Source organism: Paenibacillus sp. FSL M8-0228 (genome assembly GCF_038007385.1).
GTDB classification, from domain to species: Bacteria; Bacillota; Bacilli; order Paenibacillales; family Paenibacillaceae; genus Paenibacillus; species Paenibacillus polymyxa_D.
Window position 1 is genome coordinate 3401689 of record NZ_JBBOXA010000001.1, and the last position, 115343, is coordinate 3517031.

General features: G+C 46.1%; 124 protein-coding genes, 1 riboswitch and 1 other annotated feature (2 of these 126 only partly in view). Of the genes, 14 read left to right on the plus strand and 110 right to left on the minus strand.

The features are described 5' to 3' along the window. The 11 genes from aroC to mtrB form a co-directional block, all read right to left on the minus strand. Positions 1-828, minus strand: partial view of a chorismate synthase gene (gene aroC / locus MKY98_RS15060; RefSeq protein WP_013310720.1) — the 5' portion only. Its footprint begins 342 nt before the window's first position; 828 of the gene's 1170 nt are visible here — the first part of the coding sequence; it begins with the start codon at positions 826-828; its stop codon lies off the left edge, out of view. A gap of 229 nt (positions 829-1057) precedes the next feature. Then, positions 1058-1858, minus strand: a complete 801-nt coding sequence (locus tag MKY98_RS15065; RefSeq protein ID WP_023989169.1) for a CheR family methyltransferase — start codon at positions 1856-1858, stop codon at positions 1058-1060. Between the two features lie 30 nt (positions 1859-1888). Next, positions 1889-2332: a nucleoside-diphosphate kinase gene (gene ndk / locus MKY98_RS15070; RefSeq protein WP_029517337.1), complete on the minus strand. Its 444-nt coding sequence runs from the start codon at positions 2330-2332 to the stop codon at positions 1889-1891. A gap of 110 nt (positions 2333-2442) precedes the next feature. Then, complete coding sequence (locus MKY98_RS15075; protein WP_029517336.1) at positions 2443-3417, minus strand: polyprenyl synthetase family protein; 975 nt, start codon at positions 3415-3417, stop codon at positions 2443-2445. Next, the gene (locus MKY98_RS15080) at positions 3414-4280 is read right to left on the minus strand and encodes a menaquinone biosynthetic enzyme MqnA/MqnD family protein (RefSeq protein WP_029517335.1); all 867 of its coding nucleotides are present in this window, start codon (positions 4278-4280) and stop codon (positions 3414-3416) included. The genes MKY98_RS15075 and MKY98_RS15080 overlap by 4 nt, the downstream gene beginning before the upstream one ends. Continuing rightward, positions 4237-4896, minus strand: a complete 660-nt coding sequence (locus tag MKY98_RS15085) for a UbiX family flavin prenyltransferase (RefSeq protein WP_029517334.1) — start codon at positions 4894-4896, stop codon at positions 4237-4239. Before MKY98_RS15085 ends, MKY98_RS15080 begins: the two co-directional genes overlap by 44 nt. 5 nt (positions 4897-4901) lie before the next feature. After that, on the minus strand, positions 4902-5768 hold the full coding sequence (locus MKY98_RS15090) for a UbiA-like polyprenyltransferase (RefSeq protein WP_029517333.1): 867 nt from the start codon (positions 5766-5768) through the stop codon (positions 4902-4904). After that, positions 5761-6489, minus strand: a complete 729-nt coding sequence (locus tag MKY98_RS15095) for a demethylmenaquinone methyltransferase (RefSeq protein WP_029517332.1) — start codon at positions 6487-6489, stop codon at positions 5761-5763. The genes MKY98_RS15090 and MKY98_RS15095 overlap by 8 nt, the downstream gene beginning before the upstream one ends. 9 nt (positions 6490-6498) lie before the next feature. Then, positions 6499-7368: a heptaprenyl diphosphate synthase component 1 gene (locus MKY98_RS15100; protein ID WP_069012695.1), complete on the minus strand. Its 870-nt coding sequence runs from the start codon at positions 7366-7368 to the stop codon at positions 6499-6501. Positions 7369-7484: 116 nt separating this feature from the next. Continuing rightward, the gene (locus tag MKY98_RS15105) at positions 7485-8036 is read right to left on the minus strand and encodes a hypothetical protein (RefSeq protein WP_029517330.1); all 552 of its coding nucleotides are present in this window, start codon (positions 8034-8036) and stop codon (positions 7485-7487) included. 98 nt (positions 8037-8134) lie between these two features. After that, the gene (mtrB, locus tag MKY98_RS15110) at positions 8135-8365 is read right to left on the minus strand and encodes a trp RNA-binding attenuation protein MtrB (protein ID WP_013310730.1); all 231 of its coding nucleotides are present in this window, start codon (positions 8363-8365) and stop codon (positions 8135-8137) included. Between the two features lie 54 nt (positions 8366-8419). Here mtrB and MKY98_RS15115 point away from each other — a divergent pair, with 54 nt between their 5' ends. Continuing rightward, positions 8420-8695: a hypothetical protein gene (locus MKY98_RS15115; RefSeq protein WP_069012696.1), complete on the plus strand. Its 276-nt coding sequence runs from the start codon at positions 8420-8422 to the stop codon at positions 8693-8695. A 71-nt stretch (positions 8696-8766) separates the two neighbouring features. On the opposite strand, the gene MKY98_RS15120 is transcribed toward MKY98_RS15115, so the two are convergent. The 5 genes from MKY98_RS15120 to MKY98_RS15140 all read right to left on the minus strand — a co-directional run bounded on the left by MKY98_RS15120 (position 8767) and on the right by MKY98_RS15140 (position 14153). Then, positions 8767-9039 (minus strand): HU family DNA-binding protein, encoded by a 273-nt coding sequence (locus MKY98_RS15120; protein ID WP_013310732.1) that lies wholly within the window; start codon positions 9037-9039, stop codon positions 8767-8769. Positions 9040-9286: 247 nt separating this feature from the next. Further along, positions 9287-10273: an ABC transporter permease gene (locus MKY98_RS15125; protein ID WP_069012697.1), complete on the minus strand. Its 987-nt coding sequence runs from the start codon at positions 10271-10273 to the stop codon at positions 9287-9289. Beyond that, positions 10270-11787 carry a sugar ABC transporter ATP-binding protein gene (locus MKY98_RS15130; RefSeq protein ID WP_039271051.1) on the minus strand — a complete coding sequence of 506 codons (1518 nt, stop codon included), beginning with the start codon at positions 11785-11787 and terminating at the stop codon, positions 10270-10272. Before MKY98_RS15130 ends, MKY98_RS15125 begins: the two co-directional genes overlap by 4 nt. Positions 11788-11853: 66 nt before the next feature. After that, positions 11854-12969, minus strand: coding sequence for a sugar ABC transporter substrate-binding protein (locus tag MKY98_RS15135; RefSeq protein ID WP_069012698.1), 1116 nt, complete (start codon positions 12967-12969; stop codon positions 11854-11856). Between the two features lie 251 nt (positions 12970-13220). Next, on the minus strand, positions 13221-14153 hold the full coding sequence (locus MKY98_RS15140; protein ID WP_069012699.1) for a zinc-binding dehydrogenase: 933 nt from the start codon (positions 14151-14153) through the stop codon (positions 13221-13223). A 131-nt stretch (positions 14154-14284) separates the two neighbouring features. Between MKY98_RS15140 and MKY98_RS15145 the strand changes: the two genes are divergently transcribed. After that, a complete protein-coding gene (locus tag MKY98_RS15145) occupies positions 14285-15190 on the plus strand; it encodes an MmyB family transcriptional regulator (RefSeq protein WP_069012700.1) in 906 nt (301 codons plus the stop codon). A gap of 196 nt (positions 15191-15386) precedes the next feature. Here the strand turns inward: MKY98_RS15145 and spoIVA are convergent, their stop codons facing one another. The 15 genes from spoIVA to MKY98_RS15220 all read right to left on the minus strand — a co-directional run bounded on the left by spoIVA (position 15387) and on the right by MKY98_RS15220 (position 29288). After that, the gene (spoIVA, locus tag MKY98_RS15150) at positions 15387-16865 is read right to left on the minus strand and encodes a stage IV sporulation protein A (RefSeq protein WP_023989182.1); all 1479 of its coding nucleotides are present in this window, start codon (positions 16863-16865) and stop codon (positions 15387-15389) included. Between the two features lie 420 nt (positions 16866-17285). Continuing rightward, the gene (locus tag MKY98_RS15155; protein WP_069012701.1) at positions 17286-17636 is read right to left on the minus strand and encodes a 2Fe-2S iron-sulfur cluster-binding protein; all 351 of its coding nucleotides are present in this window, start codon (positions 17634-17636) and stop codon (positions 17286-17288) included. Positions 17637-17675: 39 nt separating this feature from the next. After that, on the minus strand, positions 17676-18326 hold the full coding sequence (locus MKY98_RS15160; protein ID WP_023989184.1) for a hypothetical protein: 651 nt from the start codon (positions 18324-18326) through the stop codon (positions 17676-17678). A gap of 177 nt (positions 18327-18503) precedes the next feature. Beyond that, positions 18504-18779 carry a stage VI sporulation protein F gene (locus tag MKY98_RS15165; protein ID WP_013310741.1) on the minus strand — a complete coding sequence of 92 codons (276 nt, stop codon included), beginning with the start codon at positions 18777-18779 and terminating at the stop codon, positions 18504-18506. Positions 18780-18945: 166 nt separating this feature from the next. Then, positions 18946-19986: an NAD(P)H-dependent glycerol-3-phosphate dehydrogenase gene (locus tag MKY98_RS15170; protein WP_029517324.1), complete on the minus strand. Its 1041-nt coding sequence runs from the start codon at positions 19984-19986 to the stop codon at positions 18946-18948. Beyond that, entirely contained in the window at positions 19979-20587 is a 609-nt protein-coding gene (gene plsY / locus MKY98_RS15175) for a glycerol-3-phosphate 1-O-acyltransferase PlsY (protein WP_029517323.1), read from the minus strand. Before plsY ends, MKY98_RS15170 begins: the two co-directional genes overlap by 8 nt. Positions 20588-20598: 11 nt before the next feature. Continuing rightward, the gene (gene der / locus MKY98_RS15180) at positions 20599-21921 is read right to left on the minus strand and encodes a ribosome biogenesis GTPase Der (RefSeq protein WP_013310744.1); all 1323 of its coding nucleotides are present in this window, start codon (positions 21919-21921) and stop codon (positions 20599-20601) included. A gap of 147 nt (positions 21922-22068) precedes the next feature. Then, complete coding sequence (gene rpsA, locus MKY98_RS15185; protein ID WP_029517322.1) at positions 22069-23295, minus strand: 30S ribosomal protein S1; 1227 nt, start codon at positions 23293-23295, stop codon at positions 22069-22071. A gap of 120 nt (positions 23296-23415) precedes the next feature. Beyond that, a complete protein-coding gene (locus MKY98_RS15190) occupies positions 23416-24009 on the minus strand; it encodes a lysophospholipid acyltransferase family protein (RefSeq protein WP_069012702.1) in 594 nt (197 codons plus the stop codon). Then, positions 24006-24713, minus strand: coding sequence for a (d)CMP kinase (gene cmk, locus MKY98_RS15195; RefSeq protein ID WP_029517320.1), 708 nt, complete (start codon positions 24711-24713; stop codon positions 24006-24008). The genes MKY98_RS15190 and cmk overlap by 4 nt, the downstream gene beginning before the upstream one ends. 129 nt (positions 24714-24842) lie before the next feature. Beyond that, entirely contained in the window at positions 24843-25502 is a 660-nt protein-coding gene (locus tag MKY98_RS15200; protein ID WP_029517319.1) for a flagellar brake protein, read from the minus strand. 165 nt (positions 25503-25667) lie between these two features. After that, positions 25668-27053 (minus strand): germination protein YpeB, encoded by a 1386-nt coding sequence (ypeB, locus tag MKY98_RS15205; protein ID WP_029517318.1) that lies wholly within the window; start codon positions 27051-27053, stop codon positions 25668-25670. 263 nt (positions 27054-27316) lie between these two features. Continuing rightward, a complete protein-coding gene (gene prsW, locus MKY98_RS15210; RefSeq protein WP_069012703.1) occupies positions 27317-28012 on the minus strand; it encodes a glutamic-type intramembrane protease PrsW in 696 nt (231 codons plus the stop codon). A gap of 86 nt (positions 28013-28098) precedes the next feature. Further along, positions 28099-28713, minus strand: coding sequence for a genetic competence negative regulator (locus MKY98_RS15215; protein ID WP_013310751.1), 615 nt, complete (start codon positions 28711-28713; stop codon positions 28099-28101). A 197-nt stretch (positions 28714-28910) separates the two neighbouring features. Further along, positions 28911-29288 (minus strand): hypothetical protein, encoded by a 378-nt coding sequence (locus tag MKY98_RS15220; RefSeq protein ID WP_029517316.1) that lies wholly within the window; start codon positions 29286-29288, stop codon positions 28911-28913. Between the two features lie 94 nt (positions 29289-29382). Between MKY98_RS15220 and MKY98_RS15225 the strand changes: the two genes are divergently transcribed. Then, the gene (locus tag MKY98_RS15225) at positions 29383-30306 is read left to right on the plus strand and encodes a polysaccharide deacetylase family protein (RefSeq protein WP_069012704.1); all 924 of its coding nucleotides are present in this window, start codon (positions 29383-29385) and stop codon (positions 30304-30306) included. 142 nt (positions 30307-30448) lie between these two features. Here the strand turns inward: MKY98_RS15225 and MKY98_RS15230 are convergent, their stop codons facing one another. Next, complete coding sequence (locus tag MKY98_RS15230; RefSeq protein ID WP_029517314.1) at positions 30449-30790, minus strand: hypothetical protein; 342 nt, start codon at positions 30788-30790, stop codon at positions 30449-30451. Continuing rightward, positions 30787-31374, minus strand: coding sequence for a type II CAAX endopeptidase family protein (locus MKY98_RS15235; protein WP_069012705.1), 588 nt, complete (start codon positions 31372-31374; stop codon positions 30787-30789). The genes MKY98_RS15230 and MKY98_RS15235 overlap by 4 nt, the downstream gene beginning before the upstream one ends. Positions 31375-31559: 185 nt before the next feature. Beyond that, positions 31560-31809 (plus strand) — a binding site (T-box leader). 261 nt (positions 31810-32070) lie between these two features. Between MKY98_RS15235 and serA the strand changes: the two genes are divergently transcribed. Continuing rightward, positions 32071-33663 (plus strand): phosphoglycerate dehydrogenase, encoded by a 1593-nt coding sequence (serA, locus tag MKY98_RS15240; protein ID WP_013310756.1) that lies wholly within the window; start codon positions 32071-32073, stop codon positions 33661-33663. Between the two features lie 218 nt (positions 33664-33881). On the opposite strand, the gene MKY98_RS15245 is transcribed toward serA, so the two are convergent. From MKY98_RS15245 to MKY98_RS15270, 6 genes are all read right to left on the minus strand, one after another. Then, a complete protein-coding gene (locus MKY98_RS15245) occupies positions 33882-35324 on the minus strand; it encodes an ATP-binding protein (RefSeq protein ID WP_069012706.1) in 1443 nt (480 codons plus the stop codon). Position 35325: 1 nt separating this feature from the next. Beyond that, the gene (locus tag MKY98_RS15250; protein ID WP_029517311.1) at positions 35326-36042 is read right to left on the minus strand and encodes a response regulator transcription factor; all 717 of its coding nucleotides are present in this window, start codon (positions 36040-36042) and stop codon (positions 35326-35328) included. Between the two features lie 109 nt (positions 36043-36151). Beyond that, positions 36152-36910, minus strand: coding sequence for a pseudouridine synthase (locus MKY98_RS15255; protein ID WP_023989197.1), 759 nt, complete (start codon positions 36908-36910; stop codon positions 36152-36154). 78 nt (positions 36911-36988) lie between these two features. Continuing rightward, on the minus strand, positions 36989-37519 hold the full coding sequence (locus MKY98_RS15260; protein WP_013310760.1) for a spore maturation protein: 531 nt from the start codon (positions 37517-37519) through the stop codon (positions 36989-36991). 7 nt (positions 37520-37526) lie between these two features. Continuing rightward, entirely contained in the window at positions 37527-38270 is a 744-nt protein-coding gene (locus tag MKY98_RS15265) for a nucleoside recognition domain-containing protein (RefSeq protein ID WP_069012707.1), read from the minus strand. 57 nt (positions 38271-38327) lie between these two features. Further along, positions 38328-39590, minus strand: coding sequence for a D-alanyl-D-alanine carboxypeptidase family protein (locus tag MKY98_RS15270; RefSeq protein ID WP_069012708.1), 1263 nt, complete (start codon positions 39588-39590; stop codon positions 38328-38330). 209 nt (positions 39591-39799) lie between these two features. Here MKY98_RS15270 and MKY98_RS15275 point away from each other — a divergent pair, with 209 nt between their 5' ends. Continuing rightward, positions 39800-40522, plus strand: coding sequence for a hypothetical protein (locus tag MKY98_RS15275; protein ID WP_029517308.1), 723 nt, complete (start codon positions 39800-39802; stop codon positions 40520-40522). A 91-nt stretch (positions 40523-40613) separates the two neighbouring features. Here MKY98_RS15275 and ytfJ read toward each other — a convergent pair whose 3' ends face one another. The 20 genes from ytfJ to MKY98_RS15375 all read right to left on the minus strand — a co-directional run bounded on the left by ytfJ (position 40614) and on the right by MKY98_RS15375 (position 60141). Next, positions 40614-41105 carry a GerW family sporulation protein gene (gene ytfJ, locus MKY98_RS15280; RefSeq protein WP_029517307.1) on the minus strand — a complete coding sequence of 164 codons (492 nt, stop codon included), beginning with the start codon at positions 41103-41105 and terminating at the stop codon, positions 40614-40616. A gap of 132 nt (positions 41106-41237) precedes the next feature. Beyond that, positions 41238-41948: a DUF2953 domain-containing protein gene (locus MKY98_RS15285; protein WP_069012709.1), complete on the minus strand. Its 711-nt coding sequence runs from the start codon at positions 41946-41948 to the stop codon at positions 41238-41240. Between the two features lie 168 nt (positions 41949-42116). Next, on the minus strand, positions 42117-42728 hold the full coding sequence (gene scpB / locus MKY98_RS15290) for an SMC-Scp complex subunit ScpB (protein WP_029517305.1): 612 nt from the start codon (positions 42726-42728) through the stop codon (positions 42117-42119). After that, positions 42697-43491 (minus strand): segregation and condensation protein A, encoded by a 795-nt coding sequence (locus tag MKY98_RS15295; protein ID WP_029517304.1) that lies wholly within the window; start codon positions 43489-43491, stop codon positions 42697-42699. The genes scpB and MKY98_RS15295 overlap by 32 nt, the downstream gene beginning before the upstream one ends. A 174-nt stretch (positions 43492-43665) precedes the next feature. Further along, the gene (gene ribH, locus MKY98_RS15300; protein WP_023989205.1) at positions 43666-44130 is read right to left on the minus strand and encodes a 6,7-dimethyl-8-ribityllumazine synthase; all 465 of its coding nucleotides are present in this window, start codon (positions 44128-44130) and stop codon (positions 43666-43668) included. A 29-nt stretch (positions 44131-44159) separates the two neighbouring features. Then, positions 44160-44843 (minus strand): 3,4-dihydroxy-2-butanone-4-phosphate synthase, encoded by a 684-nt coding sequence (gene ribB / locus MKY98_RS15305; RefSeq protein WP_029517303.1) that lies wholly within the window; start codon positions 44841-44843, stop codon positions 44160-44162. A 59-nt stretch (positions 44844-44902) separates the two neighbouring features. Beyond that, the gene (gene ribE / locus MKY98_RS15310) at positions 44903-45568 is read right to left on the minus strand and encodes a riboflavin synthase (RefSeq protein ID WP_069012710.1); all 666 of its coding nucleotides are present in this window, start codon (positions 45566-45568) and stop codon (positions 44903-44905) included. Positions 45569-45888: 320 nt separating this feature from the next. Then, a riboswitch (FMN riboswitch) is annotated at positions 45889-46062 on the minus strand. 71 nt (positions 46063-46133) lie between these two features. Further along, positions 46134-46598: an IDEAL domain-containing protein gene (locus MKY98_RS15315; protein WP_029517301.1), complete on the minus strand. Its 465-nt coding sequence runs from the start codon at positions 46596-46598 to the stop codon at positions 46134-46136. Positions 46599-46817: 219 nt separating this feature from the next. Beyond that, a complete protein-coding gene (locus MKY98_RS15320; protein ID WP_069012711.1) occupies positions 46818-49106 on the minus strand; it encodes a thiamine pyrophosphate-dependent enzyme in 2289 nt (762 codons plus the stop codon). After that, the gene (locus tag MKY98_RS15325; RefSeq protein WP_069012712.1) at positions 49106-50119 is read right to left on the minus strand and encodes a 2-oxoacid:acceptor oxidoreductase family protein; all 1014 of its coding nucleotides are present in this window, start codon (positions 50117-50119) and stop codon (positions 49106-49108) included. Before MKY98_RS15325 ends, MKY98_RS15320 begins: the two co-directional genes overlap by 1 nt. Before the next feature lie 252 nt (positions 50120-50371). Continuing rightward, on the minus strand, positions 50372-50806 hold the full coding sequence (locus MKY98_RS15330; RefSeq protein WP_013310775.1) for a peptidylprolyl isomerase: 435 nt from the start codon (positions 50804-50806) through the stop codon (positions 50372-50374). Between the two features lie 162 nt (positions 50807-50968). After that, the gene (gene lysA, locus MKY98_RS15335; RefSeq protein WP_069012713.1) at positions 50969-52336 is read right to left on the minus strand and encodes a diaminopimelate decarboxylase; all 1368 of its coding nucleotides are present in this window, start codon (positions 52334-52336) and stop codon (positions 50969-50971) included. 110 nt (positions 52337-52446) lie between these two features. Further along, positions 52447-54141: a spore germination protein gene (locus MKY98_RS15340; protein WP_069012714.1), complete on the minus strand. Its 1695-nt coding sequence runs from the start codon at positions 54139-54141 to the stop codon at positions 52447-52449. Between the two features lie 26 nt (positions 54142-54167). Further along, on the minus strand, positions 54168-54590 hold the full coding sequence (locus MKY98_RS15345) for a stage V sporulation protein AB (protein ID WP_029517296.1): 423 nt from the start codon (positions 54588-54590) through the stop codon (positions 54168-54170). Next, positions 54587-55240, minus strand: a complete 654-nt coding sequence (locus MKY98_RS15350; protein WP_029517295.1) for a stage V sporulation protein AA — start codon at positions 55238-55240, stop codon at positions 54587-54589. Before MKY98_RS15350 ends, MKY98_RS15345 begins: the two co-directional genes overlap by 4 nt. Positions 55241-55417: 177 nt before the next feature. After that, positions 55418-56173 carry an RNA polymerase sporulation sigma factor SigF gene (gene sigF, locus MKY98_RS15355; protein ID WP_023989213.1) on the minus strand — a complete coding sequence of 252 codons (756 nt, stop codon included), beginning with the start codon at positions 56171-56173 and terminating at the stop codon, positions 55418-55420. A gap of 11 nt (positions 56174-56184) precedes the next feature. Continuing rightward, entirely contained in the window at positions 56185-56640 is a 456-nt protein-coding gene (gene spoIIAB / locus MKY98_RS15360; protein ID WP_069012715.1) for an anti-sigma F factor, read from the minus strand. Further along, positions 56637-56990, minus strand: a complete 354-nt coding sequence (gene spoIIAA, locus MKY98_RS15365) for an anti-sigma F factor antagonist (protein ID WP_013310782.1) — start codon at positions 56988-56990, stop codon at positions 56637-56639. Before spoIIAA ends, spoIIAB begins: the two co-directional genes overlap by 4 nt. Before the next feature lie 96 nt (positions 56991-57086). Continuing rightward, complete coding sequence (locus tag MKY98_RS15370; protein ID WP_029517293.1) at positions 57087-58280, minus strand: D-alanyl-D-alanine carboxypeptidase family protein; 1194 nt, start codon at positions 58278-58280, stop codon at positions 57087-57089. 214 nt (positions 58281-58494) lie between these two features. After that, positions 58495-60141, minus strand: a complete 1647-nt coding sequence (locus tag MKY98_RS15375; RefSeq protein WP_029517292.1) for a glycosyl hydrolase family 28-related protein — start codon at positions 60139-60141, stop codon at positions 58495-58497. 203 nt (positions 60142-60344) lie between these two features. Here MKY98_RS15375 and MKY98_RS15380 point away from each other — a divergent pair, with 203 nt between their 5' ends. After that, positions 60345-61556 (plus strand): O-antigen ligase family protein, encoded by a 1212-nt coding sequence (locus MKY98_RS15380; protein WP_029517291.1) that lies wholly within the window; start codon positions 60345-60347, stop codon positions 61554-61556. A 124-nt stretch (positions 61557-61680) separates the two neighbouring features. On the opposite strand, the gene MKY98_RS15385 is transcribed toward MKY98_RS15380, so the two are convergent. The 7 genes from MKY98_RS15385 to MKY98_RS15415 form a co-directional block, all read right to left on the minus strand. Further along, positions 61681-62505, minus strand: a complete 825-nt coding sequence (locus MKY98_RS15385; RefSeq protein ID WP_013310786.1) for a purine-nucleoside phosphorylase — start codon at positions 62503-62505, stop codon at positions 61681-61683. Positions 62506-62577: 72 nt separating this feature from the next. Continuing rightward, positions 62578-63522, minus strand: a complete 945-nt coding sequence (xerD, locus tag MKY98_RS15390; protein ID WP_029517290.1) for a site-specific tyrosine recombinase XerD — start codon at positions 63520-63522, stop codon at positions 62578-62580. A gap of 108 nt (positions 63523-63630) precedes the next feature. After that, positions 63631-63873, minus strand: a complete 243-nt coding sequence (locus MKY98_RS15395) for a YqzK family protein (RefSeq protein WP_029517289.1) — start codon at positions 63871-63873, stop codon at positions 63631-63633. Between the two features lie 166 nt (positions 63874-64039). Beyond that, positions 64040-64537, minus strand: a complete 498-nt coding sequence (gene fur / locus MKY98_RS15400; protein ID WP_013310789.1) for a ferric iron uptake transcriptional regulator — start codon at positions 64535-64537, stop codon at positions 64040-64042. Positions 64538-64636: 99 nt separating this feature from the next. Next, positions 64637-65290, minus strand: a complete 654-nt coding sequence (gene spoIIM / locus MKY98_RS15405) for a stage II sporulation protein M (RefSeq protein ID WP_029517288.1) — start codon at positions 65288-65290, stop codon at positions 64637-64639. A 188-nt stretch (positions 65291-65478) separates the two neighbouring features. After that, on the minus strand, positions 65479-66675 hold the full coding sequence (locus tag MKY98_RS15410; protein WP_069012716.1) for an endonuclease Q family protein: 1197 nt from the start codon (positions 66673-66675) through the stop codon (positions 65479-65481). A gap of 4 nt (positions 66676-66679) precedes the next feature. Continuing rightward, complete coding sequence (locus MKY98_RS15415) at positions 66680-67291, minus strand: NUDIX domain-containing protein (RefSeq protein WP_029517286.1); 612 nt, start codon at positions 67289-67291, stop codon at positions 66680-66682. 125 nt (positions 67292-67416) lie between these two features. Between MKY98_RS15415 and mciZ the strand changes: the two genes are divergently transcribed. Further along, complete coding sequence (gene mciZ, locus MKY98_RS15420) at positions 67417-67560, plus strand: Z-ring formation inhibitor MciZ (RefSeq protein WP_080658620.1); 144 nt, start codon at positions 67417-67419, stop codon at positions 67558-67560. A 71-nt stretch (positions 67561-67631) separates the two neighbouring features. Here the strand turns inward: mciZ and MKY98_RS15425 are convergent, their stop codons facing one another. Continuing rightward, the gene (locus MKY98_RS15425) at positions 67632-68765 is read right to left on the minus strand and encodes a tripeptidase T (protein WP_069012717.1); all 1134 of its coding nucleotides are present in this window, start codon (positions 68763-68765) and stop codon (positions 67632-67634) included. An 85-nt stretch (positions 68766-68850) separates the two neighbouring features. On the opposite strand from MKY98_RS15425, the gene prli42 reads away from it, so the two are divergent. Then, positions 68851-68955 (plus strand): stressosome-associated protein Prli42, encoded by a 105-nt coding sequence (gene prli42, locus MKY98_RS15430; protein WP_023989226.1) that lies wholly within the window; start codon positions 68851-68853, stop codon positions 68953-68955. A gap of 120 nt (positions 68956-69075) precedes the next feature. On the opposite strand, the gene lipB is transcribed toward prli42, so the two are convergent. The 6 genes from lipB to MKY98_RS15460 all read right to left on the minus strand — a co-directional run bounded on the left by lipB (position 69076) and on the right by MKY98_RS15460 (position 75238). After that, positions 69076-69774 carry a lipoyl(octanoyl) transferase LipB gene (gene lipB / locus MKY98_RS15435; RefSeq protein ID WP_029517284.1) on the minus strand — a complete coding sequence of 233 codons (699 nt, stop codon included), beginning with the start codon at positions 69772-69774 and terminating at the stop codon, positions 69076-69078. Positions 69775-69819: 45 nt separating this feature from the next. Then, positions 69820-71211, minus strand: coding sequence for a dihydrolipoamide acetyltransferase family protein (locus MKY98_RS15440; protein WP_069012718.1), 1392 nt, complete (start codon positions 71209-71211; stop codon positions 69820-69822). Positions 71212-71298: 87 nt separating this feature from the next. Next, on the minus strand, positions 71299-72285 hold the full coding sequence (locus tag MKY98_RS15445; RefSeq protein WP_029517282.1) for an alpha-ketoacid dehydrogenase subunit beta: 987 nt from the start codon (positions 72283-72285) through the stop codon (positions 71299-71301). A 2-nt stretch (positions 72286-72287) separates the two neighbouring features. Continuing rightward, positions 72288-73316, minus strand: coding sequence for a thiamine pyrophosphate-dependent dehydrogenase E1 component subunit alpha (locus MKY98_RS15450; protein WP_029517281.1), 1029 nt, complete (start codon positions 73314-73316; stop codon positions 72288-72290). A gap of 140 nt (positions 73317-73456) precedes the next feature. Further along, positions 73457-74878 carry a dihydrolipoyl dehydrogenase gene (lpdA, locus tag MKY98_RS15455; protein WP_069012719.1) on the minus strand — a complete coding sequence of 474 codons (1422 nt, stop codon included), beginning with the start codon at positions 74876-74878 and terminating at the stop codon, positions 73457-73459. Positions 74879-75004: 126 nt separating this feature from the next. Beyond that, positions 75005-75238, minus strand: coding sequence for a hypothetical protein (locus MKY98_RS15460; protein WP_013310799.1), 234 nt, complete (start codon positions 75236-75238; stop codon positions 75005-75007). A 208-nt stretch (positions 75239-75446) separates the two neighbouring features. Between MKY98_RS15460 and MKY98_RS15465 the strand changes: the two genes are divergently transcribed. Both MKY98_RS15465 and MKY98_RS15470 read left to right on the plus strand, forming a co-directional pair. Then, complete coding sequence (locus MKY98_RS15465) at positions 75447-76043, plus strand: thymidine kinase (RefSeq protein WP_029517279.1); 597 nt, start codon at positions 75447-75449, stop codon at positions 76041-76043. Positions 76044-76214: 171 nt separating this feature from the next. Further along, the gene (locus MKY98_RS15470) at positions 76215-76991 is read left to right on the plus strand and encodes a sporulation protein (protein WP_069012720.1); all 777 of its coding nucleotides are present in this window, start codon (positions 76215-76217) and stop codon (positions 76989-76991) included. Between the two features lie 106 nt (positions 76992-77097). Here MKY98_RS15470 and MKY98_RS15475 read toward each other — a convergent pair whose 3' ends face one another. From MKY98_RS15475 to MKY98_RS15640, 34 genes are all read right to left on the minus strand, one after another. Next, complete coding sequence (locus tag MKY98_RS15475) at positions 77098-77502, minus strand: hypothetical protein (RefSeq protein ID WP_069012721.1); 405 nt, start codon at positions 77500-77502, stop codon at positions 77098-77100. 367 nt (positions 77503-77869) lie between these two features. Continuing rightward, on the minus strand, positions 77870-78373 hold the full coding sequence (locus MKY98_RS15480; protein WP_029517276.1) for a hypothetical protein: 504 nt from the start codon (positions 78371-78373) through the stop codon (positions 77870-77872). A 164-nt stretch (positions 78374-78537) separates the two neighbouring features. After that, positions 78538-80238, minus strand: a complete 1701-nt coding sequence (locus tag MKY98_RS15485; RefSeq protein ID WP_069012722.1) for a methyl-accepting chemotaxis protein — start codon at positions 80236-80238, stop codon at positions 78538-78540. Positions 80239-80615: 377 nt separating this feature from the next. Continuing rightward, positions 80616-81976, minus strand: a protein-coding gene (locus MKY98_RS15490; RefSeq protein WP_341011432.1) for an IS1182 family transposase whose coding sequence is annotated in 2 segments (ribosomal slippage) — positions 80616-81409 and positions 81409-81976 — 1362 coding nt in all. Because the reading frame shifts where the segments join, the coding sequence is not laid out codon by codon here. 141 nt (positions 81977-82117) lie between these two features. Then, positions 82118-82867, minus strand: a complete 750-nt coding sequence (locus tag MKY98_RS15495; RefSeq protein WP_069012723.1) for a class I SAM-dependent methyltransferase — start codon at positions 82865-82867, stop codon at positions 82118-82120. Between the two features lie 380 nt (positions 82868-83247). Beyond that, the gene (spo0A, locus tag MKY98_RS15500) at positions 83248-84051 is read right to left on the minus strand and encodes a sporulation transcription factor Spo0A (protein ID WP_029517271.1); all 804 of its coding nucleotides are present in this window, start codon (positions 84049-84051) and stop codon (positions 83248-83250) included. 216 nt (positions 84052-84267) lie between these two features. Next, complete coding sequence (spoIVB, locus tag MKY98_RS15505; RefSeq protein WP_069012724.1) at positions 84268-85428, minus strand: SpoIVB peptidase; 1161 nt, start codon at positions 85426-85428, stop codon at positions 84268-84270. Between the two features lie 123 nt (positions 85429-85551). Then, on the minus strand, positions 85552-87270 hold the full coding sequence (gene recN, locus MKY98_RS15510) for a DNA repair protein RecN (RefSeq protein WP_069012725.1): 1719 nt from the start codon (positions 87268-87270) through the stop codon (positions 85552-85554). Positions 87271-87328: 58 nt separating this feature from the next. Further along, the gene (ahrC, locus tag MKY98_RS15515) at positions 87329-87778 is read right to left on the minus strand and encodes a transcriptional regulator AhrC/ArgR (protein ID WP_013310809.1); all 450 of its coding nucleotides are present in this window, start codon (positions 87776-87778) and stop codon (positions 87329-87331) included. A gap of 16 nt (positions 87779-87794) precedes the next feature. Beyond that, entirely contained in the window at positions 87795-88271 is a 477-nt protein-coding gene (locus MKY98_RS15520; protein ID WP_029517268.1) for a hypothetical protein, read from the minus strand. A gap of 155 nt (positions 88272-88426) precedes the next feature. Further along, positions 88427-89278: a TlyA family RNA methyltransferase gene (locus MKY98_RS15525; RefSeq protein WP_029517267.1), complete on the minus strand. Its 852-nt coding sequence runs from the start codon at positions 89276-89278 to the stop codon at positions 88427-88429. A gap of 76 nt (positions 89279-89354) precedes the next feature. Continuing rightward, complete coding sequence (gene dxs / locus MKY98_RS15530) at positions 89355-91253, minus strand: 1-deoxy-D-xylulose-5-phosphate synthase (RefSeq protein ID WP_029517266.1); 1899 nt, start codon at positions 91251-91253, stop codon at positions 89355-89357. Between the two features lie 107 nt (positions 91254-91360). Next, positions 91361-92284, minus strand: a complete 924-nt coding sequence (locus tag MKY98_RS15535; protein ID WP_069012726.1) for a polyprenyl synthetase family protein — start codon at positions 92282-92284, stop codon at positions 91361-91363. Beyond that, complete coding sequence (xseB, locus tag MKY98_RS15540; RefSeq protein WP_013310814.1) at positions 92256-92516, minus strand: exodeoxyribonuclease VII small subunit; 261 nt, start codon at positions 92514-92516, stop codon at positions 92256-92258. Before xseB ends, MKY98_RS15535 begins: the two co-directional genes overlap by 29 nt. Beyond that, positions 92506-93870, minus strand: a complete 1365-nt coding sequence (gene xseA, locus MKY98_RS15545; protein WP_081317622.1) for an exodeoxyribonuclease VII large subunit — start codon at positions 93868-93870, stop codon at positions 92506-92508. Before xseA ends, xseB begins: the two co-directional genes overlap by 11 nt. A gap of 12 nt (positions 93871-93882) precedes the next feature. Then, a complete protein-coding gene (folD, locus tag MKY98_RS15550; RefSeq protein WP_029517261.1) occupies positions 93883-94740 on the minus strand; it encodes a bifunctional methylenetetrahydrofolate dehydrogenase/methenyltetrahydrofolate cyclohydrolase FolD in 858 nt (285 codons plus the stop codon). Between the two features lie 37 nt (positions 94741-94777). Beyond that, positions 94778-95227 carry a transcription antitermination factor NusB gene (gene nusB / locus MKY98_RS15555; protein ID WP_013310817.1) on the minus strand — a complete coding sequence of 150 codons (450 nt, stop codon included), beginning with the start codon at positions 95225-95227 and terminating at the stop codon, positions 94778-94780. 136 nt (positions 95228-95363) lie between these two features. After that, positions 95364-95597 carry a DUF2273 domain-containing protein gene (locus MKY98_RS15560; RefSeq protein ID WP_023989248.1) on the minus strand — a complete coding sequence of 78 codons (234 nt, stop codon included), beginning with the start codon at positions 95595-95597 and terminating at the stop codon, positions 95364-95366. 15 nt (positions 95598-95612) lie between these two features. Then, positions 95613-96152 (minus strand): alkaline shock response membrane anchor protein AmaP, encoded by a 540-nt coding sequence (gene amaP / locus MKY98_RS15565; protein WP_029517260.1) that lies wholly within the window; start codon positions 96150-96152, stop codon positions 95613-95615. Between the two features lie 73 nt (positions 96153-96225). Further along, complete coding sequence (locus MKY98_RS15570; protein WP_029517259.1) at positions 96226-96639, minus strand: Asp23/Gls24 family envelope stress response protein; 414 nt, start codon at positions 96637-96639, stop codon at positions 96226-96228. A gap of 125 nt (positions 96640-96764) precedes the next feature. Further along, a complete protein-coding gene (gene accC, locus MKY98_RS15575; protein ID WP_029517258.1) occupies positions 96765-98108 on the minus strand; it encodes an acetyl-CoA carboxylase biotin carboxylase subunit in 1344 nt (447 codons plus the stop codon). Positions 98109-98169: 61 nt separating this feature from the next. Then, positions 98170-98661 carry an acetyl-CoA carboxylase biotin carboxyl carrier protein gene (gene accB / locus MKY98_RS15580; protein WP_029517257.1) on the minus strand — a complete coding sequence of 164 codons (492 nt, stop codon included), beginning with the start codon at positions 98659-98661 and terminating at the stop codon, positions 98170-98172. 138 nt (positions 98662-98799) lie between these two features. Next, the gene (locus tag MKY98_RS15585; protein WP_029517256.1) at positions 98800-99624 is read right to left on the minus strand and encodes a SpoIIIAH-like family protein; all 825 of its coding nucleotides are present in this window, start codon (positions 99622-99624) and stop codon (positions 98800-98802) included. Positions 99625-99686: 62 nt separating this feature from the next. After that, complete coding sequence (spoIIIAG, locus tag MKY98_RS15590) at positions 99687-100328, minus strand: stage III sporulation protein AG (RefSeq protein WP_029517255.1); 642 nt, start codon at positions 100326-100328, stop codon at positions 99687-99689. A gap of 16 nt (positions 100329-100344) precedes the next feature. After that, a complete protein-coding gene (gene spoIIIAF / locus MKY98_RS15595; RefSeq protein ID WP_029517254.1) occupies positions 100345-101115 on the minus strand; it encodes a stage III sporulation protein AF in 771 nt (256 codons plus the stop codon). Positions 101116-101154: 39 nt separating this feature from the next. Continuing rightward, the gene (gene spoIIIAE, locus MKY98_RS15600) at positions 101155-102348 is read right to left on the minus strand and encodes a stage III sporulation protein AE (RefSeq protein ID WP_069012727.1); all 1194 of its coding nucleotides are present in this window, start codon (positions 102346-102348) and stop codon (positions 101155-101157) included. Positions 102349-102360: 12 nt separating this feature from the next. Next, positions 102361-102750: a stage III sporulation protein AD gene (gene spoIIIAD, locus MKY98_RS15605; protein WP_013310826.1), complete on the minus strand. Its 390-nt coding sequence runs from the start codon at positions 102748-102750 to the stop codon at positions 102361-102363. A gap of 8 nt (positions 102751-102758) precedes the next feature. Continuing rightward, positions 102759-102962: a stage III sporulation protein AC gene (gene spoIIIAC / locus MKY98_RS15610; RefSeq protein WP_010345636.1), complete on the minus strand. Its 204-nt coding sequence runs from the start codon at positions 102960-102962 to the stop codon at positions 102759-102761. 12 nt (positions 102963-102974) lie between these two features. Next, entirely contained in the window at positions 102975-103493 is a 519-nt protein-coding gene (gene spoIIIAB / locus MKY98_RS15615) for a stage III sporulation protein SpoIIIAB (RefSeq protein WP_069012728.1), read from the minus strand. Next, complete coding sequence (gene spoIIIAA, locus MKY98_RS15620) at positions 103486-104481, minus strand: stage III sporulation protein AA (protein ID WP_069012729.1); 996 nt, start codon at positions 104479-104481, stop codon at positions 103486-103488. The genes spoIIIAB and spoIIIAA overlap by 8 nt, the downstream gene beginning before the upstream one ends. Before the next feature lie 413 nt (positions 104482-104894). After that, positions 104895-106148 (minus strand): aspartate kinase, encoded by a 1254-nt coding sequence (locus tag MKY98_RS15625; RefSeq protein WP_069012730.1) that lies wholly within the window; start codon positions 106146-106148, stop codon positions 104895-104897. Positions 106149-106341: 193 nt separating this feature from the next. After that, positions 106342-106899 (minus strand): elongation factor P, encoded by a 558-nt coding sequence (efp, locus tag MKY98_RS15630; RefSeq protein ID WP_029517249.1) that lies wholly within the window; start codon positions 106897-106899, stop codon positions 106342-106344. Positions 106900-106932: 33 nt separating this feature from the next. Beyond that, positions 106933-108006: a M24 family metallopeptidase gene (locus tag MKY98_RS15635; protein ID WP_029517248.1), complete on the minus strand. Its 1074-nt coding sequence runs from the start codon at positions 108004-108006 to the stop codon at positions 106933-106935. An 81-nt stretch (positions 108007-108087) separates the two neighbouring features. Next, positions 108088-108669: a YqhR family membrane protein gene (locus MKY98_RS15640; RefSeq protein ID WP_069012731.1), complete on the minus strand. Its 582-nt coding sequence runs from the start codon at positions 108667-108669 to the stop codon at positions 108088-108090. Positions 108670-108954: 285 nt separating this feature from the next. On the opposite strand from MKY98_RS15640, the gene MKY98_RS15645 reads away from it, so the two are divergent. The 3 genes from MKY98_RS15645 (at position 108955) to MKY98_RS15655 (ending at position 111439) form a co-directional block, all read left to right on the plus strand. Then, entirely contained in the window at positions 108955-109953 is a 999-nt protein-coding gene (locus MKY98_RS15645) for an ABC transporter substrate-binding protein (protein ID WP_069012732.1), read from the plus strand. Positions 109954-110118: 165 nt separating this feature from the next. Then, positions 110119-111111 (plus strand): DUF1385 domain-containing protein, encoded by a 993-nt coding sequence (locus MKY98_RS15650; RefSeq protein ID WP_069012733.1) that lies wholly within the window; start codon positions 110119-110121, stop codon positions 111109-111111. Between the two features lie 7 nt (positions 111112-111118). Beyond that, the gene (locus tag MKY98_RS15655) at positions 111119-111439 is read left to right on the plus strand and encodes a hypothetical protein (protein WP_029517244.1); all 321 of its coding nucleotides are present in this window, start codon (positions 111119-111121) and stop codon (positions 111437-111439) included. A gap of 119 nt (positions 111440-111558) precedes the next feature. Here MKY98_RS15655 and MKY98_RS15660 read toward each other — a convergent pair whose 3' ends face one another. The 3 genes from MKY98_RS15660 to mntR all read right to left on the minus strand — a co-directional run bounded on the left by MKY98_RS15660 (position 111559) and on the right by mntR (position 114948). Then, a complete protein-coding gene (locus MKY98_RS15660) occupies positions 111559-112548 on the minus strand; it encodes a patatin-like phospholipase family protein (RefSeq protein WP_029517243.1) in 990 nt (329 codons plus the stop codon). 95 nt (positions 112549-112643) lie between these two features. Continuing rightward, entirely contained in the window at positions 112644-114386 is a 1743-nt protein-coding gene (locus tag MKY98_RS15665) for a family 10 glycosylhydrolase (protein ID WP_069012734.1), read from the minus strand. A gap of 136 nt (positions 114387-114522) precedes the next feature. Continuing rightward, positions 114523-114948, minus strand: a complete 426-nt coding sequence (gene mntR, locus MKY98_RS15670) for a transcriptional regulator MntR (protein ID WP_029517241.1) — start codon at positions 114946-114948, stop codon at positions 114523-114525. Between the two features lie 252 nt (positions 114949-115200). Here mntR and splB point away from each other — a divergent pair, with 252 nt between their 5' ends. Beyond that, a protein-coding gene (splB, locus tag MKY98_RS15675) for a spore photoproduct lyase (protein ID WP_023989268.1) crosses the window boundary here: on the plus strand, positions 115201-115343 show its beginning. 922 nt of this gene lie beyond the right edge of the window; only the first 143 of its 1065 coding nucleotides appear in the window; its start codon is at positions 115201-115203; its stop codon lies off the right edge, out of view.

The window sequence follows — 115343 nt, forward strand, 5'->3', positions numbered from 1 at the left end:
CTCGTCATGCACCTGTGAACCGCGCAACTCTCCTGCTTCAAAACCGATGCCGATTTCCACGCCTTTAAATGCATTAATCGACATGACGCCTTGTGCGATACGTGCATCCAGCTTCCGATCATACTGTACATGACTGCCCAGACCAATCGGAACACCTTCTACAATACATTCCACTACCCCACCGACTGAATCACCTTCTTGCTTGATCAGATCAATATATGCTTCCATTTTCTTTTCGGTTTCTGGATCGGTTACTCTCACCGAGGAAGCTTCTGTCACCGCAATCAGCTCATCTATCGGCAAATCGCGGTAAGGAGCTTCGATTTCCCCAATACGAATGACCTGACCTGCCACCTTGATTCCGAACTCAGCCAGCAATTGACGAGCCAAACCGCCGCATGCCACACGAATTGCTGTTTCACGTGCGCTGGAGCGCTCCAGCACGTTACGAAGATCCTTCAGGTTGTATTTCATTCCGCCATTCAAATCCGCATGACCCGGACGTGGCCGGTGAACCCGACGCTTTTCTTCATCACTGCCTTCAATAGGCTCAATATTCATAATGTTCTGCCAGTGCTTCCAATCGTTATTTTCCACAACCAGCGCAATCGGTGCACCCGTGGTGTATCCGTGACGTACGCCTCCAGCAATCTTCGCCGTATCTTTTTCAATCTGCATACGCCGACCCCGTCCATATCCTTTCTGACGACGGTGCAGCTGAAAATTCAATTCCTCAAAATCCAATTTTAAATTGCTCGGCATACCCTCTACAATGGCAGTTAGCTGGGGACCATGCGTTTCCCCCGCGGTTAAATAACGTAAACTCATGACGCGTTCCCCCTTTAAACTGTTAAACTGTGCATCGCTAAAATCTTTAACTGTGCTTCATTATAGTATACGCACCTTTCTTTGACAAGAAAAGCCACGTGTATGCAGATAAACAAAAACACGCCTCTTAGCCAAAGGGGCTAAAGGACGTGCTTTGCTAATAAGCCAACCATCAATTACTCAAAGATATAAATAAGTTCCTATAAAACTTTGGATGATGTATGCAGGCTTATGCTTTTTTGCGATAAAAAAAGGTTTCCGTCGATTCCAGACCATATTGGTTAGGAGAAAAGATTTGCTCTGTGCTACCGACAAACAATACTCCGCCGGGACGAAGACTGGCTGCAAACTTTTGATACAACGTATGTTTGGCCTCTTCTGTAAAATAAATCATTACATTTCGACAGATAATGAGATCATAGCCATCCTCAAACCGATCCAGCAGCAAGTTTTGCTTTTGAAATTTCACGGCTTGTTTCAAACGGTCATCAATTCGATACATCGCACCATCCGGCTTAAAATATTTGCTAGCTACCTGCTCAGGCACATCCTTGAGCGAACGCTCCAAATATTTGCCTTCCTTGGCTTTTGCCAATGCACCATCATCAATGTCGGAAGCCGTAATGGAGCAATTCCCCAAAATCCCTTTACCGTCGAGAACCATAGCCAAGCTATAAGGCTCTTCACCAGTCGAGCAGGCCGCACTCCACAGCTTAAGCTTCTGCTTCCCCACAAGCAGTTGTGGCAAGATTGTATCTCGCAGCACTTCCCACCGATTGGGATTACGCCAAAATTCCGAAACATTGATCGTCATCCGATCCAGAAATTCATAGAATAGAGGTTTTTCCTTCATCATGGCATCATAAAAAGAAACAAAACTGGGAAACCCGTTTTTGTTGCGAAGCGTAGTTAACCGCCTTTTCATCTGTGCTTCTTTGTATTGTGCAAGATCAATACCTGTGCTGTCCTTGATTTTGCGGATAAACGCTGTGTAATCGGGGTCCGTCTGACCCAGTTCCATATCCGTCATGCTACCATCCTTCTTCATACGTAATTAAACTTACACCCAGGTCGCCACACTTTTTTCATACCGAACGGATTCTTCCGGCATGAAAAAATTTGCAATCTCGCGCTCTGCGCTCTCCGGTGAATCTGAACCATGAATGAGGTTAAACGGTGTATGTGCTGCAAAGTCTCCACGAATTGTGCCCGGAAGAGCTTCGGTTACTTGTGTTTTACCAATCAACAAGCGGGAAAGCGTAACGATGTTATCCCCTTCCCATACCATAGCAAACACAGGGCCTGATGTGATAAAACCTACAAGCTCTTCAAAAAAAGGCTTGCCCACATGCTCCGCATAATGCCGTTCTGCCTGTTCTCTTGATACTTGTACAAGCTTGCCAGCCGCCATTTTAAAGCCTTTGTCTTCCAGACGACTAATGATACGTCCAATCAATCCACGTTGTACACCATCCGGTTTAACCATCAAAAAAGTACGATCCATCGGCTCACTCCCAATCCAATCTAATGTATTTATACAGTACTAAACTGTATTGTAACAGAAAGCTTGGAACTGGTTAAAGCATTTTGTCACAGCAAACCCAAAACACAACTTTAGTAGGAGCGGCGTGTTACAAAATGAGCAATATCGCGTAGCGTCTTTTTTGTTTTGACATCTGGTAGTAAGTCCAGCGCGTTTAGCGCTTTATTAATATATCGGTCGGCGAGAATTTCAGCTTTAGCGATTCCTTCACTTTTTTTGATTATATCCACCGCTTTGCGTGCGTCTCCTAGCCCATCTCCATCCTGAATGCGGCGGATTTCAGCCAGTAGATCTGCACGCAACTCAGGCTGTTCGAGCGCATAAATCACCGGAAGCGTAATATTCCCCTGTCTCATATCGCTGCCCGGCGGCTTTCCGATCTTTTTTTCTGTTCCGCACAGATCAAGCAGATCATCCTGAATTTGAAAAGCCATACCTACGTTATAGCCGTAGCTGTACAGCAGGGAATTGACACTTTCCTGTGCCTCTGCAGCCATAGCTCCCAGCTGGCAACTAACCGCAATTAATAAAGCCGTTTTGCGCCGTATGCGAAGCAAATAATTACGCACACTCTGATCCACATTAAAAAAATCACGAATTTGTTCCATTTCACCAATGGACATCTGCACCAGCGCTTTAGACAGTACCCGGTGAATGTCGGGATTCGGCAATCCAGCAGCAATAGACAGCGCACGTGCATATATGTAGTCTCCGGTGTACATAGCCACCCGATTGTCCCATTTGGACTTCACGGTGGGTTGACCGCGTCTCATTTCCGCATCGTCAATCACATCGTCGTGAACGAGAGAGGCAGAATGAATCAGTTCCAGAGGTACCGCTATACGCTTGAGCTTGTCCAGATCATATTCTCCAAACTTGCCTCCCAGCAATACAAATACGGGACGCAAACGCTTGCCCCCTGCTTTAAGCAGATGAAGCGACGTATCATTAATCAACGGCTCCGTACTATCGATACTGCGGTACAACTCTTCTTCTATAAAGTTCATATCCTTCTTTAATAAACCGAACAAATCCAATCGTTTCATTCTTTCACCCGTGTCAGCGTATTGTCACTCCAGAGAAGCGGCTTTACTCGTCGGTCAAGCAGCCCCAGTTCATGCGCATACTGAAAGTAAAGCTCTAAACCTTGTTGTTGCTTCTCTCCAAAATCATAACACAGATTAGTAAAGTAGCGCTCCCAATAATCTCGCAGACCTCCAATTTCCTCGCATGCTTCAGAAATAACAGACGTCAAGTCCGACAGACTACGCTGCTTGCTTGCGCGGAACGCACTCGCAGTTTCAGCCACCGCTGCGGGATTTTGAGCAGCAACAGCACGTCGTACTGCCCATACAGCAAAAGTCATACTGTAGCCCGTCCAGCGCTTCCACTCTTCTCCGAGGTCCGTAACATACAGACCTTCGTTTCGCCAAGATGCCTTAATCGCGTGATCTCCAATCAGTAGCCCCGCATCTGCCTGTTCCAGCATCAAGTCAAGATCCGGTTCACAGTCAAAATAGGAAGGCTGACCTTCCCATGCCTTTTGCATCAAAATTTTCAACAAATTCACGGATGTAGCAGAGGTATTTGTTAGTGCAATGGTTCCGTTTTTGATTTCGTCCAGCGGCTTGCGTGAAAATAGTAAAATGGATTGCACAGGACCATCTGCACTGACGGATAAATCCGGCAACAGTAGCATTTCCTCAGCACCGGATGCATACGCAAAGGAGGACATCGCACTGATATCCAAACTCCCATTCAACATACCTTGATTCAATTCAGCCGGAACTTTAGAAACCATCTCCGCCGAATGGAGAAGCTCAGAAGGATTAAAATAATGAAAAATAGGCCAAGCATTTGTATATTTAATTTTTCCGATTGTGATTGTCTTGGTGTCCGGTGTCGGCATCGGAATCCCCCCATCTCGTAAACAGTTGATGTTCTATACGCAAGCTGTCCAATACTTTGCCTACGAGGAACAGCACAATATCATCCAGCGTCTTCGGATGAAAGTAAAAAGCCGGCATGGCCGGAATCATTTTGACGCCAAGTCTCGCAAGCTTAAGCATGTTTTCCAAATGAATGGCATGTAGAGGCGTCTCACGAGGTACAAGGATCAGCGGACGACCTTCCTTCATCATCACGTCCGCTGCCCTCGCCATGAGATTGTCGGACGAACCGTGTGCTACTGCTGACAACGTCCCCATCGAGCATGGCATGATAATCATCGCATCCACCAAATAAGAGCCGCTCGCAATCGAAGCTCCAATATCTGTGAACGGATGGTATACAAGAGAACCGGGACGGCCTCCGAATTGTTCATTCAAAGCCCCTTCCCGGTCAGTTACATTCCAGCCCAACTCCTCTTTCAACACCCGCCAGCCAGCATTAGACACGATCAGGTGAACTGTGTATTGCAAGTCCAGCAGAGTCTCTACCAGTCGCACACCATAAATGCTTCCGCTCGCGCCTGTAATGCCAATAACGATTCGTTTGCCTTGATGTTCGCTCACCTGATTATTCATTAGTATTAACGCACCACCAAATCAATCAGTGTAAAGGCAAATACGACAGTGCTAAGTACACCGTTCATAGTAAAGAATGCCGTCTGCAAACGACTCAAATCTTTTGGAGATACGATATAGTGCTCATAAAATAAAATAATGTACGAAATAATCATGCCCGCCAGATACCACCAGCTTAAATCTGCAATAAAGAACAGTACAATAAATCCGATCGCCGTAATGACGTGAAATGCCCGAGCGATGTTCAATGCACCTGCTACACCAAAACGGGCAGGAATAGAATAAACTCCTTCGTTTTGGTCAAAATCTATATCCTGACAAGCATAAATAACATCAAATCCAGCCGTCCAAAATGCGATCGTTAGATACAGAACGATAGCGGTCAAATCTATTTGTCCCGTTACTGCAACCCACGCGCCTAGTGGCGCCAAACCAATGGTCAGACCAAGTACAATATGGCAAAGCCAAGTGAAACGCTTGGTGTAAGAGTAAAAAACGAGCATAAAAAAGGCCAGCGGGAACAGCTTGAACGCCAGCGGACTTAACTTGAATGATGCCCAGAATAACAACACCAGACTGACGATAATGAAAATTACCACTTCGCTTGATTTAAGCAACCCTGCCGGGATAGCGCGTCCTGCTGTGCGCGGATTTTTCCCATCAATCACCCGGTCGATCATACGATTGAAGCCAAAAGCAGCGCTGCGTGCGCCAACCATAGCTAGCAGGATCCAGCCGATCTGCGGCCACGAGGGAAGGTTGCCTGTCACGACAACTGACCCCAATACAGCTCCCATGAATGCAAATGGGAGCGCAAATAACGTATGTTCAATTTTAATCATTTCCAAAAAAATAGCAATTTTCTTAAACATGCTGACTCTCCTTGATTCCAATGTGCAATGCCGCAATGCCTCCGGTGAGAGAATGAGCCTGAACATCCTTCAATCCGACTTCACGGAAGATGCCAGCCAACTCATCCCTTCCTGGAAAAAGCGCCAACGAATCAGGGAGCCATTTATACTGCTCATAACGTTTGGCGAACAATTTGCCGAGCATGGGCAAGATGTGTTGAAAATATGTGTAGTAAATTCCCTTGAACGGCTGCCAAGTAGGTTTGGACAATTCTAGACATACGACCTGCCCGCCAGGTTTGACGACTCGTTGCATCTCCTGTAACACGTGGCGCAGATCAGGTACGTTGCGCAGACCGAAACCAATCGTTGCATAATCAAATGAATTATCTTCATAAGGCAGTTCCATCGCGTTGCCCTGAACAAGCTTAATTTGCTTTTCCCGGGATTCTGATATAATTTTACGCTCGCCAACATTGAGCATGTTCTGACTAAAATCGAGTCCTACGATGTGACCACTTTCACTTGCTCGCGCCATCGCAAGCGTCCAGTCACATGTACCACAGCAAAGATCAATTGCCGTATCGCCGCGACGCATGTTCATTTTTTTCATCGTAAATTTCCGCCAAGCCTTATGTCTGCGAAAGCTCAGTATATCGTTCATCAAATCGTATTTACCTGCTATGCTTTCAAACACGCCATGAACGAATTGCTCTTTCGGCTTGGTGTCGCTTGATCCCATCACGTTCACCTAACCTTCCCTCACAACTGGGTGCGGACTATTTAGCAGCTTTAGGAAAGGCTCAAGCATGCGTTCAAATTCCTCGATCCCTGTATTTTGATCATCTGACAGGATCTGCCGGATGTGTGTAACTGCCGTGCGAAGCTTGTCCAGTATCGCATCCTCGGCTTTGTATTTCAGAACAAGCTTACGCCATGCTTCAGTGTCAGTACCACTCTCTGAAAGCAACGCTTGCTCGTTCCGGTCCCCGTTACCATAAATATGCCAGAACATATATCCGAAACGGGACTTGTCCGGTTCTGTCCGCTTGCCCCATTCCTCCACCAAGGTATCACAGAGGGCAAATTTGTTGAGAAGCTGCTTCCAAATTTCCTGATCCTGTTCTGCTACAAGTGAAGTGAATGATAAAAAAAGCTCCTTTTTGAAACGAACCATCTGAGTTAAATACTGAGTTGCATCCAGGCGGAATTGCTTCATTCCCCAGTACAGACTCATTTTCCCTGCGTTCACTTCACATACAGCATCACTCAGCTTCGAAATGGCCGTAATGCGGCCTGCCAGTGCAAGCAGCTGATAAAAACGACTGCTAAAATAGTCCCCAGCTAACACTTTCAGCTGTCTGGAACGCATCTCCTCCGGGCTCCGTATACCGGATAAAGTATCAATCATATCATGCGTATCCAGCCCCATCTGCACAAGTGAGGTTACCAATGCGTACAGTTCGTCCTCACTGGCATGCAGCTCCTGCGCATTCCGGTTCAAAAACACAAACATCAAACGGGTACGGCTGTCAGGAAAAGCCGGCATTTCCGTATGTTGTTGAATCATGTCGTATTCCACATATTTCCTTGCTAATTGGGGTACGCGATACGGTTTCATCCTAAGCCTCCGAGACATGACTTTCTGCTATACTCAAATAATTGCAATGCCTTATATTATATCACAATTTAAAATGATTCGCGACTAAAGTACTGTAGGTCCACCGGCAGAAACATCTAATCTGTATATACACCGTTAAACCTGTTTTGCCACATGGGCGTTACTGTAATGCGGAAACGGGATTTCAAATCCTCTGGCAATTCCGCGCCTTCCCGGCTTCTCAGCTGTTCCAATGCCTCGTTCGTCCACTCGTTCCGGCGTATATCGGATGCAAGCAGCAAATGACGTTCTCCTGACCATTCGTCCTGCGTCACCACCCGAAGCAGCAATTGCCGCACATTCGTCGTTCCGTAAAAGCTAAAAGCGGCAATCTCCGCCATGTTTTGATAAATCTCTAGCGGGGCAGTTTCTTCCTTGGACAGTTTGACATCCAGGGTCAGGACTGAATGTTCCCAGCTTGCGCTTGCAATCGGTGTAGTCAACGGTAGCTCATTCAGCGTATCCACCAGATTGTCATCTGACAGCAGCACCCGTTGCTGAGGCGAAATCGTCGCCTGTGTCTCACGAACTGCTGCGGTTCCTGAGTCCAGCACTTGTAAAGACGGCAGCAACACAGCTGCTGCGATGGTTATGAGAATGGAGCCACCGAATACAATCCAAGGTTTCATCAGAGCCTCCCCTGACCTCTACCTCATAATGTGGGTTTGCTACGGTAAAGGTCCTCACTCTCATTCTACAACAAAAAAAAGCAGGCTATGCCTGCATTTTAATCCTCCGTATCTACTACCCCGTGCTTGGTCATCACAACGGCTTTGCCGCGAATTTTAATAGCAGAAGTATGATCCGTAAATTGGACAATCAGTACCTCGCCCTTGTCCAATTTTTCTGAATGATGCAAGCGTGTATCCTGGCCTCTGGTCAAACCAAATACCTGACATCCGTTGCTTTTCGCTTTAATTACGACGTACTCACTGCTACCCGTCACGTTATCTTCCATATCCTTTTCCTCCCTGAGAGCCGAAGCTATACTTTTTATGATGGAGATTCAAGCTTGTTTTGTCAACTACATGCTTCCCGTGCTCCTGCAACAATTAGCATGTCCCGAGCCATACTATCCGTGCAGTCCCATCTATTAAAGAAAGGAACGGATCTGATGAAAAACTACCTTCCCGCCAATCTCAGTCCTGCCCAAATCGAACGGCTTCAACAGCTGGAGCATGAATTTGCCGAGCTAACAGGTGAACCCCTAGTGCTGATCGCTTATGCCTCGCGAAACGGCAGGGCAGCTTCCTCTTCTCCAGTCCATAGCACCCCTACCACGAAGTAAACAGGACAAAAAGAAAAGGCCGTGAATCAAATTCACGGTCTTTTCAGCGCATTGGGAATATGTAAGAAATCTTATTTAATTCCGTCTTTAAGCGCTTTACCCGGTTTAAATGCCGGAATTTTGCTCGCAGGGATTTCGATTTCTTCTCCTGTTTGCGGGTTACGTCCTTTACGTGCGGAACGTTCACGAACCTCAAAGTTCCCGAAACCTACCAGTTGCACTTTATCTCCGCTTTGCAGCGCTCCAGAGATCGCCTCAAATACTGCATCGATTGCTTTGGTTACGTCCTTCTTGGACAATTCAGTGCTTTCAGAAACCTGATTGATCAAATCCGTTTTATTCAATATATTCACCTCCCAATTCAAGTGTAGTCCAGCATTTAGGTTATCGGTGTTAATGACCGATATGAGGTCGCCTGTATAAAATAACCCGGGCGGCGTACTGCCTTCCATAATGTTATCATCTGTTTCCGTTTCGTCGTTAAATATACATAGAATATACCTAACCTCCGCAATATAGGCCGAAACTGGCGTTTTATGGCACCCTGCTTGCGTGGAACAAGGTTTATAGTAATACAGTCCACAGACAATTTCAAGTACGACGACGGTTTAACACATAAAAAGTAACGGCCAGCGCAAGTACCAGCACTACTCCTTTGACAATATCATGGGCGAAATATTGCACATTCATCATCGTTAGTCCATTAACCAACACACCGATCAAAACTGCACCAATAAATGTACCAATGACATTGGGTTTACCAGCACCAAAGACCGAAAAACCGACGAATACTGCAGCTACCGCTTCCATGAGCAAGGGGGAACCCGCGTCAATTTGGCCTGAGCCTACGCGCGAGGCATACAAAATACCGGCAATCGACGCAAATACACCTGAAGCAACATAGGCCAGAGTACGGACTTTTTTTACCCGTATACCCGACAGACGAGCAGCTTCCTTATTTCCACCCGTTACATACATTTGACGCCCATGCTTTGTATAGGTCAAGAAAACATGCACTGCCGCCACAGCCAGCAACAGTAAAATAACCGAAATCGGGATACCCAACCATTTACCTTGCCCCAGCAAAAGAAATGCAGGAGATATCTCCCCCGGCGCCTTGCTACCATCGGGAAACTGCATATGATTATATATGGTATAGCCCTGTGCGTACGTTTTGTGAATCCCGCTTACAATATACATGATTGCAAGGGTTGCGAGCAAATCAGGAATACGCAGTTTAATGATCAATAATGAATTCAACAGTCCTACCAAAGCGCCGACAATCAGAGACACAATAATGACCACCGCAACAGGCTGCTCATACCAGACCATTAAAGAAGCGGAAACGACCGTTGTCAAAGATACTGTAGCTCCCACCGACAGGTCAAAACCGTCCACGATAAGTGACAATGTCACACCAATGGCAACGAAAGTCACAATGGCAATCGAGCCAAGAATGTCCATTAAATTATCATAAGTCCAGAAATAAGGTAATGTAGATGAAAAAAACGCCAACACACCTATAATGACAACTACGGCACCGTAACGAAATGAGACGTTTAACCATTTTTCCTTCATGAATGCACCTCTTCACCCCCGCTGGCATACAACAGAAGCTGTTCCTGTTCCACTTCGCCCCGAGCAAATTCCTTTATAATTTTGCCATCATACATCACTGCAATCCGATCACCAATGCCAATCCCTTCAGCAAATTCACAGGTTAGATAAATGATCGCTTTTCCTTGCTCCGCCAACTCACCAATGATACGGAAAATATCACTTTTTGCCCCTATATCTACACCCTTGGTTGGCTCGTCAAAAACAAATACATCCGCTCCGGAATGCAGCCATTTCCCAATAGCAACTTTTTGCTGATTCCCGCCACTTAAATATTTAACATTCTGACGGAGCGATGGTGTCTTAATACCGAGAGAGGCGACAATCCCATTACCGTTATTTCGTTCTTTACGTCGACTGATGAAACCAAGGACACTCAGTTTGCCCAAAAGCGGAAGACTAAGGTTTCTTTCCACACTCTCCTCAATTAGCACCCCCTGCTTACGTCGCTCCTCGGGTATGGACACAATTCCTTGAGCTACCGCATCCGCTGGTTCTCTCAATCGAATGGAGCGACCTTTAAAGGTCAGCTCTCCCTTATCCGGCTTGTCTGCTCCTGTAAGAAGTCGTGACAACTCTGTCTTGCCTGCACCAACCAAACCTACAATAGAGAGAATTTCACCACATCGGACCTGTACATCAATGCCGTGCACTCGTAATCCTTTGTGAAGCCCTTTCGCTTCCAATACCGTTTCACCAATCGGTACCTCTGTTTTTGGGAATTCCTCCTCAAATGTTTTCCCAAGCATATGCGTAACGATGTCGCCTACACTTAAATCAGACGCAGGTCCCGTGAACACGCGCTCACCATCACGCATCACCGTAACACGGTCACTGTGTTCGATAACCTCCGGCAATCGGTGTGTGATGAGGATACATGCAACTCCCTCATCCTTGAGTGTATGGATTGTGCGGAACAAACGTCGCGTTTCTTCCTCGCTGAGCGGAGCTGTAGGCTCATCAAAAATGATCGTATTTGCTTGCTGTGTCAAAATACGTGCAATAAGTACAAGCTGTTTTTCTGCCAACGTCAATTCGGACACATATCGTTGTACGTCAATATCTACCTCCAGACGTGCTAATGCTTCACGCGCTCGTCTGCGCATAGAACCCGGTGCAGCCCACCATCGACCATCAGGGGCTGACAAATCGTCCATTACAATATTTTCAGCAACGGTTAACTGTGGTACAAGCGCTGAATCGACCTCCTGATACACACAGTGAATTCCTGCTCTTTTGGCCTCCCACGGTGAACTAATGTTCAGTTCCTTGCCACCAACTACGATAGCTCCCTGATCGGAATGATACGCACCGGACAGAATCTTCATCAATGTACTTTTCCCTGCCCCGTTGGCGCCCAGCAGAGCGTGAATCTCGCCACCCTGCACTGTAAAATCCACGGCTCGCAGCGCATCTACACCAGCAAACTGTTTGCTAATTTTTTTCATTTCCAATGTATATACTTGTGAACTCATGGTGCCCCCTCACGCCTGCTTATGATAAAAGCGCGCCGAAGCGCGCCTTTGCGTTATGCAAACATTTTATTTGGACGTTTCATATTCCTTCATCCAATCCTTATAACCCTGTTCGCTTTGGCCCCAGCCCTTCACATATTGGGACAGCTCGGATGTGGAAATTTGCTTATCCGGCAACGCTTCGCGTTGCACATATACAGCCTTCAGTACGACTTTCTCCTCCGGATTATCCCCATGCAGCTTCTGATATGCATAGCGCACTTGTACGCGCCCGATATCTGTTGGATCTACGGCTGCCGAGGCCACCCAAGGATTTTTCGGGTCTTGGATCATTTGCAAGTCCTCGTCGCTCATGTCAATGCCGTAGACTTTAATTTCCGTACGTCCCGCTTGTTGTATGGCACGTGCTGCGCCTTTGGCAAATTCATCCCATGCCGCCCAGACGGCTGTAATTTCGCCCTTAGGATATTGCTTTAATACAGCTTCCATTTTGGCTTGCGTATCCAACGCAGGATTCTGAGCCGAACCAAAAGTCGCAATTTCTTTAATATCCGGATTGGATTTCAAAAATGCACCATAAGCAACCTGACGACGTTCCATCGGCGCAAATCCGGCAACCCATACTTTCACAATGTTGCCTTTGCCACCGATATCCTTCTTCATTTGCTCCAGCGTTAGCTCAGCCATGCTTTGGTCATCCTGTGAGAGCACTACCGCACCCGGAACATTGACGGCAGCATCGAACACGATAACTGGAATATTGCGGGAAACTGCTTTTTTTAGCCCTGTTTCCAGTAATGCATCACCGTGATCAGTCAAAATGACATCAAACTGCTGGTTAATCGCACTATCAAGCAGAGAAGCCATTTTAGCCTTATCGTTATCTGCCACAAACTTAGTCAGCGTACCGCCAAATTTTTTAACTTCCTCTTCCACACCTTGAACATACTGTTGCGAAAATGTGCCCGTGTTAAACTCCATGATCAACGCAACCCGTTTACCCTTTAGATTTAAGTTGTCCGTTTTTTCGTTTGTTGTATTCGATTCCGCAGTGCTTGTCCCTTGAGTGCCGCTCTCTGTTTTCGGCACGCCACATGCAGTGACCAGCAAAACCAGCATCAGTAGCATGATACCTCCCAGCCCTAGCTTTTTGTGTCTTTGGAACTCTTTTTGGATATCCATGATTTCATTTCCCCCTCGTTCAACCACAAAATGATTCAAATTTGATACTTAATATATCGCTTTAAACCAAGTATGTAAATAGGTTTTATTAAATATAGAAAATTTTCCGGTTTTATAGGCCAACACACAACAAACAACCGCCCCCCCGATTGAATACCGGAAAACGGTTGCTGCTTAAATTTGAAATCAAGGCGGAGCCTGGGTCGAAGATACAATCTGTCTGTTTATTTTAAATAGGAGAACGCTCACATCTAACTTATTTGGAGCACTGCTTTACCGGAAAATTTCCGATCTATCAGTTGTTGGGCTACAGCTCCAATTTCCTTCCACGATGCCTCCACTTCGATTTTTGGTACTAACTGGCCTTTTGATACAAGCTCACCTAGTAATTTTAGATCTCCCGCTGGGGAATAACGATTTATTTCCTCACCTAGAAAGAAGCAATACAAAGTTCTACCACCTAAGCCCCTAATATTAATCGTTGCGTAAGGTGAGGACGAATGTCCCATGGACACACATATCCCCTCTGGCATAAGCTGAGGTAGTAATGCAGCTAGCGTATCCCCACCTACTGAATCCACAATGAGATGATAAGGTCCGAATGTATCCAGCGAGGAAATCGCCGGATCGCCAACGATAACCTCATTAGCACCAGCCTCTTGAACAAGTAGAGCTTTTTCCTCTGTTCTGGCTACACCTACTGTAAAAGCTCCTGATTGCGCCGCTAGCTGATGTGCAAAAGTCCCAACTCCGCCAGTCGATCCAGATATCAATATTCGCTTACCGAGCAGCATTCCTCCTTTTCGAAGTGTATAGAGCGCTGACAGACCGGCTACTGGTAAAGTAGCAGCCTGGGCGAAGGTAATATCATCAGGAAATTCAGCCACTAATGAAGTAGGAGCGGCAATTTGTTCGGCCCATGCTCCCATCGGGAGAAGTCCTACGACACGGCTTCCTTGTTTCGGGCCCGTGCCATCTTTGGCTTGCTCGATGACAATCCCGGCAAAATCCCATCCTGGTCTGCTCTGTCTTCCATGATTTCTTGCATCTACAACTTCACCCCGATTCAGAGAGAAGGCCTGTACTTGAACGATCGCTTCCCAAGGCTGGGCCTGCGGGACGGAAACTTCCTTTATTGCGAAATATCCTGAAGCAAACGGATCTGTTACAATTGCACGAACCATATGATCTCCCCCATCATTCTCATTGAGAAACCCTTGTAAATAGCTCCCCTTTTTCACAATGTAGTATACTGTAGGGAACTATCTGCACCAAGTGTAGAACTACACCTCATTATGAAAAGGATTGAAAAAGGATGACCATGCACAAGGACTTCCGATATAAAACATTAAAAAACGTTTTGGGAGAGATTGAAGCTGTTCGCATGAAGCGTCAACGGGAATATACTGAGCTATCACACCCGTTATTAAAACGATTTACTCAGCAGGAGCTTAATGATGAGGCATGTCCTACGTATAAAAATCTATTGGTTGGACGGTCTCGTCGAATACCGGACCGGCAAACGATAATCCATATTGCTGAGTATCTGGAGTGTACTTCACATGAGCGCAATGACCTTCTCCTCGCCGCTGAATATCTTCCGATCCATTACGAACTCGAAGGACGTTCTCTAGAGCTGGCGCTGGAGCAAACACAGCAAATCATGAGTAATTTGCCATTTCCGGCGATGATTGTTACTCATACCTTAGATATCAAAGGGTTAAATGAACCGTTTCGCCATTTATTTGATATTCCTTCCGATTCTTTTATGAATGGCAAACTGAATAAAGTAGATTTTCATTTTAACTCCGATTTTTCCATTCGTCCCCGTTCTACCTTCGATGCTGAGTCGTTCGAACAGTGGGAGTCTCATGCTATTTTTGGGATACAAGCTTTCAAAAGATATAACATGTTGTCCCGATACGACCATTGGTATACGAAGTTAATAGACAGATTTCAAAAATACGATGATCTTAATAAATATTGGAATATGCAGCCAAAGGACTCAGCAAGTGAAATTGAGCAACCCAAAATTATTTTGGCCAGAATGGGAACCGCGGACGATTTAGTCCCTATTCGCTACAAGCAAATTCATCTTTCTGTAAGTAGCCACATGTATCCTGGAATTGAAGTATACTTACCGATTGACGATCCTGCACGCATAGTATTTCAATATTGGGGTTGTCCAGCCGAATATCAGAACTACGCTTTTAATGAATAGGAAAAATTCGCCTACAGCACTTTACGAGTAACAAAAGCTCAATAAAAAAAGAGGTAATCCAGGACTTTATTTTCTCGTCCATGGCTACCCCTGTCTGGTTTTGGAGGTCAGTCTAATATTTTGTTTTTGCGAACCGTAGAGAGCAAATTGCTCTCCACGGTATTTCTCTTATACATTTTTTAGGTGTGGCTTACCCTTAAAGAATAATAGCAATGAGACCGCCGGAGCCTTCATTAATGATACGACCCAGCGTTTCCTGCAGCTTATAGCGTGCATTGTCCGGCATCATGGCGATTTTACCCTGAATGCCTTCCCGTACAATGGAATGCAGCGAACGTCCGAAAATGTCTGACTCCCAAATTTTGATTGGGTCATTCTCAAAATCTTGCATCAGATAGCGCATAAGCTCTTCACTTTGCTTCTCTGTTCCGATAATCGGAGCAAATTCCGATTCCACATCGACACGAATCATGTGTATAGAAGGTGCTGTCGCCTTGAGCCGCACACCAAACCTTGTACCCTGACGAATCAACTGCGGATCGTCTAGTGCCATCTCAGATAACGACGGCGCGGCAATGCCATATCCCGTTGTCTTGACCATTTCCAGCGCCTCGGCGAAGCGGTCGTACTCTCGTTTGGCATGGGCAAAATCCTGCATCATTTGCAGCAAATGATCCTTGCCACGAATCTCTACCCCGACGACTTCGACCAAAATCTGGTCATAAAGCTCATCGGGAGCATACAGATCAATTTCAGCTACGCCCTGCCCCATATTCATCCCGCTCAATCCGGCCCTGTCGATGAATTCATATTCCATAAACTGGCCAACCACTCGATCTACATCACGCAGGCGTCGAATATCTTTAACCGTATCGCGAACGGAATTTTCATAATTGCTACGCAGCCAGTGCTCTTCGTTCAGTACCATGACCCAGCTCGGCAGGTTTACATTCACCTCATGCACCGGAAATTCATACAATACTTCACGAAGTACGCCTGTAACATCATCTTCCGTCATCGTCGCCGCGCTGAGTGTCATGACTGGTATATCGTACTTGGCAGCCAGCTCACTACGAAGCTGGAGTGTTTCATCACTGCGCGGATGTGTGGAGTTGATAACCAAAACAAATGGCTTGCCAACTTCCTTCAACTCCTCAATGACGCGTTCCTCCGACTCTACATAAGAGCTGCGCGGGATTTCCGCAATCGTGCCGTCTGTAGTGACTACTACACCAAGCGTCGAATGCTCTTGAATAACCTTGCGTGTACCAATTTCTGCCGCTTCCTGAAAAGGAATGGGTTCTTCGAACCATGGTGTGGAGATCATCCTCGGACCATTTTCATCCTCGTACCCTTTTGCTCCTTCTACTGCATATCCTACACAGTCAACCAGACGTACATTCACATCCAGTCCTTCCGTTACTTTGATCTGGACGGCATTATTCGGTACGAATTTAGGCTCCGTCGTCATGATCGTCTTGCCTGCCGCACTTTGCGGCAACTCGTCTACGGCGCGGGCACGGTCCGCCTCACTTGTAATGTTTGGCAGAACAATCGTCTCCATAAACCGCTTGATAAACGTTGATTTTCCTGTTCGGACTGCGCCGACGACCCCAAGATAAATGTCTCCTCCGGTACGTTCGGCAATGTCTTTAAAAATGTCCACTTTCTCCAATGAAATCCCCTCCTCAAAAGTCTCCGAAGGAAAAATGCTTAAAGAGCATCCGCTTCGTGTTCAACCAACTGCTTGATCCCAGATGCGGCAGAACAGCCTTTAAAATGCCCGGAAGTCGTCCGCCGCCGAGATTCAGGAGACTGATGGAATCGGCGAAACGGCGTAAACTCGTACATGCATTTGGACTGATACCATCATATGTATCCCCTCCGTAAAATATGTTTAGTTTTTTGAAAAATAGATTACGACAGAGCGATCATTGCAGAAACGATATTTTACGTTTGGTTCCACTCACCTAATATATGCGGGGCAAGACTCTCCCATGACTTCGTCGCTAGATTAAATAAAAAAAGGATGTTTCTCCTGACCGTTTAGAGTCGTCGGAAACATCCTTTTTCTATTCTCCTGATATAATCGGCATTACCACAGTTCATCATCCAGCGCCTGACGCTCCAGTTGCCGTCTGATAGCCGCCTTGAGCCTATCCTCCGGTATGGTTACCTCCATATCGCCTTGGACACGTGCCTGGCAGGATAAGCGCATTCCTTCATCCAGTAAAGGCCCCAGCTTACGCTGCTCTGCATCGCTGGGTTGGTCTGCGAATTCAGCCCATTCCGGTGATATTTGTACCTTACACATCAGACAGGCTGCTTTTCCGTCACAACGAGTGGGGATATATACACCCGCTTTACGAGCAGCCTGAAGCAATGACGTACCCTGACCGACCTGTACGCGCCTACCTGACGGCCTAAACGTAATCTGCACATTCATGAATGGTCCTCCAGTTGTCTTTCTCCTAACACACACAACTTATACTTCATTGCCCATCTGGATGACGGAGTGCAACTCTGGCCAAGGCAGAAGTTCTACAAGCTTGTCCAATTGCTCCTCATTCCAAATATTACTGACTAGTAGCTGCTTCAGTACAATGATATGACGTCGCGGGTCGCGCTTCATGACTTCTGCAATCGCTTTATATCGGTCGGGTCGATTTCGCAATATATTGAATAAAAGTTCATGACTGAGCGGCATCAGACGCAGTGAAGCACTCCCCAGCTCAAGCTGAACACCAGCCGACCAAAGTAGTCGCTCGATCTCTAAGCGGTATAACGCTCCGTCACATAATACTTCAAATCCCCCCACCAACTCGACTGGAAATCCCTCCAGATCATAGTGGCTCAGCAATGAAACGTAAGAGCCGCTACGATCAACCTGCTGTCGATCTATACTTATACCTAGGGGGTGCGCATGAAGTTGCTTTGCTGCATGAATATCCGCATAAATATCAATGTCCCGAGGCAGGCGATCCAGTTCAACTTCATGTACAAGTAGTGAACAACTCCCGCCTAGCATCCACGGAACCGACACTGTTGACCAGTTCTCAGCCAAGCTACTCAGCGCAACTGCCAGATTGTGAGGAAGCCTGTCTACTAACACCGATGATATTGCCTCCTTCAACATTGTTTCCTCCTTTGCTGTCTTACCTTCCGTTTCCTGATGGGCATCATTATAACATGTTCGACAGGGCAGTTCGATATTTTGTGTACTGTAAAAGCGGTTACCCACTCCAAAATATAAAAAAACCGCGAACCTTCCCGGTCCACGGTGAATAATACTAACTGGCGTGCGACCAGCGGTCTATTTTTTCATCATCATTTTCATCAACGCTTCCATATTGGAAGGATTCATTCCGCTCTTTTTGACGGCACCAACAATATCCCTTACTGTATCTTCCGACACCGGAATGTTGGCCATCGCAGACACTTGCTTGATAAGCTGACGCAGTTGCGCTTCGCTTTGAAGCGTGTCCGCCTTTACCGTGCCTGCCAGCTTTTTCACTGCATTTTCGGATATGTTTTTGCCGCCTTTTTTGTTAATGGCCTTCAATGCATCTTTCGGAAAGTTTTTATTCATAATCTCCCCTCCTCCGCCATTGCTCAACTCAGTCTATGAGTGGCGGAGACAAAAGGTGATTAAGCGTACATAAGACATGCCAAACGCCTAACTAAAAAAGGCTATCTCATTATAGAAAAAATCTACCATGAGACAGCCTTTATATTATTAAAGCTCATCTGAGCCTTTAAGAATGCCATTGCTCCCAAGTCTGAAGTGGCATGACTTCCATCTCGGTCTTAGGGTCGCGACCCATCAGCGCCTCAACGGCCTTACGGACGTCACGTCCTTCAAACAGTACTCCATACAGTACCTCTGTAATAGGCATCTGAACACCTAATTTTTGAGAGATGGCGTATGCCGCTTTTGTCGTTCGAATCCCCTCTACGACCATGCCCATAGATTCCAGCACATCATCAAGCTGTTGGCCCTGTCCTAATAGTGACCCTGCACGCCAGTTGCGACTGTGACGGCTCGTTGCCGTGACCACTAGATCGCCAATACCAGCTAGGCCGGCAAAGGTTAATGGATTAGCCCCCATCTCAACTCCGGCACGGGTAATTTCAGCCAACCCACGGGTCAATAAAGCTGCTTTGGCATTATCACCGAAACCAAGCCCATCTGACATTCCCGCACCCAATGCGATAATGTTTTTTAGCGCCCCGGACAGTTCCACACCGAGCAAATCGCGGTTTGTATAGACACGGAAGTAGGAGTTCATGAACAGCCCCTGAGCAGCCTGTGCAGCCTGCTCATTGGAGGAAGCTACAACGACCGTTGTAGGACATTTCCTCACCACTTCTTCCGCATGACTCGGACCAGACAGCACGGCAATATCGCCCTCCGCGACTTCCAGTTCTTCCGAGATCACCGTGGACATACGTTTAAGCGTTTCTGTTTCAAAACCTTTAATGGCATGCACTACCAGCATATCCTTGCTAAAATGAGCTTTCAGACTACGTGCTACCTGACGAGCAGCAGCAGAAGGAGATACGATTATCACTGCTTTAGCACCAGATACCGCAGTCTGCATATCAGTTGTAGCTGAAATGCGATCAGACAAAATAGAGCCCGGTAAATAATGCTCATTTGTATGCTTCTCATTGATTTCAGCTGCTTGCTGCTCGTTTCTCGTCCAGACAGAGACATCGTTGTTATTGGCCGCAAGAACGGAAGCCAGGGCTGTTCCCCAACTCCCCGCGACCAGCACAGCTATTTTCTCAGACAAGACGATCTCCTCCTTTGGAGCCAAGCTTATTCTCATTCCCCCGTACCAACTTGACTATGTTGGTACGGTGTCTCCACACAGCGAACAGACAAATGATTAGAGCCGTCCAGAATAACGGCCATGCAAAACCAAGCACGAGTAATATCCAAGGGGTCAAAATGACAAATATGAGTGATCCAAGGGATACGTAACGAGTCATTACAATTGCAAGTATCGCAATGATTCCGGCATATAGTGCGGGCAGTAAGGCAAGCGATGCCAATACACCAATAGCAGTCGCAATACCTTTTCCTCCACGAAAGTGAAAATATACCGGCCAGTTATGGCCCGCAATCGCCGCAATGCCGCACAAACCCGGTACCCAGGATGATTCCCCACCTAACCAGTGCCCTATTAGTACCGCAATAACCCCTTTAAGAACGTCCAGCAGCAGTACCAGAATAGCTGGGCCTTTTCCAAGCACACGCAGCGTATTCGTCGCACCGGCATTGCCGCTCCCATGTTGGCGAATGTCGATTCCTTTTAATTTTCCATACAGCAAACTAAAGCTGACAGAGCCAAGCAAGTAACTGAGTACGATGGCAACGATTTGTAAAATCAACCTATTCGCTCCTAACTTTCGTCAGACTTGCGCCGTGTAAAGATTCGAATTGGAGTTCCTTCAAAATTGAAGGCGGCGCGGATTTTGTTCTCCAGATAACGCTCATACGAGAAGTGCATTATTTCTGGATCGTTTACGAATACAACCATCGTAGGCGGCTTAACAGCAACCTGGGTCACATAGTTAATGCGCAGACGACGTCCCTTGTCTGTTGGTGGAGGATTGATGGCAACCGCATCGGAAATTACATCATTCAGTAAATGTGTCTGAATACGCAACACATGCTGCTGTGCCACATGCTGTACAACAGGAAGCAGCTTTTGCAGGCGTTGCTTCGTTTTTGCAGACAAGAACACAATCGGAGCATATGTCATAAACAAAAAGTGATCGCGAATTTTCGTTTCAAACTGATGCATCGTTTTGTCGTCCTTGTCCACGACATCCCATTTGTTAACGACAAACAGCGATGCTTTACCCGCTTCATAAGCATAGCCAGCAATGTGCTTATCCTGTTCAATGATGCCTTCCTCGCCGTTAATAACGACCAATACAACATCTGCACGCTCAATAGCACGCATGGCACGCATTACACTATATTTTTCGGTCGTTTCATATACCTTGCCACGTTTACGCATACCTGCCGTATCAATCAGTACATACTTTTGACCGTCTTTTTCAAAAGGTGTATCAATTGCATCACGTGTCGTACCTGCAATGTCACTAACGATAACCCGCTCTTCTCCCAGAATGGCGTTAACCAGTGAAGACTTACCTACATTCGGGCGGCCGATCAAGGCAACACGAATAACGTCTTCATCATAGTGATCTTCTTCCAGCTCAGGCAAATTGGATGTAATGGCATCTAGCAGATCGCCTATCCCTGTACCATGGCTACCAGAAACAGCGATTGGATCACCAAATCCATAAGAATAAAACTCATAAATCAGATCGGCGCGACTGAGGTTGTCCACCTTGTTGACAGCTACGATGATCGGTTTACCCGAACGATATAGCATTTGAGCAACCTCTTCATCTGACTGTGTAATTCCTGCTTTCGCATCACTCATAAATACAATTACATCTGCTTCTTCTATTGCAAGTTCGGCCTGCATACGGATGGATTTTAAAATGACATCCTCACCATCAATCTCAATGCCGCCGGTGTCAATAATACTGAAGGATTTACCATTCCACTCCGATATACCGTATATACGGTCACGAGTGATTCCGGGTTTATCTTCCACGATGGACAAACGATCCCCGATTATCCGATTAAAAATAGTGGACTTGCCCACATTCGGACGACCAACGATAGCCACAACGGGTCTTGCCATAAATTCACTCCTCCTGTCAATTCTTCCGCTATCATCATAGCAAAAAACATACCTATTGGCGATATGGTCACGTAACAACAATCGGCGAACCCTCTGGGTCCGCCGATGGTGTACGTTATGCATATTATAAAATGTATTGATTTAAACTCATTTAAATTTGTTCAGCTTATCGCCAAAACGCTCGCCGAGCGTGATGCTCAGACCGGAATTATTGAGGGAAACGTTAGGATTATTCAGTTCCTCACGAGGTGCACGAGATGCACGTGGTGCTCTTTCTGCTTTAGGAGCAGCTTCAGGAGCTTCCTCAGTTTCTTTAATGCTCAGGCTAACACGTTTTTCGGAAGGATTCATTTCAAGAATTTTAACTTTCACTTCTTGCCCTTCTTCCAGAACTTCTTGTGGAGTTCCAATGTGTTTGTGGGAAATTTGGGAAATATGAACCAAACCTTCCACGCCAGGAGCGATTTCAACGAATGCGCCGAAGTTAACCAGACGTTTTACAACACCTGTTACGATGTCATTGTTGTTGAATTGTCCAGCAGCCGATTCCCAAGGACCAGGCTGTGCAGCTTTCATGCTCAGGCTGATTTTTCCTTTTTCAGGATCTACTTTCAAGACTTTTACTTTCACTTGGTCTCCTTCAGAAACTGCATCAGAAGGCTTATCGACATGAGTCCAAGCAATTTCAGATACGTGAACAAGACCATCCACGCCGCCAACATCTACGAAAGCACCGAACTGAGTAAGACGTTGAACCGTACCTACGATTTCTTGGCCTTCTTTCAGCTCAGCCATTACTTTAAGCTTGTTGGCTTCGAATTCTGCTTCCAGAACGTCTTTTTGAGAAAGAATCACTTTGTTATTTTCACGATCCAGTTCTTTTACAACAACACGCAATGTGCGGCCTTTGTAATCACTGAAATCTTCTACGAAGTGACGTTCTACCATGGATGCAGGGATAAATCCGCGCAGACCCACGTCTACCACGATGCCGCCTTTAACGACATCATTTACAACGACTTCAAATACTTCTTTGCTTTCGAACAGTTGCTCCAACTTTTCCCAAGCATTTTCACTGTCGATTGCACGTTTGGACAGAACAAGTTTTTCCTTGCCATCGTCAATGCTGATAATTCTAGCTTCAACCTCTTGGCCTACTTGTACTGCTTCTTCTGCGTTATCCAGACCAGAAGACAACTCGCGAATTGGAATAATTCCATCGTATTTATATCCAATGCTTACTACCGCTTGGTTATCTTCCAATTTCACGATTGTACCCTTAACGGTGTCACCTTTTTTCAGGGAGACGATTTGATCGAGCTCGTCTTGATTTGCCGCTTCAGCAGCTTCTTGATTTTTAATTTCTTCCGACATGTCAATACCCTCCTCAATTCAAAAAAAACCATTTATTTAAACCTGCGCATGGCAGAGTTCAAAACATAAATAAACTTTTGTTCTAGTTTTCCGAGCTTAGACACAATTCATACAAGCCTTTCAGTTATTCGTAGGCTTACCCGTTTCCTTCATCGTGCGAATACGAGACATAATTGCTTCTGTTGCCAGTTCAATTGGATCTCCTTCGATATCGGCACCCTTTTGGTAAGCTTCCAAATTGACAGGTTTACCGTATAACACTTTCGTTTTACGGAAAAGCTTGTAATCACCAATAATGGCGACCGGAACGGCAGCCGCTCCACTGCGTAGCGCAAAGCTTGCAGCACCCTTTTTACCGATTCCCCCAGCTCCTCTGGAACCTTCGGGAAAGATTCCCATAACCTTACCATCACGCAAAATGTTCAATGCCAACTTAATGGATTCCTTACTTACACCGCCACGTTTGACTGGAAAAGCTCCCAGTTTCCCAATTAGTGGACCCAGTACAGGAACATTAAACAGCTCGGCTTTTGCCATAAAGTGAACCTTTCTTTTCAGCAAAATACCAACTGTAGGAGGGTCAAGATTACTAATATGATTAGAACACAACAGCACTCCACCCTCAGCAGGAACATTTTCCCTGCCTACCGCCTCAAGTCTAAACAGAACGCGGTAAATGAGACGCAAAATACTGGCGCATACAGTATATATCATTGGCTGATCTCTCCATCCTTCTCCGTTAAGCAATAAGATACGATCATATCAACGACATCCTGAATGCCCATTTGGGTCGTATCGAGCACGATGGCGTCCTCACTGCAACGAAGCGGAGATACCTCCCTCTCCTCGTCAAGCTTGTCACGTGCCGCAATGTCACGTTCCAGTTGCTCCAGAGTGATATCATCAGTTTCGCTCAGTTCTTTAAAACGGCGGGAGGCACGTTCCTGAACACTTGCGGTCATGAACACCTTGACTTCCGCATCGGGAAGTACAGTTGTTCCAATATCGCGACCATCCATAACGACACCCTTGCGTGCAGCCATCTCACGCTGGTTTTCAGTCAAACGTGTCCGTAAACCAGCAATACTTGAATACTGTGACACGTTGCTAGTCACTTCCATCGAACGGATCACAGTGGTTACATCTTCCCCGTTACAATAAACCTTTTGGCCTGTGGGGTCCGGTACTAATTCAATCACCAGCTCAGGTACATGTTGAAGCACTTTTTGTACATTTTCTGCAGGAATTTCCTTACGCATCATGTACCACGTTGCTGCTCGGTACATGGCTCCAGTATCTACATATACATAAGAAAGTGTTTTCGCCACCAAGCGGGCCACTGTACTTTTCCCTGCACCAGCAGGTCCATCAATGGCTACATTTATTTTGTTAATTGAAGATACATGTTGCCTTGCCAACAGGGAATTCCTCCTAACCTAACCTCAAGAAAAAAGCAGGCATTGCCTGCGACGTGAAAATTATACCACACATTTATAGGCGATGCAAAATAAGCGACAGGTTTACTAAAAAAGAAAAATTTCGGATGATTAAGATTTCCCCCGGAATTCCAGCTGTCTTTCAAAGCAATATTTAATCAGTTTTTGACGCTCCTGATCAGCGATTTCCTCATATTTCAGCATAATGAGTTTGCGACCGTTTTCCATCTGCTGAATGCGCACAATTTCAGATTGGAACGGAACATGCTCCTGAGTACCGTTTTTATATGGAACTAAAATCCAGCAAGACAATGATTCTCCTTCTTCAAGATGATGAGTTCCCTGGGTGTGAAAAGAAACACCCCCACCTCCTACATCATGTGTCTCTGCTACGAATCTGGACTCGTTCGCACCATGCTTTACAGCAATTTCCAAGTTGGCCTTAACCCGAAGAAAGTTTCGACGCTGAATTTTGCTGATGCTGTCTGGAGCAGGTTTGTGGATACGAATCATCCGGAGGATATCCTCTTTGAAACCCGTAACGTGGGTATTAAAATAATTTTTAATCCCACCCTCGCTCAAAAAAAATATAGACAGTTCTTCCCCTAGAAACAATTTTTTCAAATGCCCACTTGTTTGTGACATAGGAATTTCAATTAAAAAGTTCTGTGACTCCTCTTCTGCAATACGAGACTTAAATTCAAAAATCTCGTCCTTATGGTCAGTACCTGCCACTTGTATGTATAACACATCATTAATTTTGGGAAACAAATGATCCACCATCCTTGTCCATTAAAAGCTCTAATTAAGGTATATAATACCACGACTTTGTGCCTATATTAAGCATAATATTTGTTTGATCTATGACTAAAGCACAAAAAACCTCCTTCATGAAGGAGGTTTAGAGTGACTATTGATTCATTTTCATGTAATTAACTAGACATTACTTGCAGTAACCTGAGGTTCATCTGAATCTTTAACCTCTTCAATCGTTTCTTCCATCCCCGTATTGGCGTTAATGTATATCCGGTAAACGGAACCATTGATTTTACCACCAAATTCATAACAGAGAACTTCATTCGAAAGTTCATTTTCAATTAAGGCTTTACGGTGGTAAGTTTCACGAAACTCAGGATTCAATTTTGCTCGTGCTGCATTCAAATTCAATTTCGCTTGCGGTATGCGGCGGAGATGACTATGCTCATACACATAATCACTGGCTTGAAAACCGATCACTTGTCCGTTATCAAGGCCTGATCTGACTGCGATTTTTTCTGGATAGATAATCACATCCCCTTGTTGGCTCACAAATGTAATGTTAGCTAAATTCCCGCTTTCATCATACGCAACGGGCTTCATGTCTTTGTAACCTTTTTGTTCAAGGTATTCACTAGCATAGCGAATCGCTTCATTACGTGTTGCTTTTTTAGGACCTACTGCCCTCATGTCATGATAAGAAATAAGCTTGCCGCCTTTTTTCGTAAAATCCATACTGGCCACAGGCTGCTTCTTATTTAGCAGGGTAGCTGTATAAGATGCCCATTCCGTTCCTTTACCGTTTTCGTTCACCCTGATCTGACTTTCCGGTTTTCCTGTAAATTCAGCAGCATTTTGTTTAATTTGTTCTGCATTTACTGGCGGGAGACTCAATTTTTTCACAGAGCGTTTATCATAGATGCTGGCTACAGACGGTCCCCAATCCAGCTCTTTATAGTTTTCCACCTTTTTGTCCACGGTTTTAAAGCCATCAATAATGGTGTTGTCCTTCGGCCCAGTTTGAGAACCTGCCGCCATATCCACATCCGTCCAGCGCAAATTTTTGCTAATGACTTTCTGCTGCACTTCCTGCATGTTTTTCGAAATTTCTTTGGAATTGTTATACAACGTTTTCAGGTTCGAAATTTCTTTCTCGTTTAAGGGCTCGTGATCCAGATCACGGACAGCGGTCTGATACGAAAATGCAGATAGATGTGACAGCAAATCTTTAGCATGATTAAAAGGCATTACATTGAGGGGCAACTGATTAACCTCATTTTGAGCCTCACTTGTAATCCTCCACACGTTCATCAAACATTTGCGGTGCATCGCGTGTGAAGTATTATGGACAGCAACCGCGTTACCGAGTTGAGAATGCAGCTGATCCATATGAAACGACAAATCGTGAAACGCACGCTGGTATTGATTTTCCGCTTTTATCGACATGCTATTTGCCTGAAGAGACACCTCTTTTCTCATCTGGCTTTGCTGATAACCCCACACAAATGCTCCTATCATCATCAGGGTAACCACCGGGAACAATACGGAACTAAGTCGCTTATACATATTGGGAGTCTCCTTTCTTCAAGTACACTACCGATAGTGTGACAAGAAGAAAGCTCTCTTATGCATGGTTTTCCATGACTTCAACAATAAACTCACAGTTATCGCAAATACAGCGTTTAAAGCCGGTCTGAATCTGTCCTTGCTCTATGCGTCCTCTCAGCACAAAGCGTTCTCCGCATCTTTTACAATGAATTCTAACTTTTATACGCAAAAAAGACACCTCTTTCTCTAACAGGTTTGTCAGATCAGTGTGTCCCATTTTGTTACATGTTAACCTTTTCTTCCCGTTTTAACAAACGAAAAGGAGAACGGTTATTAGCCCGACTGATCTTCGCCATTCCTCCATACCATAGAAAGGCCATAAGTGGAATGATAAACCAGATCCAGTCATGCGAAAATTTCGTTAAAATCAAATCGTATACTCCGTGCCAGAACCATGGAAGCACCAATGACAGCAGCAACATGTATTTGCTCCTCAAGCCTTCTGAAAACTTGGCCTTCCCCATGTAGTAGCCCATCATTACGCCAAACATCGCATGACCGGATACCGGTAGCAATGATCTCATCAGCATCATGCTAACCGAAGCATGGCCCGCCCAGGCATATAACAGATTTTCAACCGTTGCAAATCCGAGTGAGACTGCGGCCGCATACAAAATACCATCATAAGGCTCGTCGAACTCGGTATGATTATAGATGATGTGATACAACAGAAACCATTTAAAAAACTCTTCCACTCCGGCTGAAATGCCGAACGCCTGGATTAACGTGTGATCCCCTAGCCAAAGCAGCAGCCCTCGTTGAAAAATCATGACAGGAAGAACCACCAAAAAGCCGAGCAAAAACACTTTAATAACCATGTGCAGTGGCTCCGAATCATACCTGTCCTTCAAGTAAAAATACATCAATAAGGCGAGACCCGGCGCTGTGGCTGCCGCTAAAACTGAAAACAGAAGCACCGATCATCCCTCCATAAAAATGAGTCGGCTCTGCTTTCAGCGCAGAGCCGACAAATTCACTTCGATATCACTTTTGATAAAACGAATCAAGAACGGCTGTCAAAATGAGTGCAGATGACAGCAACTGCCTGTTCAGGAATGACCAGTTTGCCGTACTCTTCCAACATAGCTGGTGTAACGGATGAGCCTTCTCCAAATTCAGCAAGAACCGCGATTAAAGCGGCAAGCTTGGACTCCTCTACTTCTTCTGGTTCCAAATGCAGAATCCATTTTCCTCTATAATGATACAGCTTACCTGCTTCCGTAGTGTTGCTACGAAGCATATGAGCCGCTTCTATGAGTACTTCGAAATCGCTAAACGCATAAACGATGGAATCACTATGCTCCAACGTGACTTCCATTTCGTAGACTTCCTCTGGAAGCTCCTCATCGGGACCCGAACCATACTGTTGATGGTCGTATTTACCCCGAGTGACGATAACAACCATTCCTTGAGCAGGAAGCGCAAAGACTTCGACAGCTAACGGTCCCGTGGCGTCGAAGCCCAGCTCACTGTATGCCTGATCCATCATTTCGGTAAACAGCTCATGAACTCTAGGAATTTCTTGCCACATATCGTCTTTTTGAATACCGCGTTCGCTCAAATCGTCAAAGGTAAGGAAAATCCGTATCTTGTCCTGACTTAATCTTTCTATTTTCATACTGGACCCTCCTCCTGGCAGCCGAGTGTTATTAACAGATTATGATGCAATTATGATGCCTGTGATGAAAATGGTTCTATGTAATCATGTTATCATTTTATAATCGTAAATGCACGCAATAAAAAGATAAAAAAAAGAATCATTTGAACGGCTTTTACAAAAAAGCCGCAAAATGATTCGGAATAAAGGTTTCTGGGTTACAATCCCGGTACGGCTGTATGAGTTTCTTTCAAAATTTGCTCGACCTCACGTTTAACATCGGGACTTGTGCTGATGAAGTCTTTAATCAACTTCATATTCTCTTCTTTGTTCTTGGCAGTATGGGCGTTATAAGCGGTTTTATCTGTTTGTGAATGATGGTCTTGATCCTTATGGGTGTCTTCTTTATTGAGCGTAATCTCGCCCATCCCGGGGAATGCCGCGTCCATCATTTTAGTACGGGCTTGCTGCACTAAATTGCCGCCTTTTTTTCCACCTATGTCCATAGATAAGCCCAACATGTTGCGGTTACGGGAGATCATAGAGCTTGCGACAGCGCCCAAAACGATTCCCAGGAAAAATGAAGATGTTTTCACAATTAGAACCTCCCTTTGTGGTAGAATCAAGCATAGTGTTCGTCAGTAGTGACAAACTCATACGGTATAAAATACAGGAAGGTGAGATGAAATAATGGGTACAAAAACAGCAGCCATTTTGTTCACCGCATGTCTGCTGCTTAGTGCTTGCACTGCAACCAAGCCTGAATCTGCGGCAACAAGCAACCAGCAGGATTCGGTAGCCTCTGACTCAAGTAACAGCGCCAAAGATCAGAGCAACGTCTCTTCCCCAAAAAGCAGCAGTAAGCAAGCAGGCAGTGATGATCACAACTCAGCGGATAAAACCAATGCACAAAATGATAAAACCAGCGAAAGCAACGAAACAGGAGCTGCGACATCTGCAACTACCAATAACAAAATGTATCACTTGGACAAAGCTTACAATGTAATCCCTGACCAACAAGGTACCGAAAAAAAAGTCGTGTTATTGACCTTTGATGATGGTCCTAAGGAAGCAGCCATGATTAACAAAATCATAGATGTACTGGACAAACACAAAGCGAAAGCAATTTTCTTCGTAAACGGTTACCGTGTAAAAAAGCATCCTGAGTTGCTTAAGCTTATCCATGACCGTGGACAGCCCATCGGCAACCATAGCTGGGATCACATCGTGCTGAAAAACAAATCTGAGCCCGAGGTCAAAAAACAGATTGAAACGGTACAAAAAGCTGTTAAGGACATTACAGGCCAAGCCCCCGTCTTCTTCCGCCCCCCTCATGGTGCAGGCGGGGACGTAGGTCGCAAGGTCGCTAAGGAAAACGGTCTCCTATACATGACATGGTCCGTCGGTTCTCTGGACTGGACAATGAAAAAGAATCAGCCTAATAAAACGGAGGCACTTCTCAAAAATGTAACAGAACAACTTCATCCAGGCAGCAATATCTTGATGCACGAACTGCCATGGACAGCTGAGGCGCTGGACAGTCTATTGACGCGCCTTGAGCAAAAGGGTTACCAATTTGTCGATCCGCAAGGGATTGAGGTTCCTGCTAGCTAGTAGACACTTGCGTATACTCCGGATTAACTATAGATGATGCAATAAAGGCCTCCATTCTCCGTTATTCATGTGGAGATGGAGGCTTTTTCGCCGTATCATTACGCGCCTTGACCTAAGCACAGACGTCCATAATAACTTTATATTACCAAAGCATTTCACTGATGGGTGGTGCACCCTTGACGCCCCACCACAGTAATGCTGCAGTAATCAGCACAAAAAGAGTGCTCAAAAAATTTAAAAACCACTTGCTTACCCGAATACGGCGGGACGGAAACATTTCTGCCCGCGTTCGGTACTCACTGGCAGGAGTGTCACCCTCCATCGTCACAGCAACTTCTGGTGCAGCGGCAACGTGAGCCAATTCTGGCACGGGCCGTGAAGCACGGGAGCGAACTGGTTTAGATTTTGACCTGTCCTCTTCCTTGCCTTTGCGACCATTTCGACGGCTACCATAGGTCTGCACTCTGCTAAGTTCCTGATTCATTCTTCATACCTCCGAAAACGTAACGCTAAACCAGATATAAGGTCAATCACAAAATGACAAATGATCGGTGCCCACAGACTACCGGTCTGCACATATATGTAGCCCAATCCATAACTGCTAAGAAAAACCCAGCCAGTGGGAATCCAATGCCGTAAATATCGGATATGAATCACCGCAAATAAAATGCTTGTCCAATAAGGACCAAAGCTGTACTGAATCGCACCTCTGAACAAGAGTTCCTCACAGATAGAAACGATAGCTGCTATACAAATAATATGCCAAACCGGACGATTTTGAAATAGCATTTGGTTAATACCACCGTCATCCATAGCATCCTCAGGCATAATCCGGGATAGCAACAGATCCACAAGTAACATAGCGGCGGCCAATCCCAATCCCCACCATAAGACGTGCAGAGTGTTCGGCAATGCAAATAGTTCTAACAAATTTCTTTTCTGAAAAAATATCCAGATTGCGCCAATCAGCAGGGTCAGCCCCTGAGTTAGATACAAATTGTAAAGCAGCAAGCGGTCGTTCAATTCATGAATTTGCGCTCTTTTCCATTTCACTTTAAGCTTTTTCATAGTTAGTTAGTCCTCTGCATAGTCTTCTTTAGCATCATAGCCAAAAAGTCGGGCGGATTCAAGAAGACTTAAATCTTAATTTTCCGCATTCTGTAGCTATATATCTAGCCTGCTATCCTCACATGTCGCATGTCCTATTGACATGCCCATGTAAGCCATGATACATTATGAAAAAATTATTAGCGACAACAACAATGATGGAGAAAAGGTATTGATTTCGTCCTCAGAGAACCGGTGCTTGGGTGGAAGCCGGTGACGAAGTAACTACTTTCAGCGCTCCTGAGTTATTGCACCGAGGTCTGGGGAATATTTCCCGGCATTAGATGCAATCGGCAGAAAACCGTTATCCTTTCGGTCATTTTATGACCGCTGAAGGCAGTCCATTGCGAAATGGCTGCGAATTAGGGTGGTACCACGATAACTCTCGTCCCTTACTATGGAGATAGTATGTGATTCGGGGGTTTTTTTGATGCCCGAAAACCGCAAAGCGTCTCCGCATAAGACTTTTGGTCGTTAGTTTGGTGCATAATGCTATTCCATCCCTTTTCTGCGTCAATGCGTTATCACACTAGTATTTCACACCGCTCTCCTGTACTTTTAGAAGCATTTCAAGTTTTTTCATGTTCTTTATGGAATGTATTTCAGTTTGAAGTGCATCCTGTCCATAAAAGAAGTTAACTTTGAGGAGGAAACCAAATGTTTAAAGTGTTAGTATCCGATCCAATCAGTGACCTGGGCATCCAGCAACTGATGGATGCAGACGATGTCACGGTGGACAAGAACACAGGTCTCAGCGAGGATGAATTGGTTCAAATTATTGGTGACTATGACGCATTACTCGTTCGAAGCCAAACTCGGGTAACCGAACGCATCATGACGGCAGGTAAGAACCTCAAGGTTGTAGGGCGAGCTGGGGTCGGAGTGGATAACATCGACCTCGAAGCAGCAACACAACGCGGGATTATCGTTATTAACGCTCCTGACGGCAACACGATTACGACATGTGAGCACACTTTTGCGATGATGATGGCTCTAGCACGTCATATTCCACAGGCATATGCCAAAACCATTGGCGGTACATGGGATCGTAAAACATTCCTCGGTGTCGAACTGCGTAACAAAACACTTGGAGTCCTCGGCATGGGACGTATCGGCAGTGAGGTGGCTAAACGTGCCAAAGCATTTGGCATGAGTATCCTCGGCTATGATCCATTTCTAACGGAAGAACGCGCTGAGAAGCTGGGCATTAAGCTTGCGAGCGTGGATGAAATTATCCGCAACGCAGATTTTATGACCGTACACACACCATTAACACCGGAAACGAAACATATGATTGCTCGTCCACAGTTTGAAGTGATGAAAAAAGGAATGCGCATTATCAACTGTGCCCGGGGCGGAGTTATCGATGAAATGGCTCTTGTTGAAGCCATTGATGAAGGTATCGTTGCCGGTGCAGCTTTTGACGTATTTGAGTCAGAGCCGCCAGCACAGGACCACCCATTCCTGAGCCACCCGAAAATTATCGTTACACCACATCTGGGTGCCTCTACTGTCGAAGCTCAGGAGAATGTAGCTATCGACGTGTCCGAGCAAGTGCTGCATATTTTGCGTGATGAGCCTTTTAAAAATGCGGTCAACATGCCTCCAGTACCATCCAACGTCATGACGCAATTGCAGCCATATTTCTCGCTTGGAGAGAAGCTGGGCAGCTTTGCCGCTCAGATCACGAATCAGGCTGTACGTGAAATTCAGGTAGATTACGCTGGCGATTTGTCCTCTGTGGATACACAGCCGCTGACACGGTATATTTTGAAAGGCGTACTTAGCCGTCATCTGGGCAGCGATGTGAACATTGTAAACTCTGTACATCTGGCCAAAACACGTGACATCCATCTTGTCGTATCTCAGGCGCCCGCCACCAAGGGTTTTACCAACCTGATTACCGTTACACTCAAAACGCAGAGCGGCGAAGAGCAACGTGTATCTGGCACCCTGCTGGCAGGCTATGGCGAACGTATTGTTAGGTTGAACCAGTTCCCAGTAGACGTGGCACCGGAAGCTCATTTCCTGCTCATCTCGCACAATGATAAACCAGGCATTATCGGTCGTGTCGGCACCTTGCTTGGGGAGAACGGCGTCAATATCGCTTCTATGCAAGTAGGGCGTAAAATTGTCGGCGGAGAAGCTATCATGATCCTGACCGTCGATAAAGCCGTGCCGAAAGACGTACTGATTCAACTCGTTGGTTTGCCAGAACTAAATACTGCCCAAGAAGTAGTGCTAGATTAGTTCCAGACCCTATTGAGAGGTCCATGGTTTTATAATAAAGAGAGGCGCCTGGCTACCCAGGCGTCTTTTTCTTATACCGAGTTATCTATCATGTGAGTAATCATTTTGAAACAGGATGTTCCACGTTGAACAAGATAAATGTTGATTTTTCAACAAAAAGCACCCTCTTCCGAGGATGCCTGCAAACCGGGGGATATCAGATTGGGCTTATAAGCCTGTTACAGACCCAGCTTAGTTTTGCTGGAGATAGGCAGCAAAATAGTAAATTCCGTCCCTTCCCCCAATACGCTGGCAGCAGAGACAGAGCCTCCGTGAGCCTCTACAATATTCTTGACAATAGCAAGCCCCAAGCCAGTCCCTTTATCCTCACCACGTACTCTGGCTTTATCTGCCTTGTAAAAGCGGTCGAAAATATAAGGTAGATCCTCGCTGGCAATGCCTACACCTTCATCCTTAATCCGAATACGGATTAACTCATGCCGTTCTCCCAAAATTCGATCCGCCGCAATAGTAACCTTTTTCCCACCGGGTGTGTGTCTAAATGCATTATCCAGCAAATTGGTCAATACCTGTTCCAACCGGTCTTCATCTGCCTCAGGCAGCAACAAACGCTGGCCATGCTCATGGTAATCGAGTGTCAGTCCCTGTTCCTTTGATCGTACCGTAAATTTACGGTGAACACGCTCGATCAACTCGTTCACATCCAATTCCTGTCGGTGCATGTCTGTATGACCAGCCTCCATTCGGGCCAGATCAAGCAGATCCTTGACTAACCTTCCCATGCGTAATGACTCATCATGGATGACCTGCACCAGTTCCTCGGATTCTTCTGGTGAACCCGCCATACCATCCAGCAACGCCTCACTGTAGCCCTGCATCATAGATAAAGGTGTACGGATTTCATGAGATACGTTGGCCACAAAATCGCTCCGCATCTTCTCTAGCTTCACTTCTTCCGTAATATCTCTAAGCACAGCTACTGCACCGCGGATTGCATTATCCGTATACAGAGGCGCCATCTGCACCGACCAGGAGCCCTTCTTGACATGGATATAGTCTCCGACATCCTCTCCCCTGTCCATAACGGTATGGAACAGAGACTGCAAAGGCTCAGGTACAGAAGCTCCAAACTCCTCCAGATCACGTTCCTGCCACTCCAGCTTTTCCCAGATATTCAGCAAACTTTGTGCCGGCGGATTCGTCAAGATGATTTGTCCGCTTCTGTCGAAGGTGATTACTGCATCAGACATGCTTCGCAGTACGCTGGATAAATGGTTTTTCTCCTCATTCAGACTGCGGATCGTTGCTTCCAGTTCCGTAGACATATGATTAAAAGTTTTCGCCAGTTCTCCAATTTCATCACTGGTCACCAGCGAAAGCCGAGTATCATACCTTCCCTCACGAATGGCATTCGCCGCCTGAATCAACAGCTGCATAGGCTGTGTGATTTTAGTAAAAAGAAATAGGGCAAAAAAGGTCGTCAATAAAAATCCGACTATACATGTATAGGTGAACAAATGCTTGATTTCCGTCGATTCATACGCCGCAAAATTTCTGTTGATGTACGGCAATAAAAAAAGCCCTAAAAAAATAAGCACAGAGCCTACAAGGCAAATGATGGTGATCCACAGCTTGCCTACCAGCGATCTCCAGAAGTTCACGTTATTTTGGAACCTCCAGCTTATAACCTACGCCCCACACGGTCGTAATCATAGCGGCTGCCTCTGGCGATACCTTATTCAGCTTTTCACGAAGCCGTTTCACATGCGTATCCACAGTGCGCAGGTCACCAAAAAATTCGTAATTCCAAACGTCTTTCAGCAGTTCTTCGCGTGAGAAGACTTTATCTGGTGACACCGCCAAATAATGCAACAGCTCGTACTCTTTAGGCGTGAGACTGATTTCAATCCCACCCGCAGTTACCCGGTGCGCATCATGCTCGATGATAAGATTCGGAAAAACAATACTATTGCTTGGTACCGCTTCTTTCGTTAAAAAGGCAGTTTCCGACGAACGGCGTAAAATCGCCTTTACCCGGTAAATGACTTCTCGCGGGCTAAAGGGCTTAACCACATAATCATCAGCTCCGACTTCAAAGCCTTGTACACGGTTCACTTCCTCGCCTTTGGCAGTCAGCATAATCACAGGTGTAGCTTTGGTCTGACGCAGCCGTGTACACACCTCAATCCCATCCATCCCTGGAAGCATCACATCGAGCAAAATAATGCTGTAATCGCTTGCAGTCGCTTTTTGGAGGGCAATCTCGCCATCCTCAGCTTCGTCAATTGCATATCCTTCTTTTTCCAGATACATCCGCAGAAGGCGTCGAATGCGTTCTTCATCATCTACAATTAATATGCGGTTGCTTTGTTCTGACATATTCCCAGCCCCTTCGCTAAAAAAAGCATTCTCTCTATTTTACTATTTTCCCGTGCTTGGTCAAACTTTACTCTCATCCAACAGTCTCTTTACACCAAAAAGGCCGGGGTTATGACCCCCGTCCTGTCCGTTTCTTTTTCGTGTTGTCTGATTTGGCAAGTTGAATGAGACGGTTGATTTCGTCCTTGGTTAGGGGTCTGGTCAGACCGCGCTTCAAGTTTTGTAGCAAAAGATCTCCGAAGGCTATCCGCTTGAGTCTGATGACTGGGTGTGAAATGGCCTCAAACATCCGTCTTACTTGGCGATTTCTGCCTTCATAAATGGTAATCTGGATCACAGACTCCTTACCATTCGGATCTACATCTTTATATTCTACCTCGGCTGGTGCAGTAATGCCATCTTCCAGCACGATTCCCTTTTTCAGCTTGTCCAGCTCAGTACCATGTGGAACGCCTTTGACTGTTGCCACATATGTCTTGGGCACATGATGCTTGGGATGGGTCAGCAGATTGGCGAACTCGCCATCATTGGTGAGCAACAGCAGTCCTTCGGTGTCGTAATCGAGACGTCCCACCGGATATACGCGTTCCTTAACGCCTTTCAGATAGTCTGACACGATTTTACGGCCTTCCGGATCGGAAGCGCTCGTAATGACCCCTTTAGGTTTGTTCATCATCAAATAGATTTTTTTCTCGGTTTTGATCGGGCGTCCCTTTACCGTAATCATATCTTGATCAGGGTCTGCCTTCGTTCCCAGTTCAGTTACGACAACCCCGTTCACTTCCACGCTACCCGCCTGAATAAGCTCCTCACATTTACGTCTGGAAGCTACACCAGCTTGGGCCAATATTTTCTGCAATCTTTCCATGTTCGCTAATTCACCTCATGCTAATGATACCCATCCATGAGCAAAATCACAACCCCCGTTCAAAAAACGATGCAGAAATTAAAATACAAGCAGGCAAATCGCAATGGCTGCCACAAAACCAACCACATCTGAAAATAGTCCTACCTTCAAAGCATACCGTCCATTGCGGATACCTACCGCACCAAAATATACAGTTAGCACATATAGCGTCGTGTCTGTGCTGCCCTGAATCGTTGAAGCGATCCGACCGATCATGGAATCCGGGCCATAGGTGCGAATTAGATCCGTCGTAAACGCAAGTGAACCAGTGCCCGTCAATGGACGAAGCAAGCCTAAAGGCAATACCTCGCCCGGTACACCCCAGTGTTTAATCCAAGGGGTAACCCAAGAGATCAAATAGTCCAAGGCGCCGGATGCTCGAAAAATGCTAATCGCCACCATCATGCCTACGAGATGAGGAATAATGCTGATGGCGGTAGAAAATCCGTCTTTGGCTCCATCCACAAAAGAATCGTAGACAGGGACCTTTTTAGCATATGCATATAAAGGAATAAAAGCGAGAATAACCGGAATGGCCCAAGTCGATACGAGGTTTATAAAATTAAGCATGCCTCCCTCATCCTTTCCAAGTGGTGTCCCTGCCCTTGGCAGCCGTGATTCCCGTTCGCGGAACGGCAGGTGAAGATACGGGCAACGTAGTTGAAGAGGCAGCAGATGTTGGTGCTGGTGGGGCGAGTGGCGCCAAGGATGACTGGGACGGCGGAATCGCCGGAGGACGGCGGCGCAATTCTCGACTACGGTACCAACGATCCGCCGCAATTGCAGCAAAGGTGGCTATTGCGGTCGCTACCAGTGTCGTACCGACGATTTCTGCCGGATGTGCGGAATGAAAATTTAGCCGTATCGCGATCAACGTCGTAGGAATAAGCGTAATACTGGCTGTATTCAGGGCGAGTAGCGTACACATGGCTGGTGTGGCGGTTTGCTTATCTGGATTGAGCGTCTGCAGCTCTTGCATCGCCTTGATTCCCATCGGTGTGGCTGCATTCCCCAGACCCAGCAGATTGGCGCTCATATTGGACAGAATGTAACCCATAGCGGGATGATTACGCGGAACATCAGGGAAGAGAAAGGCAACTAAAGGAGAAAGAAGCTTGGATATTTTCTGTAAGAGCCCGCCATCTTCAGCCAGCCGCATCATGCCCATCCAGAACACCAGCACACTTATCAGTCCAAAGCACACTGTAACCCCCGTAGTTGCCCCGTCAAAAGCCGCTTTCGTCACCACCTCAATATTTCCCTGCGCGGCAGCAAATACAAATCCAATACAAATCAAAGCCACCCATATGAGATGAATCATGGCTGATTCCTCCTTTTCCCAATGATGTGACACGTACAGCTCTATTTCCTGGTTGCCCTATGCTCCAAACAAATTTTTAAGGATTTCGTTCCATCTGCTCGTCCAACCTCGTTGCTGAGTATTGTTCGCAGGTTCTTGTGCAGTTGGAGTCTCCTTCTGTGGCTGTACGGTATTTTGAGCAGGCAGCTTACTACCTTTTGCATACACAGGAACAGAACCGATAAGTTTACCTTCCAAAAGGAATTCAACCCGTCCTCGTAAGCCAAAAGATACGTCCGCTCTATCGGCAGAAGCGGAATTTTTATACAACACCAGTCTTTTGTGCAACTGGGTTTTCTCGCCATCATGTAAAGGATAGGCAAAGCTTGTACCTGTTAATAGTGGGTAACCATCGATAGGTTGCTGCTTGTCCGTAATCGGAATGAGCGGATAATATCGGAATCCGTAATCAAGCATACGGGCATGATCGTTCCAATCGTCCCCGTCATTCAAGGTAACAGCAGCGAGCTGACGACCGTCCCGTGTAGCCGAACTGACCAGACAGCGAAACGCTTTTTTGGTAAAGCCTGTTTTCACCCCATCAGCTCCGTCATACAGCCGCAGCATTTTGTTTTTATTGTGCCATGAGTAATCCCAAGAATCGTTGGGATTCGGTGCTTTTTTTAATTCTGTTTTTACGATACGGGCAAAAGTTGGATTATGCAGCGCATAAGCAGTAAGCCGGGCCATATCATTGGCTGAGGAATAATGTCCCTCGGCATCCAGCCCGTGCGGATTAGCAAAATGTGTATGGCTTAGCCCAAGCTGAACCGCCTTGTCGTTCATCAAATGAACAAATCCCTCTTCTGTCCCCCCCACATGCTCAGCAATGGCAGAAGCGGCATCATTACCAGAACGGAGCATTAAGCCGTACAGCATATTTTCCAATGACATTTGTTCACCCATTTGCAGAAAAAGCGAGGACCCTTCTTTGGCATACGCGGTTGGGCTCACCTTTACCCGGTCCTGCAAGCGTCCATGTTCAATAGCCACGATCGCTGTCATAATTTTGGTCAGGCTGGCAATACGTAGCTCCCGGTCACCTTCGGTAGAATAAATGATTCTTCCTGATGTAACATCAATTAAAGAAGCAGCCTGTGCATGGGTTCCTAATGCGGGCGGCGCTACTTCTGTTTTTATCGCTCCCCGAGCGGGCTGCGGACTTAGCAACGTAAGCGGCAATGACAAAATAAGCAGAAATACCAGCGGCAAAACAAATGCGCGTGCCTTATTCAAGAAATGGCTGTGGTCCGCGTGAATGTGTTGCTTTTTTTTAAACATTTGGATTCCTCCGGTTTTAAACAAGTCTTGTACCATTCTATGTCCAAGCTGTTCAAAGTATGTCCACCTTTATAACAGAAAATTCCTTTACAGGACTAGCCATTAGCTGCTCCTTTTTCGCTTTCTTTCTACACAAACCAAGCAACATGCCCTCCTGAGCACATATATATTAGTTACTAAACGTTAAATATGGATCGAGGGGTTATAACATGCAGCGACTACAGTTTGAAATGATTTTAAGATCGCGGATTGTAGAGTCCGCAGAAGCATTGCATCGAAGCGGTGTATCCTTTGCCACTTTTGCTACCGCACGTTGCAACCCGCAATTTTGGAATTTAACGGAAAAAGGTGGCTTTCAGATCAAAGCAGGTGTCACACCAGCCCAAGGCATCAGAGATATCTTTTTAAACGGTCATCAATACGCTTTTGAATGTGCAACAGCTATGGTTATTGTGCTGTACAATGGAGTGCTGGATTCCATTCTGGAAAGTGAGTTTAATCGGATTTTTGCAGATATGCTGCTGTATGACTGGCACTATGACAGCGACCTCAGGCTCATACAGCAGGAAGGAAGTCATAAAGCGGCTCCTGGCGATATTCTGTATTTCAACAATCCGGATGTGTCGTCTGAAACATTAGAATGGAAAGGAGAAAATGTCGTTAAGCTGAAGGAAGACTTGTTTTATGGACATGGGATTGGCATCTTGCCGGCGAAAGGTATTATCGATTCCCTGAATCAACATCGTCGGCCTGATGCCACGGTATCCGCTTATTTGACGAATGAAGTGATCTATCCGGACTTCATCTACCTATCGCAGTTTGCTACCGAAGGAAATCGAAAAAATGAAATCTCGCTGCATACTTTATATCAACAGGAATACAGTCACCATATACATGCTTTCATTGGGGGAAGGCAGTATATTCGGGGATAGGCCCAAGTACAAGCAGAAAAGAAGGTATTCCTTAGCCTATACTCGGCTTTGGGATACCTTCCTGAGAGAATGCTTTTAATTTCAATAACTTTTACAAGTAAGCCGGGCCAGAATTACTGTGATCCGTAGCAACATCTACAGGTACCTGTGGGGGGGGAGTCTGCAAGTCGCCGCCTGAATTCCGGAAGATAGACTGAACCTTATCAATCAGGTATGGCGTGGAGTCAATGAGCTTCTCAATCAGATGCGTTTGATTGTCCAATGGAACGATTTGTGCCCCCTGTTTGCCAACAACCAGAAAAGCAATGGGATGAATAGATACACCACCACCGCTACCGCCTCCAAAAGGATGCCCTTCCTTCCCGCTATGATTACCCGACGCCGAGGAAGTATGAAGTGCCTCTTCGTCTACGTTAAAATCACTTCCCCCGGCAGCGAAACCAAATCCCACCTTACTGATTGGCAAAATAACAGAACCATCGGGTGTTTCCACTGCGTCTCCTACAATCGTATTCACGTCTACCATGGCTTTGATGTTTTCCATTGCGGTTTGCATGAGCCCTTGAATCGGGTGATCTGACATGATTTATTCCTCCTCTGCTTATCTCAAGCGTAGACTGCCTTTTCTTTCGCTATTGTGCGCAGGGGTTCAAGGAAATATGTATGTCATTCGATAGTTCAGAAAGGATTGAGTCTCACCTCTCTCCACTGTTTATCATTCATTGTTAGCTTGATGATCCGCATTTTTTTTGAAAAAAACCCGTTTCCATGCCTCCGGTCCACCCGGAACGCGCCATATGCGGTAAGATAAGATGAGCATGGAGAACATTAAATAGCCGAGCGATACGTTTGCTTCACAGTTCAAAGTGGTGGTAAAACGAAAGCGATCCACCCAATAGGGCACAACATACAGCTTAGGGGTACAATCCATGCGTACAAAGCTTGAAGCATAACCGATCAAGGTTGTTTTTAATCCCCACAAAATACCAGTTGAGGTAGCTGTATATGCCGCGTCAGCAAGACTAATGTTGGTAGACCATTCCATTTTGGACATCGTCACATGTGCCAATGTATGTCGCAACCATTTATTAAAGGATTTCGTTCCCTTGAGCAAAACCCGTATATCATGTATAAATTGCTTGATTTTTACTGTATCAATATTACCGCTATCCACGGAAGCATCCGTTTTATGTATGTTTTTGTTGCGATCTAGCCGATAGAGAAGCCCCTTTTTCAACCCTGTTATGAGAATGGCCGGCACATCGTAATTCATTTTTATCATCCCGTATAGAAATCTGATCTCTAGATGCGCCCGATCATCATTGTCATGTTTGGCAATATTCAGCTTCAAACGAATACGAGAGAGCAGAACTGCCAGTACAAGTAATATAACGACGATGATGGCGATACTGATCCATTTCCACACTGGCGTGTCCTCCCTACCTTTTTGCTATAGAATATCATGGCAAAAATAGTATGACCGTTCGCCGGAAAATCATGCATCTTAAAATACCAACAGCCAGCCCCCAACGATATGAGGACTGGCTGTCTGTTTGAACTTTTACATAAGTGAGCCGCAAGATCCGGAGCAACTTTATTGGGATTCAAGATCTAGATCGTTGGCCGCAGGCTGGCTACTCTCCAGACGCTCGAACAATAATTGAGTCTCTTCCTCCAAATTGTCCGAATTCTCGAACAGCTCCGGTTGCGGTAGATCTGCCAGAGAGCCCAGACCGAAATAATCCAAAAATGATTTCGTCGTTCCGTACAATATCGGCCGTCCGATGGCTTCAGCTCGACCTTTCTCTTCAATGAGCTCCTTGTTGACCAGTGTATGTATGGCCCGCTCGGATTTAACCCCCCGAATCTCTTCGATTTCAACTCTTGTAATGGGCTGGCGGTAGGCCACAATGGCCAGCGTCTCCAAAGCAGCTTGAGACAGTGACGCACGTGCCGGAGAGTATGCGAGCTTTTCAAAGTAAGGTGCATGTTCGGATAAAGTTGCAAGCTGATAATGACCGGCAATACGGACAAGTTGCAGGCCTCTTCCCCCCTGCTCCATGTCCTGCTTCATATCTTCCAGGCACTGTTCAACCAGCTCTTGCTGCTGCTCTACAATGTCGGCGATCTGCTTGGTGGACAACCCTTCCTCTCCTGCTAGAAACAGCAGTCCCTCAATAATTGATTTCAGCTTCAGATAATCCATTAACCCGTAAATCCCCTCTCCACTCCATTACAATATCATCGAAAAGCTTCTCCTGATAACAGAAAATTTGCTTCATTTTCATCAGTTCAAGGATAGCCAAAAAGGTCACAACCACTTCATGCCGATACATATCCTCATGCATCAGCTTGGAGAACAGCAGCCGTCCTCCATTCCCCACCATCTCTAAAGCCCCGATAACTTGCCGGATACGGTCCTTGACTGAAATTTCGTCCCGATGAACACGGGTTACCGTCGTACGTCGTTCTGCTTTGCGCAAAGCACGCTGAAAGGCTGCGACCAAATCGCTTGCATGCAGCCCATGCACCGGATTTACGGGTTCAGTGGGCAGGAATGCACTCAGATCTTCTGGCTCTTTGCCATAAATTAGACTCCGCTCCCACTCACGTTCACTTAGATGGCGAGCAATCCCTTTATATTTACGATACTCCACCAGCTTGCGGACCAGTTCCTCACGTGGATCATAATCCTCTTCCTCATAAAAATCCAAATCGTCATATTCCATCACAGGTGGCTTGGGAAGCAACAATTTACTCTTAATGGATAAGAGCGTCGCCGCCATCACCAGAAACTCGCTCGTAATGTCCAGTTCCAGCTCCTGCATACTGTGCAAAAAAGCCATATACTGATCAGTAATATCGCTAATCGGGATATCCTGAATGTCGATTTCGGCTTTATCAATCAGATGCAACAGTAGATCCAGCGGACCCTCGAATGTTTCCAGCTTGTAGTTTACGACTGTCAATGTGCTTCCCCCTGCCTTACTCCAATCATCATTCAACAATACCTTTCCCTATAGCACTTATGCTCTGCGTTATCAATCCCTCTTTCTGTAGTATATACGTCATCGCCTTGCTTAACAATCCAATCCCTTTTTTCCCCTTGCAGTTTATACCGTTCTATTCAGCTATTCCTATCATTAAAATTGCTTGCCGAGATTGGCCATTTCAATCGCAGCCAGTGCTGAATCCCAACCTTTATTACCAGCCTTCGTACCTGCTCGTTCAATAGCCTGTTCAATGTTTTCTGTAGTCACTACCCCAAAAATAACAGGTACTCCCGTTTTTAGGCTGCTCGCTGCCACACCCTTGGCCACTTCATTGCAGACGATATCATAATGTGAAGTAGAACCACGGATGACCGTACCCAGCGTAATTACGGCATCATATTTGCCGCTTGCAGCCATTTTTTGCGCAATTAGTGAAATTTCAAATGCACCCGGAACCCAGGCTACATCAATTTCATCTTCCTGTGCACCATGTCGTTGAAGTGCGTCAATTGCACCGCTTAACAGCTTGCTCGTAATAAACTCATTAAATCTGCCCACCACAATACCATATTTTAAACCGTTCGATACAAGATTACCTTCTAGAAAACGTGCCATATTAATCAACCTCTCTTAATTCAAATTATTTACAATGACAAACGGCGGCGGTAGTCCACCAAATGCTGAATACTGATCAGTTTCAATTGATGTCGCTTGGCGACCACTGCCAGATCAGGCAGGCGGGCCATTGAGCCATCTTCCTTTATAATTTCACAAATGACTCCAGCAGGCTTGAAGCCACTGAGTCGAGCCAGATCAACAGCCGCCTCCGTGTGACCAGCACGCTGCAAGACACCCCCATCGCGAGCAATCAGCGGGAACATGTGACCAGGCTTGCGGAAATCACTTCCTGTGACTGCTTCGTCTGCCAAGGCGCGTACAGTCAAGGAGCGCTCGGCCGCTGAAATCCCCGTTGTTGTCTCCATATGATCTACCGATACCGTAAAGGCAGTACCGTGGAAATCTGTATTTTGCTCTACCATAGGATGCAATTCCAAGGCCTCGGCTCTTTGTCGTGTGATCGGCACACAGACCAACCCGCGACCTTCTGTAATCATGAAATTAATGACCTCAGGCGACGCTTTTTCAGCCAAAGCGATAAAATCGCCTTCATTTTCGCGCTGTTCATCATCCACTACAATAACGACTTTACCGTTTTTCAAGTCCTCCAACGCTTCTTCGATGGAATCCAAACGAATCTCTTCGTCATGTTCCAACTCGCCATGCTCTATGACGTTTGCCATTGCACTTGTTTGGCTACCTCTATCCATAACACTTTCCTCCTCATGTCTTAGCCACGAATGCTCCTAAACAGGCTTACCATTCAATATCAGGCAAAACCGTGTTTCGCCAAATAGTCCAAACTGAGAGGAGCTTCTTCTACTCTCTCCGCCTCCGCTGCACCTCTGTAACTTAAAAGCTGTTCTACATATTTGCCCAAAATATCGCATTCGATATTGACGGTATCCCCCTCACGTTTGCCTTGTAAGGCCGTTTCGGATAAGGTGTGGGGAATAATGGATACGGCAAAGGTCTCTCCCGTACGCTGTGCGACTGTGAGGCTTATACCATCAATTGTGATTGACCCTTTGAGAAGAATATATTTAAATAATGTTTGATTTTTAGGCTCAATTTCGTACACCACTGCATTCTGGTCTGATGTCACCCCGCGAATCGTTCCCGTCCCGTCCACATGTCCTTGCACGATATGTCCTCCGAACCTTCCACTCGCCACCATCGCTCGCTCCAGATTGACTCGGCTGCCGGATCTCAACTCTTTCAGATTAGTGCTACGAAAGGTTTCCGGCATCACATCAACCTTAAAGTCTTTCGTACCGATCTGTATCGCCGTCAGGCAAACGCCATTCACTGAGACACTGTCTCCTATTTTTAAATCGCCCAACACCACGGAACCCGAAATCCCCAGCACCATCGCTTCACCGCTTTTGGAAATGGTTTGAATACGACCCACTTCCTCGACCAATCCGGTAAACATGCCTTCACTCCTTTCCACTACATCTCAGTTTATCCCTAATTCATCAGCTATAAGCGCAAAAAACCCCCAGTTCGGATTCAATCCGTCATGGGGGTGATGAGAGTCACATTTGTAGTATACAAGCGCAGTTCATATGCATCTTAAGACGACATGAAATCATAGGTTTGCCAATAGAAAGCATGACTGAGGATACAGCCAAATACGCTCAGAACACCCATCAAAAGAAAGCTATCGCCCGATGCCATCCTACAACGAAATAAGCCGTACGCACAATTGGGTATGCTAAAAATCGGCACATGTCACGTCATGTGCATGCGCTTCGTATCCTTCTCCCATCCAGACTATACTGTCGGTCCCGGATTTGCACCAGGTCCACCTTCTGCTGATCATTCAGCATCCGGGTCACGGACTAAGCCATGCTGTTTCTCACAAAAACGATCCACAAACATGTCATCACCGCCGGTGGGGAATTTCGCCCCGCCCCGAAGGATCTTGCTCTTATTCAGTTGAATTAACATTAAACTTGTTACGTATATTAGCACCGACTTCTAAAAAAAGCAAGTTATCAAATAGAAGCTCCTGCTTTGGTTTTGACATATTGGCTGGAGAGTTCTTCAAACCAGGTTTTATCGTTCATATGAAGCGCCAAGTCAATCAGATCGGCCAGTTCCTCGACTCCCAGCTCTGTTGCATGATCAAAGGTAATTACGGCTGAAGCAACCGGTCCTCGCCCTTCCTCAGAACATGCTTCATAATCCAGTCGTACATCAACATGTCCGTCAATAAACTCGCATTTTAGAAAATAAATAATTTCGCACATTAAAATGGGGCGTACTTGTGTTTCTAACACGCAATCCATCACCTTGGCAGAATAATGCTGGTTCGTCAGCGTAAATTTGTGTTCTGTCGCTGCCAGCGAGGTCCGTCCAAAATCATCCGTAAACTTGAGTTCCACTGGCTTGATGTTCATAACCTTAGGGATTTGCTTCTTTATAATTTCGATTATTTCAACTGTATTCAGCTTAATCATTACCTGCACCTCATTGCATCTTAAAATTCAGAAGAAAACTTTTTAACGTGCCTCTTATAGGCCTCCACTCCTATATCGGAAATCATTACCTGTTTTTTTATGCTTCAACCCATAAACGACAAAAAAGATTCTTTGCGCAATAAGCGCAAAGAATCTTGATCGAGCCACTACAGTAACAGCGGCTAACAATGTTAATCGATGATTATGCAAAAAACAGGATTATAGCTCTGAAATTTCATGTTTCTTTTTCAGGATAGTCCAGCGACGCTCAATCTCCTGTTCAAAGGTCGCCAGCGTAGCCTCCTCCTTAATAAGATGCTTCGTTTTACCCATTAATTTCAGCCATTCAGCAGCTGGAATTCGTTTTCCTTTGTCCTCCGGATTGTACGTAATCGTCGTACTGCCTTGCTCTATTTCGTACAAAGGAAAGAAACAGGACTCGACTGCGGCGCCCACAATGCTGGTACCCAGTCTGTCTTCGGATTTCCAATTCAGCGGACAGGCGCACAGGATTTTACCATAGGCCGTACCCACGTTGTTTGCATACCATTGAGCCTTGGCTGCTTTACGCAGCATATCCTGCGGATGACTTTCAGCAGCGGTAAAAGCATACGGAATGTTACAAGCAGCCATGATTTGCACGGTATCCTTGTGATGCCCTTGCTTTCCTTTTTGCATTTTACCTACACCCGACGTACTGGTCATGTGACCGAGCGGAGTGGAGTAAGATTGCTGTGAACCTGTATTCATGTACCCCTCGTTATCATATTCCAGCATGATTAGCTTATGATTACGCAGAGCCGCACCAATCGCAGAACCCATACCAATATCCATCCCACCGTCACCACTAATCATGATAAAGGTCGGATCGTCCGACATCTCAATTTCATTACGCCGTTTCATTTCCATGTAAGCTTCTAGCGCTCCTGAAAGGGTAGCGGCCCCGTTTTGAAAAAGATTGTGGATCATCGGTTGTTTGTGTGATGTATATGGATACCCTGTCGTCGTCACATATACGCAGCCTGTCTGGAACAGCACGACAATATCCCCTTCAATACCTTTGAAAAACAGTTCCAGCGCAGACAATGCCCCACATCCTGGACAAGCTCCGTGGCCTGGTGAAAGACGCCGTGGTTTGGTTGTCAACGACCGCAAAGGGGGTACCTTGACCTTGAGCTTCCCGGTCTCCTCGTCCGGCGTAACCTGAATCAGACCCGTACGGTAATCATTACCACGTGGCGGCTGCATAACTTGCGGCATCACCTTGTCCGGTGAACCCGAATTAATTCCGTAGTAATCAAAGGGCTTCTCTACTCGTCCGGCCTCTGCCGCCTCGATTGCAAGCTGGAAGAACGCCTCTGCATCTTCTGCATAAAAATCTTTGCCGCCCAAGCCAAAGATACGGCTCAACACGAGTGTCCGATTCAGCGGGTCCTCCTGCAAGGCCGCTTTAATTTCATGCGTTAAATTACCGCCGTCTGCCCCATACGAGTCTGCACGCTCACCTACCAGCAACGCCTTGACATTGCGTAATGCTTCCCGCAGTTGTGCGGCTGGGAACGGTCGGATGATGTTCGGACGTATCACACCAGCTTTAATTCCGCGCGCGCGGAGTTGATCAGCCACATCCTTGGCCGATTCAGCCGCCGAATTCAACAGAAATACCGCAACCTCAGCGTCCTCCATTTGATACAGATCTAAAATCGGGTAATCCCGACCGGATAAAGCGGCATATTCTGCTGCTACCTGCTCATATACTCCTTCTGACAGCTTCAGTGCTTCGGACAGCTGAACATGATTATTCGTCAAGTCATCGCCGTTCATATGCGCGCCCACAGTAACAGGATGATCAAAATCCGTAATATTCGGATAATTTAAGTTCGGGTTAGGACCTACAAAACCACGCACGGTCTCAGCATCGGCAAAATATTGCACTTTACGTTTTTGATGGGACGTATAAAAACCGTCATATGCGACCATTACAGGCAGCCGAACATCGCTGTGCTCTGCAATTTTTAGTGCCATAATGTTCATATCATACACAGCCTGTGGTGTACTTGCCGTCAAAATGACCCAGCCTGTATTCAAACCATAGTACAGATCCGAATGATCTCCGCGAATATCTAGGGGACCACTGACAGCTCGTGTCACCAGATTCATAACCATAGGAAAACGGGTACCTGACTGAACAGGTAACTGCTCCAGCATGTACAGGAAACCTTGCGAACTAGTGGCGTTCACCACCCTCGCTCCCGCTGCGGCAGCTCCATAACAAATCCCTGCCGATCCGTGTTCTCCGTCTGCTGCAACCAGCTTAATATTATGCTGACCTCTCGTTCTCATCTGATCTAGATACTGCGCTACCTCGGTAGATGGAGTAATCGGGAAATATCCCATCATATGATAATTAATCTGCGCAGCCGCCGTTGCTGCCATTTCATTACCGGATTCGAACGTTGTCACTTGCGCGGCGCCTGTCTGTTTGAGTTCTTCCTCCAGTTTTGCCATTACGCACGCCCTCCTTCATATACCGGAAATTGGTGGGCAACTCGATTCTGTTCAGCCCATCCCCATTGCTCGCGACGCGAGCTTAGTGCCCCCGATGGGCAAATATCTACACATTTCAGACATCCTTTGCAATACTGGTAATCAATCCCTTGCAAAAATGGCATCATTCTTCCGCGTTTGTCTGCTTGCTCTTCCCATACAAAACAGTAATCCGGGCAAATCGAATCACACTTGGCACAATGGGTACATTTATCAACTTCATATTCAGGCACATACCCCTGACGTGAACCACTAACATCTCTCGTTATGCTGTTTCCCTGAGTTGCAATAACGCCCCCCAGTAATTGCGTTTCGTATCCCAGCAATGGCTGCGGACGTTCAAAAACCCGATCCTGCGCGTCATCAGTAACCGGATATACGTGCGGTTCCATTTCATCATAACCACGGTTAAACGTACGCAGATTAGGTTCCACTAACAGTGGATTTTTCTTTTCAAAGGTACTGCGTATAACCGATCTCATCGCTTCCGGGTCCAGGAAGTCACAGACACGGAACAAGGCACCGAGCATGGACGTATTTAGTTTGGTTCGCTCTTCCAGTGCGATGCCCATCGCATCCACCACCGCTAATGTTCCGGATACCAGTCCCAAATCAGCCCGTATTTCTTCTGCCGGACGCGTGGAATTAACCACTACAATCCCATCCGCTGGCAGTCCGCTGATTACATTTACCGTTTTGTATAACGTTTCATGGAAAATGCCTACCACATGCGGTTGCTCAATCGGACTGTGATCCCGAATATCGACTTCTGGCTCACAGAAACGGACGAAACTTTTAACCGGAGTTCCCTTTTTTTCCGAACCGTAGGACGAAAAATTTGAAGCATTCAGCCCCAAACCAAGCACCCCGGTTTCGGCCAACATTTTGCCAGCCAGATTAGCGCCGAGTCCACCAATGGATTCCAGCCGGATTTCAAAAAATCCGAGTCGATTTGTGCTCGTTAAAATAGACAATGTGATAAGCCCCCTTCTTTTCCAATCCTTAACGAGTTTGAATACTCATATAAAAAAAATTGGAAATTGCATTCTTATGAAAAGGCTATCACAACACTTACTTTTCGAATGTGATCTTACGCACTGTAATGCCTACGTGATTGCGAAAATCAATAAACCGTCAAACAAAAGACAACAAAAGCCGCCCTGTCCAAAGACAGAACGGCTTAGGTGCAACGCTATTAAAAAAAGATCATGTAATTAACGGTAAAATTACACGTCAAATACTTTAACCTCTTTCATTTTGTCGCCTTGCTTTACAGCATCAATGAATTCCATACCTTTGGTTACTTTACCAAATACAGTATGTACTCCATCTAAATGTGGTTGTGGAGCGTAGCAGATAAAGAATTGGCTGCCACCTGTGTTGCGACCTGCATGAGCCATGGACAGAACGCCTTTGGCATGCTTTGTTGTATTCGTAGCTGTTTCACAGTCAATCGTGTAACCAGGACCGCCTGTACCGTTACCGATCGGACAACCACCTTGAGCAACAAAGCCAGGAATGACACGGTGGAAGCTCAAACCGTTGTAGTAACCGCTGTTTGCCAGCTTTTCAAAGTTAGCAACGGTGTTTGGAGCTTCTTCTGGGAAAAAGTCAATTTCGACGATACCGCCGTTTTCAAGATCTATTCTACCTTTTTTCATTGTTTGTATCTCCTTTTCAACCTGTTTTGAGAACTAAATAACATCAAGTTCCAGTTTACTATGAATTGCCGCGCTTAGCAAAGTCTTGTCCAAAAAAAAGGGCCATTGACCCCGGTATATGATTACCGACTCAATGGCCTGCTTGATCTTACAATGTTAAAATCAGGACGAAACCGTAATCTTGGCGTTGGGCTGAACCGCCGGACTGGCTTGATCACGAACCAAGCGCTGTGGCACAACATCGTTGCGTACGATATCTTCGTAGGTTTCCCGACGCACCACCAACTCGGCCTCACCGTTGTTGACAAATACAACTGCAGGTCGACGTATTCGGTTATAATTACTCGCCATCGAGTAATTGTAGGCTCCGGTTGAGGCAACAGCGAGCAAGTCGCCGCTATTTATACGAGGCAGCTCTACATCCCAAATCAGCATATCGCCGCTTTCGCAGCATTTGCCCGCAATGGACACCGTCTCTTCGTTCGTATCCTGCGCTCGATTAGCCAGCATCGCTTCATACTTGGCCTGATACAGTGCAGGGCGTGGATTATCTGTCATCCCACCATCTACCGAAACATATTTACGTACTTGCGGAATATCCTTGATGCTTCCTACTGTATATAAGGTCGTGCCTGAATCGCCTACAATACTGCGTCCCGGCTCAATCCAAATTTCTGGAAGTTCATCGTAAAGTCCTGAAAAATAAGTTTTCACCGCTTCGCCGATAGCCTGCACATAGGTGGAAACTTTCAGCGGTGTGTCCTCCTCTGTGTAGCGAATGCCAAATCCCCCACCCAGATTAATCACTTTGAAAGAAAACTGAAGCTGTTCCTTAATTTCTCTGGAAAAAGCTGCAACCCGTTCAGCAGCCATTTGGAAGCCATTCACTTCGAATATTTGCGAACCGATATGAGAATGTACCCCCAGCAGGTTAAGATGATCTAGCTTGATAGCCTGTTCCACTGCTTGGCGTGCTGTACCGTTCCCAATGTCAAAGCCAAATTTCGAATCTTCTTGACCTGTGGCCATATATTCATGCGTGTGCGCCTCAACCCCTGGTGTAACCCGCAGTAAGATATTCACCTGCTGTTCCTTCTCAGAGGCAAGGGCCTGCAACAAATGCAACTCCATTTCGCTATCGACGACGAAGCAACCAATTTGCGCATCTAACGCCATTTCAATTTCTTCCGGTGTTTTGTTATTGCCGTGAAAATGGATTCGTTCTGCCGGGAACCCTGCTTGTAGCGCAGTAAATAATTCTCCACTGGAAACAACGTCAAGCGACATCCCTTCTTCAGCAGCTAAAGCGCACATCGCCATAACACAAAACGCTTTGCTTGCATAAGCAACTTGAAACTTCAATCCAGTTTCACGAAAAGCTTCTATGAATTCCCGGCAACGCCGGCGGACTAACTGTTCGTCAACAATATATAGCGGCGTGCCAAAACGCTCTTTCAAAAGCGTTGTATCACAACCGCCGATCTCCAAATGTCCATTGCTGTTAATTTTACTGCTTCCATGCAAATACATGTTCTGGCGCCTCTCTTTCTGGAACAAGCTAGTCATATTCCATCGAATGTTTACACCAGTATAGCAAAAAAAACATCAAGAACAATGGATTTTTATGCAGATCATTTATATTAATGCTCCTGTCCATTGCCTGAGTTCGAATCTGTGTCGGCATCCGTATGGGGCATACGCGTATTGTCCCTCGTTTTGTTAGATGACGGGCGGTTAGCCGCATCTAGTACAGGCATACGGAACAAGATGGAAGCTAACGCTTTGGCATTAAAAGGAATGAACGGCCACAAATACGAAGAATTATATGACCGATGCAGCGTCAGCATCAAAATGATCAGTGTCGTACCCACGACAAAGCCCGGTACGTGAAAAATCGCAACAGCAACCAGCAGGAATAGTCGAATCAGTCTATTTGCCAGCCCCAGCTCGTAGCTCGGTGTTGCGAACATTCCTATGGCAGCGACAGCCATATACAGCACGACCTCATTCACGAAAAGTCCCGTCTTAACCGCTATATCACCGACCAGAATGGCTGCGATCAAGCCCATAGCGGAAGCCAGTGGTGTCGGAGTATGCACAGCCGCCATTCGCATGAGATCGACCCCTAGTTCCACGATGATAAACTGTGCAATCAGCGGAAGATGCGCTTCCTTTTGAGGACCAATAAAATCAAGAAAAGCTGGTTTTAATTCGGGATTGATGACCATTAGCAGCCACATCGGAAGCAGAAACATTGAGGCGAATATGCCTAAAAAACGTACCCACCGCAAATAACTTCCCATAAAAGCGGTTTGCCGATTTTCTTCTGCATGCTGACACAAGTCAAAAAAAGTGGTAGGCAAGATCATCACGCTGGGTGAGGTATCTACGAAAATAACGAGTCTCCCTTCCATAATATGCGATGCCACGACATCTGGTCGCTCCGAATATCGTACTAATGGATATGGATTCCAACCTTTATTGATAATCGTCTCCTCTAATTGCTTATCGGCCAGCGGAATACCATCCAAATTAACATTTTTAATTTTGTCTCGTACAGTATCCACCATCACCTTATCTACAATATCGTCAATATAGCCCAAGCATACGTCCGTTCGAGTTCGGCGTCCGACCTGCATAGCCTCAAATTTAAGTCCTGGGTCCCGCAAACGCCGGCGTACCAGACCTACATTTGTAAGCATTGTTTCAGTAAACCCGTCGCGGGCACCGCGCACAACCCGCTCCAAAGAGGGTTCCTCTGGACTACGCACCGGATAATTACGGGTATCCAGAATAAGGGAAAAACGTTCACCTTCCATGAAAAAGGCACTCATCCCCGTCAGTACCTTGTTAATGACGACTGACATCTTATCTGTCTTCTCCACCTGAATATGTGGAATAAAGTTTTCGAAATACGCTTGTAGTCCATCGGAAGAGAGATTATCCGGCGTCAGATAGGTGAGCCGCTTTAGCACTTCAAGCATAATTTGATCCTTCGCAAAGGTATTCAGGAACAGATATCCAGTATGACGCCCTCCCAGTGTCATTTCCCTGAATACGACATCAAAGGTCTCCCCCAAACCTAATACTGTTTCAAGTGTATTCTTGTTATCCTTCATCCTCGGCGATATATTATCTTCGGCCTGCCAGTAGCGAACGGACTCCTCTACGTTATCAGATCGCTCACTCTCTTTTTTGTGTTTAAAACGTGCAGATTCCTGCGCCTGCTTTTCCTGCCATGGACTCAACTTTTCTTCGCCAGTATGATATTTCCTTCCGATTACCCCGTCTTCTTGATGCTGCTCCCGATGCTCTTGATCCGCTCTGTGATCCATATTCCTTGTCCCCTTCGCTTTCGTTGTTAACGGTTGTATACAAACCAGTCAAATAAGGAACCCGTCACCTTACCAAGCACCATTGCCATTAGCAGACCGAGCATATACACGGTCATGTGGAGTCGCTTGGCGAGTATAGGCAGGAGATTTAATACCTCCGTTAAAGCCGCAGCGAGCAAACCAATAAACACTCCGCAAAATAGCCCAGGTATCCATGTAAATATGCCCGGTAGTGGCAAGCAAATGTTCCAAAAATCGACCACAGTCCCCAGCACTGAACCTATAATCATTGCCTTTTCGTATGCACGTGATTTTTTATACGTACGGGTGAGTTGAGCTAATCGCGGCATGATATCCAGCACAATAAAAAAAGCAATTACACCGCTACCCACCGCAAGGCCCCCAGCAATACCTAAAATAATCTGAAGTGCAGCCTGTACAAATATCATGGTTTCTTAGCCTTTGTCTGCAGACGGGCCATCTTTTCATATTCCTCTGCCACAACATACTGATCCACATTTTCCTGGTACAGATACATTTCCACCTCCAGCGGTGTCGGCTCCTCGTTCCAATTTTTCTTGAACAAGTGATTAAAAAAAACGATCATGCCAAAGCCGATGCCGATTGAGTAAGCAATTTGAAACAGGTACGGATGCTCATCCTTATGTCCCGTAATCATCTCCACAATCCGAACCTGTACTTCCATCATGCTAACGTCGGCATGAAAATTCATAATTGTCAGCGCAGAGCCAAAAAACAGAAGCACCCATACCAAAACAAACAGTATTTTGGACGGCTTACGGGGTTTCTCCACGAGTTCGACAAGTACATGCGGCTTCCCAAGAGATTCAACTACGACCCCCGGAATATGATCTCTAATTTTTGCTATGATCTGCAGCATATCTATCAGTATCAGATTACCGTCCTGGTGCTGCGGCCGCTTGAGAACAAGCTCAAGCAGTTCCTTTTCCCATTCAGGATTAGTCAGCAAATTGGCTACATCACCCAAATGTAAATCCTGTCCTTGTATCATGCGGACACGGCTGCGGAGCCGCAAGTAGACAATAGGAGCTACTGTAGGAGCCGGAGTATGAGTCATCCGATCCCCTCCTTATCCTCGTAATTATCAGTTAGTATGGAACGAAGCAAGGAAACCTATTCTGTGTATTGTCTTTTATCCCACGCAAAAAAAGAGTACCCCTGACCATTAAAATGGCTTTGGAATACCCTTTAAAAATACGTAAGCATAAGGATTTCACTAAGATCCTGACTGTTATTATTGGGCAATCTGATCGCGGATCAGTTGTAAAATCTTTTTTTCCAGCCGTGATACCTGCACCTGAGAAATACCAAGCCGACTTGCAACCTCTGATTGCGTCTGATCCCGGTAATAGCGCAGGTACACAATCAACCGCTCCCGCTCAGATAGTCCGCCAATGGCCTCATTGAGTGCCAGCTTGTCAAACCATCTTTCCTGGGATTCGTCAGCAATCTGATCCATAAGTGTAATCGGATCACCGTCATTTTCGAACACCGTTTCGTGAATTGAAGTAGGCGGCTTATTGGCCTCCTGCGCAAAAACAACGTCCTCTGGCGTCACTCCCAGCTCATCAGCAACTTCCTTGACTGTAGGCAGGCGGTTGAGCCGTTTGGATAGCTCGTCCTTCATTTTGCGGACCTTATTGGCCGTTTCCTTCAAGGAACGGCTAACCTTGAGTGTACCGTCATCACGCAAGAACCGTTGAATCTCACCGATAATCATCGGTACTGCATATGTTGAAAATTTGACTTCGTAGCTGAGATCGAATTTATCCACCGATTTTAACAAGCCAATGCAACCAATTTGAAAAAGATCGTCAGGTTCATACCCCCGGTTCATAAAGCGCTGCACGACAGACCAGACGAGCCGGATATTACTATTGACCAGTGTCTCACGAGCCTCATTATCACCGGATTGACTCAATGCAATAAGCCGCTTGACTTCCGCATCCTCTAAATAGCTGTGCGAAGTTTTTTTTCCTCCTGCTTCCATAGGATCAACTCCTAATTATATAAAGCTTTCTTGGATTCAATCCTTTTCTTCATCCGGACCGACGTGCCTCTGCCCGGCTCACTGACTGCTTCAAACTCATCCATGAAATTTTCCATAATTGTAAAGCCCATGCCGGAGCGTTCCAATTCAGGTTTGGACGTATATAAAGGCTGCTTGGCGAGTTCTAGATCCTCAATTCCTCGGCCTGCGTCCTCAACAACCAACGTGATCACGTCCGCTTCAATCCCGACTCTAATCGTTACGACACCTGACGGGTCGCTGTCATAGCCGTGAATGATACTGTTTGTCACCGCTTCAGACACCACGGTTTTCAAATCACTTAGCTCATCCATTGTGGGATCAAGCCTGGAAATAAAGGCCGCGACAGCCACACGAGCAAATGCTTCATTCTCGGATTTTGCAGCAAACTGCAAGCTCATGAAATTGTTACCCGTGCCTTCTCTCATGACACTACCTCCAGTTCCGTGAGCGCATTTCCCTCGTTGTCATAAATGGGCATGATTTTGAACAGCCCTGACATATCCAGCAGTCGGTGTACTGGCGGATTGACATCACAGACTGCCATTTTTCCGCCCTTTTGCTTGATCAGTTTGTACCGTCCCAAGATAACGCCAAGGCCGGAGCTATCCATAAACTGAAGATTCTTCAGGCTGAGCACAATATGCTCGCATTGCCGGCGCTGAATCGCCTCATCCATTTGCATACGGACCATGTCCGACGTATGGTGATCAAGCTCACCAGACAGCCTTACAATCAGTACCCCCCGGTGATGCTCCATTTCAATTTGCAGGTTCATGCTTGCTCACTCTCCTCCCGGTCTTGGACAAGGATTTCTACGTAGCCGCAGACGATTCCTGCCCTCCGACAAAACTAGAAGAAAACCCCGTAAAATCTACAAAGAAAATAGGTTCGACATGGTACGTTTAAACAATTTCCACCATCCGGCCTTCTCGATAGCCACAGGCGAAGTGATATTAAACTCCTTAAGCCGTTGTCCATCCTGATAGACGACCAGCTTACCAACTGGATCACCAGCCCGGACAGGAGCTTTGAGGCTTGGGGCCAGTTGCAATTCATGACGCAACGTTTGTTTGTTGCCACCTTTTTTCACCAGCACACTGTAAGAACGATCAGCCTGAATTTTCAGCTCTGGCAACACGCCTTTTTCAACTTTTACGCTGCCCAGCAATTCACCCGGCTTGTATATGGATTTCATTGTATATTGAGAAAATGCATAGTCGAACATGGAAGACACTTCATTGTTGCGTATCTTCGTATTTGGCTCCCCGAGCACGACAGCCACGACACGCAAGCCATCACGCTTCGCGGTAGCGGAAAGACAGAACTTTGCTTCTGCCGTATAGCCTGTTTTCAGCCCGTCTGCTCCAGTATAGAAACGGACAAGTTTATTCGTATTCACCAGCCAAAAGGGCTTGACTGAGGACTTACGCAAATAGTCCTGATAGGCTCCCGTATATTTCGTAATTTGCGGGTATTTCAACAACTCCCGACTCATAACCGCAATATCATGCGCAGAAGAATAGTGATTCTCTACGGGTAAACCGTTGCAATTGGCAAAATGCGTATCCTTGAGCCCGAGTTGCTGCACCTTGGCGTTCATCATCTCAACAAATGCCTGCTCAGACCCTGCAAGTTTCTCAGCCATCGCCACAGAGGCGTCGTTGCCTGAAGCCATCGCAATTCCCTTCAGCATCTCATCGACCGTCATTTCTTCTCCCGGCTCCAAGAAAATTTGCGAGCCCCCCATTGAAGATGCATATTCGCTGGCACGAACTTTATCGGTCAGCTTAAGCTTGCCATCCTGAATGGCCTCCATTGTTAGCAACATCGTCATAATCTTGGTGATGCTCGCTGGAGGAAGCTTTTCACGACTGTTTTTTTCATAGATGACTGTGCCCGTATCTGCATCCATCAGGATCGCCGAGAGAGCCTGGGGAGCTAGCTCAGCCGCTGATCCCTCTTTGGTTTTGCTATCAGGTATGCTTTCTTCGGCCCAACCGCCGACAGGGACGGCAGTCAAGGCTACCAGGCAAGCCAGGATGAACGCCACCACTTTTTTCTTCACAATCGGTTCCCTCCTCAACATATTGGCGTAAACCACCGGAGCCTATTTACTTACTCCTCCGGCCTATTCGCTGTGCTGCTAACCATTGTCGTCAGAATGAAAGAAAAATATTCCATATGACTAAAAACATCAAATAGCACCAAGCTGAGTCAGCATGGTGCGCATTTTCCAATATCTAAAATGACAGAACATCTATCGTCTGTGAAATAATTGTTTAAATTCGGCTTACGGTGAGATATGTGATACCTCCACCTGGTAGAATATCCATTGCATTTTGACTGAACACCCGTATATCAATAAAAGAATTCGCTTCCAGTCTAAGTTCCATTGCTCCACTCAATGCACTATAGTTCAGTCCGCCAATTATCCTGTCATCGAGATAAGCATAGGCGGAACTCCCGGCAAGCTGCTCATCATTCAAGTGAAGTGCTAACCGTGTACGGTTTCCATCAACTTGGGGATCGGTCGAAATGTAGACTTGTATTCTGTATTTCCCAGCTCGCTTGGCTCGCCATCGACTATTCACCGCATCGAATTCGATCAGCTCATCCTGGTTGATTTGATTGAACTTCACCTTCTGCCAACTACCTGCCGGAAGATTTTGTCTCGCTCCCAGGTAGGCTTTAACAAAGGTTTCGTCCAAATGCTCAATTCCGTTGTTCGAGTATTTCTCGACCAGCAGCAAAGCCTGCCCTGTCCCATTATTCTCGTCATAACGATTATTGTTATAGTTAAAATCCAAATGTGAGCGAAGTGTCACCTGCTGTGTGGAAGAACTACCAGAGAAAGAAATAAGCTTTTTTAGATTACGGGGATACCCTCCCACCTCGTCCACCAAAACTTTTTTGCCAATGACCACATCTACAAAATAGTTACATACGGATTGGGTATCATTGAATTTATCCGCTATCGCTAAAATGGAGTCACGCAATGCCACATTTTTGGTTTCTTTAGTAGCACCAATTTGAATAAAAGAAGGTACTGTCATCTTATGCTCTCTGCTTAGTCCCTCAAACCAGCAGCCTATAAATTCAGCGTTCATAAAATCATTAATGAGAATGGGAATATCATTGGAACTTCCATCCTTAATGTGCTGGCTAGCCAAAAATCTAGCCCCGTTGGAGCTATTCAGATCCAATGCCGTATCGTTCCCCAATGTAAAAAGCGCTATGCTAGTAAACTGTGAACTTCTATTCTGCAAGTGAATCCCTGTTTTATTGTAATTAATCTCTGTGCATTTAAATAAATTGACATCACTTTCGTAGCCCCAAAAAGCCGTTTCGAAATGCTCAATTAGGACATTATCCAGGGCAACTCCGCCGCCCTTCCAATCCTGAATACCCAAAGTACCTTTACCATAATATCCACGCTTCACCGACTGCGAAAACGGATTATTTAATGTGGCTCTGTCAGCCCCCTCGTACCGGATCGATAAGTCATGAAACTGCACATTTTGAAATCCGCTAAACGTTGGTAGACTTTCATCTCCAATTTGAAAACAAGGGCCCGTACCATAATATTCAATCGACGTAACCCCTTTGCCTTGTCGGTATCTGCCCTTATGAATGCCAAAAATGCGTACACCCTGCTTGCGAATCTGTAGGGTAGAGGTTATTTTGTATCGTCCACTGGGAATGTGAAGAATAGAATAATCGGGGGTCTTATTAATCAATTCCTGCAAAGCTGCCGTATCATCCTGAATACCATCACCAGCAGTTCCAAACCAGCTTACGTTTACACTGCGTTCAATGAATTCTTTTTCAATGGTTTTAAAATTTTCATTTAATTGCTGCGGCGTTAACTCTTTGCCCGTACCACTCAAATTCAACTTCAAACGGTCTGTAAAAAAATGATCCGCCACCCGAACACCCCCATGTTTAAAAACGTAAAAAGTTCCTCTTTGACCAGCCGAAGAATCCTTCATTTTCTTAGCATGGACTGAGTATATGCACAAGAGGGCTTGCTCTAGGCGTGGGAAAAATGAAAATAAATATTTTATTATTATTGTACAAAAAGATACGTTATGTATATTATAGATACATAACGTATCTAGGCGGTGGAACCGTGAAACATATACTTACAGTAGCTGGTTTACTGGCTTTTTCGATTCCCTATGCTTGTCAGGGTTTGTCTCCCAGAGTTATCACGATTTCCCTGCTCATCTTGTTGTTTAGCTATATCATGCTACTACCTTCACTCAGATCATTGATCGCAACCTTAGCCGACAATCCGTTGCTGACTTTACTCATGCTGTACATCGCTGCCTCCTGTTTGTGGGCTGAACAAGAGCAGACCTCTTCCTTGCTGATGGTTCTCAAATTTCTTGCCTTCTCTACCTTTGGGCTCTATTTGGCCACCCATTATACAATACAGGGCTGCATTCGTCTCTTAGTCGTTACGTTAAGTATTTTGAGCATACTCAATTTACTCGCCGTTTTGCTCGTTCCCTCCTTTGCTATTCATGGTGGCGTGGAACATACTGGGCTATGGAAGGGCATCTCTGGTCATAAGAATACACTCGGAACTCTCTCTCTGTTAGGTTTTGTTTCACATGTCATTTACTTTTTCAGGGGTAAACATAAAGTTTTGCATATTGGCTTCATCTTACTCAATGCCTTATTGCTCATCAAGTGCCAATCTACCACCTCTTTGATGCTGACATCTTCGTTCTTCGTATTTATATTGTTTATATTGCTATTCAAGAGAATCCGAAGCATTGCGTTGCGTGGTTTCTTCATTAGCTGTTCCTGCTTGCTCGTTCTTTTGGGTTTGGTGTTCACTTTTACTTATGGAGATGCGATTGCGTCGGAATTCGGAAAGACAACGACCTTAACTGGAAGAACGGAAATCTGGCAGGGGATTGCTGGTGCGATTCAGAGCCATTACTGGTTCGGACATGGTTATGGCTCCTACTGGGCAGCCCGGCCCAGTATCTATGCGAATGGAATTCGTTTTGATCTGACAAGCAGCCATAGCGGTTTCCGAGATCTGTGGATCGATGTGGGCCTTACAGGACTACTGGCAACCATTACACTCGCCATAACCACTTTATTTAAATTTAGAATTGGCAAAGCAGATATGTATACATGGCTGACGGCAGCTGTTTTTTTCCTGTTTATCATATTGAACAATATAACGGACAGCCGTTTCCTGAACTCGCTATCCATTTACTGGATTATTTTTATGGTTATTGTGATCAAGGTGCAAGAACGACATACACTGGCTGTAGCAGAAAAAGCGAATTCAACTGCATTGAGCACACAGCCTCTCCATTAGGAGATGTTACTCAAATCAACCGCTGTATGTAAAAAAGAGCCCCATACCCACGCCATCAAAAGGCGTTTGGATATGGGGCTCTTGGGATATATGTCCACCACTTCGGTTGAACATGATCCCCAATCTACATTTGTGGAATAATCGCTAGCACAAGTTTTAAAAATTGCTCACGTACCTTCTCTGCCGTCTCCATCACTTCACCATGGGACAAAGGCTGATCCAGAATGCCTGCGGCCATATTCGTGATACAAGAGAAGCCCAGTACCTCAATTCCTGCATGACGGGCTACAATAACCTCAGATACGGTCGACATACCCACTGCATCTGCACCCAGTGTACGCAGCATGACGATTTCAGCAGGCGTTTCATAGTTAGGTCCCAGCAATCCAGCATATACACCTTCCTGCAGGCTGAAGCCCTGTTGGTTAGCCGTTTGCTTGGCAATTTCACGCAAACGGCGGCTGTACGCCTCCGACATATCTGGAAAACGAACGCCCAGACCGGCATCGTTTGGTCCAATCAGCGGATTTTGTCCTGTCAGATTAAGATGATCCGAGATGACCATCAGATCGCCTGCTTCGTAGGAAGTATTTACACCACCTGCTGCATTCGTCACCAGCAGACTTTGAATCCCCAATTGCTTCATCACCCGAACTGGGAAAGCCGTCAGCTGCGGGCCATAGCCCTCATACATATGGAAGCGCCCTTTCATCATGACGACAGCGCGACCTTCAATCGTGCCTAACAGTAATTCACCCTCATGACCTTCTACCGTCGATACAGGAAAATGGGGAATATCCTGATAAGGAATACTAATTCCATCCTGAATTAAATCGGCCAGAATACCGAGACCCGATCCCAGAATAAGGCCAATCTCTGGACGTATTCCGCTCTTGGCGCGGATATAATCTGCTGCTTCCTGAATTGTAGCTTGGTTGGCTGTTGACATTAATATCTCTCCTGACTTGTACAATCGTAAAGTTATAGTCATTATCACATTTTCTATGAAACCAAAGTATCGTTATGTTCGATCTTTGCTTTCATGAGAAGTGCGGTTGCCGCCGTGCGGGTGATGCTTTTCATATACTTCCTTCATATTCCGTCTGGCCGTCTGCGCATATACCTGCGTCGTTGACAGATCAGCATGACCCAGCATTTCCTGTACAGAGCGTAAGTCCGCTCCGCCCTCCAGCATATGTACCGCAAAGGAATGCCGCAGCGTGTGGGGCGTGATATCCTCGCTTATGCCTGCTTCCTGGCCGTACTTCTTAATCATTTTCCAGAAGCCCTGTCTACTGAGACGCTGTCCAGATACGTTCAGGAACATGGCATCCTGCTCTACCTGAGCTTCTTCACCCTGCCCGGATCTCAGCAATAATAGACGCTGCTCGTCCATATAGGCTTGTGCCCACTGTGATGCCTCACGGCTGATCGGTACAACACGCTCCTTGCCTGCCTCGCCGCCACAGTGCACAAAGCGCAGATCGGTGCGCACGTCACGCACGTTTAAGGCAATCAGCTCTGATACGCGAATGCCCGTCGCATACAGCAACTCCAGCATCGCCTTGTCTCGCACCCCTTGCGGGGCAGTCACATCTGGCGCGGCCAGCAAACGCTCTATCTCATCCTGCGTTAGCACCGAGGGCTTCTTTTTAGTCGCTTTGGGCAGCTCCAGCAGAACAGACGGATCATGGATCGTAATTCCCTCCCGAATAAGAAAATGAAAAAAGGAGCGAATGGAGGCGACGCTACGTGATATTGTCGCCGCAGCCTTTCCCTGTTCCTTCAAATGGCCCAAATACAGTACCAGATGTGACCGTTGGACATTATCCGGCTGTTCAATACCACAGCTTTCTGCGAACTCGACAAACTGCTGTACGTCTCGTTGATACGCTTCCAAAGTGCTGCGCGACAAACCCTTTTCCTCTTCCATAAATTGAACGAAAGGTTGAATGTACATTTTCATGAGTTCCAAAAGTCTCCTTGTTCTGCATACAGCGGTTCAGTCTCAGCGCCTGCTTCTTCGTGTGCTACCTTCATCATTTCATAAGCTCATCAAGACCGATTACTTAGACTATTCACCATACCAGTAAAAGAAACGTAAACGTTCTAACACTGCTATTCGATGCTCGGACCCTTCATTTACTTTTTGTCCGCCAAATACCTTCACTGCATGTCCTTCCGGTATTCGGTAATGATCTACAGGTGTTATCCAATCTGTAAACAGCCTGAGGCTAAAAAAGAACATACATGCCAGCGCACCGAACAAGATTACCAAACGCAGCCATTTTAGTCCTCTCCGCAACGATAGTACCATGTGGATCAGCCGCCTTTTCCCCATAATATGGTCCTAATTAGGACTCTCTATGGAAGGGTATGACAAGCTATTCCTTTTTATACCGCTTAATCCCGAACAACAGGCTCCGAACCAAAAAAGCTCTCCCGAACGCATCTTCGTCGGTGAGAGCTTGGGTAGTCAGCTTTTAGTCCTGAGATTTGTTTTTTCTGGATTTGCCCAAAGATTTCTGAGCGGTCGTATCGTTCTTCGCCTTACAACGATAACAAATACCGTGGAAGTCCAAACGATGGTCCACTACGGTAAAGTTATATTCCCGTTCCAAGCGCTCCTCCAATGGTCCAAGCCAATCTTCCAGTATTTCATCTACACTGCCACACTGCACACATATCAAATGGTGATGGTGATGTTTGGTTGTATCGCCGCGCAAATCATAACGCGCAACGCCATCACCAAAATTAATTTTCTCCACGACATGCAGTTCACTTAGCAGTTCTAGGGTACGGTATACGGTTGCCAGACCGATTTCGGGAGCTTTCTCTTTGACGAGCATAAATACATCTTCCGCACTCAGATGATCATCTTCGTTCTCAAGTAAAACTCTGACGGTGGCTTCCCGCTGAGGCGTTAGTTTGTAGCCCTGGGATTGCAGCTGCTGCTTAATTTTTTCGATCCGTGCTTCCATGTGTCTCCCTCCCCCTGCAAAGCTACTGCCTACTGCACTTTTTTCACTCCTATTATTATAGGGGGTCTATACAAATAAAGTCAAACATTTTGAAACGGATCAAGATGACACGGAAGCTGTCAGCATAGGAGTGACCCATTGCATCATAACCGGGGTGATCCAAGTTTCAAAGGACGCGCTACCAATAAGAAGCACGATCATCACAGCAGTCAACCCTGCGTAAGACAGCAACGGACGCAGCATTCCGTCTGACGGCCGGGTAGCGAGTATTTTGGTTTTGATCATATGGATGGAAAAAGTCATCGCAGCCACGCTGCAGACGAGCAGTACCGGAATCACGAGCAGGTTATGGGGAGCAACTGAAACCAAAGAAAATAGCAGTCCTTTCCACGAATATTGCCCCACCAGATAACCTACTGAAAATCCGATTAGCACACCCTTGAGGAAATTCAATACAAGAATACCCGGTAGACCAATAACCGAAAGGCCACACACCCAAATTAGGCCGACCCATTTCAGATGTAAAGATACGCTATCCCAAAAGGTCGAAGCCGCCTGCGAATCAGCGAAGCCCTGTTCGTTTTGATTGACCGTTACAAAAAAATCCTTCAGGTAACGGGACAAATCCTGTAACTGCTCCAGCGAGAGTGCGTTTACCATAAGTGCGCCAAAGACGACTCCCACCAGAAACAGCACAGCCAAGAACACATAATATGGCGTCTGATCCTTTAACGTATGACGAAACCATTGCATCGGCGTCCTGCCCCTTTCATCTGCTTGTTTGTCCAAAAAACAACCGTAATCCGACGCCTGATGGCTAGAAATGGGGCAGCTTTCGCTGCGGATCAAACATCACGAATGATGTGCCAAGCCAGCGGCATAGATAATTTATGGTTATGAACAAGCAGACGCTGATATGCCTTTAGAGGGACAAGACTTTACTAGGACTTAGCTATTTTGCCGTATGTTCCACCACCACCGGATACAAGCGACAGTCGCCCCTCGCGTGAAAGCACAATTTGCTCTGCCAGCACTTTTCCGACGACTGCTGCTAACTCCTCCTGTGTAACCTCATGTAAAATATTCATTTCTGTTCCAAATGCAGCCAATAGCTGGTTCAGCTTGGCTTTGCCCAGACCTGGAATAAACTCCAGTGGAATCTGGTAAATGTACGGCGGACGATGAGATGGAATCTTGGGTTGCTCACGGTCGGCAATGCTCCATATTCGATCCAGCACACCACGCACCAGCTTGGTATGACCACAGTCAGGACAACGTTCATCCGCCATCTGTTGCTCGTCAATAATCGTACCGCAGCTTTGACAGTAAGAACGATGGTATTTGCCCAGTTTCGGATTTAATCCGTAATTGGCACGCACCCGTCGTCCTTCCCGCCGCTCCAAAGCCATTCTGAATTCATCAAAACACGGCTTTGCCAGTGATAATTTATTGTATTCTCGTCCGATTTTCCCAAGTGAATGGGCATCTGAATTCGTTAGAAAGCTGAAGCGATCCAGTTCCGAAATCAAACCGGCCATAGATGAATCTGCGCTCAGCCCCAGCTCCACCCCACTAATGAGCTCCATATCCAGCAGTTCCTCCATACGAGCCGCTGAACTGCCGTATATGCCCTTATGAGGAGTAAAGACGTGCGCAGGCACCATAATGCCTCCACGTCTGTAAATTTGCTGCTGCAACTCGCGTGGCGGTGCATAGATTCGTTGTGAGCTGAGATTAACATTTTTCATATGCCCGGCCAGCCATTGGGTAAAATCCTCCATCGCCGCCAGATCTGGAAAATAGGCCAGTACGTGCGCCTCAGGACGACCTTCAGCACGTATTTCCAGCTCCGTGCCAAGGAGGATAACCGTATCCCGGTATGCGATACCTCCGCCGCTGATTTCCTTCATTTCACCCGTATGTAAATAGGTACGAATATCCTCCTGTACATTAGGTGCATGGCAGTCAATGATACCGATTAGCCCAATTCCTTTGCGACCGGAGGCTTCCTTAGCTATGTTGGCAAAGGTCAGATCGCGGCTGCCACTAATTTTGACCGGATTTCCCTTCTCTGTCCTGCCAATATGAATATGCAAGTCTGCAAAGTAGTCGTTAAGTTCTGCTATATTTTCATCCATACGCTCAGAAGCTCCCTGTAAGTTGGCGGAGTTGCCATGCATAGACGGCCAAAATCGTTTTAGCATCACTTATCCGTCCTTCACGAATGAGCGTCTGTGCTTCTTCCAGCGTCACCTCAAACAGCTCCAGAAATTCATCCTCATCCGGTTCCATCTCACCTAACTCCAGTTCTTCGGCCACATACAGATGAATGATTTCATCCGCAAACCCAGGAGAGGTATAAAAGGAATGCAGCAGCTTCAACGACTTGGCAGTATAACCTGTCTCTTCTCTCAGCTCACGTCCCGCTGCTTCCATCGGGTCTTCACCCCGCTCCAGCTTACCTGCAGGAATTTCCACCTCACAGCGCCCCATCGCCTGTCTGTACTGGTCCACGACCAGCATTTTCCCTTCATGTAGAGCCAAAACAGCCACCGCACCTGGATGCTTTACGATCTCACGCTTTCCAGTGGAGCCGTCGGGAAGCTCTACCGTGTCCACCTGTAATGTAATAACCTTTCCCTCAAAGATAGGCTGTGTGGACACGGTCTTTTCGTCTAGCGCAGGATTCGAATAAGGCTTGCGAGGTGCATCGTTTGTTGAATTGTTCAATTGTCCATTCGTTTGCTCGTTCATCAGTAAGTTTCCTCCTTCATATCTATCTTTCTTTATTAATTATCACCAAAGTTAGTCTAACTTGTCCACTTTGTACATAAGCTGGTGGTAGAATAACAAACTTCCTGTCATGAGGAGATGCAGAAATGAAAAGCTACCGTACTGAAAGCACCCTCCATATCGTTGGTAAAGCTTGGCAGATTCAAGCACTCTTGCGCCAATGGCAAAAGGAACACGGACCTACAGCCACTATCGCTTCGCTAGTTGTTCCAAAAAAGGTTCAGGTCTAAAGACGAAGGAACACTGTTCCTGTCTTTAACCTGAACCTTTTTTCAATATATTGCAAGTGTATGATACAAGTTTATTTTGTGGTTTCTTGAATCAGAGCTACGACAACTTCAGCAACCTTCACCAGGTCATCGGCCTTGATCTTTTCCTCTGTTGTATGGATGTTCTGATAGCCCACAGCCAAATTCACCGTCGGAATTCCAAGCCCGTTGAACACATTTGCATCTGAGCCACCACCGGAATGAAAGGTCGGCGTTGCCAGTCCCAGTCCTTGAATTGCACGCTGTGCAACCTGTACAACTTCATCATGCTCCGTAAAGCTGAATGCCGGATAGATGACTTCACTGCGGAACTCTCCCTGTGCACCAAATTCGCGTGCGGTGGTTTCCAGCGCTTCACGCATGTGCTGGATTTGATGATTAACCTTTTCCTGCACAATACTACGTGCCTCTGCACGGATCAACACAAAATCGCATACCACATTCGTCGCGCCGCCGCCCTCAAAACTGCCGATGTTAGCGGTCGTTTCCTTATCAATCCGTCCTAGTTTCATTTTATAAATTGCTTTAGAAGCGACCTGAATGGCACTAATGCCATCTTCGGGATTTACCCCCGCATGTGCGGACTTCCCAGTAATCTTCATTTCAATACGTGCCTGCGTGGGGGCAGCTATACAAATAGAGCCGACCTCACCATTCGAATCCAAAGCATATCCGAAATCAGAATCTAGCACGTCTGGCTTCATCGCACGTGCCCCCATCAAACCAGATTCCTCGCCAGCCGTAATCACGAACTGGATTTGACCATGGGGAATATTCTGTTCACGCACGACACGAATCGCCTCGAACAAAGCAGCAATTCCCGCCTTGTCGTCAGACCCCAGAATCGTTGAACCGTCACTACGAATCCAGCCATCCTCACCCAACTGCGGCTTAATGCCTTTACCCGGAGTAACGGTATCCATGTGGCAGGTAAAAAATAATTTGGGTGCTTGCTCTACACCTTCCGCTTTCCAGGTGACGATCAGATTGCCTGAACCATGTCCAGTTCTTTCACGAGAATCGTCTTCCATTACTTCCAGCCCGAGAGCATTAAACTTTTCTTTTAGGACGCGTGATATTTCCTGCTCATTTCTCGTTTCGCTATCCACCTGTACGAGTTCCATAAATTCCTGTACGATTCGGTCTTTTACTACTTTTACTGTCATTAAACTTTCCTCTCTTTCCCGATTACGCTACAATACGGATAGATGTTCTTATCTATGACTTAAACCTATCCTAAAGGAGTTACACATGTCGAACAAAAAATGGGTTCGTTTTTTCGTCTACATTATGCTCGCAGCTATGATTGGTTCTACACTGTTCATGGTAATTGAGCCGTTTATTATGCCACTATAATAACTATACCGCTCAAGGTATCCGGCTGCTCTAAGGCATTATGAAGCCTTGAGTGGACGAGCTGTTACGTAAAGCAAACAGGCGGGCTCCCGTGTAAATACACAATAGCCCGCCTTACCTTTATTGGAAAGAATGCGTTTGCCATTGCGCAGCAAATGAAAATTGCTGTTCAAAGTACGGTACAATTTCCTTCGCAATCTGCTCCACCGACGTAGGCTTCTGTATGCAGTCCTCCAATGATGTCACACCGTATTCCTGAATTCCGCACGGGACAATGCCCTCAAAGCCCTCATGCTGTATCCCTGATTTGATGTTAAAGGCAAAGCCATGGCTGGTTACGAAGCCCCGGCGGTGCTTACACTTGTTGAATTTGACACCAATGGCCGCAATTTTAAGATTCCCGATCCATACCCCCGTATATTCAGGCTTACGACTTCCCTCAACCCCATAAGATGCCAACAACCGAATGATCACTTCCTCCAGACTTCGAAGGTATCCATGCAGATTCAGCGCCTCCCGGTTGCCGAGCATAAGTAGAGGATATCCGACAAGCTGCCCCGGCCCATGATATGTAATGTCTCCCCCACGGTCAATCTGAAAGACGCTGATTCCCTGCTCCTTCAGTTGCTCTGGTGTGAGGAGCAAATGCTCAGGATGCCGCTGAGAGCCAATCGTGTAGGTCGGTGGATGCTGGAGAAGCATAAGCGTTTCTCTTGCCTCTCCCGCATCCAGCTTTCCCACAATCTCCTTCTGGACATCCCATGCATGGGCATATTCCATCCTATTCGTATAGGTTACATCAAGCGGTCGTCTGTTCACGGCCTGTCACTTCCTCTCCGTACATTTCCTCAACTGTTCGGATGATTAGTACAGCTTCGTATCCAAAGTGTAGCCTTCAAGATTTTCTTTAACCCGTTGCAAGAATCGTCCACAGATCACTCCATCCAAAATACGATGATCCAGCGACAAGCACAAATTAGCCATTGAGCGAACTGCAATCATATCATCGATAACCACGGGTCTTTTGACAATGGATTCAAAGGTAAGAATTGCAGCCTGCGGATAGTTAATCACCGGATAAGATAAAATGGAACCAAAGGAGCCTGTGTTGTTTACAGTGAACGTTCCGCCTTGCATGTCGTCCAATTTGAGCGTGCCTTCCCGGGTTTTACGTGCCAAATCGTCAATTTCACGAGCTAATCCAGCAATATTTTTCTGATCCGCTTTTTTAATAACAGGGGTAAGAACGGAGTCCTCTGTACCCACGGCTAGCGAAATATTGATGTCTCTTTTGACGATAATTTTATCCACTGCCCAGACCGAATTCATAATCGGATATTCCTTGATTGCATTCACGACTGCTTTCATGAGGAAAGCCAGATACGTAATATTAATTCCTTCTTTTTGCTTAAATTCGTTTTTAATCTTGTTGCGGAGCATCACCAGATTGGTCACATCCACCTCAATCGTCGTCCATGCATGTGGAATTTCCGAAACGCTTTGTCGCATATTGCGAGCAATTGCACTGCGAATGGGTGTAACATCAATAAAATACTCGGATCTGTTATTGTTGCCACCCTCAACTTCGATCACAGGAGCTTTTGGAGCCTCCGTCAAATGAATCCCACTGTTACGAACCGGAATAGCAGGGTCCATATTTTGAATCGGTGTACTGTACTGAGGGGCAGACTGCTGTCTTCCTGCAAAAGGAGAGCCTTGTCCTGTTGCCGTTACAGTCGGCTGTCTAGATGCTCCAGTGGGAGCGGAACTGCCCTGCTGCACATAATTCAGCACGTCTTTGCGGGTAATTCGTCCCCCCATGCCCGTGCCTGGTACTTGGCTTAAGTCCACATTATGCTCAGCAGCCAGGGTTTGCACCGCTGGGGAAAACCGTCCTCTCATGGACTGATCCGATCCAGCACTCTGCCGAGATTGTGTTTGTACGGTGCTTTGAGATGCTGGTGCAACAGGTGTCGCCCCTGATGCCACTGCAGGTGCAGCCGACTTCGTCTGAATACGGCAAATTAACTCACCTACCGCTACTGTCTGACCTTCCTCTGCCAACAGATCACCCATAATGCCGTCCAATGTGGATGGAATCTCTGCATTCACTTTATCTGTAATAACCTCGCAAATCGGCTCGAATTGCTCTACCGTTTCCCCAGGTTGTTTGAGCCATTTGGCAATTGTCGCCGATACGAGCGATTCTGCCAATTGTGGCATGGTCACGTCGTTCCATTGTGTTTGGTCTGACATTTTTTCAACTCCTTAACATCATAGAAGGGCGCGTTTTACCGCTACCCCACTACACTTTTGGAATGCTTTCGTCCAATCTTCCCTATATTAATACATTGCAAGACGGCGCATGGCTTCCTTCACTTTATCCTTGTTTAACATATAAAACTTCTCCATCGGTGGGCTAATCGGCATGGCTGGCACATCAGGAGCACATAGGCGCTCAATCGGTGCATCCAGCTCGAACAGACATTCCTCATTAATAATAGCCGATACCTCGGCACCGATGCCGCCCGTTTTGTTGTCCTCATGCACGATTAATACCTTACCCGTATGTCGTGCAGCCTCAACAATGGCTTCGCGGTCCAGCGGTTGGAGTGTGCGCAAATCCACAACCTGTGCAGTAATGCCCTCTTCCTTCTCCAATTCCTCAGCAGCCTGCATGACAAAATGCAAAGGCTGGCTATAACCGATGACCGTAATATCGTCACCCTCACGTAATAGATTAGCCTTGCCAATCGGAACGATATAATCATCCTCAGGCACTTCACCCTTGATCAGCTTGTAGGATTTTTTATTTTCAAAAAATAGCACTGGATCAGGGTCACGAATGGCTGCTTTCAGCAATCCTTTTGCGTCATAAGGTGTAAATGGAGCAACAATTTTCAAACCCGGCGTACCAAAAAAGATAGATTCTGGACACTGAGAGTGATACAAACCGCCAAAGATCCCTCCACCGATTGGTGCGCGAATTACAACAGGACAGTTCCAATCGTTGTTAGAGCGGTAGCGGATTTTAGCTGCTTCACTAATAATCTGATTCGTCGCCGGAAGCATGAAGTCCGAATATTGCATTTCAGCAATCGGCTTCATTCCGTACATGGCTGCACCAATCGCTACCCCGGCAATAGCCGACTCAGCCAATGGCGTATCCATGACACGTTGCTCACCGAATTGGTCCATCAGTCCCTTTGTCGTTGTAAAGACACCGCCCTTCACCCCAACATCCTCACCTAATACAAAAACTGTTTCATCCTGCTCCATCTCTTCTTTCATCGCAAGACGAATCGCATCAATATATTCCATAATCGCCATCGTTACAGGCCCTCCCCATCGCTATCTGCATACACATGCAGCAGCGTATCTTCGGGCTTTGGAAAAGGCGCATTATCTGCATATTCAATCGCTTCCTTGATTTCGAGCAGCAGCTCAGCCGACAGATCCGCATCCTTGGCCTCATCCCAAATGCCGCATTCAATCAAGTAGCTTTTCATACGGGCTACGCCATCCTTGGCCCAATTCTCATCCACTTCCTCCTTGGTTCGGTAAGCCAGATCATTATCCGAGGTGGAGTGAGGAGACAGACGGTACATCATGGCTTCGATCAACGTAGGACCTTCACCACGGACAGCACGTTCCCGTGCTTCTTTCACCGCCGCATATACGGCCAACGCATCATTACCATCGACTCGAATCCCTGGGAATCCATATCCCAATGCACGGTCGCTTACCTTGCCTGCCAACTGTTTATGAATCGGAACCGATATCGCATATTGATTGTTCTCGCACATAATGATGACTGGCAGCTTCTGTACACCAGCAAAGTTACAGCCCTCGTGAAAATCTCCCTGATTGCTGGAGCCTTCCCCAAACGTAACAAATGATACAAAATCCTTTTTCTGCATTTTGGCAGCCAAAGCTACACCCACTGCATGCGGAACCTGTGTCGTTACTGGGCTGGAGCCTGTCACAATACGTAGCCGTTTACTACCAAAATGACCTGGCATCTGGCGACCACCGCTATTGGGATCATCTGCCTTAGCAAATGCCGACAGCATCAGTTCGCGCGGCGTCATTCCTACCGCAAGCACGAATCCATAATCCCGATAATAGGGAAGAAAATAGTCCTTTTCCCGGTCAAGGCCGAAAGCTGCACCTACTTGTGCCGCCTCCTGTCCAATGCCAGAAACGTGGAAATTAATTTTCCCTGCCCGTTGCAGGAGCATGTTGCGCTCGTCAAATCTTCTTGCGAGCAACATATATCTGTACATATCAATAACTTGTCCGTGAGTAAGTCCCAGCTGCTCATGTCTGAAGCCAGCGTCTACAGCGCCTTTAGAACTCATTGAGGCACCTCCTTAAGTGTCAAACATCCTACTTCCAGTACCTAGTACCATCTTGTCTTAAAACCTGGTACTAAACTCTGGCTAACCCCATTATAATCCTTTTCTGCCCAAAAAGAAAAGCACCGATTTATTTGAAAGGTCTATATGCCAATCGCCTGTCCATCAACGGCCAACATCGCTTCTCCCAAAATCTCCGACAACGTCGGATGCGGGTGAATAAGCTGTCCGACTTCCCACGGCGTAGCATCCAGCAGTTGCGCAAGAGCGGCCTCGCTGATCAGATCCGTCACATGCGTACCGATCATATGTACACCGAGAATATCATGGGTCTTCTCGTCGGCCACTACTTTGACGAAGCCGTCCCGACTGCCGTATACTAGCGATTTTCCGATAGCTTGAAAAGGAAATTTCCCTGTCTTCACCTGATGTCCACGCTCACGGGCTTCTTGCTCCGTTAAGCCGACACTCGCGGCTTCAGGCCGTGTATAAATACACCGCGGAATCAGATGGTTAGGTACACTGTGAAACTCTTCGCCCGCCAGATGATGAACCGCCTGCAAACCTTCATGGCTTGCCGCATGCGCCAGTTGTAAGCCGCCGATACAATCTCCAATGGCGTAAATATGTGGCTCATTCGTCTGCAAATGCTCATTAACCGAGATAAAGCCATGCTCTACGCGGATATCCGTATTTTCCAGCCCGATATTTTCCACATTGGCCTGACGCCCTACAGAAATGAGCAATTTGGAAGCGCTGAGGGTTTCGGTTTCTTCCCCTTTTTGCACGTCAATCTGTACGCCTTCCTCATCTTTGCCGTATGTTTTAGCCAGCACTTGTGAACCCGTCAGCACCTTGACACCACGCTTGGTTAACAAGCGCTGCATTTCACGCGAAACGTCTTCGTCTTCCGTGGGGATGAGGCGATTCGCGGCTTCAACCACCGTAACCTCTACGCCAAAATCATTTAGCATGGAAGCCCACTCCACGCCAATCACACCACCGCCCACGATAATCAGGGATGCGGGTAGCTCCTCCATCGTTAACGCTTCGTCACTGCTCAGAATAAATTCGCCATCTGGCTCTAGCCCGGACAGCACACGCGGGCGTGATCCCGTTGCAATAATGAGATGTGCAGGAACAATCGTCTCCATCTCGCCATCTTCTAATTCCACAGCAACTGCCCCGCTTTTTGGAGAAAATATAGACGGCCCAATCACGCGTCCCTTACCGCTCAGCACCGTAATTTTATTTTTACGCATCAAAAATTGAACGCCCTGATGCAACTGCTCCACAACGGCTTCCTTACGCTCCTGAACCTTGGGAAATACAAGCTGTGCTCCCGATGTCTCAATACCGTATTGTGCACTTTCCTTAATTGTCGCATATACTTCCGCACTGCGCAGCAAGGCCTTACTCGGAATGCAACCACGGTGCAGACAGGTTCCGCCAAGCTTGTCCTTTTCGATGATAACCACTTCTTTGCCAAGCTGGGCGGCACGAATAGCTGCTACATACCCCCCGGTTCCTCCACCCAAAATAGCGACATCACAATGTATAGTCATGTTTCTCCTCCATTAACAATTGATTATATATAGCTTATTGTACTCTCTTTATTTCACTGTACAAAATATAGCGTTTAGGCATAGGCTACAAAAAAGTTAACCATTTAATCCAGATCTCTTTCCATATCATTCATACAGCGCATCTCGTAATTTGGTAGACATCCTTGGACTTTGTGCTGATTTGGCTCGCAGCGCCTTGCGAAATGATTCATTTTGCTTGCGCAGAAAGTTCAGCTCTGTCTCCAGCTCAGTGATGAGTTCTAGAGCTTGCGGGCTGATCAGTCCTTGCTCCAGTAATGCTCCTTTTTTGGCACTATAATCCGTATTTTTTTCGTCCATGCCTTTCACTCTTCCCTTCATTCCACTACGCTTCACCATATCATGCCCGCGGCGGCAGAGCAATGACGACCACATTTACGTTTTAGGAATGGACATACAAAAACATGTCGAAAATCAATATATTTTCTCTAGTCTGTATACGGCTGGTTATGGTAATCTATAATGGCGTTTTCTTTCGGAGAAGAAGATTAACAGTGTTATGTACATGTTAGAGAGAGGGGAATTCGCTTTGCCTACAGGACGAATTACGATTATTACAGGCCCCATGTTCAGTGAAAAATCCGGCGAATTGATTCGCCGCTGTCAAAAACTAATCCAATACGGGCATCGTAAAGTGGTCGCTTACAAACCCGCTGAAGATAATCGTTATGCCGAGGACGAAATAGTAAGCCGGATCGGATATCGGCTGCCCGCTATCTCTATCCCCAGAAAACTCACAGATGAGCTCGTTCAGCGTATTTTGCAAGAAACACAAGATGCCGACGTGGTTGCCTTTGACGAAGTCCAGTTTTTCAGTCGTCATATTATGTCGCTCGTACAAGAGCTAGCTTATTGCGGCAAGCATGTCATTGCCGATGGGCTGAATCTGGATTACCGAGGCAAGGAATTCGGCTATGTCGGTGGTCTGCTCGCCATGGCGGATGACATCGAGAAGCTGACTTCCTTTTGCGCTGTATGTGGCAGCTCGGAAGCAGTATTTACGCAACGTATGGTAAATGGTAAACCTTCCACTGTGGGACCTATTGTGATGATCGGCGACTCTGAGGCTTATGAGCCTCGTTGTCGAAATTGCTTTATACCTCCTCATAAAGTGAACTGCGATTAGTAGACAGATGGATCGACAAACTGCAATATGCCTACGTGAGTATCAGTGACTTTTTTCTTGCATTTTTTTGGAACGATTCGAATCATTCCCCCGTATATCCGGTTAAGCTGTACAAGTTTTTAGTCTTCGTTTGTATATCATGACCATGAGATTATATGGGGGGAAGGAATAATGAGTTTCTTTAACAAAATCTTAGCAAGCGCAGGAATCGGTTCAGCTAAAATCGATACGCTGGTGGATCAAGCCGTATATGTGCCTGGGGAAGAACTTAGTGGCGTCATGCGCATCAAAGGCGGCAAAATTGATCAGGAAATCGGCAAAATTGACATCGAGCTCAAGACTGAATATATCGTGGAGCACGATGATAAAAAAACTACCACCACCTGCTGCATTGCACGAATTAAGGTATCTGACGGCTTTCATCTAGAGCAAGGACAAGAGCTTGAAATTCCTTTTTCCTTCAGATTGCCGTTGGAAACTCCTGTTACTCACGCCAAACAGCCCGTCTGGCTGGAAACAGCATTAGATATTGGCATGGCTTTGGACCCGACCGATCGTGATTCACTCAAAATTGAGCCACATCCCTATATGAATACAGTGTTTGAGGCGGTTCACCTGTTGGGTTTCCGATTCCGCTCCTCCTCATGCGAACGTCACCCCAAGCTTGGACGCAGTGTTCCATTCGTGCAGGAGTTTGAATTTACGCCCGGCTCGGAATATGCACGGGATATCGAGGAACTAGAGTTGGTTATGCAGTTGGAACCCGAGGGTGTGCATGTGCTTGTAGAAGTAGACCGCAGGGGCAGAGGGTTGTCTGGCTGGCTGGAGAGTGCCTTTGATATGGATGAGCGTCATGCCTGGTTGAGCTTAAGCCGGGAAGAGCTATCCTATGGACCAGATCACATAGCAGATGCGCTTGAGGAATTAATTGACAGGCAACTTAGATAACAATGTAGAACATAGGCAAAAAACTCCTAACCAATTACTACATGGGTTGGGAGTTTTTATTAGTTTAAGAATTCTCTTAATGATGGTCCTCAACAGTCTGTATAGACTAAAGTGGCAACATATCTTGTCTTTCCGCCTTATGCTTACACTCTTTGCAGACCCCATACAGCGATCCATTGTCATCCGCATAGAAGGTTAATTTCTCTTCTTTTTTACAAAAGGAACATTTTTGCTTGCCAGTGCCCTGGATTGAGTCAGACAGTCCAAATCCAGTTTGGGCCTGAATACCTGCTGCTTTTGTATTCACGCGTGAACCGGAAGACCCTTTAGACTTAGATTCATTTCCAGTTCGGGATTGTCGAGCAGACTTACGAGGACGAAATTCAACGACATTACTGCCCCGCTGTTCATTCACTTGTTTGTTGCTGCTGCGATTACGCCTTGCTTTAACAATCCAACCCAATGCCACCAACAACACGCCGAAGAACACCCAAGTCAGACTATTCCACATGCTCTCATCCCCGCCTTTGCTTTAGAATCAATTGGGTTAATACCACTAGCCCGTTCAATGCGATGACTTAGCCTATAGTTTTATTCATTAAAATATACCCGTGTGTACAGCCTCTGTGCTGTTCATCCAATGCCTACCCACATAAAAACCGTACCCTCTAATGCAACATTGACTCGCCTCTTAGCAAGAAATTGAGCATGTTAGGTAAATCATCTTCTCCTGAGGAGTACATTGACCGTTTTACAAATTGTACATCATCCTTTTAAAAAACGATAATATCTACTCTAGGGAAATCGTTCTCCTTATCAAAATGCTTATCTACTGCTCAATGGTGAGAACAAGAACAAAAATGCCTCAGATGGCTACATTACTCCCCTTGATAATAAAAATCAATGAATCTTTTCGTCAACGGATTAAACTTATCAAAGCGTTTGCGATGCGGTAAAAAACCTGACTTATGTACTTGTTCTGCTAGTGTTTCTACATGTTCAAATCGCTTGAAAAAAGGCAACGCGAAAGTGTAGATATCTTCAATAATCTCTTGGATCACGCGCTCTCTTTCTGCTTCTGTGGACACAAGGTAATCCCTGTTTCCCGTATATTTCTTAGTCAGAGCAATCAACTCACTCTGAAAACAAGCCCCCGTACTATACTTCTTTTTTATTTTTTTGGATTCCACGATAATATAAACTTTTAATGCACCATATTTAGTCGCACCAAAATAAATTTCAAATATAAATTCCTTGGTGTCTTTTTTCAAAACTTTTCTGCTTTTCAGATACTTAAAATCATTCAAAAATGGTGTGGCTATGATTTTATCTATCGCTAACTGACGTAGGTCACTTGCTTTAAGTTCAGTCTTATTGTCCATGATGTCACTCCAACCCAAAGAATTTCCCACCATTATATCATATCGTTCCAATTACAGGCTCTTCTTATCTCCACTCTTTAATTGCAATGTATTAATAAAAAACAGAAAAAAGCCGCTCACAATAGAGCAGCTATTCCTCTGAGACATAAAAAGCAGTATATGAATTATACTTTGAATTTACCAATTTGTCCTTGCAGATCTTCTGCCATTTTGGACAGGTTTCTTGCAGAGGAAGCAATTTCCTCCATCGATGCCAGTTGTTCTTGAGTCGCAGCAGACACGTGCTGTGTCCCGGCTGCAGCCTCTTCAGCAATTGCTGAAATTTGTCTGACAAAACCAACAATCTCATCAGTACTTGCAGACATTTGTTCTGATCCGGCAGAAACCTCTTCAATTTCACTGGCCACTTTATTTACGGTTTCCTGAATGAGTTCAAAGGATGCGCCTGCATTTTGTACAACTTCACGACCTGTCATGACATCCTTCCCGTTGGACGCTACCGCCTCAATAGCATGGGTAGTATCCTTTTGAATCAATCCCACAAGCTCCGTAATTTGTTGAGCAGAATGAGCCGATTGTTCAGCCAACTTGCGAACTTCGCCTGCAACTACAGCAAATCCGCGACCATGTTCTCCTGCACGTGCCGCTTCAATCGCAGCATTCAAGGCAAGAAGGTTGGTCTGACTAGAAATATTGGTGATAACATCAATGATCTTGCCAATTTCGTCTGAGCGCTCTCCCAATCCAGCCATGAGATCTGCCAATCCATTCATAGAATCATTCACGGCATTCATCTGCGTAACTGCCTGTTGAATCATCTGGTTACCTTCAGCCGATTTATGGGCCGCATCTTGCGCAGATGCAAATACATTTTGCGCACGGATGGCGATTTGCTCAACACCGATAGACATTTCCTCAATAGCTTGGGACGATTTCGTCACCATATGCACCTGGTCTCCTGTTCCAGTAGCTACTTCTTGCACCGTTTCGGTTATTTGTGCAGAAGCTTGGCTATTTTGCTCTGCGCTGGCCGTCAATTCTTCTGAGGAAGTGGTTACCAGCTCAGTCGTCTTACTCACAGATTGAATCAGTTCACGAAGGTTCTCAACCATGACATTGAAAGAATGTGCCAACGTACTGATTTCGTCCTTGCCCTTCACAATGATAGCTTCACTTGTAAGATCACCCGATGCGATACTTTCAGCAGCACGACTGATTCGCAAGATAGGTTTAGAAATAATTTGGGCTATGATGATTGCCATGATCAATGCTAATATAACGGCTACAACGCTCAAAACGATGACCAGTTGTCTACCTGAAATAAAGTTGTCAACAGCTTCTTTCGTAGTCTGTTTAGATCCATCTGCATTCAATTTAATGAGCTGACCGATCATATCGTTTGAACTATACCATAACTTATAGGACTCTTGATGAAGGATGCTTGATTGAGTGTAATCATTAGCTTTCCCCGCTTCAATCATTTCTGGCAACTTAGCCAAATACTCCGCATAATTTTTGGAGAATTCTTCATACATTTCACGTTCTTTAGGGGTAGCAATTAATTTTTCGTATGTTTTTCGACCGTCCTCAACCTTTTTTAAAACCTTATCATATTCTGCCTGAACCTTCTCCATTTCTTCTGGGTCACGTTCTACAATAATGTTTAATGAGATCCGCTCTACGTCAGATATATCACCATTTAGTGTTCCCAGGATAGTCACACTTGGCATCCAATGGCTATCGATTGCCATCGAAGTGTCACCTAATTTTTTCATTCTGGAGATAGATGTTGTACTAATGACAATCAATAATATTATTACCGCAAGAAAACCTAATATCAATTTTGTTCGAATGTTAAATTTCATATATTCGCTCCTCAGCTCTCTTTATAATTAGATACTATATCGACAAGAAACGACACATTGTTTATATCAAATTTAAAGAGAATTTCAGAACTGTTTACAAAAGGGAGATTTCTCTTCGTGATAGTTAGTGCAACTGATTCAGGTTTATATTATATACCTCTTGTAGAGCATTATGTTTTATAATTCCCAACAATTGTACCGTCATATATAGCAAGAGAGGTGCTGAAAATCTTTATTCACTTATTGCATCAAACTTCTAAGTTTAAAAAAAAGATACCCAAAACGGGTATCTTCAGATTGTCGAGAAACCCCGTCATTTTGAGACGTGGGTTTCTTTTTTACATCATAATGCTCTGGTCTCTGGAGAAGCAGGGGGGTTACCCCTGTTTCTCCAGGCGATCTAGGTGGATCGCCATCTTCTTCATGTTCTGCACGGCTGCCGTCATAAGGGCTTGTTCCCTGACGTTTGGAAGACCGCGCAAACGGCAATAGCGAAACCCATGGAGCTCTTTGGCATCCGCGAAGCTTCGCTCAATCGTCTCTTTTCGTTTGCGGTACAGCTTTTTACCAGATGGGCTCAGCCGGTTGCTCCGTACCCACTCTTTGCTGTCTTCCCAGACATGCCGAGTCACCACTTTGCGGTGGTTTCGAGACTGGGTACACTGACTTAGCAGTGGGCAATGCTGGCACTGAGCTGGGTCAGAGGCATACTGCCGGTATCCCTTACGGTCCGTCGTTCGGTAGGGCAGTTCCTGTTGGGCTGGGCATCTATACGCATTGCGTTTGGCATCGTATTCAAACTTCCATTTCGGAAACAGTCCTTGTCTGGGATGGAATCTTCGGTGAGCAATCACGGCAAAAATCTTTCGGTTCTGCAAACCTCGGCAAATCGGCGTTGTTAAATAACCTGAATCTAGTGCAACAGCTTCTACTTGAAAACCAAAACGTTCTCTTTGGCGATCCAAACGGGACAAATAGGGGACAGAATCATGTACATTCCCCGGTGTCACATGCACGTCCGTAATCAGATTGTACTTCATATCCACCGTGCGGTGGTCCAGATAGAAGAAGCCTTCGGGCTTGCCATCACGGATCATATAGCCGCTGTCCGGGTCTGTTTTGCTCACTTTAATTTCTTTTTCTTCGTTCACTTCCTCTCGGGATTTTAAGGCTTTTTTCCGTGGTTTCTCCGGTCATCCTTCACCGCTTCGTTCAGCTCGTCCATATAGTCTTTAGTATTCTGCAACACTTGTTCTTTGGTGTACTGGTGCCTGTTAGCATTGGCTTTGACGTGTGTGGAATCGGTGACGAGAACACGCCCACCCACCATTCGGTGAGAGATCGCCTGCAGCACAATTTCATCGAAGATATCTTGAAAGATCGTGGTGTCTTTAAAGCGAGTACGACGATTCCAGCTAATCGTCGTATGGTCCGGAACTTTATCCGTTAAGCCCAACCTCAGAAACCAACGATAAGCTAGGTTCGTCTGAATTTCTCGCTCGAGTTGCCGTTCTGAGCGAATGCCATAGAAATAACCGAGAAAGATCATTTTAAACAATACGGTAGGATCAATGGCAGGACGCCCGTTGTCTGCACAATACAGTGGTCGAACTTTATCATCGATAAACGAAAAATCGATATACTTATCTACTTTGCGGAGCAAGTGATCTTGAGGAACCAGATCTTCGATGGAAACAAATTCGTAGGATTGTTGTTTTTCGCGGTTGGAGCGTAGCATATCAACACCATCCGTTCTACAATAGTTACCTATATTATACAACATTAACGCGGTGTCGTCTTAAACAAAATTAACATAAAATAGGCTGTCGAGACTTTCTCGACAGCCTGAAGATACCCAAAACGGGTATCTCTTTATGTTTTACTTCCTAGCAATCACCATAAATCGTTCTGAATTTGTCCTTATTCCTATTTCGGTTTGGTTTTCCAAAATAAATTGTTGGAGTATTTGAAAATCAATTTCTTTTTCTCCGAAGTTAGGAATAATTGGAGTGTATTTCAAGAGAAATATTAAGTCTGCAGGAGTCTGATAATATTCGGTTGCATTGAATTCAAATGACTGTATGTCGTTAAAGCCCGCATCACTTAATTCCGTAATATATTTAGCTTTTAACGAGTCTTTCTTAGCACCCCATGCCTGTCCTCTTCCAAACGCTTCTTTAATATTTAATTTGTCGTTTTCGCTTACTTGCTGTGTCAGGAACATACCACCCTTTACTAACACCTTTTCTATTTCTTTTGCATAAAAACATGAGTGTCGAGAAGAGATTACATTAAAGAAGTTCTCAGGAAAATTTAGATTTTCAGCACCCATCTGGAGAAAACGAACATTTGCTATGTCTGATTCAGCAGAATTCTTGGTTGCTGTTTCAATCATTCCGGTGGAATGGTCAATCCCAACTAGAAGTAATGCAGAATCTGCTATTGATAAAATGGCTTCCCCGCCGCCAGTACCGATGTCAAGCAATATGTCCGACTTCTTGCATGTCTTCGCTACTTCATTGTAGAAGTCCCATTTTACGCCTTTGGAGATACATTTCACCTTACTGAAATCCCATCCGTTGATTTTTCCAATCTTATCATAAAACTCTTTATACTCTATTGAATTCATTTACTTTTCACCTTCCAAATAAGGATAAAAGCTACGGGCTAGCAGACCGATATTCAAAATTTTAGTTTGTTTAGTCAAAAGGATAGACTCCCCCCTTGACGGCTGGTACGCGTTTTTTTCCAACCCGGAAACTAAATACTTCGAACAGTACGGAAAGACATCCGATTCACCTCATTTGAAAGATTGTTTTAATTATAAAAAATACCGCTCCTTTACTGGTGTCTGGAAGAACCAATAAAAAGGCGGTATTAGTTGTCCACTATTCAGAAGTATATCGGTATCGGGACGGCTGTTGTGGAGATTCGTAGCCGTCCCTACAATTATCATTGATAAACGTCAAAACCCAAGAATTCCTTGCTTCATCAATCATTCTGGCCCTTTCAGGACACCTTGTTCTCAATTCTCAGCTTATCTGCCACCATCGCTATGAACTCTGAATTGGTTGGTTTGGACTTACTGATATTAATGGTGTAACCGAACAGGTGTGAAATGCTGTCGATATTTCCGCGGGTCCATGCTACCTCGATAGCATGACGAATGGCGCGTTCTACGCGAGATGCCGTCGTTTTGAACTTTTCGGCAATTGCCGGATATAATGTTTTGGTGATGGCTCCTAAAATTTCGATATTATTGTACACCATCGTAATGGCTTCACGTAAATATTGATAGCCCTTGATGTGAGCTGGTACACCAATTTCATGTATGATGGCCGTGATACTGGCATCCAGGTTTTTCGTCTTACCCATAGGTACAACGTTGGACCGCATGGATGAAATGGTCACCGGACTGCTGTTAACTAACTGAGGTCCCACCAATTGGCGAACACGGTTAGCCAGCACTTCCATGTCAAACGGCTTCAAAATATAATAAGATGCCCCGAGCTGTACGGCCCTCTGTGTAATATTTTCTTGACCGAATGCAGTCAGCATAATGATTTTCGGCTGTGGAGTCAGGTTCATTTCTCTCAAACGCTCCAATACACCCAGACCATCCAGATGAGGCATAATAATATCCAAAATAAGTACATCAGGTATGTTGCGGGATTCTGCGATGCGTTGGAGCACTTCTTCGCCGTTATAGGCGATTCCTGTAACTTCCATATCCTCCTGATCGGAAATATATTCAGCAAGCAAATTCGTAAATTCCCGGTTGTCATCAGCCAACAATACCTCAATTTTTTGCAATGTACTTCCTCCTCATTGAGTGATATTCCATTGTGATATCTGTTTACAGTATATAAATATTTCTTGTCGGAGTATATGATTTCGACATCGAATTATGAATTCCTTCTGTCGAAAATTATTTTTATTTATTTTTTTTATAGTTTCTATTATAATTGATTCTTTATCTTGCAATTATGAGCTATTCCCCTGCTTTTCGACAAAAAAATCTTAAGGCCACTAGCTCGCCTTAAGATTAGAAGATGATTTTAAGCTTACGTTATTCTGCATGATTCCTGCATCGCGCAGCATCCATTCGATAAAACAACCGTAACCTGATTTAGGATCATTCACAAATACATGTGTTACAGCCCCGATAAGCTTACCATTTTGGATGATCGGACTACCGCTCATTCCTTGCACGATTCCCCCGGTCTTATCCAACAGCTTTGGATCTACAATACGAATCACAAGTCCTTTGGTTGCCGGTTTGTCCTGCTGAGAAATGTGTACAATTTCCGCCTGAAACCGCTGAATTTGTTGACCTTCCAGTACAGTCAAAATTTCTGCAGGTCCTTCCTTTACTTCATTCGCAAGAGCCACCGGAATAGGAGTCGAATACAATCCATATTGCGGCTCATCTGACATTTTCCCAAAGATTCCGAAATTCGTATTTCGTTCAATATTTCCTAATACCCGATGATCTTTGAGAAAATGAGCGCGTTTTTCTCCTGGTTCCCCACTTTGGCTTTTCGCAATTGATGTCACATTGGACTGCACAATCTCTCCGCTTCCCACGACAATAGGGGTTTGGGTATTCATATCGGTAATTACGTGGCCCAAGGCCCCGTATACACCTTGGTCTGGTGCGTAAAACGTTAATGTACCTACACCTGCAGCCGAGTCCCTAATATACAACCCAAGCCGCCATGCTTTATCATCCTGATCATATGCTGGTGTTAACTTGGTGGAAATGGTCTGCTCACCTCGACAAAGCGTAATGTCGAGCGCCTTTTTATTCTTACCTGCTTCGTCTACTACTTCAGCAACCCTTGCCAGGCTATTGAGTGGTTTGCCGTTCATGTGTGTAATCCGATCCCCTAGGCGAATCCCCGCTGTTTCACCAGGTGATACCTTACGATCATTACTTTCCTGAATGATATGGTGACCGACGACAAGCACTCCTGAAGATTTTACTTTAACCCCAATCGTCTGCCCTCCCGGGTATACTTTTAAATCGGGAATTACACTTTCTTGGGTTGTCCTCACGCTTTTAGAACCGAACAAATCCAAAGAAGCTTGTGGAGGCAGCGCTGCTTGCACATGCTGAGCGTTACCGATAGAACACATAAGAAAAACAAGCAAAAGACCGAGCAATTTGATCCTGGAGTAAAAATTCAATGGCTGTCACGCTCCCTTTGCTTCTTTCGCTTGACGAGTAAAGGTGGTCGCCAATTGCGTACCTATAAGGTAACCTTGCCCCCAGGCTTTTATAACTGTTAAACATTACGCCGGCCGCTCTTTTCAGGCTTTCTTTCCTTCCGCCAAATTCAGCATTTCCTGTGCGTGATGCAATGTTTTTTCGGTAATTTCCACACCGCCCAGCATCCGTGCCAATTCTTTGACACGCCCGTCCTCCGTAAGTCCCTCAATTTGAGTCATGGTCCGTCCGTCATGAACATTTTTCTCAATAAGGTACTGATGATCTGCCATACATGCCACCTGTGGCAAATGAGTAATGGAGAACACCTGACAAACGGAAGATAAACGATATAGCTTCTCGGCAATGGATTGAGCTGCACGACCACTCACCCCGGTATCCACCTCGTCAAAAATGAGTACTGGAATTTGATCATGACGCGCAAAAATACTTTTCATCGCCAACATGATACGTGATAGCTCACCGCCTGAAGCGATCTTACCAAGTGGACGTAATGGCTCACCTGGATTAGGGGAAATAAGAAATTCAGCATTATCAATGCCCTGCTTGGTAGGTCTTACCTTCAGACCTTTGTACTCATATCCGCGTGGATCTTCAATTGGATCAATGCGCACCTTGAGTGACGTTCTTTCCATCTGTAGGTCTTTTAACTCCTGCTCCACTTGCTCTGCAAGCTCTTCAGCGCAAATTTCACGTGCTTCTGTAAGCTCTTCCGAAATCTCAAGCAAATCGGACAGCAACTCGTCCCGTTTTGCAATGAGCTGCTCCAGCCGCTCATCTTTATTTTCCAGCAGATCGGTTTCCTGCTCAATACGGCTATAGTATTCCAAAATCTGCTCTATACTATCACCATATTTTCGCTGTAATCCGGTAATTTGATTCAAACGTTGTTCCACTTCATGCAGCTTGCCTGGATTAAATTCAATATCCTCACGATAAGAACGTAATTGGAATGCTGCGTCCTCCAACTGGTAAAAAGCAGACTGAATCTGCTCTGCAATGGGCTGAAGGCTTTTGCTGTCATAGTTTTGGACATCGTTCAATCTGGTCAACACGTTATTGATCGTATCCAGTCCACCTCTGCCGCTTAAGAGTTCGTATGCTCCTGATATCCCATCCATCATTTTCTCACTATGGGATAGCTTGACCCGTTCTTCTGCCAATAATTCATCTTCTCCCAATTTCAACTCCGCCGCAGCGATCTCTTCTAGTTGAAATCGGTACATATCCAAAAGCTGATAAGCCTTTTGACTGGAGCTTTGCAGTTCTCTTACTTCTTTTTCCGCTTTGACAAAAGCATTGTAACGCTCCCGATAAAGCGTTTTGACCGGACCGATCACCGAATCACCGAACGTATCCAGCAGCGCCAGATGGCGATCTGCACGTAGCAGGCTTTGATGCTCATGCTGCCCGTGTATATTGACGAGTTGCTCACCTACCTCACGCAGCATCGTTAAATTAACCATCTGGCCGTTAATTCGAGAAGAGCTTTTTCCCTGAACCGTAAGTTCACGACGAATTAGCAAATGCTCCTCCGCATTAGCCTTAATCCCTTGTTCCTCAAGTGTATTCCAAACGGGGTGTTTTACTGGCAGTTCAAACAAGGCTTCCATCTCTGCTTTATCACAACCGTAACGCACTAAATCAGCAGAGCCCCTACCGCCTGCAATTAGCCCAAGCGCATCGATAATAATGGATTTACCAGCACCTGTTTCCCCGCTCAACACATGAAACCCTTTATAAAAATGAACATCGACGGCCTCTACGACCGCCAAATTCCGTATAGACAAAGTGACCAGCATCGTTCTTTCACCTCTATGATGTACAAATTAAAACGCCTAATATGCGTAGCCATTATAATTAGGAAATGTAGCCCATAAGACGATTCACGATAGCTTCGCTGTTTTCTTCCGATCGGCAAATAATCAAAATGGTGTCATCTCCGCTAATCGTACCCATAATTTCGGACCATTCAATATTGTCCAATAAAGCAGCAATCGAGTTGGCTGTTCCCGGCAGACACTTCATCACAATCAGATTGGTTGTGTAGTCAATATGCAAAAAGTTATCAACCAACGTACGTTTCAGTTTCTGGGCTGGATTGTAGCGCTGATCTGAAGGCATCGAATATTTATATCTGCCATCGTCCATTGGGACCTTGATGAGCAGTAGCTCCTTGATATCACGCGATACGGTCGCCTGCGTGACCTGAAAACCAGCCTTACGCAATGCTTCAACCAGATCATCCTGCGTCTCAATCTCATGTTGTGAAATAATTTCCCTAATTTTAATATGTCGTTGACCCTTCATATAATCCTCCTATGGATTAACCTTCATATTCCTCTTCTTCGAGGTCTTCCACTAATGTAATAAGGCGAATACTTCGCTCGTCCGTATCAACGTACAATACACCCGCGCAACCCGGATAGAGCAATAAATACGGCATGAGCCTGTCCCTTAAATCAGGACCACTCCACTCCATTGGTTTCTTGCGGCGTGACGTTTTGACCATATATGTCGAACCGTTTCGTACAGCCACGTAGTCTATAAACAAACGGCTATACACGGTATGTCCGTTCACTTTAAAAGCAAGCGGTATTTTCATCTTCCCGCCCACTACTTCATATCCTGCTTCTTCGAGTAGGTGTGTGGCAGGTCCTTCGTCCAAGTCCTCGTTAATCGGTATCGTCTTTAGCACAAGCGGCTCTGGCTCCTTCAACCAGGCACGTAGGCTATACAAAGCCCATATTCCTAATATCACCCCGATCACAGCGATGATAACCGTATCATATCTTGTGTCCATGGACCGATCACCTCATGGACATATTCTAGGACAAGATGTAAAATCCCTTTTCCTTTGTACATCTCATTATAGGCGAACGTGAGTTCTATAATCAATCCCTCACACCAAAAAGAGGTTCCCTTAAGTTCACAGAACTCATGGAGAACCCCTGAATGTTACTTACGCGATGGACCATTATTAAAAGTCTGACCTGCTTCCTGAACGGTACGTTCAATCAGTGGTCTGAAATCCATCTTCTCCAGCTGCGATTCTGCAGCAGGAAACCCATCCAAACGCCAATGCGCTAAAAATTCAATATTGCCTTCTCCACCTGTAATAGGTGAATAAGCCAAACCTTGCAGCGTAAGTCCAAGCTCATGTGCAAACATCAGAATGGTCTGCAACACTTCTTTATGCGTAGCAGGATCACGGACCACACCGGATTTTCCGACCTTTTCGCGTCCAGCTTCGAATTGCGGCTTGATTAGAGCTACAATATCAGCAGGTTGATGCAACAAGGCAAGCAACGGGGGCAAAATAATACGTAATGAAATAAAGGAAACGTCAATACTAGCAAAATTCGGCACGGAACCATTCAAATCCGCGGGTGTCATATATCTGAAATTCGTTTTCTCCATTACGCATACTCGTTCATCATTACGAAGCGACCAATCCAGCTGGTTATAACCCACATCAATGGCGTATACGTATTCAGCTCCATGCTGAAGCGCACAATCCGTAAAACCTCCAGTGGACGAGCCAATATCCAGCATTGTCCTGCCCTTCATATCCAGCTCAAATTGACGGATGGCCTTCTCCAGCTTCAATCCTCCACGGCTTACATACGGATGCACCGAACCCTTAACTTTAAGCTCGCTGGCGCGTGGTACCTTCATCCCCGCCTTCTCGATCCGTTCGCTGTCCGCCAGCACTAGCCCAGCCATAATCGCAGCTTTAGCTTTTTCACGGCTTTCAAAAAAGCCTTGTTCTACAAGTAATACATCAATGCGTTCCTTCGGAACAGACATGTTAATCTCCCTTTAGGCAGCCAGGCTGCTCTTGTCATACTTTTTATAAACGTCATGGTCTTCACTTCAAGTTACCCTATACAGATTGTCCCATGCCATATGCTGGCTCAGCAGCCCATTTACGCAACTTTAAGCATACATCTTCAATGGTGAGACCTACTTCAGCACGCTGCTCTTTGATGGAGCCATGCTCCACGAACAGATCGGGAATCCCCATTAGGCGCACCTGTGCCTCTTGTATTTCGGCTTTAGCGTAAAATTCCAGTACAGCGCTACCCAAGCTTCCTGCTTCAGAAGCTTCTTCCAATACGATCAGCTTCGTATGCTGACGAGCCAGCTCACGCAACATATCCTCGTCCAAAGGTTTCAGGAAACGAGCATTCACGACGCCCACTTGCAAACCTTCCCGTTTCATCGCCTCCGCAGCCTCTGTCGCCACCTGGAGCATCGGTCCTGATGCAATTACAGCAAAGCCCTCACCCTTACGCAGGAGCTCCCAACTGCCGATGGGAATAGCCTGTAATTCTTTATCCAACGGCACGCCAACCACATTAACACGTGGGTAACGATAAGCAATTGGACCATCTTCATAGTCGAGCGCTGTTTTCATCATATGACGTAGCTCGTTCTCATCCTTTGGCATCATAAGCACAAGATTGGGGATATGACGTAAGAATGCCACATCAAACACGCCATGATGAGTTTCCCCGTCAGCCCCAACAAAACCTGCACGGTCAATCGCGAACATTACGTTCGCATTATGACGACAGATATCATGCACAATCTGGTCATAAGCACGCTGCATAAAAGTGGAGTACACCGCAAACACCGGCTTCATCCCTTCCATTGCCAACGCAGCACACATGGTAGCTGCATGCTGTTCAGCAATGCCGACGTCAATCATACGGCTAGGAAACTCTTTACTAAACGGTACCAAACCTGATCCGCCAGGCATAGCGGGTGTGACCGCAACGATGCGCTCATCCTGCTCAGCCAGCTCAATCAACGTTCGACCGAAAATTTCCGTATACATCGGATTACCTACAGCTTTGAGTACCTGACCCGATTCAATTTTGTAGGGACTGATTCCATGCCATTTGTGTGAATCTGCTTCCGCAGGTTTATAGCCCTTGCCCTTGGTGGTTACGACATGCACCAATACAGGGCCAGTGACATTATCAGCCTGCTGGAAGGTTTCGATTAGCTTCGGCAAATCATGTCCGTCCACTGGACCGAGATACGTAAGTCCCAGCTCTTCAAACAGTACACCAGGCACCATCATATATTTAAGACTGTCCTTGACACGGCCAGCCGATTTGGCAAGTTTACCGCCGATCGCGGGTATTTTTTTCAGCAAAACTTCCAGCTCATCTTTTGCCCGCAAATAATGGCGGTCCGAGCGGATTTTACTCAAATAATTATGCATGGCCCCTACATTAGGTGCTATGGACATTTCGTTGTCATTCAGAATTACCATTAAATTTTTGCGCTCATGTCCGATATGATTCAACGCTTCGAAGGCCATCCCCCCAGTCAGCGCGCCGTCTCCGATCATTGCAATGACTTTATTGTCCTCGCCCTTCAAATCTCGAGCCAAAGCCATTCCCATTGCGGCCGACAGAGAAGTGCTGCTATGACCGGCTTCCCAAACATCATGCTCGCTCTCACTTCTTTTTACAAAACCACAAAGTCCATCACGCTGACGAAGTGTATCAAAACGGTCCATTCGCCCTGTCAATATTTTGTGTACGTAGGCTTGGTGCCCAACGTCATAAATCATCTTGTCCTTCGGACTGTTATAGCAATAATGCAGGGCGATCGTGAGCTCAACCACTCCCAGATTCGATGCCAGATGCCCCCCAGTCACGGACAGCTTCTCAATCAAAAAGCTCCTGATTTCCTCGGCTAGAGAAGCCAACTCCTCAACCGACAGTGATTTCAGATCGCCTGGTTGCTTTATGTGTGGAAGCAGCACGCATATCTCCCCGCTTTCCTTCAAGTTTGTGAGTAAAGTTAACAAGTATTATATCACACTTTTTGACTGTGCTTAAACGCAGACAAGTCAAAACAGCTCTAACGCAACTAATGATCACGCTTCATCAGGTAATCGGCTATCTCCAGCAAACGAGAAGAATCGGGGATACCACTCTCTATTATCACTCTTTTAGCAGATGCGGTGAGTTCCTCTACCTGCTGCAAAGATGCGTCCATACCAATGAAATACGGATAGGTGACCTTCTCTTGTTCAACATCACTTTGCGTTTTCTTACCCATTTTACTCTCATCGCCTATGAGGTCCAGTATATCGTCCTGTATCTGAAAAGCCAGCCCCAAATCTCGTCCAAAGCGTCGAAGCGCCTCTAATTGACCCTTGTCCGCCCCACCAATCCGTCCACCTGCCAAGAGCGAGAAAATAATCAAATCAGCCGTTTTATGAAGATGGATATATTCCAGTTCCTCGATCCCCGTCATTCCTTGCTCGCCTGACATATCGGCGACCTGTCCGCCTACCATGCCCCGCGCGCCACTCATTTCGGACAAATCCTCAACTATGGACAATAGCGAATCAGACGAAACACCGTGACGCCGTCCTGCTTGCACAATACTGTAAAAGGCATGGGTCAACAAAGCATCACCCGCAAGGACGGCAACCGCCTCGCCGTATACCTTATGATTCGTCAGCTTACCTCGCCGATAGTCATCATCATCCATGGCTGGCAAGTCGTCATGAATGAGGGAGTACGTATGTACCATTTCTACCGCACATGCCACTGGCAGCGCAGCTTCCCTGCTTCCACCGAATGCTTCAGCAGCAGCGATCACAAGCAGAGGCCGCAGCCGTTTTCCGCCTGCGGTGAGTGAATAATTCATGGATTCTCGAAGAACATCGGGAATGTCCCAATCGGCCGGGAATTGCTCGGTCAGTGCGGACGAAACCGCATCCGTCGTCCCGGTCAAATATTCCTTGAACGACGGTCTATTCAAGTCCTTCACCGCCGTTTTCATCCAGTCCCCCACCAAAAGGCTTCTTGCGCAAATCTCCATCCTCTTCCACGATCATTTCAATTTTACGTTCAACCTGCTCCAGCTTCTGACTGCAAAGTTGAGACAACTTCATCCCCCGCTGGAACAAATCAATGGCTTGCTCCAGAGGAACGTCTCCATGCTCCAGTTGTCCGACAATTTCTTCAAGAGCAGCCATAGCCGCTTCAAAATTCAATTCCGTTTCATTCGCCACCGTGCTTCGCGTCCTCCTTCATTCCCCATACTTGGCAGTCCAACTGCCCATCACTCACTTTAATCTTGATGGAATCTCCCGGCTGTACGTCTTTGAGCGACTTAATCAGCCGTTTTTCCTGCTCATCGTATACCAAGCTATAGCCTCGGGCCATGACTTTGAGTGGGCTCAGCGCATCCAGTTGACGAATTCCCGTGTGCAACTGCTGCCGTCCCGTTTTCGTAATAGCACGCATCGCAGACTCCAGCTGACGTTGCGCCATATCCGTCTGCTTGCGTGCTGAACGAATTTGTTCACGCGGATTAAACCGTTCTAGTACCTGACGCATACGTGCGTTCTTTTCTGCGTTCAAACGAGAACGGTTACGCGCTGCGCGGATTAGACGCTGATGCAGCATGTCCATTCGCTCTGCATGCTGTAGCATATAGCGGCGTGGGTGCAGCAGGACTGGTGAACGCTGAAGCCTCGCCAAGCGTACACGGCTGGTTTCCAGCCGCTGCCGGAGGGCGTTACGCAACCGTTGCTCCCGCTGGAGCAGCTGATCCCGTAGCTCTGCCTGATTAGGCACGGCCAACTCGGCTGCTGCGGTTGGCGTTGCCGCACGTAAGTCAGCCACAAAATCGGCAATGGTAAAATCCGTTTCGTGTCCAACTGCCGAAATAACTGGAATGACCGATGCGTAAATGGCGCGCGCAACCGCTTCCTCATTAAACGCCCACAGTTCTTCCAACGAGCCACCTCCCCGTCCGACAATCATCACCTGAACCTCTTGCATACGATTCATAGTTTCAATTGCCTTGACGATCGAGGGGGCGGCACCTTTTCCTTGTACAAGCACAGGATACAACACAATTCCAGCCTGCGGGTATCGCCGTTGAAGTGTCGTAATAATATCACGCACAGCCGCTCCAGTCGGTGACGTAATCACGCCAATGGTTACTGGATGGGCAGGGAGGCTACGCTTACGAGCAGTATCAAACAGTCCCTCTGCATCCAGCTTTTGCTTGAGCTGCTCGTAAGCTAAATAAAGGCTTCCTATACCATCAGGCTGCATTTGAGTCGCATAAAACTGATATTGTCCATCTCGTTCGTACACGGATACGTTTCCCCGGGCAATAACACGCGTACCTTCTTTCGGTACGAAAGGGAGCCGCTGATTATGGGTTGCAAACATAATCGAACGTATGCGGCTCCCCTCATCCTTGAGCGTAAAGTACATGTGACCACTTGAATGATGCGTAAAATTAGAAATTTCCCCGCGTATCCATACATCAGACAGCACCTGATCCGACTCCAATTTCATCCGGATATAACGATTCAGGTCCTTTATAGAGTAAATACGTTGTTCAGCCACAGGCAGCTGTCCTTATGCCAAACCGTGCGACCGCTTGGCCGCTACGAGCGTATTTTGCATCAGCATCGTAATTGTCATCGGCCCTACTCCGCCGGGAACAGGCGTAATCGGACCAGACACTTGCTTCACGCTCTCAAAATCAACGTCCCCCGCCAGCTTTCCGTTTTCCAGACGGTTCATCCCTACATCTATCACTACCGCTCCGGGCTTCACGAACGAAGCATCAATAAAGTTGGCTTTGCCGATCGCAACGACTAAGATATCTGCTTGTCGACTTAGGTCCGCAATATTCGCTGTACGGGAGTGGCACATCGTAACCGTAGCATTTTCACGCTGCAACAATAAAGACACTGGCTTGCCCACGATATTACTGCGACCAATAACTACCGCATGTTTACCGGCTATCTCCACTCCAGCACGCTTAATTAACTCAATGACTCCAGCAGGAGTACAAGGCAATAGACTATCGTCACCGATGACCAAATTCCCTACGTTCACCGGATGGAATCCATCCACATCCTTCTCCACTGCAATCGCGTCAATGACAGCTTTTTCATGAATATGCTTTGGCAACGGCAGTTGCACCAAAATTCCATGGATGGTACTTTGATGGTTCAGCTTGTTTACCAGTTCCAGTAATGCTTCCTGCGAAGTATCTGCTGCCAACCGGTGAACCTCGGAGTAATAGCCGAGATCATGGCATGCCTTTTCCTTGTTTTTAACATACACTTGCGAAGCGGGATCTTCGCCTACCAATACAACAGCCAGTCCGGGTTGAAAGCTGTGCTCTTTCAAACGAATGACCTCTTGCTGAATGCTTGCGCGAATATCCTGAGAGATTTGTTTACCATCAATGATCGGTGCTGACATGTTTTACCACTCTCCAACCTGATTCAGTAGTCTCTACTTAAAAACGTGCTTTCAATTGCTCCAGTTCTTGTATCACTCGCCCCAGTACGCCATTAACAAATTTACCGGATTCCTCGGTACCAAAGTGCTTCGACAACTCAATCGCTTCATTAACAGCTACCTTGGCTGGAACATCCTCACGGAAAATCATCTCATATGCCGCAAGCCTTAAAATTTGACGATCTACACGTGAAAGCCTGCTGATCTGCCAGCCTTTAAGATAATCCACCAGCAGCCCATCAATGGCTTCCTTGTGCTCCCACGTACCCCGCACATGCTCCAAGACATACGCTCTTAACACTGCTGCATTTTTAACGACAACTTCCGCTTCGTTTTCCTCAGCGGCTTCCTGAAGCAACATGTCCACGGCTGCTGCCGCATCCACTTCATTCATTTCCATATGGTACATACTCTGTACCGCTAATTCCCTCGCCAGACGTCTTTTCATGCCCTGCCTCCTACGCTTGCCTATATCTATTTTTCATTCTAACCAATTTCCACAAAAAAACCTGTGAACGCATCCTCCAAAACGTTGGGCGCAAAGAAGCTACAGCTCTATTTTTGGAGAACACGTATCACAGGGTTCATTTAAAAGGACGCCAACGTTGCGACAACCAATCGCCCCATTCCTTCCAAGGGAGGAATGAACCGAGCGCTGAATCGCTACGTCTTCCTAGCGTATATCCGATGAACACCATCAATGCAAAGAACAACATATTCCAAAAGCCTGCCCACAAATAAATAAAACCGAAAAAAATACCAGCCGTGATCCCCATGATCCGGCCCTTGTAACTTCCCCATATTTCTTTCCAGGGCATCAGGGAAAATCACCTCTATTCCACACGACTCTTAAAGCTGGGTGACTGAGAAACATTAGCGATGTACACCGATACATTGGACACAGGAATTCCTGTAATTTCTTCCACATGATCGTGTACCCCCTTTTGTACCTCGGAGGTTAACACCGGAATGGAGCTTTCCCCGTCTACAACCGCCCGAATCGTAATATCAAGTCCCGAATCCAACACACGAACGCGTGCTTTCAAATCCTGCATCCCGCGAAATCGGGAAGCTGCTTTGAGGCACAGATTTTCAATGGTATCCACTGAAATCTGAATGTCACCGTATTCCGTTCGTTGATCAATAGAATGCTGTACGGTTTGGTTCCGTCGAATAGAGATATAAAAAAAACGAAGACTCAATAACAACAGAACCCCTGCAATAATCAGGCTGGTAAACCACACTACTCGCTCATCCTCAATACTTAAAACATACGGAATGGCCCCGCTCAGGAGGAGGATAGCGAGAATGGAAATAATTCCGATACTTAAGCTGTACAAGAACAGCAGAAGTCTGTCCATAACTTTAGCCACGAAACGCACAGCCTCCTTAAATTAGAGTAAACCCTCGACCCATAAGGGTCGGGGGTTTGTACAAAGTATCGCTCTATTTAACCCGTCCGGCGCCCAGCACTTCCGGCTCTTCTACTTTATCGGCATTTTTGAATTGAACATCATGAATTTGCACGTTCACTTCAACAACGTTAAGACCTGTCATGTTCTCAATCGAACGCTTAACATTATGCTGAATAGCAGCAGCCACCTCAGGCAGACGGTTACCGTACTCAATAATGACGGAGACGTCTACAGCAGCTTCACGCTGTCCGACTTCCACTTTTACACCTTTAGATAAATTTTTGCGGCCTAGCAGTTCGGCAAACCCACCAGCAAATCCGCCACTCATTCCCGCCACGCCCGGTACCTCAACGGTAGCCAGTCCGGCAATGACTTCAATAACTTCTGGGGCAATTTGAATCTCCCCAATTTCTGTACGTTCGAATTCGGTTGGCACTGTGCTCATACCTTCAACACCTTTCGGTCAAAATAAGTTTCATTCCAGCTTTAGATTTCAAAGCAGACATGCTCACTTATTATCCATACTATATCATTTGGCGTTCATTATGACAAACGGAGGAAATATACCGATTAAACTTCGTTTTCCTCCAAAAATTTAATATCAAAATCGCCTTTAATAAAGGTCGGATGCTCTAGCAAGCGCTGATGAAAAGAAATCGTTGTGGGTATGCCCTCAATAGCAAACTCAGTCAAAGCCCGCTTCATTTTGGCAATTGCATCCTGCCGTGTAGGTGCCCACACAATCAGCTTGGCGATCATAGAGTCATAATAAGGAGGAATGCTATAACCTGGATATACTGCACTGTCTACCCGTACCCCAGGACCGCCTGGAGGCAGATAAAATCCGATTTTACCCGGTGCAGGCATAAAATTACGATCCGGATCCTCAGCGTTAATACGGCACTCTATCGCCCAACCATTGATGGTGACTTCTTCCTGCGTAAAGGAAAGCGGATGCCCTTCAGCGACAGAAATCATTTCCTTAATCAGGTCTACACCAGTAATCATTTCTGTTACGGGATGTTCTACCTGAATACGTGTATTCATTTCCATGAAATAGAAATTGTTGTCCGGGCCGAGCAAAAATTCGAGAGTACCTGCACCAGAGTATTGAACGGCCAAAGCTGCACGAACAGCTGCCTGACCCATTTCTTCACGGACATCCTGCGAAAGTACAGGACATGGTGCTTCCTCCAACAACTTCTGACGACGACGCTGCACAGAGCAGTCCCGTTCGCCCAAATGGGCAACATTACCATGCTTGTCCGCTATGATCTGTATTTCCACATGTTTCATACCGGTCAAATATTTTTCTAGGTACACACCCGCATTGCCAAATGCTTTTTGCGCCTCCTGCTGAGCGGTAGTGATTTGCTGAATGAGGTTATCCTCATCTTCGGCGATACGAATACCTTTACCTCCGCCTCCTGCTGTGGCCTTGATAATTACCGGATATCCGATATCACGTGCGATGCCGATCGCATCCTGCAAATCCTCAACCAGCCCGTCTGAACCCGGAATAACTGGAACTCCGGCATCCTTCATGGTCTGCTTAGCTACGGCCTTATCTCCCATTTTGTTAATGGCTTCAGGAGAAGGACCAATAAACGTAATATTACACGATTCGCAAATTTCAGCGAAGTCTGCGTTTTCCGCCAAAAATCCGTAACCTGGATGAATGGCATCACATTCAGTCAATGTAGCAACGCTCATCAGATTCGTAAAATTAAGGTAGCTGTCCTTAGATAGCGTCGGTCCGATACAGTAAGCCTCATCTGCGAGACGCACATGTAACGAATCCTTGTCAGCTTCCGAATATACAGCAACTGTCGAAATATTCATTTCGCGGCAAGCGCGAATGATACGAACCGCAATTTCTCCACGATTCGCAATCAATACTTTTTGAAATGTCATGACTTTATCCTCCCTGGGAGCAGTCTTGCCGAACCCTCAAAAGAGGGTGCAAACAAGCTTTTTACTCCGGTTTCACAAGGAACAATGGCTGGCCATACTCGACCAACTGTCCGTTTTCGGCCAAAATTTCCACAATTTCGCCCTTCACTTCAGCTTCCAGCTCGTTCATCAGCTTCATCGCTTCAATGATACATACCGTTGTTTTTTCGCCCACTTTGCTGCCGATACTCACATACGGAGCCGTATCCGGTGATGAAGAACTATAGAAAGTGCCTACCATCGGAGATACGATTTTATGTAGATTGCTTGCATATTCCCTCGGTTCTCCAGCAGTTGTAGATCCAACATCGGACTGTACTTGTGGATTTGGAATAACAGCTTGTGGTGCCACTGCATAAGCAGGTGTTGCCACAGGAGCCTGTACTGTAACGATTTCGCTTTTGCCCGGTTTCCGGATCAACAAGCGAGTTCCTTCATTTTCAATTTCAAGCTCATGCACAGACGTTTCATCCACCAGCTTGATCAATTCCTTAATCTCGCTTAATTTAAACATCTCTATTAATCACTCCTTCAGCATTTTGCCGGTTGCTGATAACATTGTTGAAACAGCTTTATGTATTATATCACAATCATTAAAAATAGAAAGAGCCCGGAATAATGCAGAAATCCGGGCTTTTTCGCGTTTTTTGTCTTATTGTGTAACATATTGGACACTGATCTTATCCTGCGTTACATTCAGTTCCTTCATGACTTTGTCGACAATTGTTACCGCTTGCTTAGCATCCAATTTTTCACTCAGAACCACTACTTTGTATTTATCAGCGTCTTCCTCACGGACGACCGCATTGGCGAACTGTTGCTGAAGCTCTTCTTCAATTCCAGTAATTTTAGCCTGCTTATCTTCAAGTACATGTAATTCCTTTTGAGCCTCCGCAGCTTTCTTTGGTGTGCTGTCGTTCATTGCGGTAGTCAGTTCATCATTTTTCTTCTGATTTTCCACGTCCCGTTCCAGCAAATAGTTGTCAATCACAGCTGCTGCTGTAGGTTGGGCAGCTTGATCAGTTGCCACTTGATCCAGTACCTGCTGGTCGGTTTTGGCTGTAGAGGCTGCTTTGTCGTCATTTTGTGCTGTCGCGTCCGTCTTAGTCGCTGTTGTGTTTTGATTGGATGTCGCCGGTTCAGTAGTAGGGGTAGCTGCCGTACCTTTGTCGCCTTTTGAGTTTTCTGTTGCTGGGTCAGTTGTAGAAGCCGTATCCGACTTTGTGGAATTTGCTGATGCTCCATCAGTTACTTCTCCATTCGTCACTACTTCGTTTACCTTCAGTTCGTTCAATTGTTCCTCTGCCTTCGTCGTTGCTTCCTGTGCGGCATCCTGCTTAACCTTGCTCACTTGTTCACTATCGGCTACTGGTGGATTTGCAGGGCTTGAGTCCTCCGTAAACAAATAATACGCAGACAGCACGACCATTAAACTCAGCATGGACACCAGCCAAACGGTTTGTCTTTTATTATTCATGTTCCGTCCTCCATATTCATTAATGGTTTAAAATATAAACTTCTTTGTTCCTGAATTCCAAATTATCCCTGCTTGCGCGGTACGACTGAAATTTTGTAGGAAGGTACATTTAGCCCCTTCTGTACAGCATCGACAATTAGCTGCTTCACTGTAGGGTTTTCTGCCCCCATAGCCACAACAAGCACTCCCCTCACCTGCGGTTTTACTTTTTTTGTCACAATCGGGGTGTGCTGACCACCAGATGATTCATAGGTGACAATTTCGCCATCACGTGTATATTGAGTAGTGTGCCGTTGTCCACCATTGGCGTCCGTCTCATTGTTCTCTTCCTGCATGTCCTTTACATTGCGTTGAACGATAACTTCTTCGGTGGAGTCTACCGTAACCATGACATCAACGGTTCCTACGCCAACAATCTGCTCCAGCATCTGTTTCATATTGTCCTCAAAAACCTTCTCAATCCCGGCAAAAGAACTTTCTTCACCTGTTGTTGTCTCTAACGTAGGCTCATTTTTCATCACGCCAGGCGGCTCACGCCCTACGTTTTCTGGATCAACCTTTTTTACATTAACGAATGAATTAAAGAGCATAATCGCTACACCGATAAGGCCAAGAATAAGCAACCAACGAAATGAATTGAACCTTTTCGCCCCATCCGCCCCTCCACCCAGCCATTGCTCCAGCTTTTTCAGCCATTTGCTCATTTCTGCTCACCTCCTGTTACCATTCATGTGTTCCATCCTGCGAAGAAAGCACCTGAACATTTTTGCTATCTATCCCCCATTTTTCACGTAAAAGTCCTGTAATTAAGCCAAATGCTTTCGTATCTGTTGGCTTTCCGTCCTCAACAGTTTTGTCAGGATTACGATCATTCTCTCGCGTTCCTTCATTAAAATCTGAAGTTTTTGCATGTGTTGGCTCTACACGAATATTCACTGTCTTTTCGGTTACAGGCTCCACCATAATCGGCTTGACATCTGCACCAGGCGAGACGTCTGTGTTTTTCTTTTCTTTTTCTGGCTGCTGTTCTGCCAATTGGACCACTACCGACTGGACACCCGTTCCTGCCTCCAGCCCTGATTCCTCCTGTTGAATCTTTGCAAGGGTAACCTGGACCGACTGAATTGCTAACCCAGTATACTGTTCCAACTGTCCTTTCATTTCCTTAGCTACCTCTTTGCCAGCCCATTGCATGGAGCTTTGTTCTTGCTGTAGCTTTAACTGGCTGCCTTTTGCTAGAATCTCCTCCAATGTCGGTTCCCTCTTGCCTGTCTCAGCCTGACGTTGAAGATCCAATGCTCGCCCTAGAACCTCGGAAGGACTGGTACTCAGTAAGCGCACGACCGGAGACAGCAACGTCAGCAGAATAAGCAGGCTGAGAACGAGTTTGACATACCTCTCCATAGATCGGCTCGGTAAGATCATATCGACAAAAGAAGCCAGCAACACGATTAGCACCAGTTCCTTGAGCCAGCCTGCCAGCCAGGTCACGTCACTCTCCTCCCCCCTTGTTGGTTTACGTGCATTGGTTCACCTCATCATGACTGTCATATTGCCTGCTGCGAGCATGACTGTAATTGCAAGGAAGGACATCAATCCCACTGCTGCCAGCGCCGCGAAAACATAAATCATGCTCTTGCCGATCGCATCCAGACATGCCACGATAGGCGTATCACCCAAAGGCTGCATGATCGCTGCTGTCACTTTATAAATGAGCGCCAGCGTCAGAATCTTGAGGGCGGGAAAGGCGCACAGGAACAAAATAATAATGACTCCTACCAGACCAATGGCATTTTTAACGAGCAGCGAAGCCGAAATAACTGTATCTGTCGCATCTGCCAACGCCTTGCCGACCACCGGAACAAAGCTACCTGTAATATATTTGGCTGTACGGATCGTTAATCCGTCAGTAACGGACGATGTCAAGCCTTGTACCGAAATGACTCCAAGAAAAATCGTCAGCAGCACTCCCAGCACTGCTACTCCAGCGTTCCGCAACAGATCGGCTAGCTGGGTCAGCTTGTATTTGCCCGTCAGCGAGTTGACCAAATACAGCACAGCCGAGAAGAACAGCAGCGGGAAAACCAGCGTATGAATGACTGTTCCGACTGTGTTGATCATAAATACAATCAGCGGGTGGGTCACCGAAACTGTTACGACGTTCCCCATCGAGGCTAGCATGGTAAACAGCAAAGGCAACATTGCCATCATGAAGTGAATCATGCTATCAATCGCTTCTTTGGCATAACCAATCGCTACACTAAAGCTATTAATCGCCAAAATGATAATGACCATGTATACGATAGCGTAGGCCACTTTGCTGACCTGTTTGCTTTCAAAAGCGCTTTGCAGCGTTTCCAGCACCATACTCATAATGCTGAGCATGACGATGGTGACGAGCAACTTGGCATTTACTCGGATTTCATGGATGAAAAAATCAGCTATAGCGCTCAATACACCCTTTATGCTGAACCCTTCACCGCCTGGAAGCAGCATGTCCATGAAGGAAGGCGTTTTCTGATCAGGGAAAAATCCGCCGTATTGCTGCATGAGCCCGTCCCAATAATGTTCTACTTCGTCTTTGGGCATTTGCTCCGCCTGCTGTCTGATCCATTCGTTTGTCGGTGTATTATCTGCAAAGAGGAACGCAGCCGAGGCACACCAGAAACATAGCAGCAACATTGCAATTACTTTGAGATTCGGCATGCCCCCCAGCCTTTTCATGGCATCACCCCCTCAGGCGGGCATCAGCTTCAGAATGGTATCAATAATAATGCTGATAATCGGGATTGCGAGCACCATAATGAGTACCTTTCCGGTAAGCTCAATTTTGGAAGCAATCCCGTCTTGTCCTGCATCCCGAACGATTTGCGCTCCAAATTCAGCAATATAAGCGATACCGATTATTTTCAAGACGGTTTTAAAATAGATCATATCCATGCCTGAAGACCGGGCCAGTCGCTCCAGTACAGCAACCACAGATCCGATCTTCCCAATCAGCAGCAAAAAAATGACGATTCCCGCAGCTGTTGCAATCAAAAAGGCAAACATCGGCTTCTGTTCCTTAATGACTAAAATAAGGACTGTGGCAATGAGGGCGAAGCCCACCACCTGAATAATTTCCATGTGTCCACCTACTGAAAAAGAAAGATAGATTTGATCTCTTGCAGAAGGTTATCCAGCATTCGCACCACCATGAACAGGACTACGACGAAGCCGATGACCGTTACCCAGTGCGCCATGTCTTCTTTGCCCATTTGCTTTAATACGGTATGAATCATAGCGATAATAATGCCAATTCCGGCAATTTGGAAAATTGCGTTCACTTCTAAATTCATTCGAGCACCCCGCTAATAGATCAAAATGACGATCAATGCTCCGATCAGCAGTCCCAGGCTCCTGCTCATACGCTCGTACCTCACCTGATCTGCCTGCGCCTGCGCTTCCTCATGGGATAACTGCTGGATGGTCAACGCAATGTGCTTGATCTGGTCTTCACGGTCGCTGGTTCCAAGACTGTAAGCAAGCTGCCGCATCGCTTCCTTCTCGGCTTGCTTCATAGAGGAACGGCTCCACGAGTCTTCAATGGCTTTATGCAAGCTTTCTCTGGCAGTCAGGCCAAAAGAGGGGTGCATCCAGCGTGAGGCTTGCTGAAACAGACTGCGTAAGGGCTCTCGCAGGGGCTCTCCTGTCTTGGCGAAAGCATCTGGTAACGGAGACACCCCGTACGAAACCTCGGTGGTCAATCTTTGCAGCGCAAGAATCAACTCCCTGATTTGCCGCGGCCTCATTGCAAACTGCCTTGCCCGTTGCCAACCTGCCAGCGTAGCGGCCAGTATAACCAAGGCTGCCCCCAGTAGCTTAAGCATAGGAGATGCCCCCATTCTGCCCTTCTCCAGACAGTGTAATCCTGCGTTGCTTGGCATCTGCCAGTCGGAATGAGACGCCCCGGCTCGTCCGCTCCAGCATGACGTAGAGTTGAAACAGCTCTTGTCCTGTAGTTAATCCAGCAAAAGCAGACCGGGTCGCCATTTCAGCCACATCGCGACCATGTGCGGAAGCAATGACTGCAATGCCTGCATGGAGCGCTTCGCGCACCGCCTCCGCATCTTCCGGTCGTCCGATTTCATCAACAATGAGGACATCCGGTGACATCGAGCGGATCATCATCATCATGCCTTCTGCTTTCGGACATCCGTCCAATACATCGGTGCGAGGCCCGACATCAAAACCCGGGATACCTTTGTGACTACCAGCGATCTCAGAGCGTTCGTCTATAATGCCTACCTTGAGTCCATTCCGTCGCCCCCCATGGCTTTCCATCCCTCCGTAACTGAGTTGCCGAGCCAAGTCCCTAAGCAGTGTCGTTTTGCCATGCTGAGGAGGGGACAAAATGAGGGTATGCCGGATTTTCCCGGACATTCGATCTGCTACATAAGGCAATATCCGATCAGCTATGCCGGGAATTGCACGCGCAATTCTTACATTAAAGCTGCTTATATCCCTCAAATGCTCCACTCGTCCTCGGTTGAGCACGGTTCTCCCTGCCAAGCCAATACGATGACCGCCAGGGATCGTAATAAACCCTTTACGAAGCTCCTCTTCCATCGTATAGAGGGAATGATTGCTGATAAAATCCAGCAGTCGGTGGGCATCCTCACGGTCAGGCTTATAGGCTTCCACATGGTTCAAAGTCAGCTGACCAGCAGACGTTACAAAATGATGTTCACCGTTTGCATTAATTTCTAACGGCCTTCCTTCCCTGACCCGGATTTCTTCCAGTTGCTCAAATACCGTTTCTGGAAGCCTTCCGAGTATACCGTGCAACGGTTCGGGAAATAACTCCAGCCATTCCATACCGATGCAGCCCCCTCACAGTTGTCCTTTTTCTTTAAGACAAGTCTATGGTTGACTCTCGCTTTTTATGCCGAAAATATATTGAAAACCTAGGCAAACTTTTGCTAACTCCTATCAACGCTCAACAGACCTTTCTCCCGCTTGTTTAAGCACCATTCTCTAATTTGCACAAATAAAAAAGGGCCTCTCAAAGCCTTGTCGGCTAAGGGAAACCCTTGGGTAGAAAAGATAGATTCAGAAAAAAAGAGGCTGCCCCTCAGTTTAACTCTCACTGATGGAACAACCTCTTAACCTACTGCTGTATTCTATGATTTATCAAACTATAAATAGAGGGCATATAATGTATCAACCTTTATCTGTCATAAGCATCGTTCACATTAGCCATATTCAGTGTCTAGATCACGTTGCAGTTATTAACGACGGTCTTGCGGTCCACCCACAAACGCTTGCTCCTCGGTGTCCAGGTTATAAGCTGTATGCAACGCCTGAATAACCTCATGAAGCTTACCCGCTTCAATTACACACGATACTTTGATTTCAGATGTGCTTACCATTTTAATGCTAACGCCTTGCTCTGCCAGTACGGCAAACATTTGCGCAGCAACACCCGGATGGCTAACCATTCCTGCACCTACAATGGAAACCTTCACCAAGTTTTCCTCAGACGTTACTTCACGGTACGGAAGCTCTCCACGAATACCTTCCAGCGTCTTCAGTGCCGCTTCACGATCCGTCAGAGCTACTGTAAAGGAGAAATCCGCTTTACCAGCTTCAACCCCGCTCTGTACAATAATGTCTACATCAATTTTGGCTGCCGCCAGTGTTCCAAATACTTTCGCCAGTACGCCGGGAATATCGGCGACGCCCAAAATACTGATTCTTGCTACATTTTTATCATATGCAATCCCACTGACTACAACGCCTTGTTCCATTACTGCATCCTCCTTTACGACCGTTCCTTCATTATGGTTAAAACTGGACCTCACAATCAGCGGTACCCGGTTATGTTTAGCATATTCTACCGCACGAGGATGCAATACAGCTGCACCCAGATTGGCTAATTCCAGCATTTCATCATAAGAAATTTCTTTTAGCTTACGAGCAACTTTTACGATCCGTGGATCAGTTGAATATATACCGTCCACATCCGTGTAAATTTCGCAGGCATCCGCTTGAATCGCCGCCGCCAGCGCAACCGCCGTCGTATCAGAGCCACCACGTCCCAGCGTTGTAATGTCTCCCTCTGCAGACATCCCTTGGAAGCCAGCTACAACAACGATCTTGTTGCTGCTCAGTGCTTCCAGCACTCGCTGAGGTTGAATGTCCGTAATTCGTGCTCGACCAAAGTCAGATTCAGTACGGAAACCAGCCTGCCATCCCGTAAACGATACCGCTTCATGACCCAACTGCTGAATAGCCATCGACAACAAGGCGATTGAAATTTGCTCACCTGTCGTCATCAACATATCCAACTCACGTGCAGGCAACTGCTCATTCAACAATTTGGCCTGGTCAATCAGTTCGTCTGTCGTGTCTCCCATTGCGGAAACGACCACTACACATTGATGCCCTTCACTCTGTTTCTCAACAACGCGTTTTGCCACGCGTTTCATGCGCTCCGTGTCACCGACGGAACTGCCTCCGAATTTCATGACATACAAAGACAACGATATTCACTCCCTCAGACTCAGTATGTAACCTTGAGATGGCACCCAACGACTTGAACGTGACATCCTGCGGAATAACTTTAGTACAGTATAATATGAAAGTGCTGTGCGGAGCCATTGTTTTTTAATATTAGTGCTTATAAAAATATCCCCTGCCCTTACAAGGACAGAGGAAATCTAAAAGCAGCAAATTTTATGCGCGAGACATGTATTTACCGTCACGTGTATCAATTAACAATACGTCATCTTGGTTAATGAACAAAGGAACTTGAACATTCAAACCCGTTTCCAATTTGGCATTTTTGGTAGCACCTGTAGCTGTATTACCTTTAATACCTGGTTCTGTTTCGATTACTTTGAGTTCCACGCTGGTTGGCAGGTTAATACCCAAGATTTCGCCGTTATAGCTGACGATATTTACATTCATGTTTTCTTTCAGGAAGTTAAGTTCCCATTTCAATTGATCGCTGGACAATGTGAATTGATCATATGTTTCATTATCCATGAATGTATGATCGTCTGCACTAGCATACAGATAAGATACACCGCGATTTTCGATTTGCGCACGACCGATCGTTTCACCCGCACGGAATGTACGTTCAACAGTGTTACCGTTACGCAAGTTTTTCAACTTGGAGCGTACGAATGCTGCACCTTTACCCGGTTTTACGTGTTGGAAATCCAGCACCGTAAAAATATCTCCGTCTACCTCGACGGTCAAACCTGTTTTAAAATCATTAACGTTAATCACTAAAATACCCCTCCTACAGGACTGTTATCGTTATTAAACGACTGTAAATTCTTTGCTCGAATGTGTTAATAATTTGATGCCGCTATCTGTAATAACGATATCATCCTCGATCCGTACACCGCCCAATCCAGGCACATAGATACCTGGCTCGACCGTTACCACCATACCCGGCTCCAGAATATCATCACTCGCCTTCGACAGGCGTGTAGATTCATGTACTTCAAGACCCAGACCATGACCTGTACTGTGCCCGAAATTGTCTCCATAGCCATGGCTTGCAATAATATCCCGGGTCAGTGCATCCGCTTCACGGCCTGTCATGCCCGGCTTAATATGTTCAAGTGCGTGAAGTTGCGCCTTAAGTACAATATCGTAGATCTCACGCAACTGGGGCGCTAAATCCCCTTGTGTGGCCACTGTACGTGTCAAATCGGAGCAATAGCCATCCAGCAACGCACCAAAATCAAACGTAATCAGCTCGCCTGCTTGTACTAACTTAGCACTGGCTACGCCATGAGGCAATGCCGAACGAACTCCAGAAGCCACAATTGTGTCAAATGAAGAGGATGTAGCTCCCTGCTTGCGCATGAAGAATTCCATTTCCAGATCCAGCTCACGCTCGCTGACACCTGGTTTGATGTAAGGTAAAATGTGTGCAAAAGTAGCATCTGCCAAATCCGCTGCCCGCTGCATCACTTCCAGCTCTTCCGCATCCTTGTACACCCGTAATTTCTCTACAATGCCCGACACCGGAACCAGTGAAATAGGTGACAAATCTTCGCTATAAGCTTTATGCGTCGCAACAGTTACAGCGTCTTGCTCAAAGCCTGTTTCGCTGATCTGATGGGAAGACAGCAATTCTTTCACCGTTTCCATGACCTGTGCAGCGTGCTGCACTACCGTGAAGCCTTCGGCTTGTTCGGTCGCTTGCGTCATATAGCGAAAGTCAGTCAGCAAATAGCTATGGGATTCCGTAATCAGCACATAACCTGCCGAACCTGTGAAGCCTGTCAAATATCGACGATTGACAGGGCTAGTAATCAGCATAGCCCGCAGATTATGCTCGCCCAGCGCCAGCCGCAGCTTTAACACCCGGTCATTCTTCATCTTTCATTCCGCTCCCCTCTGTCAAATAACCAAATGCTATTTTAACACAGGGAATAGGCGCTTGAGAAGTTTTTGTTACGTTCAGCTCTCAGCTTTCTCAGGCTCGCGCTTTCTTTCATCCGTATACTCGACAGCAACGGTATATCCGATAAATAGTCCCCACAGTAAAAACACACAAATTTCCGTATATAAGGAATTCCATGTTAACCGATCAGGAGCATTCATCATCCCTAGCTTAGGACCTGTTAATACAAATAAAACAACCCACCAAATCAGGCCATACACAATGCCGGGTAAAGGACCCTTAAATCTGCGCAGCAACAGAGTGTACACCAGTGAAGCTACGACGGATAATCCAATAAAAAACAGTAGCCCTACCAGATGTCCCGCCATGGTGTTCATAAATGAATGCTTGAAAAAAGGCTCTGCGAGAAAACCAGGCGCTACTACGGTAAAGTGCAACTTATAAAACAGCCAGCGCAGCAATCCCCAGAGCAAACCCGAAAAAAAACCCAACTCAAGCGCAAAAGGAATGAGAGGCGTATGTATTTTGCCTGACTGCTGCCTGCCTCTACCACTGTCGTTATGATTACGTGGATCCTGAGATCCACGAGGCTGCTCCTGTTCATGTCCTATCTTGGGTATAGAGAAGGTTTCGCTCATGTTGTTTAATCCCCTTTCATTATGAAAACTTTTTCCCATCGTAAAGACTATTGCAATCGGAAATGCATGTACTTCCATCGGATTCTGCATTCCATTTTGCTGGTAGTATGCTCCAAGGGGGGAGAGTTTAACAATGAACAGGAATGCTGAATAATGGCAGCTTTCGACTTGAGTGCACGGACCCGTTTTTTACATTGACAAAATTTCAATCCTCTATCATAATATAATGGTGAAAATGATAATCATTATCATTTTATAAAAACATATATACGGGAGAACGCTTCTATGAAAAAGGGATTCATCGGGATTTTATTGTTAATGGTTTTTACGCTCACTCTGGCAGGTTGCGGAGCAGCCGACAATGCATCGGACAAAGATCAGGTAGCCACGGGTAGTAAACCGACTGACACAGCGACCGGTCCTGTGACGGTAAAGCATAATCGTGGTGAGGTCACGCTCGACAAGCCCGCACAGCGTGTCGTAGTGCTGGAATGGACATTTACAGAGGATTTGGTTGCGTTGGGCGTTCAGCCGGTGGGTAATGCTGACAATGCCAACTACAAGGTGTACGTGACACCGGAGGCGGCTCTGGATAGTAGCGTGGTCGATGTCGGCACGCGTAACGAACCGAATCTGGAAGCGATTGCTGCATTGAAGCCGGATCTGATCATTTCCAATGTTGATGGGAATGAAGCTATCTATGAGCAACTTAAGGCCATCGCTCCTACGATCGAATATAATCTGAACAATGGTAATGGCTACGATCATGATAAAATGGTAGAAATTTTTAATAGCATCGCAGTTGCTCTGGGAAAAGAAGAAAAAGCTAAGCAGGTGCTTGCCGAACTGGATCAGCATTATGCTGAAGCCAAAGAAAAGCTCGCCGCTGCTGGCAAGTCGGATTTTCATTATGTACTGACACAAGCTTTCACTTCGCAAAATGCGGCCAGCCTCCGTATGTTTTCGGATAACTCAGTCGTCGTGGCAACACTGGCGAAGATCGGTATGATTAATGATTGGAAACCAAGCAAAGTTGAACCGTATGGCTTTACAACCGTCGGTATTGAAGCTCTGTCTGCTGTTCAGAACAGCAACTTTATCTATATTGTGCAGCCGGACGATGATGTTTTCGGGGCACCTATGAAAAATAATTCGGTCTGGAACGGTCTGAATTTCGTTAAAGAAAAACGCACCTATCCACTGAACGGTACGACATGGACATTTGGCGGCCCTCTCTCATCAAAAGGACTGGTTGATCAGGTTGTTGGGGCAATTACGCAATAGGTTGTTTCCGAAGTTTTATAATGAGTAGCATTTATGTGAGCAGTCTGACGCTCCATAAATGCTTTTTTTATAAGCCTGTGGTTACACCAGTTTCATCTAACTAGATATTCCCTTCCAAATTCGATACAATATACAAAAAAGCATGTATTAAGAGAGGTGAGACGGTTGTCACAAGCATCCAAGCCTGTGAGCTACGGTGGTCAGGCAGTCATTGAAGGTGTCATGTTCGGCGGCAAGCGTGTCAATGTCACGGCAGTTCGCCGCAAAACTGGCGAAATCACATATTTGGAAGTACCACGCAAGGAGCAATCCTGGGTATCCAAATTCCGCAGAATTCCTTTATTGCGGGGGATTGTAAGCATCATCGACTCCAGCGCCAAAGGTACCAAGCATTTGAACTATTCAGCCGATGCGTATGCTGATGATGAAGTAGATCCGGAAGAACGCGCTGAGCAAAAGAAAAAAGAAGAATCTCGCTGGAGTCTGAGTATGATGATCGGTGTAGCGGCAGTCGGGATTATCTCCTTCTTGTTCGGCAAAATTGTGTTAACCCTCGTTCCGGTTATTGTAGAGAATTTCCTGTTCGGCAGCTTATTTCACAGCCAAATTTTGCATAACCTCGCCGAAGGAGCCATTAAGCTGATTCTGCTGCTGGCTTATTTATGGGGTATTTCCCAAACTCCGTTAATTAAACGATTGTTTCAATATCACGGTGCAGAGCATAAAGTAATTACGGCATTCGAAGCTGGGGAAGAACTAACTCCGGCCAATGTGCAAAAATACAGCCGTCTGCATTACCGCTGCGGTAGCAGCTTTATTATGCTGACCGTGATCATCGGGGTACTTGTCTATTCCCTATTCACCTACGATAATCTGTGGGAGCGTATGGGGCAACGGCTTCTACTGCTTCCGATCGTACTGGGGCTTTCTTTTGAATTTCTCAAGCTGACCAATGCTCTTCGTGAAATTCCGGTACTTCGTTATTTAGGTTACCCCGGTCTGTGGCTGCAACTACTTACCACCAAAGAACCGACTGATGATCAAGTGGAGGTATCCATTGCCTCATTTAAGCGTATGCTTGAATTGGATGCTGAGTTGGAAAATGTACCTGTAAAGGAGACCTTCAACAGTCCTGCCCTTGATCCTGTGAAAGGATGAGTGAATAATGAACAGACATGCTGTTATTTTCTGGCTTACCCTTGCTTTGGGTGCATATGGGATTGTGGATATGCTGTGGAGAGGAAGTTGGGGCTTTCTCATGAGTTTACTCATTCCCGTCCTTGTTTTTGCAGTTATATTTCTGCTATACAAATACCTGCCAGGACAAAGCAATCGTACTCCCAAAATCAAACCCTCTGTGCGCACCATGGCCAAAACAGCCAACGCACGTAAGCAGCAGACTACGGGCAAGCGCAAAGCGTATCCTTTTCATGTGATTGAAGGTTCCAAGGGCAAAAATGAAGAAGAACAACCTAAATATCATTAACGATAATAATCATCCTTTAAAATGCAACACAAAGGAGCCGTCACCCGCGTATTAAAATATGACGGGAAGAGGCTCCTTTTTTCACACCCTTTTAAATTACTTTAACTGCCAATTAGTGTTCATTTCATAGCGTACATGGTATCCTTCATCAATTGGTATTTGCTATACTGCTGCTGGTAAGAAGTGATGCTCCATTTGTGGAAAAAAGCATCCCCTGCCTGCACACCGGAAGCATACAGCAAATCACTTTGCACTGTAGAAATGTTAAATTGTGCAGTGCGGATCCCCAATGTTGGAATTTTAATCGTCCGATACCGATTCTCCTGCTCAATATATCGTTCATCGTGTGCTGATAGCATGGTATCGAAAATAGCCTGCAGCATGGTCAAAGGACCCCGTATATAAGAAACTTTGGTCTCCGTACCCGTCTTGCCCACCATTTGAAACCCTACCGTTGGAATCGTTTTGGCCTCACGTTCATTTACAGGCTCATCAAAAAGCCACAAAGGCAAATTGCTTAGTAAAGCCCCATCAACTACAAATACAAATTGCTGGGAAAAGGTTTTTCCCTTGGCAAGTGCAGAATCAAGTCTTAACATAACGGGATCAAAAAAGTAAGGGATACTTGTGCTCATCCGAATGGCCTTTGCTACCTCCAGTGAAGAAGGATTTATACCAAAACGTTTGATATCCTCAGGAAGCACCAGAATGCGTCCATTCGTGATATCTGATGCAATAATGCGCAGTTTGCCAGGAGGTAAATCCGCAAACGTACGCACTCCCTTAGCTCGTAACAGCTCACGTACCCAGTGCTCCAGTGCCTCCCCTGAATAGAGACCTTTTTTAAGAAAGATACGAGCTGCTGGTCCAACCCACTTAATATTGAACACTGGAGAACGTCGTAACAACTTAACCAAGGGGGTTTTCTCTATTACGGCTTTCATTTCATCCGCAGAGTATCCCGCAGCCAATAAAGCAGCTACAATAGCACCTGATGATGTACCTGCTAAACGATTGAATACAATTCCATGCTCCTCCGCAGCCTTAACTGCACCCGCCAGCGAAATTCCCTTAACCCCTCCACCCTGGAACACAGCATTGATCAGCATAGATCAAAAAACCTCCGTTCTCTTGGGAGTAAGCAGTTCTACTGCTTATCTATGAGAACGGAGGCCCAAATAGAACCTATATGATCCAATTTATATCACATTTGATAATAATTTTGAAGAAGCTGAATGAGTCCATATGGATTTTTACGCAAATGCTGTGCACTAAAGTAAATATCCCCTTTGACCTGTTTATAATCTTTGTTCAGTTCAAGCTGCTTAATTAGCTCTTGAGCCGTTTGCCAGCCCTTTTCAGGGGTGCCGATTTTATACGGAGAATGACCGATATATAGCTTAACATCTGAATTTTTGACCTCATTGGACCACCATGCGACAAGCTTGTCATATCCAGCCGCAGGGAAACCGATACTCCAGTAAATTTGTGGAGCTACATAGTCAATCCATTCTTTGTTAATCCAGGTTCTCACATCCGCAAACGTCGTATCATACGCTGTAACGCCTGCCTTCGTGTCTGAACCCGTTAAGTCCTGAGATTTGTTGCGCCACACTCCAAATGGGCTAATTCCGAATTGAACTTTAGACTTGCTGGCATGAATGCTTTTGCCCAAATCGCGAACAAAACTGTTCACATTATCTCTCCGCCAGTCGCCCTTATTAGAGATTTTGTTGGCATTATATGCTTTGAAGGTCGCATCATCATCAAAAGTCCCGCTGTAAGGATAAAAATAATCGTCCAAATGGACGCCGTCAATATCATATCCGTCCACGACCTCCATAATCGCCGCAATGACATGCTGACGTGCAGCCGGAATTCCTGGATTGATGTACAATTGGCTACCATTCTTAACAATCCAGTCCGGGTGCTGATTAGCCACATGGTTTGCAGCCAAACCGCTGGTTGTTCCTGTAGAATTCGCACGGAACGGATTAAACCAGGCATGGAATTCCATCCCTCGCTTATGCGATTCGCTAATCATAAATTTCAAGGGATCATAGCCTGGATTTTTACCTTGGGTGTTGGTCAAATACTTGCTCCAGGGTACGAGACTCGACGGGTAGAGCGCATCACCGCTGGCACGAACCTGAACAAATACCGCATTGATGCCCATCCCCTGCAAATCATCGAGCATTTTAGTAAACTCCTGCTTTTGCTTCTCGGAGCTGCTTCGGGCAGCGGAAGAAGGCCAATCTCCATTGATGGTAGAAATCCATGCCCCACGCATGGAAGTTGAAGCCTTTACCTGAACAACATTTGCCTGTGAAGAACTTGAACCGTCCTCACTAGTAGACGTTGACGGTGAAGTGACAACCGTCTGCTCATTATCGCTGGCTCCCTGATCCGTACTTACACTCTCCTGATTGCCAGATGCAGACGTATCTGATGTGGAAGCACTGTTTCCCGCTGAGCTACTCCCACCCGTTGAGACACCTTCCTTACCACTGCTTAACGTAATGACTCGCTCTGAAGCTTGCCAATCCACTTTTAATCCCAACTCTTCTCCAACAAAACGCAGAGGCACCATGACTCTCCCGCTTGTCATACGGGCAGATGCATCCAGTCGAACTGACTTGCCATTCACCGTAGCGCTTTGTGCACCGTTCTCCATAGATATATTTTTGTTCTGAGCCGTAATCGTTACCATACCGGACGATTCCGACCAGTTGACCTGAGCGCCCATTCCCTCACTAATCACGCGCAAAGGAACCATCGTAACATTGGCTCCCTGTACAATATACGGTGACGCGTCGCTTTGCAGGGACTGTCCGTCCAATATAATTTCAATATCACCAGTTGGAGCTGCTTGAACTCCAGGAACGATGGCAGTCTGCACTGCTAAGAGTAGGCCTGCAGCCAATGCCACTATTTTCTTTCGATTCATATTATTACAATCCTCCGCTAACCCTGTTAATTTTAACCCCTATCTTGTCCTGCTATATAATGGATAGACGCTAATCACCGGATATTTGTTGCGGTCGGGACAAATAAAAAAGCATCGTCCATAAGGACAGATGCTTTTAGGAATCTCCACTCAATTCCTTGTGTATGTCATGAAGCTGGCGCAAGCGATCTTCATCCCGACGAAAATATTCAACCAATGTTTCGATACGGGTGATGGAATCCCAGCTCAAATGATGCTCAATACCTTCCACATCTTTATATATCAGGTCCTTCTCAACCCCAATCATATCCAGAAATTGCTCTAATAACTGATGGCGATCAACCAACCGTTTGCCGACCTTTTTCCCTTTTGGTGTCAAAATCAGTCCCCGATACTTCTCATATACAAGATAATCGTCCTTATCCAACTTCTGAATCATTTTGGTGACGGACGAAGGATGCACCTCTAAACCCTCTGCGATGTCCGAGACACGAGCATATCCCTTCTCATCAATCAGTTGGTAAATGCGTTCCAAATAATCTTCCATGCTTGGCGTTGGCACTTGTTTCCCTCTTTTCTGTTATTGAACGGGCGCTTACCGCCTTCATTTCCTGCGTTAAACCTACTATGTAATGATACATGTTATCATTGCCCATTGGCAAGTCTCATCCCTTCACTCACATCTATTGCCACGATTTGTTCAATTTAAGCCGGGTACACTAATATCGTCGTCCCTGTATCGTTTACTTCTGCGGCAATATGTTAAGGTTGGACACCAGAGCACTGTGGATTTATTTTGAAAGGAGCGTTAGCCATGTCTACGCTTGAGCGTACTCCTGTCCAAACCAGAGGAACCAAGCCATTTTTGCCTGACCTGGTGTTTTTTGAGCCAGACGCACTAAATTATCCCAAGGGCCAGCGTATTATGGATTGGGTTAAAGCCAAGGATATTCCGTA

Coding starts and splice junctions, on each gene's coding strand:
- MKY98_RS15065 (WP_023989169.1), bottom strand. CDS start 1,858: ATGACGGATATGGAACTGGGTCAGACGGACCCCGATTACACAGCGTTT.
- ndk (WP_029517337.1), bottom strand. CDS start 2,332: ATGGATCGTACTTTTTTGATGGTTAAACCGGATGGTGTACAACGTGGA.
- MKY98_RS15075 (WP_029517336.1), bottom strand. CDS start 3,417: ATGAAACGATTGGATTTGTTCGGTTTATTAAAGAAGGATATGAACTTT.
- MKY98_RS15080 (WP_029517335.1), bottom strand. CDS start 4,280: ATGCCGACACCGGACACCAAGACAATCACAATCGGAAAAATTAAATAT.
- MKY98_RS15085 (WP_029517334.1), bottom strand. CDS start 4,896: ATGAATAATCAGGTGAGCGAACATCAAGGCAAACGAATCGTTATTGGC.
- MKY98_RS15090 (WP_029517333.1), bottom strand. CDS start 5,768: ATGTTTAAGAAAATTGCTATTTTTTTGGAAATGATTAAAATTGAACAT.
- MKY98_RS15095 (WP_029517332.1), bottom strand. CDS start 6,489: ATGGGATCAAGCGACACCAAGCCGAAAGAGCAATTCGTTCATGGCGTG.
- MKY98_RS15100 (WP_069012695.1), bottom strand. CDS start 7,368: ATGAAACCGTATCGCGTACCCCAATTAGCAAGGAAATATGTGGAATAC.
- MKY98_RS15105 (WP_029517330.1), bottom strand. CDS start 8,036: ATGAAACCTTGGATTGTATTCGGTGGCTCCATTCTCATAACCATCGCA.
- mtrB (WP_013310730.1), bottom strand. CDS start 8,365: ATGGAAGATAACGTGACGGGTAGCAGTGAGTACGTCGTAATTAAAGCG.
- MKY98_RS15125 (WP_069012697.1), bottom strand. CDS start 10,273: ATGAAGGAAAAATGGTTAAACGTCTCATTTCGTTACGGTGCCGTAGTT.
- MKY98_RS15130 (WP_039271051.1), bottom strand. CDS start 11,787: ATGAGTTCACAAGTATATACATTGGAAATGAAAAAAATTAGCAAACAG.
- MKY98_RS15135 (WP_069012698.1), bottom strand. CDS start 12,969: ATGGATATCCAAAAAGAGTTCCAAAGACACAAAAAGCTAGGGCTGGGA.
- MKY98_RS15140 (WP_069012699.1), bottom strand. CDS start 14,153: ATGGTTCGTGCAATTGTAACAGATCCGTTTGCTTCAGGATATTTCGCA.
- MKY98_RS15145 (WP_069012700.1), top strand. CDS start 14,285: ATGACCATGCACAAGGACTTCCGATATAAAACATTAAAAAACGTTTTG.
- MKY98_RS15155 (WP_069012701.1), bottom strand. CDS start 17,636: ATGAATGTGCAGATTACGTTTAGGCCGTCAGGTAGGCGCGTACAGGTC.
- MKY98_RS15160 (WP_023989184.1), bottom strand. CDS start 18,326: ATGTTGAAGGAGGCAATATCATCGGTGTTAGTAGACAGGCTTCCTCAC.
- MKY98_RS15165 (WP_013310741.1), bottom strand. CDS start 18,779: ATGAATAAAAACTTTCCGAAAGATGCATTGAAGGCCATTAACAAAAAA.
- der (WP_013310744.1), bottom strand. CDS start 21,921: ATGGCAAGACCCGTTGTGGCTATCGTTGGTCGTCCGAATGTGGGCAAG.
- rpsA (WP_029517322.1), bottom strand. CDS start 23,295: ATGTCGGAAGAAATTAAAAATCAAGAAGCTGCTGAAGCGGCAAATCAA.
- MKY98_RS15190 (WP_069012702.1), bottom strand. CDS start 24,009: ATGATATATACTGTATGCGCCAGTATTTTGCGTCTCATTTACCGCGTT.
- ypeB (WP_029517318.1), bottom strand. CDS start 27,053: ATGTATAAGCGACTTAGTTCCGTATTGTTCCCGGTGGTTACCCTGATG.
- MKY98_RS15215 (WP_013310751.1), bottom strand. CDS start 28,713: ATGAAAATAGAAAGATTAAGTCAGGACAAGATACGGATTTTCCTTACC.
- MKY98_RS15225 (WP_069012704.1), top strand. CDS start 29,383: ATGGGTACAAAAACAGCAGCCATTTTGTTCACCGCATGTCTGCTGCTT.
- MKY98_RS15230 (WP_029517314.1), bottom strand. CDS start 30,790: ATGAATCAGGAACTTAGCAGAGTGCAGACCTATGGTAGCCGTCGAAAT.
- MKY98_RS15235 (WP_069012705.1), bottom strand. CDS start 31,374: ATGAAAAAGCTTAAAGTGAAATGGAAAAGAGCGCAAATTCATGAATTG.
- serA (WP_013310756.1), top strand. CDS start 32,071: ATGTTTAAAGTGTTAGTATCCGATCCAATCAGTGACCTGGGCATCCAG.
- MKY98_RS15250 (WP_029517311.1), bottom strand. CDS start 36,042: ATGTCAGAACAAAGCAACCGCATATTAATTGTAGATGATGAAGAACGC.
- MKY98_RS15255 (WP_023989197.1), bottom strand. CDS start 36,910: ATGGAAAGATTGCAGAAAATATTGGCCCAAGCTGGTGTAGCTTCCAGA.
- MKY98_RS15260 (WP_013310760.1), bottom strand. CDS start 37,519: ATGCTTAATTTTATAAACCTCGTATCGACTTGGGCCATTCCGGTTATT.
- MKY98_RS15265 (WP_069012707.1), bottom strand. CDS start 38,270: ATGATTCATCTCATATGGGTGGCTTTGATTTGTATTGGATTTGTATTT.
- MKY98_RS15270 (WP_069012708.1), bottom strand. CDS start 39,590: ATGTTTAAAAAAAAGCAACACATTCACGCGGACCACAGCCATTTCTTG.
- MKY98_RS15275 (WP_029517308.1), top strand. CDS start 39,800: ATGCAGCGACTACAGTTTGAAATGATTTTAAGATCGCGGATTGTAGAG.
- ytfJ (WP_029517307.1), bottom strand. CDS start 41,105: ATGTCAGATCACCCGATTCAAGGGCTCATGCAAACCGCAATGGAAAAC.
- scpB (WP_029517305.1), bottom strand. CDS start 42,728: ATGGATTATCTGAAGCTGAAATCAATTATTGAGGGACTGCTGTTTCTA.
- ribH (WP_023989205.1), bottom strand. CDS start 44,130: ATGGCACGTTTTCTAGAAGGTAATCTTGTATCGAACGGTTTAAAATAT.
- ribB (WP_029517303.1), bottom strand. CDS start 44,843: ATGGATAGAGGTAGCCAAACAAGTGCAATGGCAAACGTCATAGAGCAT.
- ribE (WP_069012710.1), bottom strand. CDS start 45,568: ATGTTTACCGGATTGGTCGAGGAAGTGGGTCGTATTCAAACCATTTCC.
- MKY98_RS15315 (WP_029517301.1), bottom strand. CDS start 46,598: ATGATTAAGCTGAATACAGTTGAAATAATCGAAATTATAAAGAAGCAA.
- MKY98_RS15320 (WP_069012711.1), bottom strand. CDS start 49,106: ATGGCAAAACTGGAGGAAGAACTCAAACAGACAGGCGCCGCGCAAGTG.
- MKY98_RS15330 (WP_013310775.1), bottom strand. CDS start 50,806: ATGAAAAAAGGTAGAATAGATCTTGAAAACGGCGGTATCGTCGAAATT.
- lysA (WP_069012713.1), bottom strand. CDS start 52,336: ATGTATTTGCATGGAAGCAGTAAAATTAACAGCAATGGACATTTGGAG.
- MKY98_RS15340 (WP_069012714.1), bottom strand. CDS start 54,141: ATGGATCACAGAGCGGATCAAGAGCATCGGGAGCAGCATCAAGAAGAC.
- MKY98_RS15345 (WP_029517296.1), bottom strand. CDS start 54,590: ATGATATTTGTACAGGCTGCACTTCAGATTATTTTAGGTATTGCTGGG.
- MKY98_RS15350 (WP_029517295.1), bottom strand. CDS start 55,240: ATGACTCATACTCCGGCTCCTACAGTAGCTCCTATTGTCTACTTGCGG.
- sigF (WP_023989213.1), bottom strand. CDS start 56,173: ATGGAAGCAGGAGGAAAAAAAACTTCGCACAGCTATTTAGAGGATGCG.
- spoIIAB (WP_069012715.1), bottom strand. CDS start 56,640: ATGAGAGAAGGCACGGGTAACAATTTCATGAGCTTGCAGTTTGCTGCA.
- spoIIAA (WP_013310782.1), bottom strand. CDS start 56,990: ATGAACCTGCAAATTGAAATGGAGCATCACCGGGGGGTACTGATTGTA.
- MKY98_RS15385 (WP_013310786.1), bottom strand. CDS start 62,505: ATGTCAACAGCCAACCAAGCTACAATTCAGGAAGCAGCAGATTATATC.
- xerD (WP_029517290.1), bottom strand. CDS start 63,522: ATGAAAATGTACATTCAACCTTTCGTTCAATTTATGGAAGAGGAAAAG.
- MKY98_RS15395 (WP_029517289.1), bottom strand. CDS start 63,873: ATGGTACTATCGTTGCGGAGAGGACTAAAATGGCTGCGTTTGGTAATC.
- fur (WP_013310789.1), bottom strand. CDS start 64,537: ATGGAAGCACGGATCGAAAAAATTAAGCAGCAGCTGCAATCCCAGGGC.
- spoIIM (WP_029517288.1), bottom strand. CDS start 65,290: ATGCAATGGTTTCGTCATACGTTAAAGGATCAGACGCCATATTATGTG.
- MKY98_RS15410 (WP_069012716.1), bottom strand. CDS start 66,675: ATGGATGAAAATATAGCAGAACTTAACGACTACTTTGCAGACTTGCAT.
- MKY98_RS15415 (WP_029517286.1), bottom strand. CDS start 67,291: ATGAACGAGCAAACGAATGGACAATTGAACAATTCAACAAACGATGCA.
- mciZ (WP_080658620.1), top strand. CDS start 67,417: ATGAAAAGCTACCGTACTGAAAGCACCCTCCATATCGTTGGTAAAGCT.
- MKY98_RS15425 (WP_069012717.1), bottom strand. CDS start 68,765: ATGACAGTAAAAGTAGTAAAAGACCGAATCGTACAGGAATTTATGGAA.
- prli42 (WP_023989226.1), top strand. CDS start 68,851: ATGTCGAACAAAAAATGGGTTCGTTTTTTCGTCTACATTATGCTCGCA.
- MKY98_RS15440 (WP_069012718.1), bottom strand. CDS start 71,211: ATGTCAGACCAAACACAATGGAACGACGTGACCATGCCACAATTGGCA.
- MKY98_RS15445 (WP_029517282.1), bottom strand. CDS start 72,285: ATGGCGATTATGGAATATATTGATGCGATTCGTCTTGCGATGAAAGAA.
- MKY98_RS15450 (WP_029517281.1), bottom strand. CDS start 73,316: ATGAGTTCTAAAGGCGCTGTAGACGCTGGCTTCAGACATGAGCAGCTG.
- lpdA (WP_069012719.1), bottom strand. CDS start 74,878: ATGACTATACATTGTGATGTCGCTATTTTGGGTGGAGGAACCGGGGGG.
- MKY98_RS15460 (WP_013310799.1), bottom strand. CDS start 75,238: ATGAAGGGAAGAGTGAAAGGCATGGACGAAAAAAATACGGATTATAGT.
- MKY98_RS15470 (WP_069012720.1), top strand. CDS start 76,215: ATGAGTTTCTTTAACAAAATCTTAGCAAGCGCAGGAATCGGTTCAGCT.
- MKY98_RS15475 (WP_069012721.1), bottom strand. CDS start 77,502: ATGTGGAATAGTCTGACTTGGGTGTTCTTCGGCGTGTTGTTGGTGGCA.
- MKY98_RS15480 (WP_029517276.1), bottom strand. CDS start 78,373: ATGGACAATAAGACTGAACTTAAAGCAAGTGACCTACGTCAGTTAGCG.
- MKY98_RS15485 (WP_069012722.1), bottom strand. CDS start 80,238: ATGAAATTTAACATTCGAACAAAATTGATATTAGGTTTTCTTGCGGTA.
- MKY98_RS15495 (WP_069012723.1), bottom strand. CDS start 82,867: ATGAATTCAATAGAGTATAAAGAGTTTTATGATAAGATTGGAAAAATC.
- recN (WP_069012725.1), bottom strand. CDS start 87,270: ATGCTGGTCACTTTGTCTATACGGAATTTGGCGGTCGTAGAGGCCGTC.
- ahrC (WP_013310809.1), bottom strand. CDS start 87,778: ATGAAGGGTCAACGACATATTAAAATTAGGGAAATTATTTCACAACAT.
- MKY98_RS15520 (WP_029517268.1), bottom strand. CDS start 88,271: ATGGACACAAGATATGATACGGTTATCATCGCTGTGATCGGGGTGATA.
- MKY98_RS15525 (WP_029517267.1), bottom strand. CDS start 89,278: ATGTCTGTTCCGAAGGAACGCATTGATGTATTACTTGTAGAACAAGGC.
- MKY98_RS15535 (WP_069012726.1), bottom strand. CDS start 92,284: ATGAAAACGGCGGTGAAGGACTTGAATAGACCGTCGTTCAAGGAATAT.
- folD (WP_029517261.1), bottom strand. CDS start 94,740: ATGTCAGCACCGATCATTGATGGTAAACAAATCTCTCAGGATATTCGC.
- nusB (WP_013310817.1), bottom strand. CDS start 95,227: ATGAAAAGACGTCTGGCGAGGGAATTAGCGGTACAGAGTATGTACCAT.
- MKY98_RS15560 (WP_023989248.1), bottom strand. CDS start 95,597: ATGCCCTGGAAAGAAATATGGGGAAGTTACAAGGGCCGGATCATGGGG.
- MKY98_RS15570 (WP_029517259.1), bottom strand. CDS start 96,639: ATGAGCACAGTGCCAACCGAATTCGAACGTACAGAAATTGGGGAGATT.
- accC (WP_029517258.1), bottom strand. CDS start 98,108: ATGACATTTCAAAAAGTATTGATTGCGAATCGTGGAGAAATTGCGGTT.
- accB (WP_029517257.1), bottom strand. CDS start 98,661: ATGTTTAAATTAAGCGAGATTAAGGAATTGATCAAGCTGGTGGATGAA.
- MKY98_RS15585 (WP_029517256.1), bottom strand. CDS start 99,624: ATGAATAATAAAAGACAAACCGTTTGGCTGGTGTCCATGCTGAGTTTA.
- spoIIIAG (WP_029517255.1), bottom strand. CDS start 100,328: ATGAGCAAATGGCTGAAAAAGCTGGAGCAATGGCTGGGTGGAGGGGCG.
- spoIIIAE (WP_069012727.1), bottom strand. CDS start 102,348: ATGAAAAGGCTGGGGGGCATGCCGAATCTCAAAGTAATTGCAATGTTG.
- spoIIIAD (WP_013310826.1), bottom strand. CDS start 102,750: ATGGAAATTATTCAGGTGGTGGGCTTCGCCCTCATTGCCACAGTCCTT.
- spoIIIAC (WP_010345636.1), bottom strand. CDS start 102,962: ATGAATTTAGAAGTGAACGCAATTTTCCAAATTGCCGGAATTGGCATT.
- spoIIIAB (WP_069012728.1), bottom strand. CDS start 103,493: ATGCTTAAGCTACTGGGGGCAGCCTTGGTTATACTGGCCGCTACGCTG.
- spoIIIAA (WP_069012729.1), bottom strand. CDS start 104,481: ATGGAATGGCTGGAGTTATTTCCCGAACCGTTGCACGGTATACTCGGA.
- MKY98_RS15635 (WP_029517248.1), bottom strand. CDS start 108,006: ATGAAGAATGACCGGGTGTTAAAGCTGCGGCTGGCGCTGGGCGAGCAT.
- MKY98_RS15640 (WP_069012731.1), bottom strand. CDS start 108,669: ATGAGCGAAACCTTCTCTATACCCAAGATAGGACATGAACAGGAGCAG.
- MKY98_RS15645 (WP_069012732.1), top strand. CDS start 108,955: ATGAAAAAGGGATTCATCGGGATTTTATTGTTAATGGTTTTTACGCTC.
- MKY98_RS15655 (WP_029517244.1), top strand. CDS start 111,119: ATGAACAGACATGCTGTTATTTTCTGGCTTACCCTTGCTTTGGGTGCA.
- MKY98_RS15660 (WP_029517243.1), bottom strand. CDS start 112,548: ATGCTGATCAATGCTGTGTTCCAGGGTGGAGGGGTTAAGGGAATTTCG.
- MKY98_RS15665 (WP_069012734.1), bottom strand. CDS start 114,386: ATGAATCGAAAGAAAATAGTGGCATTGGCTGCAGGCCTACTCTTAGCA.